Origin of the sequence: Hydrogenophaga sp. ANAO-22, assembly GCF_042466645.1 — a bacterium.
Lineage (GTDB): Bacteria > Pseudomonadota > Gammaproteobacteria > Burkholderiales > Burkholderiaceae_C > Hydrogenophaga.
The window spans coordinates 57,672-171,152 of the sequence record NZ_CP159956.1 but is presented as its reverse complement, the minus strand read 5'-3'; the positions used below and the strand labels follow the sequence as shown (position 1 = coordinate 171,152).

Sequence of the window (113,481 nt, the reverse complement as noted above, 5' to 3'; positions counted from 1 at the left end):
GTCCCAGCGCCTCTTCGAGCGGCGCACGATCGCCCACCAGCTGAGCGTGGACCGCCTGGTGCCGCGTGGCGCAATCCTCTTCTTCGGCGACAGCCACCTCCAGACCTTGCCCACGGGGGGCCTGGCGCAGGCCTACAACTTCGCCATCGGCGGTGAAACGGCCCAGCGGCTGAGCCAGCGCCTCGATCGCTACACTTCGCTGCCCCGGGCCCGCGCGGTGGTGCTCGGCGCGGGCACCAACGACCTGATCGAGGGCCGCACGCCCGAAGACGTGCGGCTGGCCTGGGGTGCGATCCTGGACCGCATGCCCGCGTCCGCCCAGGTGGTGTGTGTCGGCATTCCCGTGCCGCCCGGCAACCCGGCCGAGGCCATCAACGCGTCGGTGGCCGAGATGTGCCGACAGCGCGGCCATGCCATGGTCGACGCGGTGCCGGGGCAGGGCGCCCTGGCCCGCGCGTCCCTGGCGGCCGATGGCCTGCATCTCGATGCCACCGGTTCCCAGTTGTTGCTCCAGGCCATCGAGGCCGCCCTGACCAAGAAACCCGCATGATCGAATCGCCACCACCGCAGTCGCACCGCCAACCCGCACTGGACTGGCTCCGGGGTTTCGCCGCCCTGATCGTGGTCGGCTTCCACTACTTCCATGCGGGAGTTCGCGATGGCTCGATCCAGGGCCAGCAGAGCCCCATCCTGTACCACGTCTTTTCCTATGGCTACGTGGGGGTGCACCTGTTTTTCATGATCAGCGGCTACGTGATCATGATGACCGCCCAGAATTCGAGCGTGCGGCGTTTCATCGCCTCCCGCGTGTCCCGGCTGATGCCCGCCTTCTGGGTGTGCATGACCCTCACGGTGCTGATCGAGCTGGCCGCGCCGGCCGCGCCGTTCAAGCCCGAGTCCTGGGCCCAGTACGCGGCCAACCTGACCATGCTGCCCCGGGTGTTCGGCCAGAACCTTGTCGACGGCGCGTACTGGTCGCTGGCGGTGGAGATCAATTTCTACTTCTGGATCGGCGTGGCGATCGCCACCGGGCAGCTCAAGCGCATCGAGACGCTGCTGATCCTCTGGTTGGGCCTGTCGCTGGTCAATTTCATTCGCCCCATGTACACCGTGGAGATCGTCACCAGCGCCCAATGGGCGCCCCTGTTCGCCGCCGGCGCCTTCTTCTTCCTGGTGCGGCAGTCGGGCTGGACCACCCGTCGGCGCTTGGCGCTGCTGGGTTGCGCCGCGCTGGCCTGCATGTACCTGTGGCGTGAAAATGGCCAGGCAGACAGCCTGGAGCAGCTGCTGGCCCTGGACGACAGCCCCAACAACCTCGTGATCGAGGCCATCCTGCTGTCGTATTTCGCCTTCTTCTACTGGATGATTCGCCGCAAGGTACCCATTGAAACCTCGACATGGAGCGATTTGTCCGGCCGCCTGACCTACCCGCTGTACCTGATCCACCAGCACGCCGGCTATGCCCTGTTCAGCGTGGCGGTGGCGTCCGGCCTGGTCGCGTCCTGGGGCATGACGCTGGTGACCCTGGGCATGATCGCCCTGGCCCTGCTGGTGGCCTGGGCGGTCAATGTCGGGGTCGAGCAGAAGCTGGGGCCAGTGCTGCGCAAGTGGATCGCGCGCTGAAGGCATGGAGGAGAAGTGTGAAGAACTCCGCACCCGCCCACCTGCCGGCGCGGTATGCTGGGCCGTTCGCTGATCGCGCTGGCCCCAAGGGGAACGTACAACAATGCTCAACGCCACACGGCTTCCGGGAGGGGATTCGATGAGATTGCCGGGATTGGACCCGCAGCCCGTCGAACTGGGCCTTGCCGCGCCGGTGCTGCTGGTGGTCGTCGATACCGAAGAGGAGTTCAACTGGAACCAGCCCTTCAACCGGCAGGCGACCGCCACCCAGTCCATTTCCTCCCAGGACCGGGTGCACGCGCTCTACGACCGGTTCGGCGTCGTGCCGACTTACGTCATGGACTACCCGGTGGCCAGCTCGGTGGCCGCCACCCGCTACCTGCGCGGATTGGTGGACGCGGGCCGCGCGGAATTCGGCACCCACTGCCATCCCTGGGTCACGCCGCCGCACAGCGAAACGGTGTCGGTGTTCAACTCGTACCACGGTAACCTGCCCCTGGAGCTGGAGGAAGCCAAGATCCGCACCAGCACCGACGCGGTGGCCCAGGCCTTCGGCCGCGCGCCGCGGGTGTTCAAGGCCGGGCGCTACGGCGTGGGGCCGAACACCTTCGGCATCCTGCAGGAACTCGGCTACACCGTGGACTGCAGCGTGGTGCCCCACACCAACTTTTCCTTCGAAGGCGGGCCGAACTACCAGGGCATGTCCGACCGCCCCTTTTTCACCGACGCCTCGCACGCCTTGCTCGAAGTGCCCATGACCGTGGGTTACTCGGGCCGCCTGCGCCGCATGGGCCCCGCGAACCCCTGGCTCATCGGCAGCAACCTCTCGCAGCGGCTGCGCCTGCCCGGCGTCATGAGCCGCATGAAGTGGCTGGAGCGCGGCAGGCTGAGCCCGGAAGGCTTCGATGTGCAGTCGCAGGAGCGTCTGCTCACCACGCTGTTCCACGAAGGCGTTCGTGTGTTCACCTTGACCTACCACTCGCCGACCTTGCAGCCGGGCAACACCCCGTATGTCAAGACCGAGTCCGACCTGGTCGCCTTCCTGGCGAACATCGAGTCCGTGCTGAGCTTCTTCCAGAACCGCCTGGGCGGGACCTTCTCCACGCTGACCCGCATCGAGCAACTGGCGCGTTCGCGGACCGGGGCCGCACAGGCAGTCGCGGCCGTCGCGCACTGAGCGCCTCGCGCATCACCCGCCAAAAACAAACAACCCTCTGCGAAGAGAGGGTTGCTGAAGCTCAGAGCGGTCGAATCGGGATCAACGCGGAACGATGGCCCAGGTGGGGTCGTTCACGTAGCCGGCGTCCATCTTCGGGGTCATGGACTTCCACTTCGTGTAGGCGCCGCTGGCACCGGTGACACCGGCGCTGCTGGTGGCGGCCAGCATGGCGCGGGCGTAGGCGGCGTAGTCGTCCACGCGGTCCGGTGAACCTTCGGTGATCGCCATGCCGCTGCAGGAAGCGCCCTTCATGCCGGCGTAGTTGGTGTCGAACAGGGTCTTCCAGCTGCTGAAGAACTGGTTGCTCGCGTCGGTGACGTCCCACCAGTAGCCCGGGGCCTTGGCCATGCAGAAGCCATTGGCTTCGTTCAGGAAGCGGCCGACGGTGAAGCGGGTGATCCAGTTCAGCATGGCGCGGCCTTGCGGGTCACCGTCCTCGGCGATCTGCGTGAGCACCAGCGTCATGAAGTCGTTCTGCCAGGGGCCGGCCTTCTTGGTGTCCCACGGGCTCTTGATGGCACCGAAGGGCGAGCGGGCGGCGGCGTTGGCGTTCTGCGGGTAGTTCTGCACGTACCAGTTCAGGTTGTTGGCCAACCGGGTCTGGAAGTACGACTTCATGGGGTGGTTGTCGGGCACGATGCGCGAAGCCTCGTCGATGGAGCGCAGGGCCCAGGACTGGGCACGTTCCTCGTTGCCGTAGATCAGGCCCTTGGCGCCTTCGCGGTAGTAGGGGTCCACCGCCGCGATGTTCCAGCTGGCCCAGAACATGGCTTCGTCCAGGTAGAAGGCATCGCCCGTGATCAGGTAGGGCATGTAGCCGAACGAGGCCTGGTGCGCCGTGTCCGGCGTGTAGATGGTCGTGCCCGTCGGCGTGGGCAGCTTGGGCGTGGAGGAGCCAAAGCGCACGGCCACGTTGGGGTTGCGCTCCACATCCAGCGGCTGGCCGGAGCCTTCGTCGCGGTAGTGCACCGGCACGCTGGCGGCGGCGTCGGCGTTGGCCAGCATGCTGGCGCGGGCACGGTCGTCCTGGGTGATGAGGTACAGCGCGGTCCAGCGCGGCTGCGGGCCGATCTCCGAGCGACCACCGGTGGTGGGGAAGTACGGCACCAGCATGGCCGGGCCCATGGGCGCGGTGTTCGCGCTGGCGAGCACGCGGGCCTCGTCGGCCAGGACCGAGTCGGGAATGCGCAGGCTCAGGTCGTAGTTCCAGGTGGCCTTGCTGGCCAGGAAGTAGGGCATGTGGTGGCGCACGCGGTACTGCGGCAGCGTGTTGCCCGTCCAGAGCACCTTGTGCCAGCGCGCCTGGTAGTTGTGCGTGATGCGCGGCTGGGTGTGCACGACCTGGCCGTTGCGGCGCACGGTCAGCTCATAGGTGAGGTTGCCCGGGTTGGCCTTGAAGGTCCAGTTGTTCTCCAGGACCATGTCGGTGCGGATGCTGGCGCCGCCGTCGTACAGGCGGGTGTGCAGCCGGGCCGAGAGGTGGGGGTGCTCGGCGTTGGAGGCGCTGTCCTTGAAGGGCGCGACCACGGTGTACTCGGTGGCCACGCTGCCGTTGAGGCGGCGGCCCGAGCCCTGGGCGATCTGCTGCTTGAGCAGGTCCTGGGGCTTGGCCACCAGGGTGGAGACCAGGGTGCTGCCGTTGTAGACCTTGGCCTCGAGTTCGAGGTTCCAGTCGGGGCTGGCGGGGATGGTCTGGGTGGCCGAGGACTTGGCGCCGGCGAACAGGTTGATCAGCTTGGGCTGGTTGGCAGCGAGGTTGCTGACCTTGGCGCTGAGGACGGCAAAGCGCAGGGAGCCGTCGCGGTGGGAGGTCACCTCATCCATCTGCAGGGGCACGCTTGCGCCGCTGCTGTCGGTGGCGACCAGGCCCTGGTTGGCTTGCACGGCGCCGGCCTTGAAGGGCTGACCGAAGGTGATGGGCAGGGTGCTGGAGGCCGTGCCGGTGGAGACTTCCACGCAGGTGATGGCGTTGGCCGCGCAGGCCAGACCACCGGAGCCCACGGCCGGAGCAGGAGCAGGAGCAGGAGCAGGAGCAGGAGCAGGAGCAGGTGCAGGTGCAGGTGCAGGTGCAGGTGCAGGTGCGGGTGCGGGTGCGGGTGCGGGTGCGGGTGCGGGTGCGGGTGCGGGTGCGGGTGCGGGTGCGGGTGCGGGTGCGGGTGCGGGTGCGGGTGCCGGTGCCGGTGCCGGTGCCGGTGCCGGTGCAGGTGCCGGTGCAGGTGCCGGTGCCGGTGCAGGTGCAGGTGCAGGTGCAGGTGCAGGTGCAGGTGCCGGTGCCGGTGCCGGGGTGGCGGCGGCCATCACCTGGCAAGTCTTGGCCGAGCCACGGGCCGGATCGGAGCCGAAATAGCCGGTCGAGCAGAGCCCAACCGTGCGCACGGACTTGTAGACCCAGCGGCTGCCGGTGCCATAGCGAACGTTCTTGGTGCCGGAAACGAGGAAGAGCTGGCCCTCCTTGGAGAGCTGGTTCCAGTTGGCGCTGGTGGTTGCGGTGGTGGTGGTGCTTTGGGCCTGCGCCGACGCGGCCACCATCGAAAACATCACCGCGCAGGCGGCCAAGACCCTGGCATGCGATGCCGGGCGGGAATGGGAGGGGTATGAGGACATGGAAGGACGCACCTGAAAGTCAAAAGGGGAAAAAAACCGCTTGCACACGGCTGATCGAAGCATTGGCCTGCTGGGTCAACAGATCTTGGAATTCAATGTAATTCGATTGCCGCCATTTTCGGAATGCAAGCCGATGGGCAGGCGTCCGGAAACGATGCGCGGCATTCGTGATGCATGTCGCGAAACATGTTGAAATGATTGGGGTGTTTTATTAACTTCCCGTTGCCATTTCACGGCTGTGACTTCTTTTTTCGAGAAGCCAAGGTGGAATGGCCTGGCAGCGCGTGCCGGGCGATTTGCCTAGCGGGAAAGTTGGTTACCTCAATCGTGGTTTCCCCACGGGAGGCACTGCACTGAGCGTCGGGCGCATTGAGTGCGCCAATTCGGAAAATGCTGCAATTAAATTAAGGTTGACTTATCGGATCGAAATGATGAAACATTAGCCAAAACCGCCAGAAGGCGGTTTTTGCCCGTTGAAAGGATTGGGCCATCCTTTTCCGTTTTGGGAAAGGGGGCGAGTTGAAAGAATATGAAAGAAAGAATTCCGATGACGGCATTTCGAAGCCGCGTGTTAGCGGGCAATGCGCAAGGAATTCCCCGTCAACGAGCGGGCGTTGAGGGATGGGCGGCCAACGGCCGCATTCACAGGAAAATTCGCGCCGCGGTCCAGAGGCTGGGCGGCGCTGATGGGCAGGGCCCACCCGCTGGGGTGGACCGCCGCTGTCGCCCGCTCAGCGCGGAACGATGGCCCAGGTGGGGTCGCTGGCGAAGCCCGCGTCCATCCTCGGGGTCATGGACTTCCAGGTGGCGTAGGCGGTGCTGGCACCGGTGACACCGGCGCTGCTGGTGGCGGCCAGCATGGCGCGGGCGTAGGCGGCGTAGTCGTCCACGCGGTCCGGTGAGCCTTCGGTGATCGCCATGCCGGCGCACGGGGTGTTTTTGAGGCTGGCGTAGTTGGTATCGAACAAGGTTTTCCAGCTGCTGAAGAACTGGTTGCCCGAGTCGGTGACGTCCCACCAGTAACCCGGGGCCTTGGCCACGCAGAAGCCGTTGGCTTCGTTCAGGAAGCGGCCGACGGTGAAGCGGGTGATCCAGTTCAGCATGGCGCGGCCTTGCGGGTCACCGTCCTCGGCGATCTGTGCGAGCACCAGCGTCATGAAGTCGTTTTGCCAGGGGCCGGCCTTCTTGGTGTCCCACGGGCTCTTGATGGCGCCGAAGGGCGAGCGGGCGGCCGCGTTGGCGTTCTGCGGGTAGTTCTGCACGTACCAGTTCAGGTTGTTGGCCAACCGGGTCTGGAAATACGACTTCATGGGGTGGTTGTCGGGCACGATGCGCGAGGCCTCGTCGATGGAGCGCAGGGCCCAGGACTGGGCGCGTTCCTCGTTGCCGTAGATCAGGCCCTTGGTGCCTTCGCGGTAGAACGGGTCGACCCCGGCGATGTTCCAGCTGGCCCAGAACATGGCTTCGTCCAGGTAGAAGGCATCGCCCGTGATCAGGTAGGGGATGTAGGCGAACGAGGCCTGGTGGGCGGTGTCCGGCGTGTAGATCGTGGTGCCTGTCGGCGTGGGCAGTTTGGGCGAAGACTCACCGAAACGCACCGACACGTTGGGGTTGCGCTGCACATCCAGCGGCTGGCCGGAACCCTCGTCGCGGTAGTGCACGGGCACGCTGGCGGCGGCGTCGGCGTTGGCCAGCATGCTGGCGCGGGCGCGGTCGTCCTGGGTGATGAGGTACAGCGCGGTCCAGCGCGGCAGCGGGCCGATCTCCGAACGCCCACCGGTGGTGGGGAAGTACGGCACCAGCATGGCCGGGCCCATGGGCGCGGTGTTCGCGCTGGCGAGCACGCGGGCCTCGTCGGCCAGGACCGAGTCGGGAATGCGCAGGCTCAGGTCGTAGTTCCAGGTGGCCTTGCTGGCCAGGAAGTAGGGCATGTGGTGGCGCACGCGGTACTGCGGCAGCGTGTTGCCCGTCCAGAGCACCTTGTGCCAGCGCGCCTGGTAGTTGTGCGTGATGCGCGGCTGGGTGTGCACGACCTGGCCGTTGCGGCGCACGGTCAGCTCATAGGTGAGGTTGCCCGGGTTGGCCTTGAAGGTCCAGTTGTTCTCCAGGACCATGTCGGTGCGGATGCTGGCGCCGCCGTCGTACAGGCGGGTGTGCAGCCGGGCCGAGAGGTGGGGGTGCTCGGCGTTGGAGGCGCTGTCCTTGAAGGGCGCGACCACGGTGTACTCGGTGGCCACGCTGCCGTTGAGGCGGCGGCCCGAGCCCTGGGCGATCTGCTGCTTGAGCAGGTCCTGGGGCTTGGTCACCAGGGTGGAGACCAGGGTGCTGCCGTTGTAGACCTTGGCCTCGAGTTCGAGGTTCCAGTCGGGGCTGGCGGGGATGGTCTGGGTGGCCGAGGACTTGGCGCCGGCGAACAGGTTGATCAGCTTGGGCTGGTTGGCAGCGAGGTTGCTGACCTTGGCGCTGAGGACGGCAAAGCGCAGGGAGCCGTCGCGGTGGGAGGTCACCTCATCCATCTGCAGGGGCACGCTTGCGCCGCTGCTGTCGGTGGCGACCAGGCCCTGGTTGGCTTGCACGGCGCCGGCCTTGAAGGGCTGACCGAAGGTGATGGGCAGGGTGCTGGAGGCCGTGCCGGTGGAGACTTCCACGCAGGTGATGGCGTTGGCCGCGCAGGCCAGACCACCGACGCCAGCGGCGGGGGCTGGTGCTGGAGCAGGTGCGGGCGCAGGCGCGGGAGCCGGGGAGGGGGCTGGTGCAGGGGCGGGTGCCGGAGGACGCGGGAAGATCGAGGGCGCCGGTGCCGGCGCGGGCGTCGAGGTCACGGTCTCGCCGGGGGTTTGCGCCGACGCGGTACCACCACCGCCACCGCCGCCACAACCCGAGATGGCCGCCATCATGAACAGCACGGAGAGCCACTTGGCGTCGCGGATGGCGGGGGTCTTGGAAGGGTTCATGGCGATGCCGGTGAGAGGTGTGCTGGCGGGAACGAACGGTCGAAAATGTCGGCGGCTTGTGACCGCGTTCACGAAAAAAGCGCGTCGGTTGACTTTACGGGCGGCATTTCAGCGGTTGGAGCGTTGACCGACAGGCACGCCGTCCAGAACGACATGCGGGAGCATGGACCCACCTCGTGAAATGCCGATGGCACAAAAAACCCGACCTGACCGAGCGCCCAAGCGCTTTGGAGTCGTGGCCGGGAAACCAGGGAATGGCTGGCACGCCAAATGCCCCGCAGCCCTTATTGTCGTAGGACTCGCCCTACAGCCCTGTTGCCACGTGTTACGAGTTGCACTTCTTGCCGTCAGAGTGACCGCTCGGGCGGCATGGCGTCAATTCGCGGAGACCGATGCGGGTTTCCCAGGGAAATCCTGCTCCAGCGCGCCCGGCAGCGTGGCGTCCCGCCGCGCGAGACCCCGGAAATCATTGGTTACAAAGGTCCGCGAAGGTATTGTTTCCGGCGGCTCGAACCATTGGAGAAGTAAGGCATCCGGGTTCACGAAAACCTGCGCCATCGGCGCTTGGGCGTTCCATTCGAGGCCCAAAGCCGCGCCATCCCGCTCCGAAATGTTTCCTTCGAACAGGTTGCTGAGCAGGCGGGCCTGTGTCGGGGCCCGCCGGGCGGAGACGCCCGCCGTGTTGATCAGGGTGTTGTGGGCCAGCACGATGTCGCTGGCGCGGTTGATGTCGAGCCCGGCATCGTTGCAGTGCGCCACGATGTTGTTGGCGGCCAGCCCGTGGCGGTGCTCGAAGGCCGCGCAGCCGTCCGAGCGGCACACCGCCGCCGGTTGGGTGCCACCCCCGCCGAACGAGATGCCCACCCGCTCGCCCGGGCGCGACACGTCCGTGGGCGAGCAGATCACGAGGTTGCGTTCGATGCGCCCACCTTCGCTGGCGCCCTTCATGAACAGCCCATACGCGACCCGGTTGCCCTGGCCTTTGGCGAAGTTCGTGACCAGGTTGTCCTGCACTTTCCAATGGCTGGCGCCGACGAGGTCGAGCATCACGACCGGCCTGTCGGTTTGCCGGGTGGCGCGGTTGGTCAGGGTGTTGAAGGCCACCAGGCCGTGGTCGGGCCACTCGCCGTCCAGGCCGTTGACCTTGATGTGCGCATTGAAGTCCTGCACGTGGTTGTTGCGCAGCGTGGCGAAGGCACCGCGACCCACCACGTGGAAGGCGTGCTCGCAGTCGTGTTCGCGCGCGCAGGCGCCGCGGATGTTGAGGTTTTCGAAGGCCCAGTAGGGCCGGTCGATCTGGATGCCTGCCTCCTGGGTGAAGTCCAGCTGGACGCTGCCAGGCACCAGGGCGCTCACCAGGATGGGGGCCTGTGCGCGGCCGTCCTGCCCGAGCCGCAGGGTCTTGTTGACGCTGTATCGGCCAGGGGCGATGACGATGTGGGTGCCGGGGCCGGCCTCCCGGAGAGCCTGTGCCAGGCCGGTTGCCGTGTCCACGCGGATCACCGTGCCGGCTCCGGGCACCGCGGGCGCCATGGAGACCATCTGCTGGCCTTTGCCGAGCGTGGGCAAAGGTCCCGGTGGCGGTGTCCTTTCCCAGCGGCGCTGCAGGGCATGCAGTCCTGGAAGCAGCAAGCCCTCCAGGACGCGGTGGCCTTCCAGCCGGTGCTGTGCGTGGCGGATCAGCTCCTGCGGACTCCGGGAACTGGCCTCGGCATACAGGCGCTGCCCCCGGTCGCTCACCAGAAAGGCTGTGGCGGCCATGAGGAAAACCAGCAGGCCTGACGCAGCGAACCACAACCATCTGCGCCTCGGTTTCAATGGAGTTCCCCGTTTCTGTGTCCGGGTCATGATAGCCGCGAGCGTGTCGAATGCAACGTTATGACTGCATTTCGATGCTGAAAACGACTTGTTCGGTCGCTATGATGAGCGCTTTGTGAATCTATCGGCCTGAGAAAAATCATCATGAAAATCACTGTGGTAGGGACGGGTTATGTGGGTCTGGTCAGCGGGGCCTGCCTGGCGGAGGTGGGCAACGATGTGCTTTGTCTGGATCTGAATCCCGACAAGATCCGCATCCTCGAGGAGGGCGGCATTCCCATCTACGAGCCCGGGCTGCAGGAGATGGTCAAACGCAACGTGGCGGCGGGGCGGCTGCACTTCACCACCGACGTCGACCGCGCCGTGCACCACGGCACCATCCAGTTCATCGCGGTGGGCACGCCACCCGATGAGGACGGTTCGGCCGACATGCGCTATGTGCTGGCCGCGGCGCGCAGCATCGGCCAGCGCATGACCGACTACAAGGTGGTGGTGGACAAGAGCACGGTGCCCGTGGGCACGGCCGACCGCGTGAAGGAAGCGATTGCCGAGGAGCTGCAGAAGCGCGGCGTCGACACGCCTTACGCCGTGGTGTCCAACCCCGAGTTCCTCAAGGAAGGCGCGGCGGTCGAGGACTTCATGCGGCCCGACCGCATCATCGTGGGCGCCGACGACGAGCAGGCGGTGCACCTCATGCGCGCGCTGTACGCGCCGTTCCAGCGCAACCGCGAGCGCCTGATCGTCACCGACGTGCGCAGCGCCGAACTCACCAAGTACGCGGCCAACGCCATGCTGGCCACGCGCATCAGTTTCATGAACGAGCTGGCCAACCTGGCGGAGAAGCTGGGCGCCGACATCGAGAGCGTTCGCCAGGGCATCGGCTCCGATCCGCGCATCGGCTACCACTTCCTGTACCCGGGCGCTGGTTACGGCGGTTCCTGCTTCCCGAAAGACGTCAAGGCCCTGATCAAGACGGCGGCGGACGAAGGCGGCCTGGACCTGAAGGTGCTGACCGCGGTGGAGGCGGCCAACGATGCGCAGAAGCACGTGCTGGGTGACAAGATCAAGCGCAAGCTGGGCGCGGACCTGAAGGGTCGCCACTTCGCCGTGTGGGGCCTGGCCTTCAAGCCCAATACCGACGACATGCGCGAAGCGCCGAGCCTGGAGCTGCTGGCCGATCTGCTGGCTGCCGGCGCCACCGCCACGGCCTACGACCCGGTTGCGATGCACGAAGCCCAGCGCGTGCTGGGCGACGAATCCCGCGTGCGCTACGCCCAGAACCCCAACGAGGCCCTGGAAGGGGCGGACGCGCTGATCATCGTGACCGAGTGGAAGGAGTTCCGCAGTCCCGATTTCGACCTGATCAAGGCCAAGCTCAAACAGCCCCTGATCGTGGACGGGCGCAACCTGTACGACCCGGCCTGGGTGCGCAGCCAGGGCTTCGACTACCTACCCATCGGGCGCTGAGCCATGGCGCGCCCGCGATCAGGCGCGCTGATCCTGGGCGCCCTCGCGGCACTGACCTGCCTGGGTCTGGCCGTTCAACATCCCCTGGCCCCCGCGCTCCTGGTGGGCGCCTTGTGCCTGTGCATGGGTGCCGCCGCCTGGCGGCCCTGGACCGTCGGGGGACTGCTGGCCATGCTCCTGCCCGTGGCCAGCCTGGCGCCCTCCACGGGCTGGTGGCTGATCGACGAATTCGACCTGCTGGTGCTCGCGGTGCTGGCCGGCGCGCATGCGCGGTCCGGGTTCGAGGCCTTCTCTGGCCGTGCGGCATCCTCTTCATCCAGCGAGACCCAGGTCCAGGCCGACCGGGTGTGGGTCGGGCTGCTCGTCGCGCTGGGTGCCTCCGCGCTGTTGAGCCTGTTCATCGGGCTGCGGGACGCCGGTGTCAGCGCGCGGGCGGTGGCGGCCGGCTGGGCCTCGGGCGACGGCTGGTTGCGGGCGCTGCACGCGGACTACGCCAGCGCCTTCAACCCGCTGCGCGTGTCCAAAAGCCTGCTCTGGGCGCTGCTGCTGTATCCCGTGCTGCGGCGGGTGCCGGTCGAGCGGCAGCGGGAGATGGCGCGCTTCACCCTCGCGGGCCTGCTCTGCGGGCTGGCCTGGGTCTGCGTGCTCGTGCTGTGGGAGCGCGGGCGGTACGTCGGTGTGCTGAATTTCTCCGACTCCTACCGCACGGTGGCGAACTTCTGGGAAATGCACGTGGGCGGCGGCGCCATCGACGCCCACCTGGCGATGGCCGTGCCCCTGGCGTTCTGGGCGGTCTGGCTGGCGCCGGGCGGCTGGCGCTGGGCCTGCGCGGCGGTCCTGGCCGTCCTGGGCACCTACGCGGTGCTGACCACGTATTCCCGAGGGCTGTACCTCGCGGTCACCGTCTCGCTGATGGTGATGGCCATCGTGGCCAGGCGCTGCCAGATCCAGCCGGCGTCCGGTGGGCGGCGGCGCGGCTGGGCGCTGCGGGTGTTGGTGTTCGCGCTGCTGGCGGAGGCGGTGTGGGTGCTCGGTGGGCACTCGTTCATGACAGGCCGGCTTGCGCAGTCGGAAACCGATCTGGTGGACCGCGTGGCGCACTGGCAGAGCGGGCTGGGCCTGCTGCGCACGCCCGCCGACTGGGTGCTGGGCCTGGGCGCGGGGCGCCTGCCCGCGCACTACAGCGCGCGCGTGCCGGATGGCGAGTTTCCCGGGCAGGCGCGATGGCGGCGCGACGCGGCAGGCGCCGGGCAGGTGGTGCTCTCGGGGCCGCCGACGCGCCAGGAGGCCGCCTACGACTTCGGTCTCACCCAGCGCATCCCGCTGGCCCCACAAGGGCACTACCGCGTGCGGGTCCGCTACGAGACCGACGCCCCGGTGGTGGTGCTGTTCAGCGTGTGCGAACGGCACCTGCTGTACGACTTCCGATGCCAGTGGAAGCACGTGAGGCCCGAGGCCGCCGTCACGGATGCGACCCAGTGGCACGACATCCCGCTGTCTGGCCAGGTCTTTTCGGACGCGAGCCGTGCCGTATCCTGGCGCGACGGCATGTTCGCGCTGACGGTGCTGAGCACCGGGCACGCGGCCCGCATTCACGCGGTGGAGTTGCTGGACCCGCAAGGCGTGCAGATCCTGAAAAACACGGACTTCTCGGCCGGGTTGCGCTACTGGTTTCCCGCCGCGCAGAGCAGCTTCAAGCCCTGGCACATGGACAACCTGTACCTGGAAATCCTCATCGAGCGCGGCCTGCTGGGCTGGCTGGTGCTGGGCCTGCTCGCCGCGTGGGCGTGGCGCTGCGTGGCTCAAGGCCTCAAGGCGGGGGATCCGCTGGCCCTGGCGCTGGCCGGCTCGCTCTCGGCCATGGGCGTGCTCGGCCTGGTCATCAGCGTCACCGAATTGCCGCGCATCGCTTTTATGCTGCTGCTGATCCTGTTGACAACATCACACTTCCGCCGAATTCCGCAATATTCACGTTATGTAACAGAACGTCAGAAGGGGGTGTCGGCGGTATTCTCGGACGGGCGCCCGAGCCGTGCACAGCCCCCGGGGCCATTACAGGAAAAAGAAGTTTGATCAAGCTATTCAACCACTACTTCGATCGCCGCACGCTGCTGCAGATGTTCATGGACCTGCTCCTGATCAGCGCGGCGTTCATGGCGACCCTGGTGTTTCTTTCCGACGCGGAAGACCTGACCGCCGTGCAGATTGGACAAGGCCTGTTCCGTGCGTTGCTCATGAGCATGGGTTTCCTGGCGGTCAACTCGGCCCTGGGCCTGTACGAACGGGGCAGCGTGTTCAACAACACGCAGTTGCGCGCCCGCGTGCTGGTCTCGTTCATGATGATGGGCCTGATCGTGGTGGGCGTGCTGCTGCTGCTGCCCATGAAGGCGTTCTACGGGCACACCTGGGCCGTGGTGATCGTGATGATGGCCACCGGCCTGCTGCTGGTCATCCAGGTGCTTACCGGCGAGTTCCTGCCCAAGTCGCTCACGCGCCGCAAGGTGCTGGTGTACGGCACCGGCGCGAAAGCGCAGGCGGTCGGGCAGAGCCTGCTCAAGGCCTCATCGAGCGCCGAACTCTGCGGCTATTTCGCCAGCCCCAACGAGCGCGAGCACCTCGTGACGAACTGGGGCACGCTGCAGCCGGGCCAGTCGCTCACCGAAGTGGTGGCCGAGAAGGGCGTCCACGAGATCGTGATCGCGCTCTCCGAACGCCGCGGCGGCAGCATGCCCATGCGCGAGCTGCTCGATTGCAAGCTCGCGGGCGTGCGCGTGACCGACATCGCCACCTATTTCGAGCAGAACCTCGGCCAGATCCGCCTCGATGCGGTGTCGGCCGGCTGGCTCATCTTCGGCGAAGGCTTCGATCAGGGTTTCCTGCGCACCACCATCAAGCGCCTGTTCGACATCGCGGGCGCGGTCGTGCTGATCCTGCTCGCCCTGCCCATCATGCTGGTGGCGGCGCTCGTCATCAAGCTGGAGAGCTCCGGCCCCATCCTGTACAAGCAGGAGCGCGTGGGCCTGAACAACAAGCCCTTCAACGTCGTGAAGTTCCGCAGCATGCGCACCGACGCGGAGAAGGACGGCATTCCCCGCTGGGCGACGGCGGGCGACAGCCGCGTCACGCGCGTGGGCAAGGTGATCCGCAAGCTGCGCATCGACGAACTGCCGCAACTCTTCAGCGTGCTCAACGGCGACATGAGCCTGGTCGGCCCGCGCCCCGAGCGCGCCTTCTTCGTCGAGAAGCTCACGCAGGAGATTCCGTTCTACGCGGTGCGCCACAGCGTCAAGCCCGGCGTGACCGGCTGGGCGCAAGTGCGTTACCAGTACGGCTCCACCGTGGAAGACACGGCGGAGAAGCTGCAGTACGACCTCTACTACGTGAAGAACCACTCGCTGTTTCTCGACCTCGTGGTCATCTTCGAAACCGTCGGCGTGGTGCTGACGGGCAAAGGCGCGCAGTAAGCGCCTGGGCGTTCCGCTCGCTGGCCGGGGTCAGGCCAGCGTGTGCAGCGGAATGTCCTTCTCCACCGCCAGCCGGTCCAGCTGCTTTCGCGTGCGGCCCTGAAGGAAGGCCGCGATCGCGGCGTGCGTCTCCGGCTTGAACAGCGAGCGCAGGTCCGACGCCGGCAGACCCGCCGCGGCGCACAGCGCGGCAGCGAAATGAGGCTCCAGGGCCGCCACGGCCACGCGGCCGTCCTTGCAGGGGTAGACGCGGTAGCCCGCATGGGCGCCGCCCACCGCGCCGGCGGGCTGGGTGAGGCCCCAGGTGCGGGGCAGGGCGAGCCACTCGGCCGCGTCCGACAGCGCGACCTCCTGGAAGCTGGATTTGCCCTGGGTCTTCTGCACCAGCGCGGCCTTGAGCACGGCTTCGCTGGCCATGAGCGCGCCCCCCATGTCGGCGAACAGGGTGGCCGGCAGGTCCAGGCCGGTGACGAGGCCCGCGTCCGCGAGGTAGGTGAGGTCATGGCCGGGCTCTTCCGCCCGGGCACCGGGCGCGCCCACGATCGCCACCACCGAGAGCCCGGGGTGGCGCTTGTGCAGGCCCTTCCAGCCGAGTTGCAGCTTCTCCAGCGCCGAAGGGCGGAAGGAGGTGAGCAGCACGTCGGTGCGCGCCAGTTCCTTGTGCAGCGCCGCCTGGCCCTTCTCGGACTTCAGGTCGATCGAGATCACGCGGATGCCATCGTGCAGGGTCGCGTAGGCCCGGGCGTTGTACTGCCCCATGGGGTCGCCCGAGGTACCCGCAGGAGTCCCCTTGGGCGCCGGGGGTTCGGCCTTGACGCAGCGCGCGCCCATGGCCTTGAGGCGCATGAAGGCGGCCGGGCCGGGCAGGTTCAGCGCGAGGCTGAGCACACGAACGCCGCGCAGCGGCTGGAGGGCGGGGGCAGGGCGGGGGGATGAACTCATGGCGGCGGGTCTGTGGAAAGGGTGTCGCCGCAATGTACCCGCAAGTCCGGCCGCAGAAGCGCCAACGGGCGACACCGTCGCCCGTCGTCCTGGGGTGCGCTGATTCAGCGTTCGCCGAAGTTCAGCGGCAGGCCCACGTAGTTCTCGGCCAGCGAGCGCGACATCGAGACCGAGTTCACGACGTAGTCGAGCTCGGCCTCCTGGATCTTCTGGCCGAAGCCCGCGGTGTCGGGGAAGCGGTGCATCAGCGAGGTCAGCCACCACGAGAAACGTTCGGCCTTCCAGACGCGGCGCAGGCAGCGCTCGGAGTAGGTGTCGATGCCGGCGGAGGTCTTGTCCTTGTAGTACTCGATGAACGCGCCCGAGAGGTACTTGACGTCGCTGGCCGCCAGGTTCAGGCCCTTGGCGCCGGTGGGCGGCACGATGTGCGCCGCGTCGCCCGCGAGGAACATGCGGCCGAAGCGCATCGGCTCGGCGACGAAACTGCGCAGCGGCGCGATGCTCTTCTCGATGGTGGGGCCGGTGATCACGCGCGACGCCATCTCGGGGTCGAGCCGCAGGCGCAGCTCGTCCCAGAAGCGCTGGTCGCTCCAGTCCTCGACCTTGTCGTCCAGCGGGCATTGCACGTAGTAGCGGCTGCGCGTGAGGCTGCGCATGGAACACAGGGCGAAGCCGCGTTCGCTGTTGGCGTAGACGATGGCGTGGGGCGAGACCGGTGGCACATCGGCCAGCACGCCGAGCCAGCCGAAAGGGTAGACCTTCTCGAACTCGGTGATGGCGCCCTTGGGCACGCTGGCGCGGCACACGCCGTGGAAGCCATCGCAGCCGGCGATGAAGTCGCACTCGATCTCGTGCGTCTGGCCATCCTTCTGGTAGCGCACCTTGGGGTGGTCGCTGTCGTAGTCCAGCACCTCCACGTTCGCGGCTTCGTACACGGTGGGCAGCGCGGCGGCGCTGCGCGCCTCCATGAGATCGCGCGTGAGTTCGGTCTGGCCGTAGGCGGTCACGACCTTGCCGTCGGTCAGGCCGTGCACGTCGATGGCATGGCGGGTGCCGGCAAACACCAGTTCGATGCTGTGGTGCACCGTGCCTTCGGCGTCCAGGCGCTCGCCCACGCCCACTTCGCGCAGCAGGTCGGTGGTGATCTGCTCGAGGATGCCGGCGCGGATGCGGCCGAGCACGTATTCACCGCTCTGGCGTTCGACGATGATGTTGTCGATGCCGGCCTTGTGCAGCAGCTGTCCGAGCAGCAGGCCGGAGGGGCCGGCGCCGATGATGGCGACCTGGGTTCGCATGGGGTGTCTCCTGGAATGGCGTGAAGTGCAACGAACGCAGCTTAAAAACGGGGCCCCGCCAGCGCAACGGTGCGCAGACGCCTTTGCGCGATGATCGAAAGTCTTGCGCGATCACCGCGCAAATTCGGATGCCCCTGGGCATAATCGACCCATGAGCACAGCCCCCCCTCCCATGGCGAAAGCCGATTTCATCGAAGGCATGGCCAAGGGCATGGCGGTGCTGGAGAGCTTCGACACCGAGCGCCAGCGCCTCAACGCCACCCAGGCCGCCGAGCGCGCGGGTCTCACGCGCGCCGCGGCGCGCCGGCACCTGCTGACCCTGGCGCACCTCGGTTACCTGGAGTCCGACGGCAGCCACTACTGGCTCTCGCCCAAGGTGCTGCGCTTCTCGGGCAGCTACCTGGCTTCGGCGCGCCTGCCGCGCCTGCTGCAGCCCACCTTGAACCGGCTCGCGGCGCAGACGCGCGAGTCCTACTCGGCCGCCGTGCTCGACGGCGACCAGGTCGTGATCGTGGCGCGCAATGTTTCGCTGGGTGGCCAGCGGCTCATGGCCTACGGCTTGCACCTCGGTGCGCGCCTGCCCGCGCACGCCACCTCCACCGGCCGCGTGCTGCTCGCGGGCCTGCCGCGCGCCGAGTTCGCCACCTGGCTCAAGGGCCGCGAGTTGCCCCGGCTGACGCCGCACACCACCGTGGAACACAAGGCCTTTCGCGCCGTGATCGCCCAGGTGCGCAGCGATGACATGGCCATTGCGCGAGAGGAGCACGAGCTGGGTGTGTTCGCGCTGGCCGTGCCGCTGCGCAACATGCAGGGCCGCACGGTCGCGGCGCTCAACGTGGTGGCCGCGCCCGACCGGTTCGAGGGACCGGTTTTCCAGAAGGACTTGCTGCCGCTGCTGCTGGACGCGGCGCGCGAGCTGCGGCCCTTGCTCTGAGCGCGCCCCCCATGCCCCTGTCCGGGTGGGACTTCACGCGCGGCTCGAGCCGCTGAGGTCCAGGTCCCACAGCATGTCCTCGCCCAGCGGCAGGGTGCGCGTGGGCGGGCGGGGGCAGTCGGCCATCACGTCGTGCGCGGGCGCGCGCAGGCCGCGCCGGCCCTGGCCGATCAGCACGGGCGCGATGATGAGGTGCAGGCGGCTGAGCACACCGGCGGTGAAGAAGCGCGACACCGTCATGCCGCCGCCTTCGACGAACAGCACGCGCTGGCCGCGCGCGGCCAGCGCGTGCGCGACGAGCGCGGGCCGGTAGCCCTCACCGCTGTCGTCGAGCAGGCCGTCCACCGCCAGCACCTCGGCGGGGGCGCTGCCCAGGCGCTCGCGGGCCAGCGCGGCGTGCCGCGCGTCGCAGACCCAGAGGGACGGGGCCTGCCCATCGCGGAACACGCGCGACTGGCCGTCCAGCCGCACGGCCGGGTCCACCACCACCCGCACCGGCTGCGGGCCGGGCACGCGGCGCGTGGTGAGCTGCGGGTTGTCGATGGCGACCGTGCCGGCACCGACCAGCACCGCGTCGCACAGCGCGCGCAGGCGGTGCAGGTGCAGCAGGCAGTGCGGGCCGTTCACGTAGTAGGAGTCGCCGGTGACGGTGGCCACGAAACCGTCCAGGCTCTGGCCGAGCTGGGCCACGGCCCAGGGCGCGCCGCCCCCGGCCTGGCGCGCATCGAGCAAGGGCTTGTAGAGCGTGAACAGCTCGGCGCTGCGCGCGTCGCCCTCGGGCGCCAGTTGCCAGCCTTGCTGCGCGCACCAGCGCAGCGGCGGCGCGGCCTGGCCCGTGGTGCGGGCCTGCAGCATCTGTTGCCAGAGCGCGGGCCAGTCGGCGGGGATGTCCTGGGCGGTCGTGGCGTCCGTGGGTGATGGCATGGCGGCCATCATCGCATTGAGCGCGGGGTCCCGGGGCGTGGGGTCATTTCCACTGCGGGGTGTAGTAGAGGTCGTCGGTGGCGGTGTCGGCGGTCCCGGCGTTCCACGGCGCCATGGGCAGGGCGGCCGCGATCCACAGCGCGGCCAGCAACTGGGGCAGCAGGGCGGCCGGTGCCATCCACAGCCCGGACGAGGGCCGCCACCACGACCACAGGCCCGGCACGGCGGTGGCCACCGCCACCATCAGCGCCAGCTGGGCCAGCAGCAGCGAACCCCCGAGCCCCGCCGCCGCGGCCAGCCCCAGGCAGGCCACGGTGAGCACGGCGGCCAGGGCGATGCCGCGCCACCAGGGGCGCGGGGTGGGCAGACCCCGGGCCGCTCGCCACAGGAGCAGCGACGCGATCACCGTGCCCGCGAGCGCGACCCAGGGCAGCTTCTGCGCGCGCGCGGTGGCCGGCCAGTCGAAACCGGGAAACCAGGCCAGCGCCACCAGCAGGCCCAGGGCGGCGCCGAGCGCGGCCCGGTTGGGGCCGGTGGTGCGCAGCAGGGCCGCCACGCCGCCGATGCACAGCAGCAGGGGCAGCACAAGACTTTGAAAGGCGGGGTGGTTCAGGAGGTCCATGGCGGTATGGCAGTGGTCAGGGCTGCCCCAGGTAGAAGTAGGCCGCGTGGCGGCGGTGGTCGCCGCGCCCCAGGGCCAGGTAAACCGGGCCCAGGGGCGTGTCCATGGCGAGGTAGACGGCGAAGCCGTAGCGGCTCTTCTCGCGTTGCGAGCCGAAGGCCGTGTCGCCGATGCGCGCGGCTTCCAGCGAGACGCCGGCATAGGCGCCTTCCAGGAAGCCCACGTTGGTGAGCCGGTGGCTGTAGTTCACGCGGCCGAGCACGAATTCGTTGCCGAAGACCTCGTTGGTCTTGTAGCCCGAGAGGCGCTGGAAGCCGCCCAGGAAGGAGGTCTCGTAGGCGGGCAGGGTGCCGCCGCTGGCTTTCACGCCTTGCGCGGAGAACTCCAGCGCGTGCCGGCCGAAGCCCACCGCCGTGCGGAACGCGGCGGAGAGCTTGCGGTAGTCGTCGCTCGCGCCCCAGCGCGGTTGCGACTGGTGCAGCTTCACGTCCAGCGCGTAGCCCGCGCGCGGAAAGCGCACGTTGTCCAGCGTGTCCAGTTGCAGGCGCAGCACCAGGGCGGCGGTGTCGGCGTCGGCCTCGAACAGGCCGGGCGGCAGCAGGCTGGTGTCGTTCTGCAGGCGCACGCGGCCACGCTGCACACCGAGGCGCAGTTGCCCCTGCGTGCCGAGCTGCAGGCCCAGGTCGGCGCCGTAGCCGTAGTGCTCCAGCCGGAAGCGCGCCACGCGCACGCCCTCGTCGCTGAACAGCTCGAAGGGGCTGCGCTCGCCGCCCAGGTGGGCCGCCGCGAAAAATCGTTGCGTGGGATGCAGGGGTTGGAACCACTCGGTGCGCAGGCGGTCGGTCTGGCCGATCTGGATGTCGTTGCGCCATTCGGCGCCCAGGCGGTTGAGCCAGGTGGCGCGGTGGGTGGCCAGCAGGTTGAAGAAGGAGCCGCCGGCGAAGTCGGACGACAGGCCCAGGCCGAAGCGCAGGTAGTGCGGGCCCCAGGATTTTTCGGTGACGCGGGCGGTGAGCACGCGGCCCTGGCCGGGTTCTTCGCTGAAGGTGTAGCTCACCGCCTCGAAGTCGCCCCAGCCGTACAGGCGTTGCAGGTCCTGGTCCACGCGGTTCGCGTCGAACGGCTGGCCGGCCTGGGTCTGCATGCCGTCGAGCACGGCCTGCGGGTTCACGCGCTGCGTGCCGCTGACCTTGATGGCGTCGATGCGCTGCCCGCCGGGGTCCTGCGCCGCCTCGCGCGCCGCCAGCAGCGCGGTGAATTCGGCTGGGCTCAGGCCGTGGACGGCGAGGGCATTGCGGGCCGCTCGCGCGGCGGCCTCGCCGGCCCGGGCGGCGTCGGCCAGGTGGTCGAAGTCGCTGCTGCTCACGCGGCTGAGGTCGGGCGTGATGAGCACGTCGCGCGGGCCGAGCTCCTTGAGCGACTGCGCGACGTTGGTCGTGGTGAGGATGCGCAGCATCTGCTCGGAGGCCGAGAGCAGGGAGGTGATGTCTTCCCGGCGCAGCAGCGGCGTGCCGATGTTGACCGCGATCACGATGTCCGCGCCCATGCGGCGCGCCACGTCCACCGGCAGGTTGCGTGTGACGCCACCGTCGACCAGCAGGCGGCCGTCGAGCTCCACCGGGCTGATGACGGCCGGGATGGCCATGCTCGCGCGCACGGCCTGGGTGAGGCTGCCGTGGTCGAGCTCCACCATCTCGGAGGTGGCGAGGTCGGTGGCGATGGCCCGGAAGGGCACCGGGAAGTGGTTGAAGTTCACGCTGCGCTGGCGCGCGGTGAGGCGGCGCAGCACGGCCTCCAGCGCCACGCCGGCCACCGCGCCCTTGGGCAGCGAGAGGCCATGCGGGCCCAGGCCCATCTCGGGGCCGACGTAGTTGGCCGCGTCGTCGGCCTTGCGCCGCATCGGCAGGTTGTCGCGCACCACGTCGTGGAACAGCGTGGCCGTGCTCAGGCCCTTCATTTCTTCTTCGATGGTGGCCAGCGGCAGCCCGGTGGCGTAGGCCGCGCCCACGATGGCGCCGGCGCTGGTGCCCACGACCATGTCGACCGGCACCCGCAGTTCTTCCAGCACCTTGAGCACTCCGATGTGCGCGCCGCCCCGGGCGCCGCCGCCCGAGAGCACCAGGGCGATGCGGGGGCGCTGCGCGGCCGGGCCGCTGCCCGGGGCCACAGGGCCGCCGGTCTGGGCCGTGGCGTTCAGACAGGCGAGGGAGCACACCAGTGCGAAGGCGATGCGCAGGGTCATGCGCGGATGATAGGAGCGAGCGTGGCGAAAGCGAACCGGCGTTACAGTGATCTGTTCCCACAAGAGGCCGCCCCATGTACCTGCCCCCACAGTTCGTTGCCAAGGACCCCGCCATCGCCCTGGAGCTGATGCGCGCGCACCCGTTCGCCAGCCTGATCTCCACCGACGACGAGGGCCTGCCCTTCGTCACCCACCTGCCGCTGCACCTGCTGGAGGAAGGCGGTGGCCTCACGCTGCTGGGCCACTGCGCCAAGCCCAACCCGCACGGGCGCTACCTGGCGGCGCGCCCGCAGGCGGTGGTGACTTTTCTCGGGCCGCATGCCTACATGACGCCGCGCGTCTACCCCGATCTGGCCCGCGTGCCGACCTGGAACTACCTGGCGGTGCACGCCACGGTGCAGGCGCGCGTGCTGGACGGCTTCGACCACAAGGACCGCCTGCTCAAGCACCTGATCCACGACCACGACCCGGCCTACGCGGACCAGTGGCGCGGGCTGGAAGAGGACTTCCAGCACAAGCTGATGCAGGGCATCACCGCTTTCGAACTGCGGGTGACGAAGCTTCAGTGCAAGGTCAAGCTCAACCAGCACCGGCCCGAGTCGCACGCCGCCATGCTGGCGGCCTACCAGGCCGGCAACGCCGACGAGCAGGCGCTGGCCGGCTGGATGCGCCGGCTGGGCATGGCGGCCTGAGCCGTCAGCGCCGCGCGGCGGTCTGGCGCAGCGCGGTGCTGGCCGCCGCGAACTGCTGGGTCGCCTGGCGCAGCAGCGACTGGTCGGACGAGACCACGAAGCAGTCGATGCCGCGCCCGCGGAAGGCGAGGGCCTCGGCCTCGTTGGGCACGAACATGGCCGCGCTCACACCGGCCGCCTTCGCCGCCCCGATGATGCGATCGCAGGCCTCGGACACGGCCGGCGCGCGGTTGTCGTCCAGGCCCATCGACAGCGCGAGGTCGGCACGGCCGATGAAGAGGCCGTCCACGCCCGGGGTGGAGGCGATGTCGAAGGCCTCGGTGACGCCGTCGGGGCTTTCGATCTGGCACAGGATCAGCGTCTGGTCGCCCGCGTCCAGCGCATCGGCCATGCGCATCGTGCCGTAGCCGGCGCAGCGCGGCGAGATGGAAAAGCCCCGGCTGCCCTGGCGGTAGCGGGCGCGCGAGACCACTTCGCGGGCCTGCGCCGCGCTGTCCACGCGCGGCACCAGCAGGCCGGCGGCGCCCAGGTCGAGCACGGACTGGATGGTGGCGGGCGCGGTGTCGGGGATGCGCACCAGCACCGGGATGCCGCTGGCGCGCCCGGCCATCATGTGGCGGTCCAGCGCGAGGCGGTCGAAGGGCGCGTGCTCGGCGTCCACCACGACGAAGTCGAGGTCGGTGGTGCCCAGGATCTCGGTGATCTGGGGGGAGTCGGTTTTCACGAACGTGCCCAGTGTGAGTTCGCGCTGGCGGATGTGGCCCCGTGTTTTCATCGAGCGGTGTTTCCTGTGGATGGCGGGCGTTGTTGCCCAAGCCGCCATGGTCATGGTGCCGGTCCGGCGCGGCAAGCGCCGCGGCGCGACTTTCCGCAGGTCAGAAAGGCACGCCGGTGTCCGGGCTGGGCGGCAGCCGCGTGGCGTAGGCCTCGCTCACGGCGGCGGCCGCCGCCTGCAGTTGCGGCGCGCACTGCGTCACCGTGGCCGGTGTCATGAGGTTGCCGAAGGTGGTCATGCCCATGAGACCCACGACTTCGGTGCGGTGCATCACCGGCGTGGCCAGGGTGGCGGTGCGCCGCTGCGGATTGGGCTGGCGCACGGCGTAGCCCTGTTGCCGGATGGCCGCGAGTTCCTGCAGCAGCAGTTCCTCGTGGCCGAGCTGGCTGCCGCCGGGCGCGGCGCGCAGCATGTCGAACAGGATCTCGCGCTCCACTTCCGGGCAGAACGCCAGGTAGGCGCGGCCCATGGCGGTGTCGGCCAGGCCCAGGCGCCGGCCGATGGTGGTGGAGTGCGCGGCGATCGGGCTGTAGGGCATGCCGCTGTAGCGCACCACGATGGCGTCGCCGTCGAGCACGCCCAGCGCCACCGGCCACTTGATGGCCTTGGTCAGGCGCAGCGCCAGCGGCGAGCCGACCTCGACCAGCAGCGACTTCTCGGTGAAGCCGCCGCTCATTTCCAGGATCTTCTCGGTGAGCCGGTAGACGCCCACGCCGCCCTCCAGCCGCACATAGCCTTCGTGCTGCAGCGTGTGCAGGATGCGGAAGATGGTGGACTTGGGCAGCGCGGTCTGCAGGTGCAGGCTGTGCAGGCTCCAGGTCGGCTGCGTGTTCATGATCCGCAGGATCTGCAGCGCGCGCGAGATGGCCCGGATCGATCCGCTGGGGTGGTCGTCGGAGGCGTCGGGGTCGTCGGCCATGGGCATCGTCGTCGGTCCGTTCCCGCAGGGGCGGGAGGGGGAGCGGATCATACCCTTGAGCTCCATGGCGCGGCCCCGGCTCAGTACCACAGCGCCTTGTCGACGCGGTTGACGAGCGCCTGCCCGGCGAGGAAGCGTTCGCAGTTGTCGCGCAGGATCTCGTAGCGGCGCTCGTTGTAATAGGGCCCCCACATGGCCACGTGCGGCGTGATGAACACGCCGGGCTGCGTCCACAGCGGGTGGCCGGCGGGCAGGGGTTCCTGCTCGAACACGTCCAGCCCGGCGCCGCCCACCTCGCCGGCCTGCAGCGCGGCGAGCAGGTCGTCCAGCCGCGTGGTCATGCCGCGCCCGATGTTGATGAAGAAGGCGCCGCGCTTCATGCGCTGCAAGCGCGCGCGGTCGAACAGGCCTTCGGTCTCGGGCGTGTGCGGCACGGTGACGATGACGAAATCGGCGCGCGGCAGCAGGGCGTCCAGCGCCTGCGCCGGGTGCAGCTCGGCCATGCCCTCGGGCGGCGCGGTGCGCTGCGCGTCGGTGCCGATCACGCGCACACCGAAGGCGGCGAGCAGGCGCGCGGTTTCCGCGCCGATGCCGCCCACGCCCACGATCAGCGCGGTGGCTTCGGGCAGGTAGACCGTGCCCTCGTAACGCGGCGGCTGCAGCCACTCGCCGCGCTGCTGCTGCGGAATGAAGCGGTGCAGCGCGCGCGAGAAAGCCAGCACGAAGGACAGGATGTGCGCGCTGATGTGGTCGTTGAAGATGCCGCGCACGTTGGTCACGGTCAGGCTGTGGCTGACCAGCTCGGGGAAGAAGTAGCCGGTGGGCGGCGCGGCCAGCGGCGAGTGCAGCCAGCGCAGGCGCGGTGCCGCGGCCAGCAGCGCGGGCGTGAGCGTGCCCACGGCCGCGTCGGCCTGGGGGATGGCGGCCAGGGCCTCGTCGTCGGTTTCGGCGACGATGATCTTCAGCTCGGGCAAGGCCGCGCCCAGCCGCTGCGCCCAGTCACGGGTGGCGGGGATCTGCGGCGGGAGCATCAACAGGGTGGTCGGCATGTCGGCTTACTCCAGCTTGATGCCGGCCTGCTTGATCACCTTGCCCCACTTGTCGTTCTCCTGGCGCAGGAAGGCGGCGTAGCCGTCGGGCGTGCCGCCCACGGGCGAGACGCCGCTGGCGGCCATGCGATCCAGCAGTTCCTTGCTCTTGAGCGCGGTGTTCATCGCGGCGTTGAGCTTGTCGATGCGCGCCTGGGGCGTGCCCTTGGCGACGTGCAGGCCGACCTGCGTGGTGGCTTCGTAGCCCGGGTAGCCGGATTCGGCGATGGTAGGCACGTCGGGGTAGGCGGAGACGCGCTTGGGGCCGGTGAGCGCGAGGATGCGCAGCTTGCCCGACTTGACCTGCGGGTCGGCGAAGGAGACCGAGGCCACCATGAAGTCGATCTGGCCGGTGAGCAGGTCCAGCACGGCGGCGGACTCGCCTTTGTAGTGAACCGTGCCAATGTCCAGGCCGGCGGCGATCTTGAACAGCTCCCCGGCCAGGTGGTTGGAGGTGCCGTTGCCCGGTGTGCCGTAGAACATGCCGCCCGGCTTGGCCTTGGCCTTGCTGATCAGTGCGGCCAGGTTGGGCGCGCCTTTCTCGGCGTTGACGAGGATGGTTTGCTCGATGCGCAGCACATGGCCCACGGGCGGCAGGTCGGTCGCGACCTTGTAGGGCAGCTTGGCGTCCATCAGCGGCAGGATCACGGTGCTGCCGGTGGCGCAGAAGCAGATCGAATAACCGTCGGGCGCGGAGCGCGCCACGTTGCCGGTGGCGATGGAGCCGCCGGCGCCGGGCATGTTTTCCACCACCACCGTCTGGCCCAGGGCCTTGGCCATTTCACCGCCCACGAGGCGGCCGAACAGGTCCATGGTGCCGCCCGCGGCGAAGGGCACCACGAGGCGCACGGGCTTGTTGGGGAAGTCGTCCGCCTGGGCGTGCGCGGTGGCGGTGCCCAGCGCGAGGGCGGCGCCGGCCAGCGCGCCGAGCAGGGAACGTTGAACTGATGTCATGAATGTCTCCGGGTCTCGATGGAAGAAAGGGGAATGGATCGATGATTCCCGAGTGGCTCCAGGGGTGTCAACGAAACTCGGCCCGCTTTCCGGCAGGCAGAAAACGGCCGCGTTCGCATTGCCTCGCGGGTGCGGACCGGGTGATGATCACCGCATTCCCGATCCATTCCACGCACCCTTCATGCCATCCACGCCCGCTCCTTCGTCCCCCGGTGTCCGTCCGCGCAGCTTCGCGGCCTTTCTCGACCATCCCGCGCTCACGGTCGCGGGCAACCGCCATCGGCGCATGCGCGCGCAGAACCTCATCGTGGAGTGGATCGAGGCGGGTACCGAGCCCTTCGACGTCGAGAGCACGGCCGAGATGCTGCTGGTCTTTCCCGATGCGGGCGCGGTCATCTCGCCAGCCGGGCAGGGGCCCAGCGTGGTGGTGCCCAACGCGGGCAGCGTGTGCGTGCTGGCCGCCGGCCGCTCCAGCGTGCGGCTCGCCGCGCCCGGCACCTGCGCGGTGATCGCTTCGAACCGTCCCGACATCGAGCCCGCCACGGTGCTCAACGAGGCTGCGTATGCCGAGCCGGACGCGCGCATCAAGCCCACCGGCCGCCCCTTCCGCCGCAAGCCCGGCGCGCCGCTGGTGCAGGTGTTCGACATGGCCCAGGTGCCGGCACCGGCCGACAACCCGCGCCTGAAGATGCTGCAGACCGACACGCTGAGCATCAACTGGGTGTCGTACCACGGCGTGCGCGACCGCAAGGCCTTGAGCCCGCACAGCCACGGCGACCTGGAGCAAGGCTCGCTCGCGCTGGCGGGGAATTTCGTCCACCACCTGCGGGTGAACTGGGGCAAGGACGCCAACCTCTGGCGCGACGACGAGCACCTGGCTGCGCCATCGCCCTCGCTGGTGGTGGTCCCGGTGGACCTGGTGCACACCACCGAGGGCGTGGGCGACGGCCACCACCTGCTGCTCGACCTGTTCAGCCCGCCGCGCGAGGACTTCATCGCGCGCGGCTGGGTGCACAACGCCGGCGACTACAGCGCCAGCGCGGCGTCCGCGTGAACGCGCACCACGGTTGGCGGCGCGACACGCGCGAGCCGGCGGTGGCGCTGCCGCCGCTGTCGTGCGACTGCGCGGTCCACGTCTTCGACCCCGCGCGCGTGGACCTGCTGCTGCCCGGCCGCCGCTACGAGCCACCGGTGGCCTGGCTCGACGAGCTGCGCACACTGCACGAGCGGCTGGGCGTGCAGCGCGCGGTGCTGGTGCAGCCTTCGGTGTACGGCAACGACCACGCGGTGCTGCTCACCGCCTTGCGCGCGGACCCGGCGCGCTACCGGGGCGTGGCCCTGCTCGACGACAGCGTGTCCGACGCGGCCTGCGAAGAGCTGCATGCGGCGGGTGTGCGCAGCGCGCGCTTCAACATCCTCTCGCGCTTCGGCGCGGCCTTCGACACCACGGCCTTCCGCCGCCAGGTGCGCCGGGCCGAGGCCCTGGGCTGGAGCATCTCGCTGCACGCCACCGCCGACGAACTCGCGGCGCACGCGCGCCTGCTGCTGGACATCCGCGCCGAGGTGGTGGTGGACCACCTGGCCTACCTGAACCCGGGCGACCTCGACGGCGAGGGCTTCCGCTTCCTGCGCGAGGCCGTCACGCGCGGCCACTGGTGGGTGAAGGTTTCGCGCGTGGACCACCGCTTCGCACCGCCTTACGACGACGCGGTCGAGTTGATCCGCCGGGTGGTTGCCCTCAACCCCTGGCGCATGCTGTGGGCCACCGACTGGCCGCACCCGCTGTACGACGTGGCCACGACCACCATGCCCAACGACGCCGACCTGGTCGAGCTGCTCGCGCGCGCCGTGCCCGACGCGGCCCTGCGCGAGCAGATCCTGGTCCACAACCCCGCCCGCGTGTTCGGTTTCCCCGACGCCTGATCCCCATTCCCGAGAAGATGCTTCCGATGACCGCCCAAAGAAACGAACCCGTCCTGATCTGGGAACGCGTGATGCCCGACGACCCCAGCATTCCCTGGCTGCGCGAACAGGGCTTCGACGTGCGCCTGGGCAAGCCCAACCGCGACCCCGACTACCGCCGCCACCTGGAGGCCGACTTCATCGCCGATGCCCAAGGCTGCCAGGGCGTGCTGATTTCCGGCGGCATCCGCGTCACGCGCGAGGTGATGGCCGCCTTGCCCGGCCTGCAGGTGATCAGCAAGATCGGCGTCGGTGTGGACACGGTGGACGTGGCGGCCGCGAGCGACCTGGGCATTGCCGTCTGCAACACGCCCGGCGGCAACGACTCCGTGGCGGTGGCCGAGCACGCCATGACCCTGCTGCTGGCGCTGCGCAAGCAGCTGCATGTGTGGACCCGCGGCTACCTGCAGGGCGGCGGCTGGCGCAGCCCCCAGGTGTTCGCCGGTGGGCTGGACGGCAGCACGCTGGGCATCGTGGGCTTCGGCCGCATCGGCCGCGCGCTGGCGCAGCGCGTGGCGGGCTGGAACGTGCGCGTGCTGGTGCACGACCCGCTGGCCCGCGACCTGCCCGAGGGCGTGCGCGCGGTGGACATGGCCGAACTGCTGGCGCAGAGCGACGCGGTGTCGCTGCATTGCCCGGCCTTGCCCGGCGACCGCCCGCTGCTCGATGCGGCGGCGCTGGCGCGCCTGAAGTCCGGCGCCGTGCTGATCAACACGGCGCGCGCCACGTTGGTGGATGCGCCCGCGCTGATCGCCGCGCTGGATGCCGGCGGCCTGGCCGGCGCGGCCTTCGACGTGTTCGACCCCGAACCCCCGGCGCGCGACGACCCCTTGCTCGCCCACCCGCGCGTGCTGAGCACGCCGCACGTGGCCTCGTGGACCTGGGAGGGCTTCTTCGGCCGCCGCCAGCAGGCCGCCGACAACCTCGCGAAGGTGGTGCGCGGTGAAGCGGGCGCCGCCATCGTCAACGCCACGCCCTGACTCTTTTCCCGGAATTCTTCTGACATGTACATCGACCTCGACACCGCGACCGACTTCAAGCGCTCCCTCTTCAACGCCATCGTCGCGCCCAGGCCCATCGGCTGGATCAGCACCGTGAGCGCGGACGGCCGCGTCAACCTCGCGCCGTTCTCGCACTTCAACCTGGTGTCCACCGCGCCACCGGTGGTCATGTTCTCGTGCAACGCGCCCGACGACCGCGAGGTGAAGGACACCATCGCCAACGTGCGCGCCACGGGCGAGTTCGTCACCAACCTCGTGACCTGGGATCTGCGCGAGCAGATGAACCTGTCCTCGTTCAACGCGCCCCACGGCACCGACGAGTTCGAGATCGCCGGCCTCGAGAAGGCCGCCAGCCACAAGGTGCGGCCACCGCGCGTGGCCGCCTCGCCCGCCTGCATGGAATGCCAGCTGCTGCAGATCGTGAACATCGAGCCCGTCGGCCCCGGCGACACCTTCAGCAACGTGGTGTTCGGCCGCGTGGTGGCGCTGCACCTCGACGACCAGTTCATCGAGCCCAGCGGGCGCTTCGACGTGGTGCGCACGCGCCCGCTCACGCGCCTGGGCGGCAACCAGTACGCCTCCACCGGGCCCATCGTCGAGCTGGGCCGGCCCAACCCGCCCCGGGCCTGAGGCCTCAGCGCACCGCCACGCGGTGCACCGCGACGCGGGTGGCCGGCAGGGGCCGCGTGGGCACGATGTCGGCCAGCGTGACGCCATCGAGCCGCGCCAGGAAATCCTGCAGGGCGCTGTGCAACACGCCGGTCAGGGCGCAGTCGCCCGTGCGCACGCAGGTATTGCCGGTGGAGAAACACTCGACGAGGTGGAAGTCGGGCTCCATGTCGCGCACCACCTCGCCCAGGCCGATCTCGTGGGGCGCGCGCGCCAGCCGCATGCCGCCGCCCTTGCCGCGCACGGTCTCGATCCAGCCCAGCAGACCGAGGTGGTGCGTGACCTTCATGAGGTGGGCTTCGGAGATGCCGTGGGCCTGCGCGGCCTCGGCGATGGTGCACAGCCGATCCGGCTGCTGCGCGAGGTACATCAGCAGGCGCAGGGCGTAGTCGGTCATGGTGGTCAGGCGCACGGCGGGCCTCCGTCGAGCACCAGGTCGGCGGGCATCTCGTCCGGGCTGTTGCTCAGCTGGTAGCCGTACCAGAGGCTTTGCGCGATGCGCTGCGCCATGGCGAAGGCCTGCTCACCCATGGCGCGGTTGGGCAGGGCACCGGTGGTCTCGCGAAAGAGGGCCAGCCAACGCTGGAACAGGGCCGGGGTGAGACCGGGCAGGGCCGCGTGGCGTGGCATGGGCATGCCGGTGAAACGGCCGGTGCGGCGCAGGATGGAAGACCAGAAGTCCACCAGCTGCGCCAGGTGGTTGTCCCAGTCGTGGATGTGGGCGTTGAAGATGGGGCCGAGCACCTCGTCGCGCCGCACCCGCGCGTAGAACGCATGGACCATGCTCGAAACCTCTTCCTCGGTGCAGACCGCCATGACGCTCATGATGCTTCCTGTGCGCGGACCCCGCGCCCTCGGCGCGCAAAAAGATCCATCTAGAATCAATCTTATGGGAGATCGGGCACCCCCGTGTGCGCCAGGGCCGCCAAAGCGGCGCTTCCTTGATCCATCTCAAGACTTCCGGAGACCCGATTGAACCCCGATGGCCAGCCTCCCGTCGCGCGCTTCGAAGGCGCCACCCGTTTCCTCGCGGCGTTCTGGCCGGCACCGGTGCGCGTCGATGCCCATGAGCGCTGGCGCAGCGTGGCCGGCGCGGGCCTGGGCATCCTCTTCACGGCCCTGGTGAGCCGATGGTGGGCGGGGGCGAATGCCATGGGGCCCTGGCTGGTGGCACCGCTGGGCGCCAGTGCGGTGCTGGTGTTCGCGCTGCCCGCGAGCCCGATGGCGCAGCCCTGGTCGGTGGTGGGCGGCAACACGCTCTCGGCGCTGGTGGGCGCGGCCTGCGCCATGCTGGTGCCCGACCCGGCCTGGGCGGCGGCGCTGGCCGTGGCGGCCGCGATCGCGCTCATGTTCGCGCTGCGCTGCCTGCACCCGCCGGGCGGCGCGACCGCGCTGCTGACCTCCTTGGGCGCGGTGGGTTTCCATTTCGCGGCTTTCCCGATGTTCGTGAACTCGCTGCTGCTGGTGGTGGCGGGCGTGGTCTACAACAGCCTGAGCGGGCGGCGCTACCCGCACGCCCAGGTGCGGGCCCCGCACGAGCCGACCGCCGCGCCGGCCCGCTTCAGCGCGGTCGACCTGGACGCGGCCCTGGCGCACTACAACCAGGTGCTGGACGTGAGCCGCGACGACCTGGAGGAGCTGCTGCACCACGCGGAGTCGGCGGCCTACCAGCGCAACTTCGGCAGCCTGCGCTGCGGCGACATCATGACGCCCGAGCCGATCGCGGTGTCCTTCGGCACCCCGTTGCGCGAGGCCTGGGGCCTGATGCGCCAGCACCGCATCAAGGCGCTGCCGGTGGTGGATCGGGCGCGGCGCATCGTGGGCATCGTGACGGTGTCGGACTTCATGCGGCACGCCGAGCTGGACCGGCACGAGGGCATCGGCGACCGCTTCCGCGCGCTGATGCGGCGCAGCGGCGCGGTGCATTCGGACAAACCGGAGGTGGTGGGCCAGCTGATGACGCGCGAGGTGCGCGTGGCCAGCATCAACCGGCACGTGAGCGAGCTGGTGCCGCTGTTCTCGGAAGGCGGGCACCACCACATTCCCATCATCGACACCGAGCGCCGGCTGGCCGGCATCATCACCGAGTCGGACCTGGTCAGGGCGCTGCACCGGGTGGCGCGGCCGGCGGACTGAGCACCAGCGCGGCGGCGTGCCGCGCGGCGATCCATTCCTCGTTGGTCGGCTCGACGGCCACCGCGACCGCGCTGCCGGGCGCGGAGATGAGCGCCGCGTTGGTTTCGTTGGCCGCCTCGTCCAGGGCCAGACCCAGGAAGCCCAGGTCGCGGCAGATGCGGCGGCGCATCTCGGCGCTGTGCTCGCCCACGCCGGCCGTGAACACCAGCAGATCCAGGCCGCCGAGCACGGCCACCAGCGCGCCGATCTCGCGCACGATGCGCCGCACGTAGAGCGCCAGCGCGGCGCGCACGCGTTCGCCGGTGAGGTCGTCGCGGTCCTCCTCGGCGAACAGCCGGCGCGGTTCGGACGACACGCCCGACACACCCAGCAGGCCAGACTCGTGGTACAGCACGCGACCCACCTCGGCCAGGCTGAGCTTCTCGATCTCCATCAGGTAGATCACCGCGCCGGGATCGAGCGAGCCGGTGCGCGTGCCCATCATCAGGCCGTCCAGCGCCGAGAAGCCCATGGTGGTGGCCAGGCTGCGCAGGCCCTGCAGCCCGCACAGGCTGGCGCCGCTGCCCAGGTGCGCGGCGATCACCCGGCCCTTCGCCAGCTCGCCATGCCGCTCGGGCAGCGCCACCGAGAGGTATTCGTAGGACAGGCCGTGAAAGCCGTAGCGCCGCAGACCCCGTTCCCAGGCCGCGTAGGGCAGGGGCAGCATCTGCTCGACCTGGGGCAGGGTGTGGTGGAAGGCGGTGTCGAAGCAGGCCACCTGCGGGAGTTGAGGGTCGCTGGCCAGCAGCACCTGGATCGCGTCGAGCGCGAAGGGCTGGTGCAGCGGCGCCAGCGGGATGTAGCGCTGCAGATCGGCCAGCACGGCCGCGTCCACCCTCACCGGGTCGAAGTACTGGCGGCCGCCGTGCACCACGCGGTGCGCCACCGCGCGCAGTGGCGTGGCACCCAGGTGGGCGCGCACGCGGCGCAGGATGTGGGCCAGCGCCTCGTGGTAGGGCTGCGCGGGGTCCAGTGCCAGCGCGGTCTCGGGGGTGTCGGTGTCGGCGGTGGTGGGCTGCGGCCCGCCGATGCCGCGCACCTGGCCTTTCCAGGCCGGCTCGCGCGGCACGGTGGGGCCGCTGGCGTCGAAGAGGGCGAATTTGATGCTGGACGAACCCGCGTTGAGCACGAGCACCATGCCGCTCATGGTCGGCTGACCCGGTAGCGGTGCGCCAGCAGCACGGCGATGGCGCACGAGGCCAGGCGCGTGGCGCGCGAATCCGCGCGGCTGGTGAGCACGATGGGCACGCGCGCGCCGATGGCGATGCCGGCGCTGGCCGCATGGCCCATGAACTCGAGCTGCTTGGCGAGCATGTTGCCGCTTTCCAGGTCCGGCACGACCAGCACGTCGGCACGGCCGGCCACGGGCGAATCGATGCCTTTGACGCGCGCGGCCTCGGGCGAGATGGCGTTGTCGAAGGCCAGCGGGCCGTCGAGCAGGGCGCCGGTGATCTGGCGGCGGTCGGCCATCTTGCACAGGGCGGCGGCGTCCAGCGTGGCGGGCATGCGCGGGTTGATGGTCTCCACCGCGGCGAGGATGGCCACGCGCGGCAGGTCGATGCCGATGGTGTGGGCGAGCTCGATCGCGTTGCGCACGATGTCGGCCTTTTCCTCCAGGGTGGGCGCGATGTGGATGGCCGCGTCGGTGATGATGAAGGGCCGGGGGTAGGCGGGCGTCTGCATCAGGTAGCAGTGGCTCAGGCGGCGCTTGGTGCGCAGGCCGGCCGACGCGCTCAGCACGGCGCCGAGCAGTTCGTCGGTGTGCAGGCTGCCCTTCATGAGCGCCTCGACCTCGCCGCGCCCGGCCAGTTCGGCGGCGCGCGCGGCCGCCGCGTGACTGTGCGGCACGTCCTCGATGCCCAGGCCCGAGAGGTCCAGGCCGGCTTGCGCGGCCAGCTCTTCCAGCCGCGCTCGCGGCGCGACCAGCACCGGCTCGATCAGGCCGGCGTCTCGCGCATCGAGCGCGCCTCGCAGGCTGAGTTCGTCGCAGGGGTGCACCACCGCGACGCGGATGGCACCGAGCGCGCCGGCCTGTGCCAGCAGGCGGGGCAGGCCTTCGGGGGTGAGTTGCACGCCGTGGGCTGGCGGAGGGTCGGGGAGCTTCATGTCGGGCGGGTCCTGGTGCGGGAAGGCGGGGCCATGGCGATGATGGCATGTGCTTCCGCCATGGAGGCACCTCCCTAATGCCACCCGAGGGCATCGAGGCCGCCAGCGGGGTGGCTGTGGTATGTTCGTTTCGCCGCCTGGGTGGGGTGTTCTCGCAGGGGAACAACGGGCGGCACCGGTACTTTCTACAGCCAGTCCAACATGCCTTCATCGCTGCGAAATGTCCCGATGACCAAGCCTTTTTCACGCCACTGGCGAAGCCTTGTTTCCGTGGCCGCTCTGCTCGCGCTGAGCGCACCGGCCTTGGCGCAGGGGCTGGACTATGCGCAGGCCCTGCAACAGGCGCAGGAGGCGTCCGGCCAGGTGCGCAACGCGCGCATGGACGCGCAGGCCAAAGACCTCAAGGCCGAGGCCCTGGCCCACCTGGGGGGCCCGGCCCTGTCGCTCTCGGGCTTTTCGGGCCGGGTCGCCACCACCTTCAACCTCGACACCTCGCCGCTGGCCAATGCCGCGGGCTCGCTGGGGTCGGTCGTGCCCGGCGGCCTGTCCATTCCGCCCATTCCCAACGCGGTGTCGGTGAACCGCACCTTCAACCTGCATTCCCTGGGCCTGAGCGCCAACTGGCCGATCTACACCGGCGGCCGGCTCGAAGCCATCCATGGGCTGGAAGCGGGCAAGGCCGACGAGGCCCGGGCCGAGGCCCGGGACGTCGAAGACAAGATGTCGACCACCGTCGCCCAGCGGTATTTCTCGCTGCAGCTCGCCACGCACGCGGTGCAGTTGCGCAGCGCGGCGGCCAAGGGCATCGCCGACCACCAGCGCGCCGCGCAGCGCCTGGAGGCGACCGGCCTGATCGCGACCGCCGAGCGGCTCAAGGCCGACGTGGCGCTCGACGGCGCGCGGCGCGACCTGGCCAGGTCGCAGAGCGACCTCGAGATCGCGCAGGTGGCGTTGACGCGCCTGCTGGGCGCGGCCTCGCCCGCGCCACTGACCACGCCGCTGTTCGTCAACTCGGCATCGGTGGGCACGCTGCAGTCCTTCATCGACGCGGGGCTCGCCCACAACCCCGCCTGGGACAAGATCGCGAGCAAGCGAACCCAGGCCGACCAGGCCCTGAAGCTGCAGACCGGCGGCCAGCTGCCGACGGTGCTGGCGATCGGCAACTACAACTTCAACCGCAGCAGCGACAAGCTGGTGCAGCCCAACTGGGCGGTGGGCATCCTGGTGTCGGTGCCACTGATCGACCGCATCGACCGGGGCAAGATGAAGGAGGCCGCCATCCTTGATCAACAGCGCGTGAGCGCCCTGGAGGAGCAGGCGCAGCGCGACGTGCCGACCCTGATCGAGAGCCAGTGGCGGGCCTTGCAGAACGCCCGCGCGCAGTTCCTGTCGATGGATTCGACCATCCGCCTGGCCCGCGAGAACCTGCGCCTGCAGACCGTGTCGTTCCAGCAGAGCCAGAGCACCTCGCTGGACCTGACCGATGCGCGCCTGAACCTGCTCAAGGTGGACACCGAGCGCGTGCAGGCCGCCTACGACTACGTCATGGCCCTGGCCCGCCTGCTGGAGGCCAGCGGCCAACCCCAGCGCCTGGCCGAGTTCGCGCAGAACGCCGACATCAAGATCGCTCCCCCAGCCGAGTAAGCCCATGCCCATGCCCTCCCAAGTCCAGCGCGTCCTTCTCGCCATCCTCGGTGTGGCCGTCGTCGCCTTCCTCGCGTGGGGGCTGTGGAAGGCCTTCACGCCGCAGCCGCTGCCGCTGCAGGGCCAGATCGAGGCGCAGGAGATCAATGTGTCGTCCAAGGTGCCTGGCCGCGTCGGCACGGTGCATGTGCACCTGGGGCAGACCGTGAAAGCCGGCGATCTGCTGTTCGAACTCGACAGCCCGGAAGTGGCCGCCAAGATCGCCCAGGCGCGCGCCGCCGAGGCGGCGGCCTCGGCCGTGGCCGCCAAGGCCAATGCCGGTGCGCGGCCGGAGGAGGTCGAGGCCGCGCGCCTGAACTGGGAGCGCGCCAAGACCGGCGCGCAACTGGCCAAGACCACCCACGACCGGGTGCAGACCATGTTCGCCGAGGGCATCCTGTCCGGGCAGAAGCGCGACGAAGCCCTGGCCCAGTGGCGGGCGGCCCAGCAGCAGGCCGATGCGGCGCGGGCGCAGTACGAGATGGCGCGCAAGGGCGCGCGCCCGGAAGACAAGGCGGCCGCCCAGTACCAGGCCCAGCAGGTCGGCGGCGTGCTGTCGGAAGCGGAGGTGGCGCTGGCCGAGACGCGCATCACGGCGCCCGCCGCCGGTGACGTGAGCAAGATCCAGATCCAGCCCGGCGAGATCGCACCGCAGGGCTTCCCGGTGATCACCCTGGTCAACCTGCAGGACGTGTGGGCGGTGCTGCAGGTGCGCGAGGACGCGATGGCGGACTATGCGGTGGGCAGCCGGCACACCGCCGAGGTGCCGGCGCTGCGGCGCAGCATCGAACTGGTGGTGTCGTCGGTCGGCGTGCTGCCCGACTTCGCCACCTGGCGCGCCGCGCGACCGGGGGGGACCGACCTGCGCACCTTCGAGATCCGGCTGCGCCCAGCCAGTCCGGTGGCGCAACTGCGACCGGGCATGAGCGTGGTCTTCCCCGCACCCTGAGCCCGCCCGTGGAGACCACCGCCAACGCGACCGGCTTCGGCCCCGTGGTCCGGCGCGAGTGGCAACGCTTGCGGCGCGATGCCTGGGACCTGGGCATGCTCACCTGGATACCGCTGGGCGTGTGCCTGCTCCTCTGGTGGATGTTCGCCGCCGGCATCGCGCGCGACCTGCCGATCGTCGTGATCGACCGGGACCAGTCGAGCCTGTCGCGCTCGCTGCTGCGCCTGGTGGACGGGTCGCCGGGGGTGCGTGTGGCGGCGGCGGTCGGGAGCGAAGCCGAGGCCACGGCCTGGCTGCGCGAGCGCCGCGCCTATGGGCTGCTGGTCGTGCCGGCCTCGTTCCAGCACGACATCGGGGCCGGGCGCTCGGCCACCGTGTCCTGGTTCTACAACGGGCAGTTCTCGGTGCACGCGGGCGGCCTGACCCGCGACGTGCGCACCGCCGTTTCCACGCTGAGCGCGGGCATCGAGATCACGGCGCGCGGCAAGCGCGGCGCCTCGGCGGCGCAGGCCGCGGAGCAGTTCGAGCCGATCCGCCTGCGGCTGGGCACGCTGTACAACGAGAACGCGAACTACGAGTCCTTCCTGGTGCTCGCGCTGATCCCGTCCATGTTGCAGATCTTCGTGGCGCTCGCGGCCATCACCGCGGTCGGCCGCGAGCTGCGCGCGGGCAGCGTGCCGCAGTGGCTGGAGAGCGCGGGAGGCCGCTGGGGCACGGCGGTGGCCGGCAAGCTGGTGATCCCCGCGCTGGCTTTTGCCGTGCAGGCGGTGTTGTTCGTGGTGTTCTTCGGCTTCGTGCGCGGGTGGGCGATCGAAGGCAGCGGCGCGATGATCGTCGTCGGGCTGTGGCTGCTGATCGCCGCCTACCTCGGTCTGGGCCTGCTCATGATCGCGGTCACCCTCACGCTGCGCAACGCCTTGTCGGCGGCGGCCTTCGTCACCGCGCCGGCCTTTGCCTTCTCGGGCCAGGGCTATCCCCTGAGCGCCATGCCGCCGCTGGCGCGCGCCTGGGCCGAAGCGCTGCCCTTGACCCACTACCTGCAGCTGCAGGGCAAACACTGGCTGGCCGGCGCGCCCTGGACCTATGGCGTGGGCGATGCCCTGGTCCTGCTCGGCTTTGCGGTGGTGGCCGGCGGCGCCGGGCTGCTGATCCTGAAACAGCGGGCGGGCCAGCCCTCGGCCTGGGGGCGCACATGAGCGGCCGTCCATCGCCGGCGCCCGCCAGCCTGATCGGCAGTTTCGTGGCGACCTGGCGCGCCATGCTCGGCGATGTCGGCGCCATCATGCTGCTGTTCGTGGGCGGCATCGTCTACTCGTTTTTCTATCCGCTGCCTTATTCGCGCGAGAGCGTGCAGCAGGTGCCGGTCGCGGTGGTCGATCAGGACCTCAGCGCGATCTCCCGCCAGATCACCCGTTACGTCGCGGCGCACCCCGCCGTGGACATTCGACGGGTCACGCCCGACCTTCGCGAGGCGCAGGACCTGCTCTGGAAGAACGAGATCGCCGGTGTGCTGATGATCCCGCCCGGGCTGGAGAGCAAGGTCCTGAGCGGTCGCCGGGCGGAGGTCGACATCAGCGGCAACGGCGTGTACATGATGATGAACAAGGTGGCGCTCAACGGCCTGGCCGAGGCCGTGGGCACGGTCTCGGCCGGCATCGAACTCAAGCGGCTGGCGGCCAGCACGCCCTCGGCCGCCCAGGCCATGGCCCAGCGGCAACCGGTCAACGTCAATGCGGTGGCTCTTTTCAACGTGCGCGAAGGCTATGGCGCCTACATCGTGCCGGGCGTGGCGGTGCTGATCATCCAGCAGACGCTGCTGCTGGCGATCACGCTGCTGTTCGGCACCTGGCGCGAGCGCGGCGCCTTCCCGGTCCGGCGCAGCAGCGCCGCCTACTTCGGCATGCTGCTGGCCTTCGCCACCGTGGCCTTTGCCAACAGCCTGTACTTTTTCGGCTTCGTGCTGTGGTGGCAGGACTACCCCCGGGCGGGCAATTTCGGCGGCCTGCTGCTGTTCGCGGCCCTGTTCGCGCTCTGTGTCGCGGCGCTGGGCATGTTGCTGGGCAGCCTCTTTCGCACGCGCGAGCGCAGCGTGCAACTGCTGCTGTGCACGGCCTTGCCGTTCATGTTCCTCACCGGCCTGTCGTGGCCGGTGGAAGCCCTGCCACCGGCGTTGCAGGCCTTGCGCTGGCTCGTGCCCTCGACTGCCGGCGTGCAGGGCTTCATCGCGCTGAACCAGCTGGGCGCGGGCCTGGCCCAGGTGGCGACGGAGGCCGCCGCGCTGGCCGCCGTGTGCCTGGTGTCGACGGCGGCGGGCCTGTGGCGCTGGCGCGCCGAGGACCGTTTGGTATCTTCCAAGGTCTGAACCCGACGGCCCGCTCCGCGTGCCGGTCACCTTGAAAGGAGCTTTCGCGTGAGCACACCCGCCACCCCGCGCCACATCCTGCTGGCCACCGACCTGAGCAGCCGCAGCGACCGCGCCCTGGACCGCGCCGTGCGCCTCGCGCGCGAGTGGGACGCGCGCCTGGTCGCGCTGACGGTGGTCGAACCCGAGCCGGCCGAGGCACCCACCTCGGTGCTGTCGCGCGCATCGGGCCTGAGCGGCGGCACCGCGCGCCGGGCGATGGTGGAGCAGCGGCTGCGCGCCGACCTCGCGGGCGAGGACGGTGACCTGCCGCTGGTGCCCCGGGTCGAGCAGGGCGCCGTGACCGACACCGTGCTCACCGTGGCGACGGCCGAGGGCAGCGGCCTGATCGTGACCGGTGTGGCGCGCAACGAGGCGCTCAGCCGCGTGGTGCTGGGCTCGACGGTCGATGCCCTGGCGCGCCGCTCGCCCGTGCCTTTGCTCGTGGTGCGCAACCGGCCGCGCGCGACCTACAGCCACGTGATCGTGGCCAGCGATTTTTCGCCCGCGTCGCGCCACACCCTGCGCACCGCCGCCGCGCTCTTTCCCCAGGCGGAGCTCACGCTGTTCCACGCCTTCGACAACCCGTACCCCGCGATCGGCGGCGTGGACACCACCAAGGTGCGCGCCGACGGCCTGGCCCAGGCCGAACGCGAGGCCGAGGCCTTCATCCAGTCGTGCGAACTGCCCGGCGATGTGGGCCTGCGCCTGCGCACCTGGCTGGAGCATGGCGACACGGGCCTGCTGCTGCACGCCCATGGGCAGGCGCACCCGGCGGACCTGGTGGTGCTGGGCACGCAGCAGCGCCGTGGCGTGCTCGGCCTGCTGCTGGGCAGCGTGGCGCAGCGCGTGCTGGAAATGGCCGAAAACGACGTGCTGGTGGTGCCACCAGAGGCCGCCTGAGTCCAGCGGCTCCGACGAACGGGCCCGTCTGGGGCGTCAGGACAACAGTTCGGGGCGTCCGGGTGGACCGGCCCGATACCGATATTTACACTGGTGGTGTCTGAACTTTCCGCGAGCGGTGCTGTCCATTCTGCGCCCCCACCACTCCCTGACCGCCTTGCACCCATTGCCCCACCGTTCATTGCGCTTCTCGCTGCCGCTGCAACTGGCCCTGGCCGGTGCGCTGGGCATCGGCTCCCTGGCCATCGCGCAGGCCGAAACACCCCCGTCTTCTCTGGCCCCGGCGACCCAGCAGCTGGCGGTGGCCGCGCCCGCGAGCCCGACCGTGGTGGTTCCCCCGGTCGCCCAGCAGTTGGCGGCGATCGACCCGCGCTGGAGTTCGAGTTTCGAGGCCTTCGCCGCCGCCGACCTGAAGCAGGCGCCGCAACCGGGCGGCGTGGTCTTCGTGGGCAGTTCGTCGATCCGCCTTTGGAACGACCTGGAGACCAGCTTTGCCGACCAGCCCGTGGTCATCAAGCGCGGTTTCGGTGGCTCGCAGCTGCTCGACTGTGTGAAGCTGGTGAACCGGCTGGTGCTGCCCTACAAGCCCCGCATGGTGGTGGTGTACGCGGGCGAGAACGACCTGTCCGAAGGCGCCACGCCGCGCGACGTGCTGGAGCGTTTCACGGCCTTCGTGCGCGCGGTCAAGGCCGAGCTGCCCGAGAGCCGCATCGCCTTCGTCTCCATCAAGCCCAGCCCGTCGCGCGCGGGCCTGATGGCGTCGGTGCGCGAGACCAACGAGCTCATCAAGGCCTACAGCGTGACCGAGCCGCAGCTGGACTTCATCGACGTGTTCTCTTCCATGCTCGGCGCCGACGGCCAGCCCCGCCCGGAGCTGTTCCTGGGCGACCGCCTGCACCTCAACGCCGAAGGTTATGCGCTGTGGCAGCGCATCATCGCCCTGCACCTGAAGGGCTGACGAGGCGGGCCGCGTTTTTCGCGGCGCGGCGATCCCGGCCGAGCGACACGCGGGCCACCACCCACAGGGCGTAGAAGCCCACGAACAGGATCAGCAGGTCCACCGACCAGGGTCTGGCGGGGTTCGTGGCGCCGAACACGGCCAGCGCCAGCAGGGCCACCACCAGGTGGGCGCAGAACACCGGCAAGGCCGCCTTGCCCAGGGTTTCCAGGGGCCGCCAGCGCGGCAGGTGCCGCTTGAGCCAGGGGCCGAAATGCATCACCAGCACCAGCAGGGCCAGCAGGTTGATCAGGCGCAATGGGCCGAGATGCCATTTGTCGAACATCAGGTTGACCACCGAGCCATCGGGCATCGGCGCCTGTCCCACGGCGTGGCGCCAGAGGAAGGCGCAGGCCGCCAGGGCCAGGGCGGTGCGCACCATCCAGCGCGGAAAGCGCGTGGGGGTGTGGTCCGGGCGGCTGTGCTCGGTGCCCATCCACAGGCCCATGGTCCACAGGAACTGCCAGGCGAAGATTTCGAAGGCACCCATGTCGCGGTAGCGCACCGGCATGTCGAACCAGCCGAAGGCCATTTGGTAGAGCGCCGGGCCCAGGCCGAACTGGGCGCCGAACCACAGCGCGAGGCTCAGCGCCATCACCGCGCGCCAGCCGTGCTCCCGCCCGTGCAGCAGCACCAGCGGGCTGAGCAGCATGAAGACGATGTAGATCGGCAGGATGTCCAGCAGCGCCGGGCTGTACAGCAGCAGGCCGGCGCTCAGGGTGGCGACCACCGGCCGTTCGAGGAAGAAGGCGAGCAGGTCGGTCACGGCGCCTTCGCGCAGCGCCAGGCCCAGGCCGGCGATGGCGGTGAAGGCGAACAGCACCAGGGCCAGCTGGCAGGCGTAGAGCTTGAGCGCGCGGTTGAAGAAGGCGTTTTTCATCGCCTGCGCGCCCTGCGTGTCGGCCTTGGTGGAATACACACGGCCGGCCATGTAGGCCGACAGCAGCACGAAGCCTTCGGCGGCCGACACATAGCCCAGCGGCTGACCCAACGGGTCCGCGAGCTTCGTGGGCAGGTGGGTGAGGGTCATCAGCACGAGCATCAAGCCGCGCATGGCGTCCAGTTCCCACTGGCGATCGTCCTGGCTCATGGCGGTGGTGCGGGGGGCAGGTGGCGTGCCTGCCAGGTGACTCGATCCCTGATCGGGGCCGCAAAGCCTCGCAAAGTTCCCCGGGATAGGGAGGCGCGTCACTGCGCCTGGGAACGTGCGCGCCAGGAGACGCCGGGGCGCCGGCCGGCGCGCTCGCGCGCCTCCACCAGCATGGCCACCGCGAACAGGCCGGCGAACGCGGCCAGCAGCAGCGCGACGTCCGTGGTCCAGGGGCGCACCACCTGGGTCGAACCGAAGAAGGCAAGGGTGAACAGCGCGATCACGATGTGGGCGCAGAAGACCGACAGGGAGTGCCGCCCCAGCAGCTCCAGCGCGTGCGGGCGCGGCAGCACGCGCACCAGCCAGGGGCCGGCGGCCATGAGCAGCACGAAGACGCTGGCGAAGTTCAGCACGCGCATGGGCCCGAGCGACCATTTGTCGAGCAGCAGGCCCACGGCGGGCAGCCAGGGCAGCGGGTCCTGGCCCGCGATGTGGCGCCACACCAGCATGGCCCCGGCGTACACGGCCGCCGGCGCCAGCACCCAGCCCGGCAGGCGCGGCCAGGGCTGTTCGCGCGCGCCCAGCCACAGGCCCGCGACCCACAGGGCCTGCCAGGCCAGCCAGTGGAAGGCGCCCATGTCCTTGTACGGGATGGGCAGGCCGGTCAGCGCCACGACCAGGTCGTACACGCCCCGGCCCAAGCCCCACTGTTCGCCCAGCCAGAGCAGGCCGCTGACGGCCAGCACGCCGAGCCAGCCGTGCCGCAGGCCGCGGCGCAGCAGCCAGGGACTGGCCAGCATCATGAAGATGTAGAGCGGCAGGATGTCCAGCAGCGGCGGGTTGTGCAACAGCAAGGCGGCGCCCACCACGGCGGCCTGCGGGTCGATGAAGAAGAATTCGAGCAGGCCGGTGACGCCGCCCTGCCGGTTGAACACCCCGAGCCAGGCGATGACGGTGAAGGCCAGCAGCAGCAGGCCCAGCTGGCAGAGGTAGAGCTTGAGCGCCCGCTCATGGAAGGCGGCCTGCATGGCGGGCAGGCCATCGCGCCGGGCGCGGCGGCCGTAGACGCGGCCGGCCATGAAGGCCGAGAGGAACACGAAGCCCTCGGCCGCCGAGACAAAGCCCAACGGCTGGCCCGATGGCAACGAGTACATCGTCGGCATGTGGGTCAGCGTCATCAGGACGAGCATCAGGCCCCGCAGGGCGTCGAGCTCCCAGCGGCGTTGCGGGGCGTGTGGCATCAGGGAAAACCAGTAGAACCCGCGATCATGCCAGAGGGGCGCTGCGGCGGGCCCGCCAGGCCTGCAGAAAACCCCAGGACAGGCCGAGCACGGCCGCCAGCAGCGAGGCCAGCAGCACGCCCAGCTTGGCGGCGCCAAGCAACTGGGCATCGTCGAAGGCCAGCGTGGCGATGAAGATGGACATGGTGAAGCCGATGCCCGCCAGCAGGCCGACCAGGCCAACGCCGGACCAGGTCACGCCGTCGGGCAGGCGGCACAGGCCCAGGCGCACGGCCAGCCAGCTGGCGCCGAGCACGCCGAGCGGCTTGCCCAGCACCAGGGCCAGCACCACGCCCAGGGTGACGGCTTGCGCGCTGCCGGAGGCGAGGTCCACGCCGTCGAGCGTCACGCCCGCGTTGGCCAGGGCGAACAGAGGCATCACAGCGTAGGCCACCCAAGGGTGCAGCGCCCTTTGCACGCGGGTCACCGGGGCCTCGCCGCGCAGGCGCACCGGCAGCACGGGTGTCATGAGGCCCAGCACCACGCCCGCCAGCGTGGGGTGCGCGCCGGTCTGCAGCAGGCCCAGCCAGAGCACGGCGCCGGGCACGACGTAGGCCCAGGCCGAGCCGGTGCCGATGCGCTGCAGGCCCAGCACCATGAAGATGCCCAGGCCGGCCACCAGCAGGCCGCTGAAGTCCAGCCCGCCCGAATAGAAGACCGCGATGATGAGCACCGCCACGATGTCGTCGATGATGGCCAGGGCCAGCAGCAGCACGCGCACGTTGCCTGGAATGGAGCGACCCAGCAGGGCCAGCACGCCGACGGCGAACGCGATGTCGGTGGCGGTGGGCACGGCCCAGCCGCGCAGCGTGGTGGGGTCGGTGTTCAACGCGACATAGATCAGCGCTGGCACCAGCACCCCGCCCAGCGCGGCGGCCAGGGGCAGGGCGGCGAGCGGGAGGCTGGCGAGCGCGCCTTCGTGGATCTCGCGCCGGATCTCCATGCCCACGACCAGGAAGAACACCGCCATCAGGGCATCGTTGATCCAGAAGTGCAGCGATTGCGCCGACACGTAGGGGCCGATGCCGAGGGTCAGGGGCGCATGCCAGAGCGCGTGGTAGCTGGCGGCGGCGGGCGAGTTGGCCCAGATCAGGGCGATGGCCGCCGCGAACAGCAGCACCACGCCGCTGACGGCTTCAATGTGGAGGAAACGGGAGAGGGCGGCGAATGCGCGGTCGGCGACAAGCTGGGCGCGCGGCAGGGTCTGCCGGGAAGGGGCTCGATTCATGGACGTATCAACTCCGCGCGGCGGCCCGACCAGCGCTTGAACCTGTTTCGCTGCGACAGGCAGCGCGAACACCCAGTCCTGTATTTTACCCGATGGGGTATGGGCCCTGGCCTACACTCGCCGCATGCCCGACACGCCCGTTTCCGACGACGCCCGCTTCATGCGCCTGGCGCTGGCCGAAGCCCAGGCCGCGGCCCAGGCCGGTGAGGTGCCGGTGGGGGCGGTGGTGGTGAAGGACGGCCGCGTGATCGCCACCGGCCGCAACGCCCCCATCGACGGCCACGACCCGACCGCGCATGCCGAAATCGTCGCCTTGCGCGCCGCCGCGCAGGCGCTGGGCAACTACCGGCTCGATGGCTGTTCGCTCTACGTGACGCTGGAGCCTTGCGCCATGTGCAGCGGGGCCATGCTGCATGCGCGCCTGGCCCGCGTGGTGTTCGGCGCGGCCGACCCCAAGACCGGCGCGGCGGGCTCGGTGCTCAACCTGTTCGGGCATGCCCGGATCAACCACCAGACCACCGTGCAAGGCGGTGTGCTGGCCGAGGAGGGGGCGCAACTGCTGCGCGGTTTTTTCAAGGAGCGCCGAGTGAACCTGCATCCCTTGCGCGACGATGCCCTGCGCACGCCCGACGAGCGTTTCCAGAACCTGCCCGGCTACCCCTGGGCGCCGCGGTATGTGAGCGATCTGCCCGCGCTCGGCGGCCTGCGCCTGCACTACCTCGACGAAGGGCCGAAGGACGCGCCTACAACCTGGCTCTGCCTGCACGGCAACCCGGCCTGGAGCTACCTCTACCGCCACATGATCCCGGTGTTCCTGGCCAGCGGGGCGCGCGTGGTCGCGCCCGACCTGATCGGCTTCGGCCGCAGCGACAAGCCCAAGAAGGACGGCGCGCACTCGTTCACCTGGCACCGCCAGGTGCTGCTGGAATTCGTCGAGCGCCTCGACTTGCACAACGTGGTGCTGGTGGTGCAGGACTGGGGCGGGCTGCTGGGCCTGACCCTGCCCATGGCCGCGCCGCAGCGCTACCGGGGGGTGCTGGTGATGAACACCACGCTGGCCACCGGCGAGGCCCCGCTGTCGCCCGGCTTCGTGGCCTGGCGCAACATGTGCGCGCAGAACCCCGAGTTCGACGTGGCGCGCCTGTTCGCGCGCGGCAACCCGCAGATGAGCGCGGAAGAGTGCGCGGCCTACAACGCGCCGTTCCCCGACCGGGGCCACCGCGCCGCGCTGCGCGCCTTTCCCCCCATGGTGCCCGAGCACGCCGACGACGAGGGCGCGGCCCTCAGCCGGCAGGCGCGGGACTTCTGGTCCACCGAATGGCGGGGGCAGAGCCTGATGGCCATCGGCCTTCAGGACCCTGTGCTGGGCGAGCCCGTCATGCAGGCCCTGCACGCGCAGATCCGCCATTGCCCCGAGCCTCTTCGACTGCCGCAAGCCGGCCACTTCGTGCAGGAGCATGGCCAGTCCATCGCCGAAGCCGCCGTGCGCCATTTCGCGGCGCCCGCACCCGGATAATCGAGCCCTTTTTCGCCCAACACCATGAGCCACGGTCACACGCACACGCCCGCCTGCAGCCCCGATTGCAACCACAGCCACCACCACGGCACCAAGCACATCTACATTTACTCGCCCTCCAGCGCGGTGCGCGACAAGGCCGCGTTCCGCCGCGGCGTGGCGCGGCTCAAGGCGCTGGGCCACGAGGTCGAGATCGACGAGGCGGCGCTGAGCAGCCACATGCGCTTCGCGGGCGACGACGCCACGCGCCTGGCCGCCATCGAGCGCGCCACCGCCAGCGGCGCGAACGTGGCGCTGATTTCGCGCGGGGGTTATGGGCTCACGCGCATCGTGGGCGACCTGCCTTTCAAGAAGATCGCCAAGGCGATCGAGCGCGGCACCCAGTTCGTGGGCCTGAGCGACTTCACGGCGCTGCAGATGGCGGTGCTGGCCAAGACCGGTGCCGTCACCTGGGGCGGCCCGGCACTGGGCGAGGACTTCGGCGCCGAAGTGCCGGACGACATCATGGAAGCCTGCTTCGACGACCTGCTCGTGGGCCACGGAGAAGGCTCGGGCTGGCGGCTGCCGGTGTCGGACGCGAAGGCGACCCCGCGCAAGGACGGCGAGGCAGCGCCGGTGTTCCGGCTTCGCGGCGCCACGCTGTGGGGCGGCAACCTCAACGTGATCTGCGCGCTCGTGGGCACGCCTTACCTGCCTCAGGTCAAAGGCGGCATCCTGTTCCTGGAGGACGCGAACGAACACCCGTACCGCATCGAGCGCCAACTCACGCAGTTGCTCAACGCGGGCATCATCGGCCAGCAGAAGGCGGTGCTGATGGGCTCGTTCAACCGCTTCAAGCTGGTGCCGGGTTACGACCGGGGCTTCAAGCTGCAGACGGTGATCGACTGGATGCGCACGCGCACGAAGACGCCGGTGTTCACGGGCCTGCCCTTCGGGCACGTGCCGACCAAGGTGTTGCTGCCCGTGGGGCGCAAGGTGGATCTGATGGTGGAAGGGCGCGATGCCCTGATTTATTGGGGCTGAAGGCCTTGCGGGGAGATCAGGACCTGCGCGAGCGGCCAGCGTCGATCAGGCTCTTGGGCACCAGGCCCTGGAACACCGGCGAGAGGCTTTGCACGCGGTGCACCGCGAGCGCCTCGCCGTGCAACTGGCTCAGCACGGCCACCATCTCGGCGCGTGCGAACCACAGGGCGTGCGCATCGTGCAGGTACTTCAGCTTGCGCGTGAGCTGCGGGTTGGCCTTGGCGCCTTCTTCGCCTAGCACCGCGAGCATGGCTTCGCGCACCGGCTCCAGGGACTCGGGCGAGTCCTTGCGCGTCTCGGGGCTGAGAAGGGCGGAAATGCTGTTGCGGATACCGGGTTTGAACCAGCGCATGGAAGTGGCCTCAACGACTTTGTACTAATTGGATACAGGATACGTCGCGACACCACGGATGTGCAATCGGGAATGTTTGACAACACTCAAAAAACAACAAATAAATCATATGTTTATCGTCGGTTTTTGATTGACTTCATGAGGTGTGTAATACCTTCTTACGCATTCGTTAACAATTTGCATCGACGTGGCGCCATCGAGGAGGCCGGATCGGGTGCACTTTTTTTCAACCGCCAGGGCCCGCTTTCGAGGGCCCGAAACGGCGGTTTTCCGACACGCCTTCATACATTGGGTGGTGTGTTGTAATCCAGCCGATATGTCTTCTCTCCTATGGCCGAACTGACAATTGCTTTCGTGGATCTGACGGGTAGCGTCTCGGTGTTTGAAACACTGGGCAACGACCGCGCCACCAAGGCCGTCACCAAGCTGACCCAGTGGATTGGCTCCATGGGCGTGGAGAACGGGGGCACGGTGGTCAAGATGCTGGGCGACGGCGTGCTGATGTCGTTCGCCAACAACCGCAACGCGGTCGATGCGATGGTGCTGATCCAGCAGGAGCACGCCAAGCGCGTCATGCAGTGGCCCGACCGCCTCAAGCTCATGATGCAGATCGGCATGGCGCGCGGCCAGGTCGTGGTGGTCGATGGCGATTGTTTCGGCGACGCGGTCAATGTGGCCTCGCGCCTGAGCGACCTGGCCGGCCCCGAACAGATCATGGCCACCGACACCGTGATCCGCAAACTCGGCCCCCGCCATGGCGTGCGCAGCCGCAGCCTGGGGCCGATGCGCATCAAGGGCCGGGTGGAGCCCTGCGAGGTGTTCCGCGTCGAGTGGCAGCCCGAGATGCTGTCCGAGTTCCTCACGCTGCCGGCCGACCTGCACGCCCTGAGTCCGATGAAGGAGTCCGTGTTCGGAGGTTTCGAGCTGGCCTGGCTCGACACCACGCAGGCCTTCAGCCTGACCGACCTGCCGATGAAGATCGGCCGCGTGCCGGAGGCCGATTTCGTGGTGAGCGACCCGCGCGTCTCGCGCATGCACGCCAGCATCGACATCCGCTCGGGCAACTACGTGCTCGAAGACATCAGCAGCTACGGCACCTGGGTGCGTTTCGGCGCGGGCGACAACGTGATCGCCCTGCGGCGCCAGGAGTGCCTGCTGCACAGCGACGGCGAGATCGCCATGGGCGCGCCCTTCAGCGATTTCAGCGCGCCCACGGTGCGCTTCCGGCTGGTCGACGGCCAGATGTCGATCGGGCCGATCGGCATCGAGAAATAAGCAGGCGCGGCAGGGAAGGCCGCAAGGCGGCGCACGGGAAAACCGCGTGCCGTCGGGATCACAACAATGAGTGGGGACATTTCGTGCGCTGGATCAAACGACTCTTTGCCTTGCTGTCGCTGCTGGTGGTGCTCGCCGCCGCGCTGGCCGCCTTCTATGCCTGGCGCAGCCTGCCGAAAACCGAGGGCAGCCTCAACCTGGGTGGGCTGTCCGCGCCGGTGAAGGTGCACCGCGACGCGAGCGACGTCACGCACATCCTGGCCGGCAAGCCGCGCGACGCCTGGATGGCCATGGGCTACGTGCACGCGCAGGAGCGCGGCTGGCAACTGGAATTCAACCGCCGCATCATGCGCGGCACCTTGTCCGAGGTGCTGGGCCCGACCACGCTGGAGACCGACAAGCTCATGCGCACGCTGGGCATCCGGCAGGCCGCGCGCCAGCAGCTGGAAACCCTGCCAGCCGAGGCCCGCGAAGCCCTGCAGGCCTACAGCGACGGCGTGAACGCCTTCTTCGCCCACAGCGAACAACTGCCTTCGCCCGAGTTCCTGCTGCTGGGCATCAGCCCGCGCGAAGAGGCGGCCGCGGGGCGCTACTGGGACCCGGTCGACTGCGTGGCCTGGTCGCTCATGATGGCGCTGGACCTGGGCGGCAACTGGGGCAACGAGTTCGCCCGGTTCACCGCGCTGGAGGCGATCGACACCCAGGCCCTGTGGGAGCTGTTCCCGCCGTACCCGGGGGAGCAGCCCGCGGCCACGGCCGACCTCGCCAAGCTCTACCGCGAACTGGGCGTCTACCGGGGCAAGCCGGTCACGACCTCGAAGGCCGAGGTGCCGGCCGCGCCCGGCATCGTCGCCTCGGCGCGCGGGCAGATCGGCGCGGACCTGCAGCGCTGGGCCGACGAGCTGGGCAACATCGAGGGCAAGGGCTCGAACAACTGGGTGGTCAACGGCTCGCGCACCGCCTCGGGCATGCCCTTGCTGGCCAACGACCCGCACCTGGGCCTGAGCGCGCCGGCCATCTGGTACTTCGCGCGGCTGCAGGCGCCCGATGCCGACGGCATCAAGGGCATGGACGTGATGGGCGCCACACTGCCCGGCACGCCCTTCGTGGTGCTCGGCCGCACGCAGCAGGTGGCCTGGGGCTTCACCAACACCGGCCCGGATGTGCAGGACCTCTACCTCGAGCAGATCAACCCCGCCAACCCCGCGCAGTACCGCGTGCCGTCCCCCTCCGGTGAACCGGCCTGGGCCAACTTCGGCCTGCGCATGGAGACCATCCGGGTCAAGGGACAGCCCGACGTGAGCCACATGGTGCGCAGCACCCGCCACGGCCCGGTGCTGAGCGATGCGCAGGCGCGCCATGGCGAGGTGATGGACACCAGCCGCTTCGTGCTCGCGCTGCGCTGGACCGCGCTGGACGCCGACAACCGCAACGTGGTCGCCACCCTGGAATCGAACCGCGCGCAATCGGTCGACGAACTCCAGAAGGCGTTCCGCGATTTCCATTCACCGATGCAGAGCGTGGTGATGGCCGACCGCACGGGGCGCATCGCCTACAAGGCCGCGGGCCGCGTGCCCTTGCGCGTGCCGGAGAACGACATCCGCGGCGTCGCACCGGCGCCGGGCTGGGACTTGCGCTACGACTGGGCCGGCTGGCTGCCCTATGAAGAGACGCCGCAGGACGACGGCGCGCGCGGCTGGATCGCCACCGCCAACCAGCGCATCCACGCCGCGGACTACCCGCATTTCCTGACCCAGGACTGGGCCGCGCCCTACCGCCAGGAGCGCATCGAAGCGATGCTGGCGCAGACCCCGAAGCACACGCTGGACTCGTTCCGCGCCATGCACGCCGACCAGCAATCGGCCGCCACGGTGCGCCTGCTGCCGTTCCTGCAGAAAGCCGTGTCGGACCACCCGTTGGCGGCCGCCGCGCAGGCCGCGCTGCGCGATTTCAAGGGCGAGATGCGCGCCGATGCCGCCGCGCCGCTGATCTACAGCGCCTGGGTTGATGCCTTCACGCGCCGCGTGGTGGGCGAGCGCGTGGGCCAGGCGCGCTTCGAAGGCATGTACGGCAAGCGCCTGTTCCGCAACGCGGTGGAAGGCATTCTGGAGCGCGACGACGCGAACTGGTGCGGCACCGCGGGTTGCGCGGCGGCCAGCGGCCTGGCCCTGACGGACGCCTTGAACAAGCTGCAGGCCGTGCACGGCAGCGACGTGGCCGCCTGGCGCTGGGGCGATGCCCACCCGGCGATCTCGGCCCACCGCCCGTTCGGCAACGTGAAGCCGCTGGCGGCGCTCTTCGACGTGCGCACGCCCACGGGGGCGATCCTTTCACCGTCAACGTGGGGCAGTACCACCTGGACAAGGCCGATGCACCGTATGCCAACCGCCATGCGGCCAGCCTGCGCGCGGTCTACGACCTCGCGGACCTGGACAACTCGCGCTTCATCTACCAGACCGGGCAGAGCGGCAACGTGTTCTCGGGCCGCTACCGCGACATGAGCGACACCTGGGTGGCGGTGCAGTACCGCGTGCTGACGATGAAGCCGGCGCAGTGGCGCAGCACGCTGGAACTGCGGCCGCCGGCCGCGCCCTGAGCCTCTTACTTCAGGTTGCCCGAGAGGAACTGCGCGAGCCGTTCGCTCTTGGGCCGGGCCAGCACCTCCTTGGGCACGCCCTGTTCCTCGATGCAGCCCTTGTGCAGAAAGATGAGGTGCGAGGACACCTCGCGCGCGAAGCCCATTTCGTGCGTCACCACCACCATGGTGCGGCCTTCCTCGGCCAGCAGCTTCATCACGCGCAGCACCTCGCCCACGAGTTCGGGGTCGAGCGCGCTGGTGGGTTCGTCGAACAGCATCACGTCCGGCTCCACCGCCAGCGCGCGGGCGATCGCCACGCGCTGCTGCTGGCCACCGCTCATGTGCGAGGGATAGCGGTCTTCCACGCCTTTGAGGCCCACGCGCTCCAGGTAGCGGCGCGCGGTCTCCACCGCTTTTTCTTTCGGGATGCCCAGCACGTTGATCGGCGCCTCGATGATGTTCTGCAACACCGTCATGTGGGCCCAGAGGTTGAAGTGCTGGAACACCATGGCCAGCTTGGTGCGCAGGCGCTGCAGCTGCGCGGCGTTGACCGCGCGCAGTTCGCCGTGGCGGTCGGCCTTGAGCTGCAGCTCTTCACCACCGAGCACGATGCGCCCGCTGTTGGGGTGCTCCAGCAGGTTGATGCAGCGCAGCAGCGTGCTCTTGCCCGAGCCCGAGCTGCCGATCAGGCTGATCACGTCGCCCGCATTGGCTTGCAGGGAGACGCCCTTGAGCACTTCGTTGGCGCCGAAGCGCTTGTGGATGTCCTGCACCTCCAGAAGAGGGCGGCCGGGCGTTCGGTTGGCGGTGGGTTCTGCAGTCATGTTCGATGCCCGATGAAAAGAAAAGCTCAGGCGCCCAGCAGGTCGCCCGAGCGGAACGGCGTCTCGCCAGCGATCTTGCCGACCTCGCCGCCCGAAACCACATAACGTTCGCGCACGGCGGCGTACAGCACACCGGCCACCTCGGCGCGCACTTCGTGCACGCGCGCGGCCGCCGGGGCGGTGGGATCGATGACCTCGGCCACCACATCGCCCACCGCCAGGGTGGCGCCGGGCTGCACGAGAAAGACCAGCACACCGGGCACGGGCGAGCGCAGCGTCTGCGAACCCGCCAGCGGCGTGGGCTGGCAGGCCAGGGGCGGCAGCGTCGCCGGCGCACCGGCATGCAGGACACCGGCGTGCGCCAGGAAGGCGAGGATGGCTTGCGCATCCTGGCGCGCGTGGTCGTGCGAGACATCGGCTTCGCCGCGCAGCTCCACCGTCGTGCTCGCGCAGGCCTGCGGCAGGGGGGCCTTGACGCCCGCGGCTTGCAAGGCGGCGGCCAGTTGCCACCAGAGACCGGAGAGGCGTTCGTCGAACGGCCCGCCACCCGATTCTTTCGCCAGCAGCACGGCCTGGCAGCCCAGCAGGCGCGCCAGCGGTTCGAAGGGCGGCCAGCAGGCCTCTTCGCTGTACAGGTGCATGACGGCTTCGGTGTCGCAATGCAGGTCCAGCACCAGGTCGGCGTCGTGCGAGAGCAGCAGCAGCTGCCGGCGCTGGCTGTCGAGTTCGCTGGTCGCTTGCCACTGGTTCAGCCACTGGCCGACCAGCTGGCGCACGGTGGCCACATTGGCCTTCGCGTCCGCGCCCATGCGGGGAATGGCGTCGGTCAGCACGGCGGCGGCCATGTCGGGGTAGTGCCGGTTGAAGTTCTGCGCGGTGTCGAACTCGAAGCGGCCCAGGGGCCGATGGTTCAGCCGCTGGCTCAGGCCGATCGGGTTGGCCGCCGGCACCAGAATGACCTCGCCCCGCAGCGGCCCGGCCTTCTCGGCGGCTTCCAGCTGCTGGCGCAGGTGGTGGGCGACCAGCATGCCGGGCAGTTCCTCGGCGTGCAGGCTGGCCTGGATGTAGACCTTGGGCCGGGCACCGGGCGTGCCGAAGTGGAACCCCACAAGGGTCTTCTGGCTGCCCAGGCTGGGGCTCAGCAGGGGGTACTCGATGCGTTGCATGGGGCGGCCTGGTTCTCGGCGCTCAATGCCCGCGCGGGGCCAGATGGGCCAGGAAACGCCTTTCGGCCAGCTTGAACATGCCCACCAGGCTGAACGTGATGGTGAGGTAGATCGCGGCCGCGAAGATGTAGGCCTCGAACGGCAGGTAGTAGTCGGAATAGATGCGGCTGGCGGCGGCGGTCACGTCCAGCATGGCGGGCACCGTGCTGGCCAGGCTGGTGGCGTGCAGCATCATCACCACCTCGTTGCTGTAGGCCGGCAGCGTGCGGCGCATGGCGCTGGGCAGGACGATGCGGCGCATGGCCATGGCCGGGCTCATGCCCATGGCCTGGGCGGCCTCGATCTCGCCCGCGGCGGTTTCGCGGATGGCGCCCGCCAGCATCTCGGCGGTGTAGCCCGCCGTGTTCAGGCTGAAGGCCAGCAGGGCGCAGAAGAACGGCTCCTTGAAATGCGTCCAGGGCCAGACGTCGTTCCAGCGCGCCTGGATCCAGTCCAGCTGGGCCAGGCCGTAGTAGATGAGGTAGAGCTGGATCAGCAGCGGCGTGCCGCGGATCACATAGGTGTAGGCGCCGACGACCCAGCGCAGCGGCGCGATGGAACTGGTGAGAGCCAGCGCGAACAGCAGCGCCAGCACCGCGCCCACGCCCAGCGAGGACAGCAGCAGCCACAGGGTGGTGATCAGGCCCTCGCCGTACATGGCGAGGTTGGCGGGCTGGAAGATGACTTCCCACTTCATGTGCGGGTGTCCATCACGTGTGGGCGCGTTTCACGCCGAGGCTGAAGCGCCGTTCCAGCCGGCGCAGCGCCCAGAGCGACACCGAGGTGTAGATCAGGAACAGCGCGGCGGCGAACAGGAAGAAGGTGAAGGGCTCGCGGGTGGCCGCGCTGGCCTGCTTGGCCAGGTAGGTCATTTCCTTCAGGCCGATCAGGCTGATCAGCGCGGTGGCCTTGATCAGCACCAGCCAATTGTTGGTGAAGCCGGGCAGGGCGTAGCGCACCATCTGAGGCGCGGTGATGCGCAGGAAGGTGCGCACCGGCCCCATGCCGAAGGCCCAGGCGGCTTCCATCTGGCCCTTCGGAATCGAAAGGATGGCGCCCCGGAAGGTCTCGGTCATGTAGGCGCCGTAGATGAACCCGATGGTGAGCACACCGGCGAGGAAGGGATTGATGTCCACCGACCCCTTGCTGCCCGACGCAGCCAGCAGGTGGTTCAGACCGATGGTGCCGCCGTAGAAGATCAGCAGCATCAGCACCAGCTCGGGAATGCCCCGAACCAGCGTGGTGTAGACGGTGGCCAGCCCCACCAGGAGGGGCGGCCGGAGAGCTTGGCCACCGCGCCCAGCAGGCCCAGCAGGATGGCCACCAGCAAGGCGGCCAGGGAAACGCCCACCGTGAGGAGGGCGCCCTGCAGGATCGAGGCGAAGTAGCCGGACAAAACGGGGACGGCTTAGTTGCCGTACACGTCGAAGTCGAAGTACTTCTTGGCGACCGTGTCGTAGACGCCGTTGGAGCGGATGGCCTTGATGGCCGCGTTGAGTTCGTCCTTGAGCGCGGTCTCGCCCTTGCGCAGCGCCACGCCCACGCCGGTGCCGTAGTACTTGGCTTCGTTCAGCACGGGGCCGACGAAGCCGTAACCCGCGCCTTCGGGCTTGCGCAGGAAACCGCCGTTGACTTCCACCTGGTCGGCCACGGTGCCATCCAGACGGCCGGACTTGATGTCGAGGTAGACCTGGTCCTGGGCTTCGTAGGGAACGATGCTCACGCCTGCGGGCTTGAGTTCACCCATGGCGTACTTCTCTTGCGTGCTGCCCTTGAGCACGCCGATCTTCTTGCCCTTGAGCGACGCGGGGTCGGTGTAGGCTGTGCCGGTCTTGACCACGATGCGGCTGGGGGTGAAGTAGTACTTGTCCGTGAAGTCCACGACCTGCAGGCGCTCTTCGGTGATGGACATGGAGCTGATGATCGCGTCGTACTTCTTGGCTTGCAGGCCGGGGATCATGCTGTCCCACACCTGTTCGACGTACACGCACTTGCGCTTGATCTGGTTGCACAGCGCTTCGGCGATGTCGACGTCGAAGCCCGTGGGCTTGCCGTCGGCGGTCTTGAAGGTGAAGGGTTCGTAGGTCGGGTCGATCGCCACCTTGAGTTCCGGCATCTCGGCCGGGGCGGGAGCGGCGGCGGGTGCCGCAGCGGGGGCGGCCGGGGCGGCTTCGGGCGCCGGGGTTTCGGATTTTCCGCAACCAACCAGGGCGGCGGCGCCAATCAGGCTCAGGGAAAGGAAGAGGTTCTTCATGAAATGTCTTTCGTTTGAACGCCGCTGAATGCGGCAGTGACGGGCTTTCACATTGTAAATCTGGGCCCATCGGCAGACGGACGGGCGATCCCGGTGTTTCCCCGTATAGCCATAGCAACAACCGAGCCGGCCCATGTTGGTGCGTTCGGGTCCAGCATCAGCGCGCAGTTTATTTTTCATAAATGAGAATCAGTCGCATTTATGCGGTACACTGCATGCACTGACCACCCAGGAGCCGATGCCATGCAGACCTTGTCGATCACCCGTCCGCTGTTGCGCGTGCCGCGACGTGTTGCCGCCGTGTCCGCTGTCGATGCGGACGAGGCGCAGACCCAGGCCGCGCCGAGCGTGCTCGATGGGCTCTCGAGCATCGACAGCCTGTCGCTGCTGCAGGGTGGCAAGTGCGTGCAGATCGCGCACAACGGATCGATGTACAAGCTGCAATCCACCAAGCTGGGCAAGCTGATCCTGACCAAATAGTTTTTTTCGTGGGGCGACCCTGGGGCTTGGTTCTCAGGTGTCGTTTTTGCTAGCCATCGGTGATGCCGGCCAGCCATGCATTTTTTCCCCCGCTGAGTTCAAGCAGAATCCGGATGTCCCGCCCCAAGACATCCGAGGAACCATGACAGATTCCACTGCTTCCTTTCTGGCCGCTCGCGATTTCCTGCTCACCCACCGACTGGACTACGAGCGCGCCTACCGCGATTTCCAGTGGCCCGTGCTGGGCGAGTTCAACTGGGCGCTGGACCACTTCGACGCGATGGCGCGCGGCAACGGCGCCACGGCCCTGCACATCGTGGGCGACGACGGCAGCGAGGTGAAACGATCCTTCTCTCAGATGGCCGAGCGCTCCTCGCAGGTGGCCAACCACCTGCGCGCCATCGGCGTGCAGCGGGGCGACCGCATCCTGCTCATGCTTGGCAACGAGCTGGCGCTGTGGGAGGTGATGCTCGCGGCGATGAAACTGGGCGCCGTGTTGATCCCGGCCACCGCCTTGCTGACCGCCGACGACCTGCGCGACCGGCTGGAGCGCGGCCAGGTGCGGCACGTGGTCGCGGCCAGCGCGCAGACGGGCAAGTTCGACGGCCTCGCGGGCGACTACACGCGCATCAGCGTGGGCGAGGGCGTGGCGGGCTGGCTGCGCTTCGAGGACGCGGCGCAGGCCGACCTTGGATTCACGCCCGATGGCCCCACGCGCGCCACCGACCCGCTGCTGCTGTACTTCACCTCGGGCACCACGTCCAAGCCCAAGCTGGTGCTGCACACGCACCAGAGTTACCCCGTCGGGCACCTGGCCACCATGTACTGGATCGGCCTGCTGCCGGGTGACGTGCACCTGAACATCTCGTCGCCGGGCTGGGCCAAGCACGCCTGGAGCTGCTTCTTCGCGCCCTGGAACGCCGGGGCCTGCATCTTCATCTTCAACTACGCACGCTTCGACGCACCCGGCCTGCTGTCGGTGCTGGAACGCCACCGCGTGACCAGCCTGTGCGCGCCGCCCACGGTGTGGCGCATGCTGATCCAGGAAGACCTGGCGGCGCGGCGCGAGCGCCTGAGCCTGCGCGAACTCATTGGCGCCGGCGAGCCGCTCAACCCCGAGATCATCGAACAGGTGCGCGCCGCGTGGGGCCTTGACCTGCGCGACGGCTACGGCCAGACCGAAACCACGGCGCAGGTGGGCAACCCGCCGGGCCAGTTGCTCAAGCCGGGCTCCATGGGGCGGCCTCTGCCTGGTTACCGCATCGAGCTGCTCGACGTGGACGGACAGGCCGCGAGCGAAGGCGAGGTGTCGCTGCCGCTGGCGCAGCGACCGCTGGGCCTGATGGCGGGTTACCAGGGCAGCGAGTCGCAGAACAGCAGCGCGATGCGCGACGGCCACTACCACACCGGCGACATCGCCCAGCGCGATGCCGACGGCTACATCACCTTCGTGGGCCGCGCTGACGACGTGTTCAAGGCCTCGGACTACCGCATCAGCCCCTTCGAGCTGGAAAGCGCCTTGATGGAGCACGAGGCGGTGATGGAGGTGGCCGTGGTGCCCAGCCCCGATCCGGTGCGCCTCGCGGTGCCCAAGGCCTACCTGATCCTGCGGCCCGGGGTGGTGGCCAGCCCGGAACTGGCGCAGGCCCTCTTTGCGTTCTCGCGCGAGCACCTCGCGCCGTACAAGCGCATCCGGCGGCTGGAGTTCGTGCAGGAACTGCCCAAGACCGTGTCGGGCAAGATCCGGCGCGTGCAGTTGCGCACCGAAGAGGCCCAGCGGGTGGCCGCGGGCTCGCGCGGCGGGCAGGCCTTTCACGAAGACGATTTCCCGGAGCGCGCGCAGCGCTGACGCTCAATGCCGGCGCGAATGGGCCGGCAGCAGGTGGAGTTCGGTCGTGGCGTCCTGCGCCAGCACCACCGTGTAGCTGCGGCGGTTTTCGCCGGTCAGCGCGGTGACGTGGTAGGTGCCCGTCGGCAGCACCATGTCGATCAGAGGGGCGCCCGCGTTGGTGAGGGTGAGCAGACGGCGCCCCGGCAGATCGTGGATTTCCAGCGTGGGCGGGGCCCGGTCAGCGGGCGGCGCGCCGCGCACCCGCGCCAGCATGCGCCGCCACAGGACGGGCACGGACCAGCGGGTCTCGTCGGCACAGGCGTGGATCAGCAGCCGCGATCGGGTGTCCTGGCCTTCTGCAAGGGTGTCGGCATCCATCATGGGCGCATCTTGGTCTTTGGGCTGCCGTGCCATGTGTCGCGGTCCGGGTGCTTGTGTGCCATCTGACACAAAGGACAAAGGCGGACAGACCCGCCCGTCAGGGGACCAGCTCGGCGAGGGTGCGAGCGAGTTCGTCGCGCCGCAGGGGTTTCATCAGAACGCGGGTCACGCCCGAGTCGCTGGCGCGGCGGGCCAGCAGCGCCCCGCCGTAGCCACTGACCAGCACCACCGGCAGTTGCAGCGAGCGCGCCCGCAAGGTGCTGGCGAACTGTGTGCCGCTCAGGCCGGGCATGCGTTCATCGGTGATCACGGCGGCATACCGCTGCGGCGCCTCGGTCACCGCCTGCAGCGCGTCGCCGGCATCGTCAAAGCACACGGGCTCGTAACCCAGGCCCGTCAGCATCTCCTGGGCCAGCGCCAGCAGCCCCGGCTCGTCGTCCACCACCAGCAGGCGTTGGCCGGCGCCAGCGGGCACGGGCGTGGAAGCCGCGGTCGATTCGGGAACGGCGTCGGTGCATTCGGGCAGGTAGAGCGTGAAGCGCGCACCCTGGCCCGGCAGGCTGTCGACGTCGATCCCGCCGCCGAACTCCGCCACCACGCCAAAGACCACCGCCAGGCCCAGCCCCGTGCCGCCCTGGGTGCCGCGCGCGGAGAAGAACGGCTCGAACAGGTGCTCCATGACCTCGGGCGTGATGCCCACGCCCTGGTCGGTCACGCCCAGCGCCAGGTAGTCGCCAGCGGGCAGCGGCGAGTGGGACAGCACCTGGGGCGTGGTGACCTGCCGGCGCTCGAGCTGGACGCTGAGCATGCCGCCATCGGGCATGGCCTGCATGGCGTTGGTGCACAGGTTCATGACCGCCTCGAAGACCTGTGTCGCGTCGCCGCGCAGCCGCGCGCCGGGCGCGGCGAGCATCCGTTCCAGCACCACCCCCGGGCGCAGCGAGGCGGTCAGCAGCGTCAGCACCTCCTCGACCACCGGCTCCAGCTCGAAGACGGCCGAGGTGCGTGCGCCGCCCCGGCTGAACGAGAGGATGCGTTCGATCAGCAACTGGCCGCGCTGGGCGGCCTGCAACACCTTGCCCAGGTGCCGGGCCTGGGCGCTGCCGGGCGCGGCGGCGTCCTGCGCCATTTCCCCGTACCCGACGATGCCGGCCAGCACGTTGTTGAAGTCGTGCGAGACGCCGCCGGCCAGGGCGCCCAGGGCCTCGAGCCGGCTGGTGCGGGCCAGTTGCACCTGAAGGGCTTGCTGCGCCGCCAGCCGCTGCCGTTCGGACCGCGTCACGAAGTGCACCGCCGCCGCCATGGTGACCAGCAGGAAGGCCAGCGCGGCGATGGCCAGCTGCAGCGCGCCACGCCAGCCCTGCAGCACGGCGGCGAGTTCCCGGGACACCACGACATCCAGGCCGTAGCGCGGCACCCGGTGCGAGCCGACGAGGTGCTCGCTGCCATCGCTGAAGCGCTGCCTGGCCAGGCGAGGGCGCTGCGCCAGTCCGGCCTCACCGGCTCGCAGCAGCCCGACGTTGACCCCCGCGAGCAGCGCGCCATCGCGGCGGAAGATGGCCATGCGCGCGTCGGCCGCGGGCAGGGCCACGCCAAAGGCGCCCAGCAACTGGTTGGCTGGCATGGCGGCGACGATCCAGCCGCCCGGGTGGCCGTGCACGGCGCCCACGCGAAACGCCAGCGCGACCTGCGCCTGCGAACCCCCGGCCGGCACGAAGGGCTGGCTCAGGGCGGTGGCCCCTTCGGCGAGCGAGTCCAGCCGGGGCAGGAAGGTCTGCAGGTCCGGCGGGGCCGTGGCCTCGGACGAGGCGATCGGCGCCTGGTCCTTGTCCAGCAGCCAGAGCGTGGTCACCAGCGGCATCAGGGCGGCGCGCGTCTGCAGCGCCTGGACCGTCTGGCTGTCCACCGTGGGCAGTCGGCGCCGGCCGAGTTCCAGGGCCAATGCCTGCAAACCCTCTTCGGCGCCCTGCAAGCCGCGATCGAGTTCGTCGGTCAGCGCCAGGGAGAGCAGGGCCATTTCCCGTCCCTGGCTCTCCAGTGCGCTGCGGTGCAACTGCCAGAGCGCCAGCGAGGTGACCGCCACCAGCAGCAACCACAGCGCCAGTGCGAACAGCCACGGAAGGCCCGAGGCTCGCGGTGGGAAGATGGTGTCAGGGGTCGATCGGTTCAACGAGGCACCTGTGCGCATGGGTGTCCAGTATGCGCCGCCGCGTGTCCCGAGCGGTGGCTTGCGCTACATTGGGCGCCACACGATGAGCACCACCACCGTTCCCCACATTCTCGTGATCGACGACGACGCGGACGTGCGCGACCTGGTGGTCGAGTACCTCGGCAAGAACGACATGCGCGTGAGCGCCGGGTGCTCGGGCGCGGAGATGTTCGCGCTGTTCGACCGCGAGGCCATCGACCTCGTGCTGCTGGACCTCAGGTTGCCCGGCGAGGACGGCATGCTGCTGGCCCGCGCCTTGCGCGAACGGGCCACCGTGCCCATCGTGCTGTTGACCGGGCGCAGCGAGGAGGCCGATCGCGTCATGGGCCTGGAGCTGGGCGCGGACGACTACGTCACCAAACCGTTCAGCCCCCGCGAGCTGCTCGCCCGCGTGCGCGCGGTGCTGCGCCGCTACCAGGTGCAGGCCACGCTGCCCGAGCGCGACAACACGCGGCGCGCCTACCGGTTTTCGGGTTGGGAGCTGAACCTGCGCACCCGCCGCCTGGTGTCGCCGGCGGGCCAGTCGGTGGAGCTGTCCAACGGCGAATTCAGCCTGCTCAACGCGCTGTGCCGGGCGCCGCGGCGCGTGCTGAGCCGCGATCAGTTGTTGTCGATGTCGCGCCTGCATGAAGCCGAGGTCTACGACCGCACGATCGACGTGCAGATCCGCCGCCTGCGCCTCAAGATCGAAGCCGACGCCACCAACCCCACGCTGATCCTCACCGAGCGCGGCGCGGGCTACCTGCTGGCCAGCGAGGTCGAAACGCTGTTCTGATTCACGCGCGTGCGTCGTCGTCGCCGATCACGAGTTGCGTGGCGCTCGCGTAGCGGTGCGGCGGCACCTCGAGGTTGCTCGGTGCCGGCTTGTTCTTGAACACCCGTCCCGCGCCATCGAAGGTCGAGCCGTGGCAGGGGCAGAAGAAACCACCGGGCCAGTCGGCGGGCAGGCCGGGATTGCCGGTGCCCGCGGGCACCGAGGTGGGCGAGCAGCCCAGGTGGGTGCAGATGCCCACGGCGACGAAGAACTCGGGCTTGATCGAACGGGCCGGATTCCGGGCATAGGCGGGCTGCTGGTTGCGGCTCGATCGCGGGTCGGCCAGCTCGGCGTCGTGGCCCTGCAGCGCCGCCACCATCTCGGGCGTGCGGTGCACGACCCACACCGGTTTGCCCCGCCACTCCACGATGGTGGTGGCCCCGGGAGCCAGGGTCGAGACATCGACCTCCACCGGCCCGCCGGCCGCCTTGGCCCGCTCGCTCGGGGCGAACGACGCGGCGAAGGGATAGGCCGCGACCACCGCCGCCGCGCCACCCAGGCTGGCGGTGGTCACCATCCAGATGCGCCGTTGGGGGTCGGTGGGCATGGTGGGGTTCCTTGGGGTTCCAGGAGGGAGCCTGGACAGGAGGGGATACTGCACTTGCCCGGCCTGGGCGGTATTGCATGGAGCGCAAAGGCAGATGACAAGTGACATGTTGCCCAGCCATTGGCTGACACTGCACGGCCTCGCCGTCTCGCTGGCGGTCCTGGTCTACGTCTTCAGCTCGCACGCGATGCGCCAGCGCAGGCCGCCCGCGTCGGCGATCGCCTGGGTGTTGTTCATCGTGCTGCTGCCCTATGTGGCCCTGCCGGCGTTCCTGCTGCTCGGCTCGCGCAAGCTCGCCCGACCGGCCTCCCTCGCGGCCACCGCGCCGCGCCCGCTGGCCTCGGGCGGTGGCTGGGCGGCAGGCACCATCGTCTCGCTCGGGCAGCCCGCATCCGCCGCCTACCGCGACCTGCGGCTGCACAGCGATGGCCGCCAGGCCCAGGAGGCCTTGATGCGCACGATCGACGGCGCGCAGGCCACCCTCGATGTGTGCACCTTCATCCTGGGGCGCGAGGGGCCGGGGCAGGCGGTGGTCGACCGCTTGACGGCCAAGGCCGGGCAGGGCGTTCGCGTGCGCCTGCTGCTCGACGGCATGGGCAGCCTGATGCAGCGCCCCCCGAGCCTCGACCGCCTGACCCGAGCGGGGGCCGAGTTCGTGCGCTTCGTGCCGCCGCTGCGCTCGCCGATCCGGGGGCGCACCAACCTGCGCGACCACCGCAAGATGCTGGTCGCCGACGCGGGCCTGCCCTCGGCCCGCCTGTGGTGCGGTGGCCGCAACCTGGCCGCCGAGTACTTCATGGGTTTGCCCGGGCAGCCGCCCTGGCGCGATCTGAGCTTCGACCTGGGCGGTGCGCTGGTGCAGCAGGCGAGCGAGCTGTTCGAACACGACTGGCGCTTCGCCCGGGGCCTGCCGGCCCTTCCGCGCGAAGTCCTCCAGGGCAGCGCGCAGGCCGGGGATGGCGCCCAGCTCGTCGCCTCGGGGCCGGACCAGGCGGACGACACCGTGCTGGCGCTGCTGCTCACGGCGGCCTACCGGGCGAAGGCCCGCATCGCCCTGGCCACGCCGTACTTCGTGCCCGACGCGGCGCTGCTGATGGCGCTGTGCCTGGCCGCGCGGCGCGGTGTGGTGGTCGACCTGCTGGTGCCCGCCCGCTCCAACCACCGGCTCTCGGACATGGCGCGGGGCCGGGCCTTGCGCTCGCTGGCCCAGGCCGGCGGCCGGATCTGGCTCGCGCCCGGGATGATGCACGCCAAGCTCGCGGTGTTCGATCAGACGCTGGCCCTGTGCGGCTCGGCCAATCTGGACAGCCGCAGCCTGTTGCTGAACTACGAGCTGATGTGCGCCTTCCACCCACCGGCCGACGTGCAGCGGTTCGCCGACTGGTTCGACCAGGAGCGCGGCACGGCACAGCCCTACGTGGCCACCGCACCCGGGCTCGCGCGCGACATCGCCGAAGGCATGCTGCTGTGGCTGGGGTTCCAGCTCTGATCCCCGCGATTGCAAGTGAAATGTGCCAACGGGTGGATTGACACCGGCGAAGCACACCGGGCCACCAGCATCGCAGCCGTGGTTGACGAAACGCAGCATCGACCGCAATCCAAGACCGCTGCGAACCTGGAGCTTCGAATGAAATTACGTACCGTCCTCATCACCGCCGCGATTGCCGCCATGGGGGCCAGCGCTTTTGCGCAAAGCACCATGGACAGTTCGCCCAAACCCGCGGCACCCGCCGCCATGCCAAGCCCGGCGGCCGCCCCCGCGACCACCGCGATGCCCAAGACCATGCCGGCCGAAAAGCACAAGGCCGCCAAGGCCCCGCACAAGAAGCACGTGGCCAAGAAGGCGACACACAAGCAGAAGGCCATGCCGACCGAGCAGAAAGCCGCGGGCTGACGCACGCAACGGGGTGGGGCGCCGGCAGCGCCCCGCCGCGCCCCACCATGCCACGGCGCCGCAAATGACATTTGTCATCTGCGGCGTTGTCGTTTGCAACCTCCCGTTCCCACGCCCGCCGCAGAGTGAACCTCATCCCAACCACCGACCAGAAAGGCCGAACATGTCCAACAACCTCCCCGCGCTCCTGCTCGTTGATGCGATGGTCGGCGCCACGGCCTACACCCCCCCGCTGCACGAGTCGGGTGCTGTGCCGCTGTCGATGCAAGCCATGGACCATGTCCGGCGGGCGCAGGTCGACGTCTATTGCAGCCACGACAGCCTGGCCATCTCGGCCATCCGCGAGGCCCGCCGCGCGCTGCATGCCACGTCCGCCGTGGGTGTGGCCGATGCCCTGGTCGCGCTGGACGAGGCGTCCTGGTTCATCCGCCACCACGAGTTCCTGCGCGCGGAGGAGGCCCTGGAAACGGCGCTGGACCTCATGCGAGCCCTGTCAGGCCGGGTTTCATGAACCCGACGACCGAGCCGTCCGAGGGCGGCGGCGATCCACCCCCTGCCCGCAATGGCATGGCCATCCCGGAGCTGGTCGCCGAGGTGTACGAGACCGCGCTGCCGACCGACCGTGGCCACATGCTGGAACAGTTGCTGCGCCCTCTGGGCGTGCTGTCGCTGGTGGCGATCGCCGACGGCGTCTTCGCGAAGATCCGTTTTCGCGGTGGTTGGCAGGAGTTCCACGTGCGGCTGGAGGACATCCCCAACGTGCAATCCGCCGACATCGTGGCGCTGGTCGATCACGCACAGCAGGTCAGCGTCGAAGCGGTCGATGGCCTGGCGCGGCTGGTGCTCATGTCTCCCGGCCTTTCGGGTTCGGCCGCGGCCATGGTGCTCGTGGGCCTGCTGCTGCAGCGCTCGCGCCAACGCCGCGTGGAAGGTGCCCGCGACCAAGCCGGGCCAGAACGAGATGCCTAGGGCCTCGCCTGTTCTATAAATAATCAGACGCGGCGGTTTATTATTGGGATTCGACCCCAATGAAAGACCGCCATGAATGTGCTGATCGTCTATGCCCACCCGGAACCCCGGTCCTTCGGAAAGGCGCTGCTCGACCGCTCCGTCCAGACCTTGCAGGCCTGCGGGCACCAGGTCGTCGTGTCCGACCTGTACGCGATGGGTTTCAACCCCGTGGCGACGGGCGATGACTTCACCGAGCGGCGCTTCCCCGATGCCTTGCAGTACGACCGCGAGCAGAAGCAGTCCTCGCAGCGCCAGACCTTCACGCCCGACATCCAGGCCGAGCTCGACAAGCTGCTGGCCTGCGACCTGTTGATCCTGCAGTTCCCGCTGTGGTGGTTCTCGGTGCCCGCGATCCTCAAGGGCTGGATCGACCGCGTGTTCGTCAACGGCACCGTGTACGGCGCGGGCGGCAAACGCTTCGACAACGGCGGGCTCAAGGGGCGCAAGGCCATGCTGGCCTTCACCACCGGCTGCTTCCCCGACATGATGGAGGCCGACGGCCTGCTGGGGCAGCGCGACGTGATCCTGTGGCACCTGCAGCACGGCACCTTCGGCTACGGCGGCCTGCAGGTGCTGGCGCCCTTCGTGGGCTTCTCCATCCAGTACACCGACGAGGCCCAGCGGCACGCCTACCTCGATGCCTACGAGGCACGGCTGCGCGGCATCGAGCATGAAGAGGTGATGCCCTCGCACCCCCTGGCCGACTTCGGCCCCGACTGGCGGCTCAAACCCGGGATCGCTCCGCGCACGGCCGGGCACCGCCGACTGTCCACGGAGGCCTGACCCATGCCACAGGCCACCTGGAGCGATCTCGACATCGAAGCCTTGCTGACGCTGGACCGTCTGGGCGAAGGGCGCTGGCGCAGCCGCCACGGCGACGCCAACCTCAACGGCCGTTCGTACGGCGGCCAGCTGCTCGGGCAGGCCATGATGGCCGCGCTGATGGACGTGCCCGCCGGCCGCGAGGCGACCATGATGCAGTTCCTCTTCCTGCAAGGCGCGATGCCCGATGAGCCGGTGGACTTCGGCGTGACCGTGTTGCAGGAAGGCAAGCGCTTCAGCTCGCGCCACGTGCGCGCCGCGCAGGGCAATGGCCGCACGGTGCTGGACGCGCAGGTCACCTGCGCGCTGCCGCTGGACGCGCCGACCCACGCCAGCCCGAGCACCGCGCCCCTGGGCGAGCGGCCGGAGGATCTGCCCCGGTTCGACGAGGTGGACCGCGCGCTGATCGGCGACCTGACGCGGCTCGGCGGCTACTCGCAGGACCGCAAGCCCAGCATCGACTTCCGCGTGCCCGACCCCACGCGCCAGCTCGCCGAGACCCACATGAACGGGCGCTTCCGCTTCTGGATGCGCGCGATCCGGCCGCTGCCCGACGATGCGCGCTTCCAGGCCGCCGCCTTCGCCTACCTCTCCGACTGGTGGCTCAACTTCGCCGCGCTGGGCCTGCACCTGCGCGACCTCCACGGCCGGCCGCTCTACATCTCCAGCCTGAACCACGCGCTGTGGCTGCACCGCCCGGTGCGCGCCGACCAGTGGCTGCACGTGGACTGCACCAGCCCGTGCGCGCAGGCCGGGCGCGGCCTGTCCATCGGCGCGGTGCACGACCAGCAGGGCCGCCAGCTGGCGTCGATGACGCAGGAATGCCTGATGGCTTACGCCTAGGGCGGGGTCAGACCTGCTCGGCCGGCAGGTGCACCACGATGCCGTCGAGCGCCGGGCTCATGCGCAGCTGGCAGCACAGCCGGCTGGTCTCGCGTGGCTCGGGCACGCCTTCGAGCATGAAGGCCTCGGTCTCGGAAATGGGCGGCAGTTGCGGCGCCCATTCGCTGCCGATGTAGCCGTGGCAGGTGGCGCAGCTGCAGGAGCCACCGCAATCGCCCAGGATGCCGGGCACGCCGTTGTCCACCGCGATCTGCATCAGGCTGCGCTGGTTGGGGGCGTCGATGCGGCGGGCGGTGCCGTCGTGTTCGATGAAAGTGACGATGGGCATGGGAGCGAATTCCTTTTCGGTGGGCCGGTGGACGATGGCTTGACATAGTCCGTCTCGTCGGACTATTATTGCACCATCGGAAACGGACAACAAGCCCGATCCGCCCCCGACACCACGGAGATGACACCTTGAGCAACTGCGCCCATGTGATTCCCATTGCGCCCGCTGCCGCGACCGGCCCGGCCGTTCGCTGGGACGACCTCGTCCGCGACGACCACGTGCACGGCTCCCTCTACACCGACCCCGCGATCTACCAGGCCGAGCTGCAGAAGATCTGGTACCGCACCTGGGTCTATGTGGGCCACGAGAGCGAGGTGCCCAACGCCAACGACTACGTGATGAAGTCGATCGGCCCCGAGCCCATCCTGATGACGCGCGACAAGTCCGGCCAGATCCATCTGCTGCACAACCGCTGCCCGCACCGCGGCAACCGGGTCTGCATGACGGAGAAGGGCAACGCGCGCTCCTTCACCTGCCCGTACCACGGCTGGACCTTCGCCAACGACGGCGCGCTGCGCGGCTACCCGTTTCCCTCGGGCTACGAGGGCGCCGACCGCTCCCAGCTCGGCCTGGGCAAGGTGGCGCGCGTGGCCTCGCACCGGGGTTTCGTGTTCGGCTCGTTCGCGCAGGAGGGCGAGTCGCTGCTGGAGCACCTGGGCGCGGCCGCCGGCGCGATCGACGCGCTGTGCATGAACTCGCCCGAGGGCGAGGTCGAGGTCACGGCGGGTTACCTCAAGCACAAGGTCAAGGCCAACTGGAAGTTCCTGGTCGAGAACGAGACCGACGGTTACCACCCCTCGTTCGTGCACGCCTCCATCTTCGAGGTGGCGCAGAGCGGCATCGGCACGCTGTACGACAGCGACTCCACCGCCGTTTCGCGCGACTTCGGCAAGGGCCACACCGAAAACGACCTGCGGCCCGAGTTCCGCAAGCGCGATGTGCCCATGGGCTGGTTCGGCACCACGGCCGACCGGCTGCCGGCCTACGTCGCGCAGATGGAAGCGGCCTACGGCAAGGACAAGGCGCGCGAAATCATGATCGACGGCACGCCGCACATCATGATCTTCCCCAACCTGTTCATCGCGGAGATCCAGCTGTTCGTGCTGCAGCCGCTGTCGGTGGACCACACGGTGCAGCACGTCACCGCCATCCAGTTCAAGGGCGCGCCCGACATCAACCGCCGCCTGCGCCAGCAGACCATGGGCTCGGTGGGCCCGGCCGGTTTCCTGCTGGCCGACGACGCCGCCATGTACGAGCGCACGCAGCTCGGTGTGCAGTCCAGCAACCCCGAGTGGCTCTACCTGGGCCGGGGCCGCCACCGCGAGCGCCTGGACGAAAACGGCTACCGCATCAGCGACAACACCGACGAAACCCCTTCGCGCGGCATCTGGCGCCACTACAAATCCATGATGGAGGCTGCATGAGTTCAGTGCTCGATGCGCGTTCCCTGCTCGACGAGGTCACGCAGTTCATCTACCGCGAAGCGCGCTACCAGGACGACCACGCCTACGACGACTGGGAAGCCCTGTGGACCGACGACGGCGTCTACTGGATCCCGGCCAACGGCGAGGGCGGCGACCCGGAAAAGGAAATGTCCATCATTTACGACAACCGCTCGCGCATCGCCTTGCGCATCCGCCAGTTCCACACCGGCAAGCGCTACAGCCAGACGCCGCAGTCGCGCCTGCGCCGCGTGGTCTCGAACGTGGAGATCCTGAAACAGGAGGGCGAGGAACTGCTGGTCACCTCCAACGCCATGGTGTTCGAGTCGTCCCCGGCGCGGGGCGACACCCTCTGGGCCTCGCGCAACGAATACACCCTGCGCCGCGAGGGTGATGCCCTGCGCATGGCGCGCAAGAAAGTCGTGCTGGTCAACAACGAGACCGCGCTGTACTCGATGGCCTTCCTCATCTAGGCCCCACCAGGAGACCACCGCATGGCACAAGAAGACAAGAAAACGCCAACCCCCGAAGTGCTGATCGGCGAAGGCCCGGCGCTGCTGGCGCTGCACGCCGACGGCGTGGCCCACATCCGCCTGAACCGGCCCGAGGCCGCCAACGGCCTGGACATGGCCATGCTCAAGGGCCTGCACGAGGTGATGACGGCGGTGCACGGCGACGGCCGCGTGCGCGCCGTGCTGATCACCGGCGAGGGCAGGAACTTCTGCGCCGGTGGCGACGTGCACACCTTCCTCTCCAAAGGCGAGGCGCTGCCGGACTACATCCGCATGGCCACGTCCTACCTGCAGATCGTGGCCTCCATGATGATGCGGCTCAACGCGCCGGTGGTCAGCGCCGTGCACGGCTTCGCGGCCGGCGGCGGCGGCATGGGCCTGGTGTGCTCGTCCGACTTCGTGGTCGCCGGCGCCTCGGCGAAATTCCTGGCCGGCGCCACGCGCGTGGCCATGGTGCCCGACGCGGGTGTCTCCGTCACGCTCACCCAGCTCGTGGGCCTGCGCAAGGCGATGGAGATCCTGATGCTCAACCCGGTGATCACCGCGCCGCAGGCCCTGGCCATGGGCCTGATCACCCGCGTGGTGGACGACGAACAACTGCAGAGCGAAGCCTTCGCGCTGGCGCGCCAGCTCGCCGCCGGCGCGCCGGCCGCGCTCGCGGGCACCAAGCGCCTGCTGTGGAACGGCCTGGGCTCCGGCGTGGACGCCTGCATGCCCGAAGAGAACCGCATGCAGGCTTACCTCTCGGGCATGGCCGATGCGCGCGAGGGCCTGGCCGCCGTGATCGAGAAACGCGCGCCCACCTTCACGGGCCGCTGAACATGGCCGCCCCCAACCCCCTCGCGGGCCGCAAGGCCTTCGTCACCGGTGGCGCCAAGGGCATCGGCGCGGCCATCGCGCGCCGCCTCGCGGCCGACGGCGCGCTCGTGACCATCGCCGACCTGGACATGGAGGCCGCGCAGGCCTTGGCCAACGGCATCTGGGCGCGCGCCGTGCGGCTCGACGTGGCCGACCTCGCGCAGGTCGCCGAGGTGATGGCCGAACACGGCCCGGTGGACATCCTGGTGAACAACGCCGGCGTGGACCAGCACGCCTTCTTCACCCGCACCACGCCGGAAGACTGGCGCCGCCTGATCGCGATCAACCTCGAATCGGTGTTCGCCACCACGCACGCCGCCTTGCCGGCCATGCGGGCCGCGGGCCACGGGCGCATCATCAACATCGCCTCCGAAGCCGGCCGCCTGGGCTCGCGCGGCGGCGCGGTGTACGCCGCCGCCAAGGGCGGCGTGATCGCCTTCACGCGCTCCATCGCGCGCGAGAACGGCGACAAGGGCATCACCGCGAACGTGATCGCGCCCGGCCCCATCGACACGCCGCTGCTGCGCCAGGCGGTGGCGCAGGGCGGCGACAAGCTGCTGGAGGCCATGACTGGCGCCACGCTGGCCGGCCGCCTGGGCACGCCCGACGAGGTGGCCGCCGCCGTGGCCTTCCTGGCCTCGGCGGACGCGGGCTTCATCACCGGCGAGGTGCTGGGCGTTTCCGGCGGCATGGGGTGCGGCGCATGAGCACCGCTGTGGAGCAAGTGATCGAGCGCGTGCGCCAGGTCTATGGCCGCTGGACGCGCGACACCACGGTGGCGCAGATGCGCCAGGACTGGGACACGCTGTTTGGCGGCGTGCCCGTGGACGCCAGCATCGAAGACGTGAACGCCGGCGGCGTGAAGGCCCAGTGGGTCGGCGCACCGGGGGCGGACGCGCAGCGCGTGCTGCTGTACTTCCATGGCGGCGGTTTCCAGGTCGGCTCGCTGGTCTCGCACCGCGAGCTGATGGCCCAGCTCTCCGCCGCCGCGCGTTGCCGCGTGCTGGGCGTGGACTACCGCCTCGCCCCCGAACACCGTTACCCCGCCGCGCTCGACGACGCGTCGGCCGCCTGGCAGTGGTTGATCGGCCAGGGCTTCGAGCCCAGGCACATCGCCCTCGCGGGCGACTCCGCCGGGGGTGGCCTGGCGCTGAGCCTGCTGCTGCGCCTGCGCGACGCGGGCCGGCCGCTGCCGGCCGCCGCCGTGCTCATGTCCGCGTGGACCGACCTCACCGCCTCGGGCGCGAGCTACGGCGCGCGCGCCGACAGCGACCCCATCCACCAGCGGCCCATGATCGTGGCCATGGCCCGCAACTACCTCGGCAAGGAAGGCAACCCCGCCGACCCGCTGGTCTCGCCCCTGTTCGCCGACCTCAAGGGCCTGCCGCCGCTGCTGGCCCAGGTGGGCGACCGCGAGACCGTGCTCGACGACTCGCGCGACTTCGTGGCGCGCGCCAAAGAGGCCGGTGTGGACGCCACCCTGCAGGTGTGGGACCACATGATCCACGTGTTCCAGCAATTCCCCGCGCAGCTGCCCGAAGCGCGCGCGGCCATCGACGACATGGGCCGCTTTCTGCGGGGGCATTGGGCTCACCCCCGCGCCGCTTCGCGTCACCCCCTCAAGGGGGCGATACCAGCCGACCGGCAGAGCCGGATCGGCGGTACCTCTGGTTCGATACCGATCACCCCCACTCACGGAGACCGACACACATGACCGCAGGCATCACCGGATATGGCAGCTACATCCCCCGGCTGCGCCTGAGCCGCCAGGCCGTGGCCCAGGCCAACGCCTGGTACGCGCCGCAGTTCGCGGGCCGCAAGGGCACGCGCTCCATGGCGAACTGGGACGAAGACAGCCTCACCATGGCCGTGGCCGCCGCGCGCGACTGCCTGGGCGCGGACGACGAGCGCGGCCACATCGGCAGCGTGCAGCTGGTCTCCAGCACGCTGCCGTTCGCCGAGCGGCTCAACGCCGGCGTGGTCTGCGAGGCGCTCACGCTGGACGAAGGCGTGGAAGCCCTGGACATGGGCGGCTCGCCCAGCGCCGCGCTCAGCGCCGTGCTCGGCGCGCTGGACCGCGTGAACGCGCGCGGCGGGAACGCCCTGGTGATCGCCACCGACCACCGCAAGACCCGCGCGGCCAGCTCGCAGGAGCTCGACTATGGCGACGGCGCGGCCGCGCTCACCCTCGGCCGCGAGAACGTGATCGCCGAGGTGCTGGGCAGCGCCACGCTCACGGTCGACTTCGTGGACCACTTCCGCAGGGCCGGCGAAGACATCGACTACCACTGGGAAGAACGCTGGGTGCGCGACGAAGGCATCGGCAAGCTCGGGCCGCGCGCCATCGCCAGCGCCCTGCAGAAGGCCGGCGTGGAAGCGAGCGCGGTGGACCACTTCATCTTCCCCACCACCTTCGCCAAGATGGACGTGCAACTCGCCAAGGCCTGCGGCATCCGCGCCGAGGCGGTGGCCGACTCGCTGGCCGCCACCGTGGGCGAGACCGGCACGCCGCACGCGCTGCTCATGCTCGCGGCCGTGCTGGAGCGCGCGCAGCCGGGCCAGCACATCCTGCTGGCGCAGTTCGGCGGCGGCGCGCAGGCCGTGGTGCTGCGCGTGACGCCGGCCATCGCCGCCTTCCGCCCGGCGCGCGGCGTCTCGGGCTGGCTCGCGCGCGGCGTGGAAGAGAAGAACTACACCAAGTTCCTCTCGTTCCGCGAACAGCTGCGCCTGGAGCGCGGCATGCGCGGCGAGCAGGACCGCAAGACCGCGCTGAGCACCGCCTACCGCCACCGCGCCGCCATCCTGGGCCTGGTGGCCGGGCGCTGCGAGGTCACGGGCCAGGTGCACTTCCCGCCCTCGCGCATTTCCTACGACCAGGGCAAGCCGCTGCAGGACACGCAGAAACCCCACAAGCTCGCCGAGCGGCGCGGCCAGGTGCTGAGCTGGTCGGCCGAGTCGCTCTCGTTCCACCGGGCGCCGCCACACCAGTACGGCCAGGTCGATTTCGAGGGCGGCGGCCGCATCCTCATGGAGTTCACCGACGTGGCCAAGGGCGACGTCGCTTCGGGCACCGAGGTCGAGATGAGCTTCCGCATCAAGGACATCGACGAGCTGCGCGGCTTCACGCGCTATTTCTGGAAGGCCACGCCCGTGGCCTCCGGCGTCGACACCACCGCAGCATCCAAGGAGTAAGCCATGCCCATCGGCATCAAGGACAAAGTCGCCATTCTGGGCATGGGTTGCAGCAAGTTCGGCGAGCGCTGGGACGCCAGCCCCGAAGACCTCATGGTCGAGGCCTACAACGAAGCCATGGCCGACGCCGGCATCGCGCCCGAGCAGCTCGACGCGGCCTGGTTCTCCACCCACATGGACGACGTGGGCACCGGCCGGGGCGGCACGCCCATGGGCATCGCGCTGCGCCTGCCCAACATCGGCGTGACGCGCGTCGAGAACTTCTGCGCCGGTGGCTCCGAAGCCATCCGCGCGGCGGTGTACGCCGTGGCCGCGGGCGCCTGCGACATCGCCATCGCGCTCGGCGTGGAGAAGCTGAAAGACACTGGCTACGGCGGCCTGCCGGTTTCGGCCGTCGGCACCTACATCCCGCAGTGGTACCCCAACGCCGTGGCCCCGGCCAACTTCGCGCAGCTGGCCTCGGCCTACCAGCGCAAGCACAACGTGGACCCGGCGCTGCTCAAGCGCGCCATCGCGCGCGTGTCGATCAAGAGCCACGCCAACGGCGCGAAGAACCCCAAGGCGCACTTCCGCCAGGCCGTGACCGAAGAGCAGGTGCTCAAGGCGCCCATCATCGCGGAGCCGCTGGGCCTGTACGACTGCGCGGGCGTGTCCGACGGCGCGGCGGCGGTCATCGTCACCACGCCCGAGATCGCGCGCTCGTTGGGCAAGCGCGACCTCGTCACCTTCAAGGCGCTGCAGGTCGCGGTGTCCAACGGCTGGGAGATGCACTCCAATCAGTGGGACGGCAGCTACGTGCACACCGCGCGCATCGCCGCGCGCAAGGCCTACGCCGAAGCCGGCATCGCGAACCCCGGGAAGGAAGTGAGCATGACCGAGGTGCACGACTGCTTCTCCATCACCGAACTCGTGACCATGGAAGACCTGGGCCTGTCGGGCGAGGGCGAGGCGGTGCGCGATGTGCTGGACGGCAAGTTCGACGCCGAAGGCGCGATCCCCTGCCAGATCGACGGCGGCCTCAAGTGCTTCGGCCATCCCATCGGGGCCAGCGGCATCCGCATGCTCTACGAGATGTACCTGCAGCTGCAGGGCCGCGCCGGCCCGCGCCAGCTGAAGGATCCGAAGATCGGCCTCACCCACAACCTGGGCGGCCAGCCCTCGCAGAACGTGTGCTCGGTCTCCATCGTCGGCCGCGAGGGCGTGTGATGAGCGCCACCCCCGTGGTTCTGGTGGACCGCCCCGCGCCGCACGTGGCGCGGCTGCTGATCAACCGCCCTGACAAGCGCAACGCCATCGACTTCGATGTGCGCCAGCAGCTCACCGAGGCGCTGGCCGTGCTGCTGGGCGATGACACCGTGCGCGCCATCGTGTTCGGCGGCGCGCAGGGCGTGTTTTCCGCCGGGGGCGACGTGCCCAGCATGGTGGGCCTCACCGAAGCGCAGGCGCGCGAGCGCATGCGGCACATCCACCGCCTGTGCCAGCTCATCGCCGAGGCCGGCGTGCCGGTGGTCAGCGCCATCGAAGGCATCGGCGCGGGCGCGGCCGTGGGCCTGGCCCTGATGGGCGACCGCATCGTGGTGGGCGAGGGCACGAAGATCCTGTTCCCCTTCCTCAAGCTCGGCCTGGTGCCCGACTGGGGCCAGCTGCTCACGCTGCCCCGGCGCGTGGGCCTGCCGGTGGCGCGGCGCATCCTGACCGAGGGCGTGCCGGTGAGCGGCACCGAGGCGCACCGCATCGGCCTGGCCGACACGCTGGTGGCCGATGCGCAGGTGATGGCCACCGCCGTGGCCCAGGCCGCCGAGCTGGCGCTGCTGCCGAGCGAGGCCTTCGCGCGCATGAAGGCGCGGCTGAACCACCCTTCGGCCACGCTGGCCGAGGAACTGTCGCGCGAGGAAAACGACCAGGCCGTCTGCCTGCTCGGCGAGGATTTCGTCGAAGGGCACGACGCCTATGTGAACAAGCGCGCCGCCGATTTCGTGGCGCGTCCAGGAGTGAAACGATGAGCCAGGAAGAAGCCGTGCTGGTGCGCCGCGAAGGCGCCGTGGGCACCGTGGTGCTCAACCGGCCGGAGAAGCGCAACGCGCTCGACCTGACGATGCGCGCCGCGATCGCGCAGGCGGTGCGCACGCTCGACGCCGACGACAGCGTGCGCGCGATCGTGATCACCGGCGGCGAGGGCGTGTTCGCCGCCGGCGCCGACCTGAACCTGCTGGTGGACAAGGGCGCGCAGGACGTGGCGGAGATCGACCTCGGCCAGTACTGGGCCCCTGTGGCCGGCTGCGGCAAGCCCACCATCGCGGCGGTGAGCGGTTTCGCGCTGGGCGCGGGCTGCGAGCTGGCCATGATGTGCGATTTCATCGTGGCCGACGCCAGCGCGCGCTTCGGCCAGCCCGAGCTGGCCGTGGGCATCATGCCCGGCGCGGGCGGCACGCAGCGCCTGGTGCGCACGCTGGGCAAGCAGGTGGCCTCGCTCATGCTGCTGACCGGCGAGATGATCACCGGCGAACGCGCCTTCGCGCTGGGCCTGGTGGCCGACCTGGCCGCCGACGGCAAAGCGCTGGAACGCGCCGCCGAGCTGGCGCGCAAGGCCGCGCGCATGCCGCCCAAGGCCGTGAAAGCCACGCGCCAGGTGCTTCGCCAGGGCGCCGACCTGCCGCTGGACGCCGCGCTCTCGCTGGAGAACCGCGAGTTCCTGCTGCTGTTCGACACCGCCGACAAGACCGAAGGCATGCGCGCCTTCCTCGACAAACGCAAACCCGAATTCAAGGGTCGATGACCACATGACTTCCAACAACGTGAAACCGCTCACCCTGGGCGTGGTGGGTGCCGGCGCCATGGGGCGCGGCATCGTCCAGCTGTTCGCGCAGGCGGGCCACCGCGTGCGCTGTTTCGACGCGGCCCCCGGTGCCGCTGCCAAGGCCGTCGAGTTCGCGCTCGGCATGATCGGGCGCGGCGTGGACAAGGGCCGGCTCGGCGCCGAGGCCTTCGAGGCGATCCGCGCGAGCGTCTCGCCCTGCGACGGCATGGCCGGGCTCGCCGGCTGCGACGTGGTGATCGAAGCCATCGTGGAAGACCTGGCCGTCAAGCGCCAGCTGTTCGGTGCGCTGGAGGCCGTGGTCGCCGAGACCACGGTGCTCGCGAGCAACACGTCTTCGCTCACCGTGGCCGACATCGCCGCCGCCTGCCGCCACCCGGCGCGCGTGGCCGGCCTGCATTTCTTCAACCCGGTGCCGCTGATGAAGGTGGCGGAGGTGATCGCCGCGCTGCGCACCTCGCCGCAGACGGTGCAGACCCTGAGCGAGCTGGTGAGCGGCGCCGGCCACCGCGCGGTGGTCACGGCCGACCAGCCCGGCTTTCTCGTGAACCACGCGGGGCGCGGCCTCTACACCGAAGGCCTGCGTGTGCTGGAAGAGCAGGCCGCAACGCCTGCCGACGTGGACGACGTGCTGCGCGAGGGCGTGGGTTTTCGCATGGGTCCGTTCGAGCTGCTGGACCTTACCGGCCTGGATGTGTCGAGCAAGGTCATGGCCTCGATCTACGAGCAGTTCCAGCACGAGCCGCGCTTCCGGCCCTCGTCGCTGGTGGCGCCGCGCGTGGCCGCCGGCCTGTTCGGCCGCAAGACCGGGGAGGGCTGGTACGTCTACGACGGCGACACCCGCCGCGCCGCGCCCGCGCGCCCCGTGCCGCCGCCACGCGCCGGGGTGGCGGTGTGGATCGACCCGCAGGCCAGCGGCCGTGCCGAACTGATTGCCCTGCTGAGCGGCGCGGGCGCGCGGCTCACCGACGGCGCGGCGCAGGCCGAGGTCTGCATCGTGCAGCCCTGGGGCGGCGACGCCAGCCACGCGGCCGCCGCGCTCGGCCTGGACGCCGCGCGCACCGTCGCCGTCGACCCCATGGTGCCGCTGGCCCTGCGCCGCACGCTCATGCTCACCGCGCTCACCTCGGCCGCCGCGCGCGACGCCGCCTGGGGCCTGCTGGCGGCCGACGGCGTGCCGGTCACCGTCATCAACGACAGCCCAGGCTTCATCGCCCAGCGCGTGCTCGCCACCATCGTCAACATCGCGGCGCAGATCGCGCAGCGCGGCATCGCCAGCGTGGCCGACATCGAGGACGCGGTGAAACTCGGTCTGGGTTACCCGCACGGCCCGCTGGCCTGGGGCGACCGCATCGGCGGCGCGCGCATCCTGGAGATTCTGCGCACCATGCAAGCCGAGACCGGTGACCCGCGCTACCGGCCCAGCCCCTGGCTGGTGCGGCGCGTGGCGCTGGGCGTGTCCCTGCTCACGCCGGAGGCATCTCGCTCATGAGCATCGACATTCACCACCTGCGCGAATGGGTGGGCCGCGAGCAAGTGGCCGAGCAGACACTGGAGCCCTTTCCCGCCGCCGCCCTGAGCGGCCTGCTGGACCGCGCCGCGCCACCGGCGGTGGGCGAGGCGCTGCCGCTGCCCTGGCACTGGCTGTACTTCCTGGATACGCCCGCGCGCGCCGCCACCGGCGTCGACGGGCATCCGCAGCGCGGCGGTTTCCTGCCGCCGGTGCCGCTGCCGCGCCGCATGTGGGCCGCGGGCTCACTGCAGTGCGAGACCCCGCTGCGCCTGGGCGCAGCCGCGCGCAAGACCTCCACCGTGCGCAGCGTGGACCTGAAGGAAGGCCGCAGCGGCCCGCTGGTCTTCGTGACCGTGGACCACGTGCTGGAGCAGGGCGGCCAGGTCTGCATCCGTGAAGAGCAGAACATCGTCTACCGCGAAGCGCCCACCGGCCCCGCGCCCCTGCCAGCGGGCGAGCAGGCCGCGAAAGCCGCGCAATGGTCGGCCGTGCTGCAGCCCGACCCGGCGCTGCTGTTCCGTTTCTCCGCGCTCACCTACAACGGCCACCGCATCCACTACGACCGCGACTACGCGGTGCGCGAGGAGTTCTACCCCGCGCTGGTGGTGCACGGCCCGCTGCTGGCCACCGCGCTGCTGGACCTGCTGGCGCGCGGCCGGCCCGGCGTGCCGGTGCGGTCCTTTTCGTTCCGCGCGCTGCGCCCCGCCTTCGACACCGACACGCTGCAACTCTGCGCCGCCGCCGAGGGCGACACGGTCGAGCTCTGGACGCAGGACGCGCACGGCCAGGTGGGCATGACGGCCCGCGCCACGCTGGGTTGAACGCCGCCATGCGCCATCACCCGATCTGGCGATCCATGCTGTTCGTGCCGGCGCACGTGCCGCGCTTCGTCGAGCGCGCCCACGCGCGCGGCGCCGACGCCTGCGTGCTCGACCTCGAAGACAGCGTGCCGCTGGCGCAGAAGGCGCAGGCGCGCGCCGCCGTGCCGCAGGCCGCCGCCGCCATCGCGGCCCACGGCACGCCCGTTCTGGTGCGCGTGAACCAGCCCTGGGAACTCGCCGCGCCCGACATCGACGCCGCCGTCGGCCCCGCCGTGAGCGCGCTGGTGCTGCCCAAGGTGAACGACGACGCCACCGTGCGCGAAGTGGCGCGGCGCATCGACCGCGCGGAGGCGTTGCGCGGCCTGCCCGCCGGCCACACGCGGCTGATCGCGCTGATCGAGGACGTGCAGGCCCTGTCCGAGCTCGACGCCATCGCGCGTTGCACGCCGCGCATGCTGGGCATGATGCTCGGCCCCGAGGATTTTTCCGCCTCCGCCGGCATGGCACCGGTGCGCGAGGCGCTGCTGCTGCCCAACCAGCTGGTGCTGTTCGCCTGCCGGCGCGCCGGCATCCTGCCGTTCGGCTTTCCCGGCTCCATCGCCGACTACGGCAACGCCGAAGCCTTCGCGCAGACCATCGGCCTGGCGCGCCAGCTCGGCTTCGTCGGCGGCCTGTGCATCCACCCCACGCAGGTGGCGGTGATGAACGCCGGTTTCTCGCCTTCGACGGAAGACATCGAACACGCGCGCGGCGCCATCGAAGCCTTCGAGGCCGCCGCGCGCGAAGGCCGCGGCGCGGCCGAGTACCGCTCGAAGATGGTCGATCTGCCCGTGGTGGCGCGCGCGCGGGAAATCCTGCGCCGCGCCGCCGCACCGGCCCCCCTTTCCACCCAACAGGAGACACACCCATGAACACCCACCCCACCGTGTATGACGCGGTCGTGATCGGCGCCGGCGCCGGCGGACTCAGCGCGGCGGCGCGCCTCGTGGCCGCCGGCCGCAAGGTGCTGGTCGTCGAGAGCCTGGGCCGCGTCGGCGGCCGCGCCTCGAGCGAACAGATCGACGGTTTCACCGTCAACATCGGCGCCATCGCCATCGAGCGCGGCGGCGTCTTCGAGGAAACCTTCGGCCTGCTCAACGTGCCGCTGGACATCCGCGAGCCCAGCCCGGCCACCGTGTTCCTGATCGACGGCAAGGTCATCAACGTCGCCAAGGGCGGCTGGGGCATGCTGCTGGGCACCTTCACCAAGCAGGCCGCCAAGATCGGCACCAAGTTCGCCGACGCGCGCGCGGGCGACCTGCCCGAGGCCAAGATGAGCACCAAGGAGTGGCTCAGCCAATACACGAAGAACGAGACCGTGCATGCGATCTTCCGCAACCTGTGCGCCGCCATCTTCGCCGCCAACGACGACGAGGTGCCCGCGCGCGCCTTCCTGACCTACTTCGCGGTCAAGGGCGCGTTCAAGCGCTTCGGCTTCTGCCCGCGTGGCACCGTGGGCCTGTGGAACGACCTGGCCGACGGCATCCGCCAAGCCGGCGGCGAGATCTGGCTCGACGCGCCGGTGACCCAGCTGCACACGCAGGACGGCCTGGCCAGCGGTGTGACCGTGATGAAGGACGGCGTGGCCACGCGCATCCAGGCCCGCACCGTGATCAGCAACATCGGCCCGCGCGCCACGGTGGACCTGCCCGGCGGCGAGGCCTTCGGCGGCGACTACATCCGGCTCGCGCACACCGCGCCCAAGCCCTCGGCCAACATCGTCATCAACTTCGCCACGCAGCAGCGCCTGGTGGACGTGCCCGGCCTGGTCACCTTCGGCAAGACGCGCCGCCTGTGCAACATGGGCGAGCTCACCGCCACCTGCCCCGAGCTCGCGCCGGCCGGCTGGCACCAGTACGTGGCCTATGCCGTGCCGCGCCCGGCCATCGGCGACTTCGACGAGAAGACCGAGATCGAGGCCTCGCTGCAGGACCTGCGCGACGAGTTCCCCGGCTTCGCGCAGGCCAAGATGCTCTCGGTGCGCGTGATGCGCGACGGCTGGCCGGCCCAGCGCTCCTGCGCCGGCTTCGATATGCCGCAGACCACGCCGCTGGCCAACCTCTGGCACGTGGGCGACGCGGTGAAGGACTATGGCGACGGTGGCACCCAGGCCTGCGCCTACACCGGCCGCGAGGCCGCGCGCCAGGCCGAAGCCCACCTGGACGGCGCCCGCGTGGCGGCGGCGGCGTGATGGCCATCGCCGAGCTTCAAGCGCAGGTGGACCAGGCGCGCGCGCTGCTGGCGCGGTTGCGCCCGCTGTTCGAGCACGGCGTGGCCGCGCTCGCCAGGGCCTGCGCGCCAGGCTGCCAGCTCGACGGGGCGAAGCTGGACGAGCAACAGGTCGCGACCTTCGAGATCGCCTGGGCCAGCGCCGACCTGCTGGCCGCCGAGACCACGCTGGCGCGGCTCGACGGCGATCCGCTGCAGTCGCAACTGGCCCTGATCTTCGCGGTGGACGCCATCGCCGCGCTGCTGCCGCGCCTGGAGGCGCTCTGCATCGAGCTGGGCCTGCCGCTCGCGCCCCTGCAGCAACTGGGCGCCGACGCCGACTGGGCCGCGCTGCGCGGCGCGGCGGGCGGCGCGCAGGCGCTCACGGCCGCCGGCCGTGCCCTGGTGGCCGCCGGCGACGCGGTGGAGCTGGGCAGCGTGGCATTGGAAGACCCGGTGGTGATGGCGCAGGACGCGTTCCGCCGCTTCGCCGCCGATGTGGTGGCGCCCCAGGCCGAGCACATCCACCGGCACGACGCGACCGTGCCCGAATCGCTGCTGCAGCCCATGCGCGACATGGGCGTGTTCGGCCTGTCCATCCCCGAGTCGCACGGCGGCACCGGGCCCGACGAGGGCGAGGACGCGACCATGATGGTGGTCGTCACCGAGGCCTTGTCCGAAGCCTCGCTGGCGGCAGCTGGCAGCCTGATCACGCGGCCCGAGATCCTGAGCCGCGCGCTCATCAGCGGCGGCACCGAAGAACAGAAAGCCACCTGGCTGCCGCGCATCGCGGCGGGTGACCCGCTGTGCGCCATCGCCATCACCGAGCCCGACTACGGCTCGGACGTGGCGAGCCTGGCTCTGAAAGGCACGCGCACCGAGGGCGGCTGGCTGCTCAACGGCGCCAAGACCTGGTGCACCTTCGCCGGCAAGGCCGGCCTGCTGATGGTGGTCACGCGCACCGACCCCGACCGCTCCGCCGGCTACCGGGGCCTGAGCGTGCTGCTGGTGGAAAAACCGTCCTACGACGGCCACGCCTTCGACTTCCAGCAGCCCGGCGGCGGGCGCCTGAGCGGCAAGGCGATTCCCACCATCGGCTACCGGGGCATGCACTCGTTCGACCTCGCCTTCGACCAGTTCTTCGTGCCCGACGCCAACGTGATCGGCGGCGCGGGCGGCCTGGGCAAGGGCTTCTACTTCACCATGGCCGGCATGGTGGGCGGGCGCATGCAGACCTCGGCCCGCGCCTGCGGCGTGATGCGCGCGGCGCTGCGCGCCTCGATGCGCTACACGGCCGACCGCAAGGTGTTCGGCGCGCCGCTGCAGGCCTACGCGCTCACCCTGGCCAAGCTCGCGCGCATGGCCGCGCGCCTGGCGGCCTGCCGCACGCTGGCCTACGCCATCGCCGAGCAGCTCAATGCCGGCGGTGGCCGCATGGAGGCCAGCCTGGTCAAGCTGCTGGCCTGCCGCTCGGCCGAGATGGTCACGCGCGAAGCGCTGCAGCTGCATGGCGGCATGGGTTACGCTGAGGAAAGCGCCGTGAGCCGCTACTTCGTGGACGCGCGCGTGCTCTCGATCTTCGAGGGCGCGGAGGAAACGCTGGCGCTCAAAGTCATCGGTCGCAGCCTGTTGGAAGACGCACTCAAACCATGAAACCCATCCTCTGCGGCATGCGGGTGGTCGAAGCCGCCGCCTTCGTCGCCGCGCCCCTGGGCGGCATGACGCTGGCGCAGATGGGCGCCGACGTGATTCGCATCGACACCCTGGGCGGCGGGCTGGATTACAAGCGCTGGCCCGTGACCCGGGACGACGTGAGCCTGTTCTGGTGCGGCCTCAACAAGTCCAAGCGCTCGGTCGCGCTGGACCTGAGCAAGCCCGAAGCCCGCGAGATCGCCATGGCGCTGATCACCGCGCCGGGCGAGGACGCGGGCATCCTGCTCACCAACTTTCCACCGCGCGGCTGGCTGGACCACGACAAGCTGAAAGAGAGGCGCGCCGACCTGATCCAGCTCACCGTGCAGGGCGACCGGCACGGCGGTTCGGCGGTGGACTACACCATCAACTCGCGCGTCGGCATCCCCTACATCACCGGCGACGAGCGCGGCGCGGCCACGAACGAGGCCGTCAACCACGTGCTGCCGGCCTGGGACCTCGTCACCGGCCAGATGGCGGCCGTGGGCCTGCTGGCCGCCGAACGCCACCGCCTCAAGACCGGCCAGGGCCAGCACGTGAAGCTGCCGCTGGAAGACGTGGCCCTCGCGGCCGTGAGTCACCTCGGCCTGATCGCCGAAGCGCAACTCGGCCAGCAACGCGAGCGCCACGGCAACGAGTTGTTCGGCGCCTTCGGCCGCGACTTCAAGACGGCGGACGGCGAGCGCGTGATCGTCGTCGGCCTGACCTTGAAACAATGGCAGGCGATCTCCGAGGCCATGGGCCTGAATGAGGCCGTGAAGGCGCTGGGCGACCGCCTGGGCCTGGACCTGGACCTGGAAGGCCACCGCTTCCAGGCGCGCAAGGAACTCGGTGCACTGGTGGAGGCCTGGATGTCGCGCCACAGCTTCGCGCAGGCCGCTGAGGCGCTGACGAAGCAGGGCGCCTGCTGGGGCAAGTACCAGACACTCACGCAACTGGTGACGCAGGACGAGGCCTGCTCGCCGGCCAACCCGATGTTCCGCACCATCGACCAGCCTGGCGTGGGGCCGCACCTGGCGGCCGGGCTGCCGCTGAACTTCTCGGGCATGGATCGCATCCCTGCGGGAACCGCGCCCACGCTGGGCCAGCACACGGGCGAGGTGCTGTTTGAACTCCTGGGGGTATCCCAGGCGCAATTCGGGGATCTTCGCGACAGGGGCGTGGTCTAGTTGGGTCAGAATAGCCGCCTCAAAACTTGAGCGGAACACGATGACCCGATCGCTTGCAAGGAACCACGACGACAAACGCCAGAGGATCCTCGACGTCGCAGCCGCGCTCTTCGCGAGCACGAGCTACGAGAGTGCCCGGCTGCAGGACATCGCGGCGGCGTGCAGCATGTCGAAGTCCGCGCTGTACCACTACTTCCCTGGCAAGGAAGTGCTGCTGCTCGAGATCATCACCGAGCACATCATGAGCTCGGTGGCCGAGCTCGAGGCCATCGCGCAGGGCCCGGGCACGAGCCGGGAACGGCTGACGAACCTGGTGCGGGCCATGGTGACGCGGGCCGCGGAAAAGCGCCACGAGCACACGGTGCTGACCAACGACCTCAAGTTCCTGCCGACGCTGCAGCAGCAGGGGATCAAGCTGGCGCAGGCCAAGGCGCTGGACTTCGTGATCGATCTGCTCACCGACATCAACCCGCACCTCATGCGGCGGCGGCGCGAGAGCGCGTCCTACGCGCTGTTCCTCTACGGCTCGATGATCTCGACCGCGACCTGGTACCGCCGGGGCGGCGGCATGACGCCGCACGAGCTGGCCGACCGCCTGACCGAGGTCTACCTCAAGGGCTTCGACGGCGGGGACCATCCGCCGGGCTACAGCTGAACTGCGTGGCCGCCACGCCCACGCCGGCCATCACGGCACCGGCGATCTTCAGGGCGCTGAAGGTCTCGCCCAGCGCCAGCCACGAGATCAGCCCCGCCACCGGCGGCAGCAGGTAGAGCAGGGGCGCCGTGCGCGCCACGCCCAGGTGGTCGTTGAGCCAGCCCCAGGCCAGCCAGCCCGCGAACGACGCCACCGCCAGCGACCACAGCAGGGCGCCCCAGACGGCCGCGCCCAGGCTGGCCCACGGCACTTGCAAGGCCTGCGGCGCGTTGATGAGCAGCATGGGCACCATCGCCAGCAGCGTGGTGTAGGCCATCACCAGGGTGACGCCATGGCGGGCGAACAGCCGGCTGGCGGCCACCGTGTGGGCCGAGAAGAGCAGGGCGGCGAGCAGCAACAGCAGGTCGCCCAGGCCTTGCGTTCTCATGAGCGCGACCTTGTCCGACAGGAACACCAGCACGCCCGCCATGGCCAGCGCCACACCGCCCACCTGCAGGCGCGTGAAGCGCTGGCTGTGCAGCACGCGCACCAGCAGCAGCGTGAACATGGGGCCGAGCGCGGAGATGAGCGCGCTGGAGAATGCGGTGGACAGGTGCATGGCCTGCGTCATCACGTTGACGTGAGCGATGTGGCCAAGCAGGGCCAGGCCCGCCAGGCCCAGCCAGTCGCGCCGTTCCAGCCGCGGCCAGCGCCACCCGTGGCGCCACAGCAGCAGGGCGATGGCGCAGGCCGGCGTGACGAGGTAGCGCGCGAAGACCAGGGCCCCCGGCCCGATCTGCGCCATCACCGCCTTCTGCACGCTGTAGTTGCTGCCCCACAGCAGCATCAGGGCCAGCGCCACCACCAGCGCCCACCGGCGGCGGACCGTGCCGGAAACCGGCGGATGGTTGGGGTTGATGCCCATTAAAACCGTCCCATGAGTCATATTTGTAATCGATCCAGAGGCAGAAGATTCATCTGAACCGGCCTTTGATACGGGAAATCCCTAGGGATTTTTTCGATCAATTGTTTTGTTAAACCGTCCCGTCGGTCTATTATACGGGCTGCCAGCGTTTGGTCGTTCTCACGTCAATCCACCCAGGAGACAAGCATGCGTTTTTCCCTTCCCAGGCTCACCGCAGCCCTCGCTTTGGCCAGTGCCTTCGCCGCCAGCGCGCCCGCCATGGCGCAGACCACCGTCATCAAGTACTCCAACTGGCTGCCGCCGGGGCAGGCCATGCGCGTGGAGGTGGTGGAGCCCTGGATCGCCGAGGTCGAGAAGGCCACGCAGGGCCGTGTGAAGATCGACACCGCACCCAAGGTGGTGGGCACGCTGCCGGCGCAGTTCGACGTGGCGCGCGACGGCCAGGCCGATCTGGTGATCTTCATTCCGGGCTACACGCCCAACCGCTTCGACCTGCTCGAGGTGCTGCAACTGCCGTTCGTGAGCGACAACCCCGAGGTGTACGCGCCGCTGGCCGACCGCTTCTACCGCAAGCACCTGGCCTCGTACAACGAGTTCAAGGGCGTGCACCCGCTGTCGGTCTACGTGGTCTCGCCCGGCCAGATCTTCAACGCCAAGCGCCCGCTGCGCAGCGTGGCCGACTTCAAGGGCTTGAAGATGCGCAGCCCGCAGACCAGCGCCACGCAGGCGCTCACGCTGCTGGGCGCGGTGCCGATCTCCAAGCCGGTGAGCGAAACCTATGAGCTGCTGTCCTCCGGCGTGATCGACGGCACCTTCATGCCGCCCGAGTCGATCCCCGCCTTCAAGCTGACCGAGCTCGTGCCCTACGCCACCATCGTGCCCGGCGCGGTCTACAACACCGTGCTGGTGCTGGGCATCAACGAGGATAAGTGGAAGTCGCTGCGCGCCGAAGACCGCGAGGCGATCACCCGGATTTCGGGCGACGTGTTCGCGCGCAACATCGGCCGCGCCTACGCCAACGGCGACAAGGCCGCTTTCGAAACCATGCGCAAGGCCGGCAAGCCGGCCGAGGTGTTCCCGGCGGCCGCGCTGGGCGAACTCAAGCAGGTGCTGTTGCCCATCGAGCGCGACTGGATCGAGAAGGCAAAGAAGAAGGGCATGGCCGATCCGCAGAAGGTGCTGGATCAGCTGCGCGCCGACATTGCCGCCGCCAAGTAAGCCGCCATGACCGCAAAAGCCCCCGACGGACGCATCACCCGTGTCCTGGAAGCGATCGGCGCGGTTGCCCTGCTGATCCTGATGGTCACCGTCTTCATCGACGTGCTGGGCCGCAACCTGTTCAACACGCCACTGCCCTGGGGCACGGAGCTGCTGGAAATGGTGCTGGCGCTGATGATCTTCGCCATCTATCCCTTGCTGGCGCTGGGCTTCGGCCACATCACCGTCGACCTGATCCAGCTGCCCGCGCGGCTGCACACGGTGCAGCGCGTGCTGGGCAGTCTGATCGGGGCCGTCGTGTTCGCGCTGATCGCCTGGTGCATGGTGCGCCAGGCACTGCGCGCGGCCAGCTACGGCGAAGCCACGCCGCTGCTGGGCGTGCCGCTGTCCGGGGTGCTGGGTGCCATCGGTGTCATGGCCGCGGTCAGCACCCTCGCGTTCCTGCTGGCCGCCGCGCGGACCCTTCGCCATCCTGGCGCGCCCGCCGCGCCGCACGCCACCGAGGTGATCTGATGCTCGCTGCCTGTCTGGGTTTTCTCGTGGCGTTCGCGTTCATCCTGTTCCAGGTGCCGATCGCCACCGCGCTGGCGCTCGCCGGCTTCGGCGGCTATGTGATCCTCAACGGCCTCACGCCCGCGCTGAGCATGGTGGCCACCGTCACCAAGGACAGCACGCTGGTCTATTCGCTGATCGTGCTGCCGCTGTTCGTGCTGATGGGCAACCTCGTGGCCGGTGCCGGCATCTCGGGCGATCTGTTCCGCGCGGCGCAGGCCTTCATCGGCCGGCGCCGGGGCGGCCTGGCCATGGCCACCGTGGTGGCCTGCGGCGGTTTCGGCGCCATCTGCGGCTCCAGCGTGGCCACGGCGGCCACCATGGGCAAGGTGGCCATCCCCTCCATGCGCAAGCTCGGCTATGGCGACTCGCTCTCGTCGGCCGCGGTCGCCGCGGGCGGCACGCTGGGCATCCTGATCCCGCCCAGCGTGATCATGGTGGTGTACGGCGTGGCCACACAGACGCACATCGGCATGCTGTTCGCCGCCGGCATCGTGCCCGGCCTGATCGCCATCGGCGGCTACATGGCGGCGGTGAAGTGGTCGGTCTGGCGCCAGCCGGAACTCGCGCCGCTGGCCGAAGACAAGGAGCCGGTCAACAAGCTGGCGCTGCTGCGCGCGCTGTGGCCGGTGGCGCTGATCTTCGGCGTGGTCATGGGTGGCATCTACGGCGGCTTCTTCACCTCGGTCGAAGCCTCGGGCATCGGCGCGGCGGCGGCCCTGGTGTTCGCGCTGACGCACCATTCGCTCAGGCTCAAGGACATCTACGCCATCCTGGTCGACACCGCGCGCACCTCGGCCATGATGTTCGCCATCATCCTGGGCGCCGCGCTGTTCGGCGAGTTCGTGAACCTCACCGGCGTGCACGAAGGCCTGCTGCAGGTGGTGCGGGAGAGCGGCCTGCCCCCGTTCGGGATCATCCTGCTGATGATCGTGCTGTACATCCTGCTCGGCACGGTGCTGGAAAGCCTGTCGATGATCCTGCTGACCGTGCCGATCTTCTTCCCGATCATCCTGGCCCTGGGCTACGACCCGGTGTGGTTCGGCATCCTGGTCGTGATGGTGGTGGAGATCGGCCTGATCACGCCCCCCATCGGCGTGAACCTGTTCGTGATCCGCTCGGTCATGCCCGACATCCCCATGATGACCGTGGTGCGTGGCGTGATTCCGTTCATCGTGGCCGACGTGCTGCGCATCCTGCTCATCGCCGCCGTGCCGGCCCTGACCCTCTGGTTGCCCAACCTGCTGTTCAAGGCAGCTGCCTGACACCGTGAACCCTGTCTTCGACCCCGCGGCGCCCGAACTGCCGGCGCGCCTTCAATCGTGGCTGTCCCAACGCTGGCGCAAGCCGGTCCAGGTGAGCGGGCTGAGCCGCTTTCCGGCCGGCATGTCCTGGGTGACCCTGGGCTTCACCGCCGAGTCACCGGGCGAGGCGCCGCTGGACCTGATCCTGCGCGTGGGCGACCCGGGCGGCCTGTTCTCGCCCTACAGCTCGCGGCCCGAGTACGAGGCGCTGGCCGCGCTGGCCAGCGTGCCCGGCCTGCCCATCCCCCAGGCCTATGAGCACAGCGACGACCCGGCCATCCTCGGCGCGCCCTTCGTGATCACGCAGCGCGTGGCCGGCGACACGCCCACGCCCTGGCGCGGCGCGGACGAACGCGGCGAAGCGGCCAACCAGTCGCTCGGCCAGGACTTCGCCGATGCGCTCGGCGCCATCCACGCCTTCGACTGGACCACCACCCCGCTGGCCGCCTGGGCGCAAGAGGGCCCCATCACGCCGCGGACCACCGCGCTGCACGAGACGCGCTACTGGACGCGGCATGCCCAGCTGGGAACCGGTCCCACGCCGCCGCAGATGCACTACGCCATGCGCTGGCTGGAAGCGCACGCGCCCGAGGCCGAGCGCATCACCATCGTGCACGGCGACTACCGGGTGGGCAACTTCCTGCAGCAGGACGGCCGCATCACCGCCATCCTCGACTGGGAACTGGTGCACCTGGGCGACCCGCACGCCGACCTGGCCTGGGCCGGGCTGCGCACCTTCGCCGCCGGCACCTCGCGCATCGGCGGGCTGATCGAGCGCGAGGTCTTCTACCAGCGCTGGCAGGCGAAGACCGGCCTGCGCGTGCGGCCCGAGGTGGTGCGCTACTACGAGGTGATGGTGCAGTTCAAGATGGCCGCGATGCTGATGGGCGCCATGATCCGCGTGCAGACCGGCCGCTCGCGCGACGTGCGCATGGCCGCGATGGGCTTCCAGCTCACCTCCACGCTGATGGAACTCAACAAGCTGATCGCGGAGGCCGCATGAACCAGTCGCTCGACGCCCTGATGGGCAGCATCTGCCGCGCGCTGCGCGACGAGATCGCGCCGGAACTGCAGAGCGACCACGCGCGCTCGCAGCTGGCCGGCGTGCTGGACGTGCTGGGCAAGGTGGAGCGCATGGTGGTCTGGTCGCCGGACGTGACGCGCGAACAGCTCGAACTGCTCGACGCCTGCCTGGCGCGGGTGGCGGCCCGCCTGGCCGCGGCGGGGCAGACCGCGCCGAGCGGCCTGGCGCCCGCGTCCACCGCCCGGCCCGAGACCCAGGCCGCGCTGCAGGCCGCCTTGGCGGACGCCGAGCGGCGCTTCGCCCGCTTCACCGACTGGCTGTTCTCACCGCCGGACGGGCTGCCCGCGCCCCTGGCGGGTGAACTGCACGACCAGCTTCGCACGGCGCTTCGCCTCACGCTCAAGGCCCAGCGCCGCCTGGTGCCGAGCGCCGACTTTTCATCGATGACCGCGCCGAGCCCAGCGGCCGACGCCCAAGGAGTTTTCAAATGATGTCTGCCCAGGACGACCTGATCGGCCACCAGGCCCCCGCGCCCTTCGCGCAGCGCGCCGGCCAAGGCGACCCCCGCTTCACCGAGCGCTACTGGTACACGCTGCACCCGATCACCGGCACGGTGGACGGCGTGCCCATGATCCTCGACATCGGCATGGGCTACTACCCCAACAAGGGCGTGATGGACGTGTTCGCCGGCATCACCGTGGGCCGGCGGCAGCACAACTTCCGCGCCTCGCGCGCGCTGGGCGCCACGCCGCTGGAAGCCGGCGCGGGGCCGCTGCGTTTCGAGGTGGTGGAGGGCATGAAGCGGCACCGCCTCACGCTCACCGACAACGCCTCGGGCTTGAGCTTCGCGCTGGACTTCGAGGCCAGCTTTCCCGCCGCGCAGGAGAAACAGAACTTCCGCGAGCGCAAGGGCGTGGTGGAAGAGGACATGGTGCGCATCTCGCAGTTCGGCCGCTGGCGCGGCTGGTTCGCTTTGCACGGCGCGCGCCACGAAGTGACGCCGCAGACCTGGTGGGGCCAGCGCGACCATTCCTGGGGCATCCGCTCCGAGATGCGCACCGACGAGGCCGCGCCCCCGGTGCAGCAGCACAGCGGCTTCTTCTGGACCTGGTCGATGTTCCAGTTCGAGGACCTGGGTTTTTCCATCTTCCTGAAGGAGCGCGAGCCCGGCAAGCCGCACTACCTCTCGGCCACCGAATTCGTGCGCGGGGCCGACGGCCGCATGGCGCACCGCGAGGCCACCGCCGTCGCGCACGACCTGACGTGGGCCGACGACCCGCTGGGACAGACCATCTCAGCCGGCACCTTCACCTTGCAGTTCGCCGAAGGCCCGCCGCGCACCGTGCGCATGGAAGGGCTGGAAGCCCGCTTCTACCTGAAGGGCGGCCTGTACGGCGGCTTCCAGGGCTGGAACCACGGCGACCCCAAGGGCGACTACCACGCCGAGCACGACGTGTGGGACCTCGACGACCCGGCCACGCGCGCGGCCGCCCGCACCCTGGGCGACCACGTGGTGCGCGCCACCTGCGAGGGCCGCACCGGCATCGGCATCAGCGAATACGGCGTGGCGCAAGGCTATGCTCGCTACCCCGGGCCGCAGCAGCACCCCGCGCTCTGAAGCCGCTCAAGAACACGCAGGAGACCGATCCACCATGCAGATGACCCAGGCCCTGGCACGCGCCGTGCAGACCCGGCGCCACCACACCGCCACGATTTTCGCGGGCCGACAACGCAGCTGGGCCGAGGTGGGCGAGCGCGTGCCGCGCGCCGCCGCCGCCTTGCGCGCCCTGGGCCTGCGGCCCGGCGACCGGCTCGGCATCCTCGCGCTCAACAGCGACAACTACATCGAGATCTTCTTCGCCGCCGCCTGGGCCAACGTGGTGCTGGTGCCGCTGAACACGCGCTGGGCCGTGCCCGAGAACATCTACACCCTGGGCGACGCGCAGTGCCAGGCCTTGATCGTGGACGACGCCTTCGTGGCCCAGGTGCCGCAGCTGCTCGCGGGCCACGCGATGGCGCACGTGATCCACGCCGGGGAGGGCGCCACGCCCGAGGGCATGCAGGGCTATGAAGCCCTGATCGCCGCCACGCCGCCCATGACCGACGAATGCGGCAAGGACGACGAGCTCTGCGGCATCTACTACACCGGCGGCACCACCGGTCACCCCAAGGGCGTGATGCTCTCGCACAAGAACTTCATCTCGGCCTCGGTGAACTGGATCGCCACGCTGCACTTCAGCGAAGACACCGTCTACATGCACTCGGCCGGCCTGTTCCACCTGGCCGGCTGCTCGCCGGCCATCGCGCTCACGCTGGCCGGCGGCACCCACGTGTGCCTGCCCAAGTTCGACGCCGTGCTGGCCTTCGAGGCCATCCAGACGCACCGGGTGAACTACTGCCTGTTCGTGCCGACCATGGTGAACATGATGATCAACCACCCGGACTTCGCCCGCTACGACCTCACCAGCGTGCGCTACTGCGAGTACGGCGCCTCGCCCATGCCGGTGCCGGTGCTGGCCGCCGCCATGGAGAAGCTGCCCACGTGGGAGTTCATCCAGGGCTATGGCATGACCGAGTCGGCCGCGCTCACCGTGAGCCTGCCCTGGCGCTACCACTTCGACCAGCCCGGCATGCCCAGCAAGCGCCTGGCCGCGGGCCGCGCCGCCTATGGCGTGGACGTGCGCATCGTGGACGAGGCGGGCAACGAGGTGCCGCGCGGCACGCACGGCGAGATCGCGGTGCGCGGCGCGCAGGTCATGATCGGCTACTGGCGCAAGCCCGAGGCCACCGCCGCCGCGCTGCGCAACGGCTGGCTGCACACGGGTGACGCGGCCTACATGGACGAGGACGGTTTCGTCTACATCGTCGACCGCGTGAAGGACATGATCATCAGCGGCGGCGAGAACATCTACTCGCGCGAGGTCGAGAACGCGGTGCACGCGCACCCGGCGGTGCGCGACTGCGCCGTGATCGGCATCCCCAACGCGGAGTGGGGCGAGTCGGTGCACGCGGTGGTGGTGCTGAAAGACGGGCAGAGCGCCAGCGCGAAGGAGATCATCGACCACTGCCGCACGCTGATCGCGGGCTACAAGGTGCCGCGCTCGGTGGACTTCAGCGACGCGCTGCCGCTCTCGGGCGCGGGCAAGATCATGAAGAACGTGCTGCGCGAGCCGTTCTGGCGCGGCAAGAGCAAGTCGGTGAACTGAGTGAGCGGGCGGCCTCAGCCGCCGCCGCCGCGAAAGCCGTCGAGGAACAGGGCCGAGATGCGCTCGGCCAGCTCGGCGGGCGTGATCGGGCCGTCGCGCTCGTACCAGGTGAAGGTCCAGATCACCATGCCGAACAGCAGCAGGGCGTAGGGCGAGTTCACCTCGGCGCGCGCCATGCGAGCGGGGTTGATCTCGCGCAGCAGGCCCACCATCAGCTGCATCAGTTCCTGCTCCAGCTGGCGCACGTCCTCGCGCTGCACCGGCGGCAGGAACTTGATGTCGTTCATCAGCACCAGGTGGTGGTGGCGCGACTTCGCTCCTTCCTGCACGAACGAGGCCACGAAGCGCTGGAAGCGTTCCGCCGCCGGGCGCGGCTCGCGCGCGATGGCCGAGAGCTCGGCCACCTGCCCGGTGATGTGCTCCTTCACGATCGCGTAGAGCAGGTCTTCCTTGCTCGCGAAATAGTGGTACAGGTGCGATTTCGAGGCGCCGCACGCGGCGGCCACATCGCTCATGGTCGCGTGGTCGAAGCCTTTCTGCGCGATCAGCGCGACCGCGCTGTCGAGGATGACCTGCTTTTTCAGCTCGTAGTCGTTGGCCCGCGCGCGCGTCATCTGGAATGCCCCCCGGGCCGGGTGGTGACCTGTTGCATGTTCCTCTGTTCCCTTTTATATTTAGACCGACGAGACGGACTATAAGCCCAATGCCCCAGGCACACCATAGGGAAAGCATGGATCACACAGAAGAGACATTGATCGTCATCGGCGCGGGCCACGCCGGTGTGGAACTGGCCTTCGCCGCGCGCCAGCAGGGCTGGGCCGGCCCCATCGTGCTGCTGGGCGAAGAGCCGCACCTGCCGTACCACCGGCCGCCGCTCTCCAAGGCCTTTCTCTGCGGCACGGCCGACGCGGCCTCGCTCGCGCTGCGCCAGGCCACGGCGTTCGACACCGCGGCCATCACGCTGCGGCTGGGCACGAAGGTGCGCGCCATCGACCGCGCCGCGCACGAGGTGCTGCTGGCCGACGGCAGCGCGCTGGCCTACACCAGGCTCGCGCTGTGCACCGGCGGCCGGGCGCGCGCGCTCGACGTGCCGGGCCTGGAAGGCGCGCCGCCGCCCAACCTGTTCAGCCTGCGCACACAGGCCGACGCGCTGGCGATCGCCGGGGCGGTGCGCGAAGGCGCGCGCGTGGTCATCATCGGCGCGGGCTATGTGGGCCTGGAGGTCGCGGCCTCGGCGCGCAAGCTCGGCGCGGGCGTGACGGTGCTCGAATCGCAACCGCGCGTGCTCGCGCGGGTGACCGGCGCCACGCTCTCCAGCTTCTACGAATCGGTGCACCGCGAGGCCGGCGTGGACCTGCGCACCAATGCCTCGGTGCGCGCGATCGAGCGCGATGCCACCGGCGCGGTGAGCGCCGTGCTCTGCGGCGACGGCGAACGCCTGCCGGCCGACGTGGTCATCGTGGGCATCGGCATGTTGGCCGACACGGCATTGGCCGAAGCGGCGGGCCTGCGCGTGGAGGGCGGCATCGTGGTGGACGCGCACTCGCTCACCTCCGATCCTCACATCGTCGCCGCTGGCGACTGCACGGTGCACGACAGCGCGCTGTACGGCCGGCGCGTGCGCCTGGAGTCGGTGCCCAACGCGCTGGAGCAGGCGCGCTCGGCCGCCGGCTGGCTGTGCGGCAAGCCCCGGCCCAACCACGCGGTGCCGTGGTTCTGGTCCGACCAGTACGACCTGAAGCTGCAGATGACCGGCCTGGCCGACGGGCACGACCAGTGCGTGGTGCGCGGCTCCTTCGTGGACCACAGCTTCTGTGCCTTCTACCTGCGCGAGGGCCGCCTGATCGCGGTCGACGCCGTCAACCGGCCGGCCGATTTCATGCTCGCCAAGAAGGCCGTGGCGGCCGGCGTGCAGGCCGATCCCCGGGCCCTGGCCGACACCGGCATCCCCCTGAAAGAGCTGCTGGCGACCGCCGCGCCGGCCTAGGGTTTGTCCTAGGGCGCGCGACAGGGCGCCACCCCATAATCGCCCCAATCAAAGACCGACGCGACGGACTAATTATCAAATCCCGACCGCCTTCGCCGATACCGCAACGACCTCGAGACACACACAGCCCCATGTCGCTTCCATCCACCGCCGCCGCCCCGCCCCCGGGGACGGCGCCCGCCCAGGCCTCCGTGCTGGCGGTTCACAACATCCAGATCGTCTATGGCGGCGCCATCGAGGCGGTGCGCGACGTCTCGCTGGAAGTGCAGGCCGGCCAGATCGTGGCGCTGCTCGGTTCCAACGGCGCGGGCAAGTCGACCGTGCTCAAGGCCATCTCGGCCGTGCTCGATGCCGAGGACGGCGAGATCGAGAAGGGCTCGATCCAGCTCTTCGGCCAGCACATCGAAAAAGCCGCCGCGCCCGAGATCGTGCGCCGGGGCCTGGTGCAGGTGCCCGAAGGCCGGCGCCTGTTCGCCACGCTCACGGTGGAAGAAAACCTGCTGGTCGGCGCGCACCTGCAGAGCCGCCAGGTGCTGGACGAGGAGCGCGAGAACGTGTTCCGACTGTTCCCGCGCCTGCTGGAAAAACGCAGTGTGATCGCGGGCTACCTCTCGGGTGGCGAGCAGCAGATGGTGGCCATCGGGCGCGCGCTCATGAGCCGGCCCAAGGTGCTCGCGCTCGACGAACCCTCGCTGGGCCTGGCGCCGCTGATCGTCTCCGAGATCTTCTCGGCCATCGAAACCCTGCGCGACAGGAACGGCCTGACCATCCTGCTGGTGGAGCAGAACGCCACCCGCGCGCTGGCGATCGCCGACTACGCCTACATCATGGAAAACGGCCGCGTGGTGCTCGACGGCACCAGCGAGGCCCTGCGCCGCAACGCCGACGTGCGCGAGTTCTACCTCGGCCTGAGCGCGGCCCAGGGCCGCACCAGCATGCGCGATGTCAAACACTACAAGCGCCGCAAGAGGTGGCTGTCATGAGCGCAGCGCAGGGCCGCTCCCAAGCCAGCTCGCACCGCAGCCCGCAGGGCGGAGGTATTTCAATGCTCAACCCCATTCTCGACGTGCGCGGCGCGACGAAAAAATTCGGCGGCGTCACCGCGGTCAACAACGTGAGCCTGCGCGTGATGCCGGGCGAGATCGTCAGCCTGATCGGCCCCAACGGCGCGGGCAAGACCACCACCTTCAACCTGATCAGCGGCGTGCTCGACCTCAGCGCCGGCCAGGTGTTCTTCCAGGGCCAGGACACGGCGCGCCTGCGCTCGTCCGACTACGCGCGCGCCGGCATCGGCCGCACCTTCCAGAACCTGGCGCTGTTCAAGCACGGCACGGTGGTGGAGAACCTGCTCACCGGCCGCCACGTGCACTTCAACTACACGGTGCTGGAGTCGCTGATGTTCTGGGGCCGGCCCCGCCGCGAGGAAATCGCGGCGCGGCGCAAGGTCGAGGAAATCATCGAGTTCCTGGAGATCGAGGAACTGCGCGACAAGCCGGTCTCGCAACTGGCCTACGGCCAGCAGAAGCGCGTGGAGCTCGGGCGGGCGCTGGCCTGCGAGCCCAGCCTGCTGCTGCTCGACGAGATCGTCGCGGGCATGAACCGCGAGGAGAAAGAGGACATCGCGCGTTTCACGCTCGACATCCGGGACGAATTCGGGGTGGCGGTGCTGATGATCGAACACGACATGCAGGTGGTGATGGACCTGTCGGACCGCGTCTACGTGCTGGACTTCGGCATGCTGATCGCCGAAGGCACACCGGCCGAAGTGGCTGCGAACCCGGCGGTGCTGCAGGCCTACCTGGGCGGGGAGGCGGCACATGCTTGACCACAACCAGCTCATTCGCGGCGAGACCACGCTGCCCGGCCTGCTGCGCCAGCGCGCGCAGGAGCGCGGCGCCCAGGTGGCGCTGCGCGAGAAGATCCATGGCATCTGGCAGGGCCGCACCTGGCTCGAGTACTACCAGGCCGCGCGCCGCGTCGCGCACGGCCTCACCAAGCTCGGCCTGCAGCGTGGCGACCGCATCATCGTCGCGGCCGAGGACGTGCCCGAGTGGTTCTACGCCGACCTGGGCGCGCAGATGATCGGCGTGCAGGTGGTCGGCATCTACCCCACCAACCCCTGGGCCGAGGTGCAGTACATCGCCGGCCACTGCCAGGCCAAACTGGCCGTGACGGGCGACCAGGAGCAGACCGACAAGGTGCTTGACGCCTTGCGCGAAGGCCCCGGCCTGCCGCACCTGGAGCACATCTTCTGCGTGGACATGAAGGGCCTGCGCCGCTACGAGGCCGGCCGCCCGCACGCATTCACGCACCTGCTCGAACTCGGCGACCAGCTGGTGGCCGAAGACCCGCTGGCCGAGCAGCGGCTGGACGGGCAGATCGACGCCCTGGTGCCCGACGACGTCAACATCCTGGTCTACACGTCCGGCACCACCGGCCCGCCCAAGGGCGCGATGCTCACGCACCGCAACTTCGTCTACGGCGCCTACGCCTACATGGTGGCGCGCCAGATGGCGGACAAGCCCTTCGAGTCGGTCTGCTACCTGCCGCTGTGCCACGTCGCCGAGCGCACCTACTCCACGGTGCAGCACCTGATCTCGGGCGGCTGCATCAACTTCGCGGAGTCGGTCGACACCGTGGCCACCAACATCCGCGAGATCGGCCCGACCTTCTTCCTGGGCGTGCCGCGCATCTGGGAAAAGCTGCAGCAGGGCTTCGAATTCCGCATGAAGGACAGCGGGCGCGCGCAGCGCTGGCTCTACCGCGTGGGCATGAAGCGCGGGCGCGCGCTGTCGGACCGGCGCGCCGAACACGGCCACCTCCAGGGCCCCGCCGACCGGCTCGAGTTCGGCTTCTGGTACCTGCTGCTGTTCCGCAACATGCAGCGCCACATGGGCCTGAACCGCACGCACACCCGCATGTGCGGCGGCGCCTCGGTCTCGCCCGAGACGCTGAAGTTCTTCGACATCATCGGCCTGCCGGTGGGGCAGGGCTACGGCCTCACCGAGGCCGGCGGCCTGGCCTTCGTGCAGGTGCCGGGGCGGCCCTTCATCCGCGGCAGCTGCGGCCCCGCCATGGAAGGCGTGGAGTGGCGGCTGGGTGACGACAAGGAAGTCTTCGTGCGCTCGCCCGGCGTGTTCAAGGGCTACCTGTTCGACGACAAGGGCACGGCCGACATCCTCTCGCCCGACGGCTGGATCGCCACCGGCGACATCGTGGAGCAACACGGCGACGGCGAGATCGCGGTGGTGGACCGCAAGAAGGCCATCATCATCACCAGCGGCGGCAAGAACATCGCGCCCTCGGAGATCGAGAACGCGATCAAGGACAGCCCCTTCGTGCGCGAAGCCATCGTGGTGGGCGAGGGCAAGAAGTTCCTCGGCGGCCTGCTGCAGATCGACTTCGACACCGTGGGCCGCTGGGCCGCCGAGCGCGACCTGCAGTACACGACCTACAAGTCGCTCACCCTGCTGCCCGAGGTCATCGAGCTGGTGCAGGGCGTGATCGACGAGGTCAACTCGCGCTTCGCCCGCGTGGAGAACGTGCGCAAGTTCGTGCTGCTCGAAAAGGAGCTGGACCACGACGACGGCGAACTCACCGCGACGCAGAAGGTGCGCCGGGGCCTCATCAACAAGAAGTTCGCTCGCGAGCTCGAGATCATCTATGGGAGCGCGCCATGAACTACTTCATTGAACTGCTGGTCTCCGGCCTCGCGGTCGGCGCGATCTACGGCCTGGTGGCCATGGGCTTCGCCGTGATCTACAAGGCCACCGGCATCGTCAACTTCGCCCAGGGCGAGATGGGCATGCTCAGCGCCTACACCACCTGGTCGCTCGCGACCATGCTGGGCACCGGCAGCCTGGCCACGGTGGCGCTGGCCATCGTGGTCGGCGCGGTGCTGGGCCTGCTGTGCGAGCGCCTGATCATGCGGCCCATGCTGGGCGAGCCGGTGCTCTCGGTGGTGTTGGTCACGGTCGGTCTGGCGGTGGTGCTGCGCTCCATCGTCACCATCGTCTGGGGCGCCTCGCCGCACAAGTTCGAGGTGGCGGGCGCGGACGACCTCGTGAGCCTGGGCGGCATCGGCCTGCGCGTGAGCCAGCTCGGCGTGCTCGGGGCGCTGCTGCTGGCGGTGGCGGGCTTCTGGTACTTCCTGGGCCACAGCCGCTTCGGCGTGGCGATGCGCGCCGTGGCCGCCGACGAGAAGACGGCGCGCCTCATGGGCGTGTCCACCGCGCGCGTGCAGGCCGTGGCCTGGGCTTCGGCATCGGCGCTGGCGGGCCTGGCCGGCGCGCTGTTCGCGGTGATCTACGGCCTCACGCCCACGATCTACGAACTCGGCCTCAAGGCCTTCCCGGCCACGGTGCTGGGCGGCTTCGACTCGGTGCTGGGCTCGGGCGTGAGCGGTCTGATCATCGGCGTGCTCGAGAACATGACGGGTGGCTACCTGTCGAGTTCCCTCAAGGAAATCGCGGGCTTCATGCTGATCCTCGTGGTGCTCATGGTGCGGCCCTTCGGGCTGTTTGGCGAAAAACGAATCGAGAGAGTCTGATGCGCAGCGGATATTTCAAGGAGCACTACAGCGGGCTGGTCGTCCTCACGGACTCGCCCGCGGTGAAGGCCTGGGTCGCGGTCCTGATGGTGACGCTGATCGCGGCGCCCTTCCTGCTGGGCAACTTCGCGCTCTCGCACGTGACCATCATCCTGTTCACCCTCATCGGGGTGCTGGGCCTGACGGTGCTCACCGGGTTCGCGGGCCTGATCTCGCTGGGCCACGTGGGCTTTCTGATGCTGGGGGCGTACTCGTACGCCATCGGCGTCACGCGCCTGGGCCTGCCGCCCGAGCTGGCGCTGCTGGCGGCGGCCGTGGTGCCGGCCTTCTTCGGCCTGCTGGTGGGCCTGCCTTCGCTGCGCCTGCACGGCCTGTACCTGGCGATCACCACGCTGGCCTTCAGCCACATCGTGGCCACCGCCATCCTGGCCGGCGGCAAGTTCACCGGGGCAGGGCGGGGCATCATGGTGATGCGGCCGACGATGTTCGGCTTCGACCTCTCCAGCGACCGCGCCTTCTACTGGTTCTGCCTCTTCATGTGCACGCTGGCCGTGCTGGTCACGCTCAACCTGCGCCGCTCGGTGCTGGGCCGGGCCCTGGTGGCGCTGCGCGACAACGACATCGCCGCGCGCACCATGGGCGTCAACCTGGTGCGCTACAAGCTGCTGGCCTTCCTGATCAGTGCCGCGCTCACCGGCGTGGCCGGCGCGATCATGGGCATGTACCTGAGCATCGTCAGCGTCGAAGCGTTTCCCTTCCTGCTCTCCATCGAGGCGCTGGCCATCATCATCGTCGGCGGCCTGGGCTCGGTGCTTGGCGCGGTGCTGGGCACGGTCTTCATCGTGACGCTGCCCGAGGTGTTCAGCTCGCTGGTGCAGCTGCTCGGCGGGCGCCTGCAGGACGTGATGACCACCAGCGCGCACGAGGTCAAGAGCGTGCTCTACGGCCTGGCCATCATCGGTTTTCTGCGCTTCGACCCACGCGGCCTGCGCGGCATCTGGCACGACATCCGCCACACCTGGGTGTTCTGGCCCTTGCGTTACTGACCTGACCCTCTCACCCCAACCACCGGAGACAACACCATGATGAAAAAGCACAGCCTCACCCAACTCGCGGCGCTCGCGCTGCTCACCGCTGGCGCCTGCGCCACCGCCCAGGCCCAGCAGCAGGGCGTGACCGACACCGAGATCGTGCTCGGCGACATCCTGCCCCTGACCGGCCCGCCCGCGCTGCTGGGTGTGGCCCACAACCTGGGCGTGAAGGCGGCCATCGCCGAAGCCAACGCCGCCGGCGGCATCCACGGCCGCAAGCTGCGCCTGATCTCCGAAGACGACGGTTACGTGCCCTCGCGCACCATCCAGGGTGTGCGCAAGCTGATCAACAGCGACAAGGTGTTCGCGCTGACCTCGGTCTCCGGCACGGCCCAGGCCCAGGCCGCGATGCCGCTGATCCAGCAGGCCGGCCTGCCGGCGATGGCGCCCATCACCACCTACGAAGGCCTGTACAAGCCGACCATCAAGAACGTGTTCGCGGTGGGTTACGACATGTCCAACGCGGTGGAAGAGCTGGCCGCCCGGATGGCCGAGCGTTACCCCGGCAAGAAGTGGGCCCTGATCTCGCAGGACGACGACTACGGCGAGAACGTGCGCGACGGTTTCGAGCGCGCGACCAAGGCGAAGAAGCTGCAGGTGGTGTCGACCCAGATCTACAAGAAGGGCCAGACCGATTTTTCGTCGGAGATCCTGAAGGTCAAGCAGTCCGGTGCCGAGATCCTGCTGGCCGGTGGTGTGCTGGGCGAGAACGTGACGATGGTGAAGGAGCTGGAGCGCATCAACCACAAGATTCCGGTGGGGGTGACGTATGTGTCGCGTGTGCCGGCGAGTGCGAAGTTGATGGGTGCCGCGGCGGAAAATGTGTACACGGTGGACTATGTGTACCTGGAGAGCTCGCCGCAGGGCAAGGCCTTCACCGACAAGATCAGCAAGCACCTGAGCCCGGAGGAAATGGGCCGCGTGAATCGCTACACCTACACCGGTTATTCGGCCACGCGGGCTTTGTTCGACGCCATGGGGCGTTGTGGCAAGGCGCTGACCTGGGATTGCACGAACGCCGAGTTGGCCAAGGTGAACAACCTGGATACCGGGGCGATGACGCCCATCGGGTTTACTGCGACCAACCACCTGGCGGCGCCCAAGCTCTTTCTGCTGAAGGCTGATCCGGCGGCTTCTACCTACAAGGCTGTCGAGTAATTTTTCTCGCCTGGGTTTGCTCGGGGCCGCTGGTGCGGGTGACCGTTCTCCGGCGCTGCTCGCGGGCGGCTGCCCGGGCGCGCTCATACCCCCGCGTCAAGACGGGGCGCGCGCGCCCACTCTGTGGCAACCGCGAATGGACGCCTGCGCCCGGCCACCCGCACCATCGACCCAGTGGCATGGTGGTGGCGCAGGGCAATTCAAGTGGTTGAATTCAAGTTTCGCTTGAATTCCATTCCCTCCCTCTCGACGGATGGTGGGGTTCGCGGGCGCAGGCGCCCATTCGCGGTTGCCACGGAGGGTGAGTGAAGGGGTGGTGTTGACGAAGAGGTGAAGGCGGACCCGTGCAGACGCCCGCGAGCAGCGCCGGAGAACGCGGACCACGCCAGCCGTCAGCGCGAGGTCCAGGCAAGCCACCACCGAGCACCAAAAAACGGATTCGTCGGATAGGACGATATTCCGAAGCCCTGCGTTTCCTACGATCCCTGCAACTCCCGCACAGCACAAGAGCGGGCCCACAACGATGCCCGCGTGCAAAGACAAAAAAGCACCGCAGGGCCGCCGACGGAGACCCAGTTGCTCATCCTTCAAATCCTTGTCGCAGGCATCGCGCTAGGCTGCGTCTACGGCCTCATCGCCCTCGGCTTCGTCCTCATCTACAAAGCCACCGAAACCGTCAACTTCGCCCAGGGCGAACTCATGATGCTCGGCGCCTTCATCTGCCTTGCGTGCATGGGCCCCCTCGGCATGCCCTTCTGGCTCGCCGCCATAACAGCAGTGAGCGCGATGGCCCTCGTCGGCCTAGGCCTCGAACGCGCCGTCATCCGCCCCGTGCTCGGCCAACCCGCCTTCTCCATCGTCATGCTCACCATCGGCGTCGGCTACGTCGCCCGTGGCGGCGTCACCATGATCCCCGGCATCGGCACCGACACCCACACCCTCGACGCCCCCTACAAAGGCGAAGCCCTCGAACTCGGCGGCCTCGTGCTCGCCGGCGAACAAGTCCTCATCATCGCCGCCACCGCCGCCCTCTGCGCCGGCCTCTGGCTGCTGTTCCGCTTCACCCGCGTCGGCATCGCCATGCAGGCCTCCTCGCAGAACCAGCTCGCCGCCTACTACATGGGCATCCCGGTGCAGAAACTCAACGGCCTCGTCTGGGCCCTCGCCGCCGCCGTCGCCACCGTCGCCGGCATCCTGCTCGCGCCCATCACCTTCGTGCACGTCAACATGGGCTTCATCGGCCTCAAAGCCTTTCCCGCCGCCATCATCGGCGGCTTCAGCAGCCTGCCCGGCGCCATCGTCGGCGGCCTCGTCATCGGCGTGGTGGAAGCGCTCTCGGGCTTCTTCCTGCCCGAAGGCTTCAAGGACGTGATGCCCTACGTCGTCGTGCTGATCATGCTCGCCGTGCGCCCCACCGGCCTGTTCGGCGAACGCGCCAGAAAAAAAGTCTGAGGCCGGCCCCATGCGTTTCATCTTCAAGACCTCCTACGACCAGGACATCCACCTGGTTCGCCACGAAGGCCAGCGCTTCTGGTACGGCCTGCTGCTCGTGGCCCTGCTGGCCGCGCCCTGGCTGCTGCCCGACTACTGGCTCGCGCAGCTCACCTTCGTCTTCATCTACGCCATCGTCGCCGTCGGCCTCATGCTGCTGGCCGGCTTCACCGGGCAGTTCTCCATCGGCCACGCCGCCTTCATGGGCGTGGGGGCCTACACCGAAGCCTGGCTGGCCGCGCGCGGCTGGCCCTTCCCGGTCTCGCTGGCCTGCGCCATGGGCCTGTCGGCGGCGGTGGGCGTGGTCGTCGGCCTGCCGGCGCTGCGCGTCAAAGGCATGTACCTCGGCATCGCCACGCTGTCCTTCGGCTTCATCGTCGAAGAGGTGCTGGCGCGCTGGGAGTCGGTCACCGGCGGCAGCGCGGGCCAGAGCGTCAAGCCCATGGCCTTGTTCGGCTGGGCCTTCGACTCGGACCGCGCCTTCTACTTCGTCTGCCTGGTCTGCATGGTGCTCAGCACGCTGGCCGTGCTCAACCTGCTGCGCGCGCCCACCGGCCGCGCTTTCGTGGCCATCCGCGATTCCGAGGTCTCGGCGCAGAGCATGGGCATCCACCTGGCGCGCTACAAGTCGCTCTCCTTCGCCATCTCGGCCGCGCTCGCCGGCCTGGGCGGCGCGCTGTACGCGCACAAGATGACCTTCATCTCGCCCGACCAGTTCAACCTCGTGCAGTCCATCGACCTGCTGCTCATGGTGGTCATCGGCGGCCTGGGCTCGATGCACGGGGCCTTCTTCGGCGCCATCTTCCTGATCGGCGCGCCGCAGGTGATCGCGCTGTTCAAGGACCTGCTGCCGCCCGCCATCGGCCAGGCCACCGGCCTGCAGGCCGTGGTCTACGGCCTGGTGCTGATCGCCTTCGTGATGTTCGAGCCCATGGGCATCCACGGCCGCTGGCTGAAGATCCGCACCTGGCTGGAGCTGTACCCGTTCTACCGGCGCGGCATGTTCAAGCGCCAGAAGAGCTTCCAGAAATCGGAGCGGCTGAAATGAGCGACAACGAGTTCCTGCTGTCGGCCCGCAATCTGAGCGTGCGCTTCGGCGGCGTGCTGGCGGTGAACAACGTGAGCTTCGATGTGAAGCGCGGCGAGGTCTTCACGCTGATCGGCCCCAACGGTGCCGGCAAGACCACGGTGTTCAACCTGATCAGCCGCATCTACACCCCCACCACGGGCACGCTGGCTTTCGACGGCCAGGCGCTGAATGCGGTGCCGCCGCACGAGGTGGCCTTGCTGGGCATCGCGCGCACCTTCCAGAACATCGAGCTGTTCGAGCACGCCACGGTCCTGCAGAACCTGCTGATCGGCCGCCACATCCGGCGCCGCACCTCGGTCTGGCGCGAGGCGCTGTTCGGCCCCGGCGTGCGCGCGGCCGAGCGCGAGACCCGGGCCAAGGTGGAAGAAGTGATCGAGATGCTCGACCTGCAGCACCACCGGGACTCGCTGGTGGCGGGCCTGCCGTACGGCGTGCGCAAGGTGGTCGAGCTGGCGCGCGCGCTGTGCATGTCGCCGAAGCTGCTGCTGCTCGACGAACCCTCGTCCGGCCTGAACAGCGAGGAGACCGGCGACATGGCTTTCTGGATCCAGGACATCGTGCGCGACCTGGGCATCACGGTGCTGATGGTCGAGCACGACATGGGCCTGGTCTCGCGCGTGTCCGACCGGGTGCTCGCGATGAACCAGGGCGAGGTGATCGCGGTGGGCGCGCCAGCCGAGGTGCAGTCGCACCCGGCGGTGGTGGAGGCCTACCTGGGCAGCGTGGACGATGTGGCCTCGCTGCGCCGGCCGGTGGAGGTTTCAGCATGAGCGAGCCCGTTCTCACCCTGAACAACGTGGAAAGCGCCTACGGCCCGGTGAAGGCGGTGCGCGGCGTGAGCCTGAGCGTGCACGCGGGGCGCATCGTCACCGTGCTGGGCTCCAACGGCGCGGGCAAGACCACCATCCTCAAGACCATCAGCGGCATCCTCGATCCGCGCAAGGGCAGCATCCGCTTCGAGGGCGAGGACATCACCGCCGCCGATCCCACGCACGTGGTGCGCAAGGGGCTGGTGCACGTGCCCGAGGGGCGCGAGGTGTTTCCGCTGCTCTCGGTGCGCGACAACCTGCTGATGGGCGCCTACACCCGCAGCGACCGCGACGGCATCGCGCGCGACATGGAGACCGTGTTCGGCTACTTCCCGATCCTGAAAGACCGCGCCGCGCAGGACGCCGGCCTGCTCTCGGGCGGCCAGCAGCAGATGCTGGCGATCGCGCGCGCCATCCTCGCCGGCCCCAAGCTCATCCTGCTCGACGAACCCAGCCTGGGCCTGAGCCCGAAGCTGACCAAGGACATCTTCGAGATCGTGGTGCGCATCAACCGCGAGCGCGGCACCACCATCCTGCTGGTGGAGCAGAACGCCAACATGGCCCTCAACGTGGCCGACCACGGCTTCGTGCTGGAGAACGGCCGCATCGTGATGGACGACAGCTGCGAGAACCTGCGCGAGAAGGACGACATCAAGGAGTTCTACCTCGGCATGAAGGAAACCGGTGCGCGCGGCGAGCGGCGCTGGAAGAAAAAGAAGAACTGGCGGTAACCCCCATGGCCCAACTCTGGAACCTCGAATCCCTGCGGCCGCGCCAGCGCGAGCCACTGCCCGGCGACACCATTCCCGCCATGTTCTGGGCCGGCGTGGCGCGCCGCGCCGATCGCGTGCTCATGCGGCAGAAGACGCTGGGCATCTGGCGCGAATGGACCTGGCGCGAGGTGGGCGATACCGTGCGCGAGATCGCCCTGGGCCTGGTGGACCTGGGCCTGCGCCCGGGCGACACCGCGTCCATCCTCTCCAACACGCGGGTGGAATGGGTCTGGTGCGACCTCGCCGTGCTCAGCGCGGGCGGCGTGTCCAACGGCATCTACCCGACCGATGCGGCCGGCCAGGTGCAGTACCTGTGCGAAGACTCGTCCACCAGCGTGCTGTTCGTCGAGGACGAAGAACAGCTGGACAAGGCGCTGGAGGCGCGCGCCCACCTGCCGCGCCTGCGCTGCATCGTGGTCATCGACCCCAAGGGCCTGGAGCATTTCAGCGACCCGGGCGTGATCACGCTGGACGAGCTGCGCCGACGCGGCGCGGCCCAGCCCGACACCCTGGCGCAGCGGGCCGGCGCGCGCCAGGCCGGCGACCTCGCGATCCTGATCTACACCTCCGGCACCACCGGCCGGCCCAAGGGCGCCATGCATTCGCACGCCAGCCTGCTGGCCACGGTGCGCGGGCTGGACGGCATCCAGCCGCAGGATGAGAACGACGAGCGCATGTGCTTCCTGCCGCTGTGCCACGTGGCCGAGCGCGTGATCGGGCTGTATGCCTCGTTCTACAGCGGCACGCGCATGAACTTCGTGGAGAACCCCGACACCGTGCCCGAGAACGTGCGCGAGATCGCGCCCACCGTGTTCGGCGGCGTGCCCCGGCTGTGGGAGAAGTTCTATTCGGCCGTGACCATCTCGGTGCAGGAGGCCGGCCGGGTGCAGCAGGCCCTGTACGCCTGGGGCATCGGCGTCGGCCACGAGGTGTCTGCCGCCGTGCTGGCGGGCCGGCCCGTGGGGCCCTGGCTGCGGCTGAAGTACCGGCTCGCGGGCCTGGCCTCGCTGGACCACGTGCGGCGCTTCATCGGCATTCACCGTTGCCGCTTCCTCATCACCGGTGCGGCGCCGATCTCGCCCGACCTGATCCGCTGGTACCTCGCGCTGGGCGTGCCCATGCTCGAAGCCTGGGGCCAGACCGAGTCGGGCGGCATCTCCACCATCATGCCGGCGCGGGCCATGCGCCCGGGCAGCATCGGCCGCGCCGCGCCCTGCAACGAGGTGCGCGTGGACCCGCAGACCGGCGAGCTGCTGGTGCGCGGGGCCAACGTGTTCATGGGCTACCTGAACCAGCCCGAGAAGACCGCCGAGGCGATCGATGCGGACGGCTGGCTGCGCACCGGCGACGTGGGCGTGGCCGACGAGGGCGGCTACTTCCGCATCACCGACCGCATGAAGGACATCATCATCACCGCCGGCGGCAAGAACATCACGCCCAGCGAGTGGGAGAACGAGCTCAAGTTCTCGCCCTACGTGACCGACGCCGTCGTCATCGGCGACCGGCGCGCCTACCTCACGGCCATCGTGATGATCGAACAGGAGAACGTCGAGAAGTTCGCGCAGGACCACGACGTGCCCTTCAGCAACTACGCCAGCCTGGCGCGCTCGCCCGAGGTGCAGGCGCTGATCCGCGGCGAGATCGACAAGGTGAATGCCAAGTTCGCCCGCGTCGAACAGATCAAGAAGTTCTTCCTGCTCGAAACCCGCCTGGGCGCGGAGGACGAGGAGCTCACCCCCACGATGAAGCTCAAGCGCAAGCTGGTGCAGACCAAGTACGCCGAGCAGATCGAGGCCATGTACCGCTGACCCCACTCCACTTGAAAGGACCGCTTCATGAAGACGTTTTCCCTCCTGGCCGCCGCGCTGCTGGTGCTCTGCGGCACGGCCTCGGCCCAGTCGCTGGGCGTGAGCAAGGACGAGATCCGCATCGCCACCATTCCCGATCTCTCGGGGCCGCTCGCCGGCTACGGCAAGGACATCCGCAACGGCATGCAGCTGCGCGTGGCCGAGATCAACGAGCAGGGCGGGGTGCATGGCCGCAAGATCACGCTGCTGGTGGAAGACGCCGGCTACGACCCCAAGCGCACCGTGCTGGCCGCGCAGAAGCTGGTCAACCAGGACAAGGTGTTCGCGATCGTGAGCACCTTCGGCACCGCGCACGCCAACGCGGCCATGCCCATCATGTTCTCCAAGCACGTGCTCAGCCTGTTTCCGCTCTCGCTCTCGCGCGACATGTACGAGCCGATCCACAAGTACAAGTACGCGCTGATTGCTTCCTACTTCGACCAGATGGCCGTCGTGGTGCCCAAGCTGTACCGGGAGAAGGGGGCGAAGAAGGCTTGCGCCATCTACCAGGACGACGACTTCGGCGCCGAGGTGCTCAAAGGGGCCGAGGCCGGGCTGGAAAAGGTCAACGCCAGGCTGGAGGAAAAAGCCAGCTTCAAGCGCGGCGCGACCGACTTTTCCTCGCAGGTGGCGCGGCTCAAGGCCGCGGGTTGTGACTTCATCGTCATGGGCACGCTGATCCGCGAGTCGGTGGGCACCATCGCCGAGGCCCGCAAGCTGCAGTTCAACCCGGTGTTCGTTGCCACGTCTTCGGCCTACACCGACCTGATCCCGCGCCTGGGCGGCAAGGGCATGGACGGCTTCTACGCCGCCACCACCGCGCAGCACCCCTACCTGGACGACGCCTCGCAGCCGCTGCGCTTCTGGGCCAACAAGTACCAGACGCGTTTCAACGAAGCGCCGACCACCTTCTCGACCTATGGCTACACCATGATCGACCTGTTCGCCCGTGCGGCCCAGAAGGCCGGCCCGGCACTCACGACCGAATCCTTCGTCAAGGCGATGGAAGGCATGGGCAACATCCCGGGCGACCTGTTCGGCAACCCGCCGATGTCGTTCTCGCCCACCAGGCACCTGGCGTCGGACGCCTCGCGCCTCTCGCAGATCCAGGACGGGCGCTGGAAGGTGGTGTACGACTACGCGCAGATGAAGTGAGCCCCATGAGCCGCAACGTGTTTGTGACGGGCGTGGGCATGGTGCCCTTCACCAAGCCCGGCGCCGGCGACCCCTACCCCTTGCTGGGCGCGGCGGCCATCAAGGCCGCGCTGGCCGACGCGGGGGTGGACTACCAGTCGGTCGACCAGCTCTGCGCCGGCTTCGTCTACGGCGACTCCTGCTGCGGCCAGGCGGCGGCCTACCACGTGGGCCTGACCGGCATCCCCGTCGTCAACGTCAACAACAACTGCGCCACCGGCTCCACCGCGCTCTGGCTGGGCCGCCAGGCCATCGCCAGCGGCGAGGCCGAGTGCGTGCTGGTGGTGGGCTTCGAGCAGATGCAGCGCGGCGCGCTGGCGGCGCACTTCACCGACCGGCCCGACCCCTCGCAGCGCCTGCTCGACGTGATGGCCGACACCCAGGGCCGCGACGAGGCCGCGCCGATCGCCGCGCAGCTCTTCGGCGGCGCGGGCCGCATGCACATGCAGCTCTACGGCACGCGGGCCGACACCTTCGCGCGCATCGCGGTGAAGGCGCGCCGGCACGCGGCGAACAACCCCAACGCCATCTTCCGCGACCCGCTCACGCTGGACCAGGTGCTGGCCTCGCCCTCGGTGTTCGACCCTTTGACGCGGCTGCAATGTTGCCCGCCGAGCTGCGGCGGCGCGGCGGCGGTGCTGTGCTCCGAGGCCTTCGCGAAAAAGCACGGGCTCAGTCGCCAGGTGCGCATCGCGGGGCAGGCGCTGGTGACCGACGGCAACAGCAGCTTCGACGAGAACGACATGCGCAAGCTGGTCGGCTTCGACATGACGCGCCGCGCGGCCCAGCGCGTGTACGAACAATCCGGCATCGGCCCGGGCGACGTGCCGGTGGTCGAGCTGCACGACTGCTTCACCAGCAACGAGCTCATCACCTACGAGGCCCTGGGCCTGGTGGAAGAGGGCGGGGCCGAGCGCTTCATCCTGGACGGCGACAACACCTACGGTGGCCGTGTGGTCACCAACCCCTCGGGCGGCCTGCTGTCCAAGGGGCATCCGCTGGGCGCGACCGGGCTGGCGCAGTGCGCCGAGCTGGTGTGGCAGCTGCGTGGGCAGGCCGGTGCGCGCCAGGTGGATGGCGCGAAAGTGGCCTTGCAACACAACCTGGGCCTCGGCGGCGCCTGCGTCGTTACCATGTATTCAAGGACGGGTTGACATGGCCACCGAAGGCGCGCGACTGAGACTGGTGAGCACGGCGACCGAGGCCGTGGACGAGGCCGCGCGCGGCTCGCCGCTGGCGGCCAAGCTCAACCCGCCGCTGCCCACGGCTTTCGAGATCGTGCGCGCCGAGGTCGGCGAGAAGATCTTCAGCGCCGGCTCGGCGCGGCTGGTGCTGCTGCGCGCGCCGGCGGGTTTCGGCAAGACCACGGTGATGCTGCAGGTGCGCCACCGCTTCGAAGAGGCCGGTCTGCCCACCGCCTGGCTCACGCTGGACCGGGCGGACAACGACGTGGGCCGCTTCCTCACCGTGCTGGCCGCCGCGCTCGAACCGCTGGTGCCCGGCCTGGCGCGCGCGCGCGGCGCGCCCGTGGGCAACCTGGAGGAGCTGGCCTTCTCGGTGATCGACCACGTGGCGGCGCACCCCGCGCCGTTCGCGCTCTTCCTCGACGACTTCGAGGCCTTGCAGAACCCGGTGGCGCTGGGCCTGGTGAACGAACTCATCGACCAGCTGCCGCGCGGCGCCCAGCTCATCGTGGGTTCGCGCGGCGCGCCCGAGCTGAGCCTGGGCCGGCTGCGCGCGCGCGGCCGCCTGCTGGAGATCGACCCGGCGCAGCTGCGCTTCTCGGTCAGCGAGACCGAGGGTTTTCTGCGCGAGCGGCGCGGCCTGGTGCTGGAGAGCGAAGACATCGTGCGCCTGCACCGCAGCACCGAGGGCTGGGCGGCGGCGCTGTGGCTGGCCTCGGTGTCGCTCGAGCACCGCGACCACCCGGGCCAATTCATCGCCGGCTTCACCGGCTCCAACGCCGCCGTGGTGGACTACCTGGTGGAAGACGTGCTGGCGCGCCAGACCGAGGACGTGCGCGGTTTCCTGCTGCGCTCCAGCGTGCTCGCCGTGCTCAACGCCTCGCTGTGCAACCTGATCTGCGGGCGCGAGGACAGCGCCGCCATGCTGCGCTCGCTGGAGCAGGCGCACCTGTTCCTGATCCCGCTGCAGCCCGAGGGCAGCGGCTACCGCTACCACGGCATGTTCGCCGAGTTCCTGCGCGCGCAGCTGCTGCGCCAGTACCCGGACGAGGTGCCCGGCCTGCACCGCGCCGCGGCGCGCTGGTTCCTCGGCCAGGGCCGGCCGGTGCCCGCCATCGAACACGCGCTGGCCGCCGGCGACGTGCGCACCGCGCTGCCGCTGCTGAACCAGCACGCGCAGGCCCTGCTGGACCAGGGCCGCATGCGCCTGCTTTCGCGCTGGCTGGACCCGCTGCTGGAGCGCGGCCTGCTCGACGAACACCCCATGCTGCAGGTGGTGCACGCCTGGGCCGTGTGCTTCGCGCGCGGCCCGCTGGCGGCCGCGCCCCTGCTGGAACGGCTGGAGCGCCGCGCCGACCCGGACGAGGAGGTGAGGGCGCACCGCCTCGCGATGAAGCCGCTCTTCATGGTGCTGACCGACCGCACCGACGAGGCGACCGAACTGGCCTCGGCCCTGCTGGGCGCGCTGCCCAGCCACGTGAGCTTCGTGCGCGGTTTCCTGGAGATCATCCTGGCCAACCTGGCGATGATCGCGGGTCGCTACCACGAGGCGCTGCGCTACGCCGACGCCGCGCGCAGCCGCCAGCCCGAGCACCGCAGCAGCTTCAACTTCACGCTTTCCGAAGCCGCCGAGGCGGCGGTGGACCTCACGCAGGGCCGGCTGCGCAAGGCGCTCGCGCGCCTGCGGCTGGCGGTCAACGCCGGCACGCACGACGCCGGGCGAACCACCAACGGCAACGCCATGGCCGGCGTGCTGCTGGCCGAGGCCCTGTTCGAGGCCGACCAGCTCGACCAGGCCGAGCGCCTGCTGGCGGTCTACATCCCGCTGATCCGCCATGTGGGCATTCCGGACCAGCTGATCCTGGCCCACGTGGTGATGGCGCGCATCGCGCAGGACCAGGGCGACAGCGACCACGCGCTGCAACTGCTGGCCGAGCTGGAGCACCTGGGCCACCGCGACGGCCTGCCGCGCGTGGTGGCCGGCGCGCGGCTGGAGCGCGTGCGCATGCTGGTGACCGAAGGCCGGCTGGGCCGCGCGCGCGCCGAGATCGACCACTGCGGCGACAAGGCGCTGTGGGCGCGCGTGAGCCGCTCATCGCTGCGCGCCAACGAGGTGGAGACGCTGGCGCTGGCGCACGCGCGCTGGGCCGTGCAGGCCGGGCACGCGGCCGAGGTGGTGGCCGAACTGCGCGCCGAGGTGGACGCGGCCGAACGCGCCCAGCGCGAGCGCCGCGCCATGACGCTGCGCCTGGTGCTGGCGCAGGCCCAGTACAAGCTGGGCGAGCGCAACCGCGCCATGCGCGTGCTGGCCAAGGCCGTGTGCTTCGGCGCCGCCGAAGGTTATGTGCGCGCCTTCCTGGTGGAGGGGCCGCTGCTGCTGCTGATGCTGCAGGAGCTGCGCAGCGGGCCGACCGACCTGCTCGACGCGGACGGCGGCGCGCCGATCGCCTTCCTGGACCGCCTGCTGCGCGCGCCCGTGGTGCCGCTGCCGCCGCCCGCCGTGGCCGGCGCGGCGACGCCCTCGGCCAGCGCCATCGACGCGCTGACCAAAAAGGAACTGCAGGTGCTGCGCCTGGTGGCCGAAGGCCTGTCCAACGACCAGATCGGCGAGCGCATGTTCGTGGCCGAAACCACCATCCGCACCCACCTGCGCAACATCAACGTGAAACTCGACACCCGCAACCGCATGGAGGCCGTGCAGGTCGCCCGGCGCGCGGGCTGGCTGGCCTGAGAAAGCTCCTCCCCATGATGCAACGCGAGATCTTCCAACCCGAACACGAACTCTTCCGCGAGACGGTGCGCCGCTTCCTGCAGGCCGAGGTGGCGCCGCAGATCGAACACTGGGAGGCGCGCGGCGGCTTCGAGCACGGCTTCTTCGAGGCGGCCGGCGCGGCCGGCCTGCTGTGCCCCACCGTGCCCGAGGCCCTGGGCGGGCCGGGCGCCGACCTGCTGTACTCCGCCGTGCTGCTGGAAGAGGCGGCGCCGTACAGCAACTTCGGCCTCTCGCTCACCATGCACTCGGAGATCGTCACCAACTACCTGCTGCACTTCGCGGGCGAACACCTGCAGAAGCGCTGGCTGCCGCGCATGGTCACGGGCGAGGTGATCGGCGCGCTGGCCATGACCGAACCCGGCGCGGGCTCGGACGTGAAGGCCGTGCGCACGGCGGCGGTGCGCGAGGGCGATGGGTTCGTGCTCAACGGCTCCAAGACCTTCATCTCCAACGCCACCGTGTGCGACCTGGTGATCGTGGTCGCCAAGACCGACCCGGCCGCCGGCGCCAAGGGTGTGAGCCTGCTGGCGGTGGACACCCGCTTGCCCGGCGTGCGCAAGGGCCAGCCGCTCAAGAAGATGGGCCTGAAGTCGCAGGACACGGGCGAGCTGTTCTTCGAGAACGTGCGCGTGCCGGCCGACGCCCTGCTGGGCGAGGAGAACCAGGGCTTCGCCTACCTCATGCGCGAGCTGCCCTGGGAGCGGCTGCAGATCGCCATCTCGGCGATTGCCGCCGCCGAAGCGGCCTACCGCTGGACGCTGGACTACGTGCGCGAGCGCAAGGCCTTCGGGCAGGCGGTGGCCGATTTCCAGCACACGCGCTTCGTGCTGGCCGAGCTCAAGACCGAGATCCAGATCGGCCGAACCTTCGTCGACCACTGCCTGGCGCTGCTGCTGCGCGGCACGCTGGACGCGCAGGCCGCCTCCATGGCCAAGTACTGGACGACCGATCTGCAGGGCAAGGTGGTGGACGCCTGCGTGCAGCTGCACGGCGGCTACGGCTTCATGGCCGAGTACCCGATCGCGCGCGCCTATGTGGACGCGCGGGCGCAGCGCATCTACGGCGGCACCAACGAGATCATGAAAGAGCTGATCGCCCGCGACCTGTAAGGCCCTCGAAGGCGGGTTTTCCGGGCTTGCCTGCCGGGGCGCGGGCGTGCCATGCTTGGCGCCATGAACACCCCGCTGCGCCGCTGGAGCACCGAGGCCGCTTCCCACGGGCGGTCCCTGGACTACTGGGTGGAC

The 113,481-nt window shown here is 69.6% G+C and carries 100 protein-coding genes and 4 pseudogenes (2 of these 104 running past the window's edge); 73 read left to right on the top strand and 31 right to left on the bottom strand.

Annotated features, from left to right (window positions below):
- The 3 genes from ABSY19_RS00795 to ABSY19_RS00785 form a co-directional block, all read left to right on the top strand.
- Positions 1-550 carry the 3' portion of an SGNH/GDSL hydrolase family protein gene (locus ABSY19_RS00795; protein ID WP_382158199.1) on the top strand. The gene continues 146 nt to the left of window position 1, outside the view, so only the last 550 of its 696 coding nucleotides appear in the window; its start codon lies beyond the left edge, outside the window; its stop codon occupies positions 548-550.
- On the top strand, positions 547-1,623 hold the full coding sequence (locus ABSY19_RS00790; protein ID WP_382158197.1) for an acyltransferase family protein: 1,077 nt from the start codon (positions 547-549) through the stop codon (positions 1,621-1,623). The genes ABSY19_RS00795 and ABSY19_RS00790 overlap by 4 nt, the downstream gene beginning before the upstream one ends.
- Positions 1,624-1,777: 154 nt before the next feature.
- Positions 1,778-2,800 (top strand): polysaccharide deacetylase family protein, encoded by a 1,023-nt coding sequence (locus tag ABSY19_RS00785; protein ID WP_382158195.1) that lies wholly within the window; start codon positions 1,778-1,780, stop codon positions 2,798-2,800.
- Between the two features lie 81 nt (positions 2,801-2,881).
- On the opposite strand, the gene ABSY19_RS00780 is transcribed toward ABSY19_RS00785, so the two are convergent.
- From ABSY19_RS00780 to ABSY19_RS00770, 3 genes are all read right to left on the bottom strand, one after another.
- Positions 2,882-5,446: a hypothetical protein gene (locus ABSY19_RS00780; RefSeq protein WP_382158193.1), complete on the bottom strand. Its 2,565-nt coding sequence runs from the start codon at positions 5,444-5,446 to the stop codon at positions 2,882-2,884.
- Between the two features lie 731 nt (positions 5,447-6,177).
- Entirely contained in the window at positions 6,178-8,400 is a 2,223-nt protein-coding gene (locus ABSY19_RS00775) for a hypothetical protein (RefSeq protein WP_382158191.1), read from the bottom strand.
- 375 nt (positions 8,401-8,775) lie between these two features.
- Positions 8,776-10,161 (bottom strand): chondroitinase-B domain-containing protein, encoded by a 1,386-nt coding sequence (locus ABSY19_RS00770; RefSeq protein ID WP_382158189.1) that lies wholly within the window; start codon positions 10,159-10,161, stop codon positions 8,776-8,778.
- Positions 10,162-10,362: 201 nt separating this feature from the next.
- Between ABSY19_RS00770 and ABSY19_RS00765 the strand changes: the two genes are divergently transcribed.
- From ABSY19_RS00765 to ABSY19_RS00755, 3 genes are read left to right on the top strand one after another with little or no spacing between them, the layout of a single operon-like run.
- Positions 10,363-11,685: a UDP-glucose/GDP-mannose dehydrogenase family protein gene (locus tag ABSY19_RS00765; protein WP_291118608.1), complete on the top strand. Its 1,323-nt coding sequence runs from the start codon at positions 10,363-10,365 to the stop codon at positions 11,683-11,685.
- Positions 11,686-11,688: 3 nt separating this feature from the next.
- Positions 11,689-13,758, top strand: coding sequence for an O-antigen ligase family protein (locus tag ABSY19_RS00760; RefSeq protein ID WP_382158187.1), 2,070 nt, complete (start codon positions 11,689-11,691; stop codon positions 13,756-13,758).
- Positions 13,755-15,149, top strand: coding sequence for a TIGR03013 family XrtA/PEP-CTERM system glycosyltransferase (locus ABSY19_RS00755; RefSeq protein WP_382158185.1), 1,395 nt, complete (start codon positions 13,755-13,757; stop codon positions 15,147-15,149). The genes ABSY19_RS00760 and ABSY19_RS00755 overlap by 4 nt, the downstream gene beginning before the upstream one ends.
- Positions 15,150-15,179: 30 nt before the next feature.
- On the opposite strand, the gene ABSY19_RS00750 is transcribed toward ABSY19_RS00755, so the two are convergent.
- Both ABSY19_RS00750 and pobA read right to left on the bottom strand, forming a co-directional pair.
- The gene (locus tag ABSY19_RS00750; protein WP_382158183.1) at positions 15,180-16,091 is read right to left on the bottom strand and encodes a CoA transferase; all 912 of its coding nucleotides are present in this window, start codon (positions 16,089-16,091) and stop codon (positions 15,180-15,182) included.
- A gap of 104 nt (positions 16,092-16,195) precedes the next feature.
- Positions 16,196-17,386 carry a 4-hydroxybenzoate 3-monooxygenase gene (gene pobA / locus ABSY19_RS00745; RefSeq protein ID WP_382158181.1) on the bottom strand — a complete coding sequence of 397 codons (1,191 nt, stop codon included), beginning with the start codon at positions 17,384-17,386 and terminating at the stop codon, positions 16,196-16,198.
- 151 nt (positions 17,387-17,537) lie between these two features.
- On the opposite strand from pobA, the gene ABSY19_RS00740 reads away from it, so the two are divergent.
- Positions 17,538-18,320, top strand: a complete 783-nt coding sequence (locus ABSY19_RS00740; protein WP_382158179.1) for an IclR family transcriptional regulator C-terminal domain-containing protein — start codon at positions 17,538-17,540, stop codon at positions 18,318-18,320.
- 33 nt (positions 18,321-18,353) lie between these two features.
- On the opposite strand, the gene ABSY19_RS00735 is transcribed toward ABSY19_RS00740, so the two are convergent.
- From ABSY19_RS00735 to ABSY19_RS00725, 3 genes are read right to left on the bottom strand one after another with little or no spacing between them, the layout of a single operon-like run.
- The gene (locus ABSY19_RS00735) at positions 18,354-19,244 is read right to left on the bottom strand and encodes a RibD family protein (protein ID WP_382158177.1); all 891 of its coding nucleotides are present in this window, start codon (positions 19,242-19,244) and stop codon (positions 18,354-18,356) included.
- A 43-nt stretch (positions 19,245-19,287) separates the two neighbouring features.
- Positions 19,288-19,866, bottom strand: coding sequence for a hypothetical protein (locus ABSY19_RS00730; protein WP_382158175.1), 579 nt, complete (start codon positions 19,864-19,866; stop codon positions 19,288-19,290).
- A 16-nt stretch (positions 19,867-19,882) separates the two neighbouring features.
- A complete protein-coding gene (locus tag ABSY19_RS00725; protein ID WP_382158173.1) occupies positions 19,883-22,108 on the bottom strand; it encodes a patatin-like phospholipase family protein in 2,226 nt (741 codons plus the stop codon).
- Positions 22,109-22,182: 74 nt separating this feature from the next.
- Here ABSY19_RS00725 and ABSY19_RS00720 point away from each other — a divergent pair, with 74 nt between their 5' ends.
- Positions 22,183-22,800 (top strand): FMN-binding negative transcriptional regulator, encoded by a 618-nt coding sequence (locus tag ABSY19_RS00720; RefSeq protein ID WP_382158171.1) that lies wholly within the window; start codon positions 22,183-22,185, stop codon positions 22,798-22,800.
- 4 nt (positions 22,801-22,804) lie between these two features.
- Here ABSY19_RS00720 and ABSY19_RS00715 read toward each other — a convergent pair whose 3' ends face one another.
- From ABSY19_RS00715 to ABSY19_RS00700, 4 genes are all read right to left on the bottom strand, one after another.
- Complete coding sequence (locus ABSY19_RS00715) at positions 22,805-23,575, bottom strand: HpcH/HpaI aldolase/citrate lyase family protein (protein ID WP_382158169.1); 771 nt, start codon at positions 23,573-23,575, stop codon at positions 22,805-22,807.
- A gap of 100 nt (positions 23,576-23,675) precedes the next feature.
- Positions 23,676-24,494 carry a helix-turn-helix domain-containing protein gene (locus ABSY19_RS00710; protein ID WP_382158167.1) on the bottom strand — a complete coding sequence of 273 codons (819 nt, stop codon included), beginning with the start codon at positions 24,492-24,494 and terminating at the stop codon, positions 23,676-23,678.
- Positions 24,495-24,574: 80 nt separating this feature from the next.
- A complete protein-coding gene (locus ABSY19_RS00705; RefSeq protein ID WP_382158165.1) occupies positions 24,575-25,543 on the bottom strand; it encodes a D-2-hydroxyacid dehydrogenase in 969 nt (322 codons plus the stop codon).
- 6 nt (positions 25,544-25,549) lie between these two features.
- A complete protein-coding gene (locus ABSY19_RS00700) occupies positions 25,550-26,536 on the bottom strand; it encodes a Bug family tripartite tricarboxylate transporter substrate binding protein (RefSeq protein ID WP_382158163.1) in 987 nt (328 codons plus the stop codon).
- 181 nt (positions 26,537-26,717) lie between these two features.
- Between ABSY19_RS00700 and ABSY19_RS00695 the strand changes: the two genes are divergently transcribed.
- Genes ABSY19_RS00695 through ABSY19_RS00680 form a run of 4 tightly spaced genes read left to right on the top strand, consistent with a single transcriptional unit; the run spans position 26,718 to position 30,129 of the window.
- A complete protein-coding gene (locus ABSY19_RS00695; protein WP_382158161.1) occupies positions 26,718-27,590 on the top strand; it encodes a hypothetical protein in 873 nt (290 codons plus the stop codon).
- Complete coding sequence (locus tag ABSY19_RS00690) at positions 27,587-28,459, top strand: amidohydrolase family protein (protein WP_382158159.1); 873 nt, start codon at positions 27,587-27,589, stop codon at positions 28,457-28,459. The genes ABSY19_RS00695 and ABSY19_RS00690 overlap by 4 nt, the downstream gene beginning before the upstream one ends.
- Before the next feature lie 26 nt (positions 28,460-28,485).
- The gene (locus ABSY19_RS00685) at positions 28,486-29,478 is read left to right on the top strand and encodes an NAD(P)-dependent oxidoreductase (RefSeq protein ID WP_382158157.1); all 993 of its coding nucleotides are present in this window, start codon (positions 28,486-28,488) and stop codon (positions 29,476-29,478) included.
- Positions 29,479-29,502: 24 nt separating this feature from the next.
- Positions 29,503-30,129, top strand: coding sequence for a flavin reductase family protein (locus ABSY19_RS00680; protein WP_382158155.1), 627 nt, complete (start codon positions 29,503-29,505; stop codon positions 30,127-30,129).
- Between the two features lie 4 nt (positions 30,130-30,133).
- Here the strand turns inward: ABSY19_RS00680 and ABSY19_RS00675 are convergent, their stop codons facing one another.
- Together ABSY19_RS00675 and ABSY19_RS00670 are read right to left on the bottom strand one after the other, a co-directional pair.
- Positions 30,134-30,580: an RrF2 family transcriptional regulator gene (locus ABSY19_RS00675; RefSeq protein WP_382158153.1), complete on the bottom strand. Its 447-nt coding sequence runs from the start codon at positions 30,578-30,580 to the stop codon at positions 30,134-30,136.
- Positions 30,571-30,993 (bottom strand): group III truncated hemoglobin, encoded by a 423-nt coding sequence (locus ABSY19_RS00670; protein WP_382158151.1) that lies wholly within the window; start codon positions 30,991-30,993, stop codon positions 30,571-30,573. The genes ABSY19_RS00675 and ABSY19_RS00670 overlap by 10 nt, the downstream gene beginning before the upstream one ends.
- A gap of 147 nt (positions 30,994-31,140) precedes the next feature.
- On the opposite strand from ABSY19_RS00670, the gene ABSY19_RS00665 reads away from it, so the two are divergent.
- Complete coding sequence (locus ABSY19_RS00665) at positions 31,141-32,304, top strand: HPP family protein (protein ID WP_382158150.1); 1,164 nt, start codon at positions 31,141-31,143, stop codon at positions 32,302-32,304.
- Here ABSY19_RS00665 and ABSY19_RS00660 read toward each other — a convergent pair.
- Together ABSY19_RS00660 and ABSY19_RS00655 are read right to left on the bottom strand one after the other, a co-directional pair.
- A complete protein-coding gene (locus ABSY19_RS00660) occupies positions 32,267-33,490 on the bottom strand; it encodes an acetate/propionate family kinase (protein WP_382158148.1) in 1,224 nt (407 codons plus the stop codon). The genes ABSY19_RS00665 and ABSY19_RS00660 overlap by 38 nt on opposite strands.
- Positions 33,487-34,401, bottom strand: a pseudogene (locus tag ABSY19_RS00655) (bifunctional enoyl-CoA hydratase/phosphate acetyltransferase); the annotation flags it as partial. The pseudogene ABSY19_RS00655 and the gene ABSY19_RS00660, both read right to left, overlap by 4 nt.
- Before the next feature lie 318 nt (positions 34,402-34,719).
- On the opposite strand from ABSY19_RS00655, the gene ABSY19_RS00650 reads away from it, so the two are divergent.
- The 6 genes from ABSY19_RS00650 to ABSY19_RS00625 all read left to right on the top strand — a co-directional run bounded on the left by ABSY19_RS00650 (position 34,720) and on the right by ABSY19_RS00625 (position 41,343).
- Entirely contained in the window at positions 34,720-36,093 is a 1,374-nt protein-coding gene (locus ABSY19_RS00650; RefSeq protein ID WP_382158146.1) for a TolC family protein, read from the top strand.
- A 4-nt stretch (positions 36,094-36,097) separates the two neighbouring features.
- Complete coding sequence (locus ABSY19_RS00645; protein ID WP_382158144.1) at positions 36,098-37,081, top strand: HlyD family secretion protein; 984 nt, start codon at positions 36,098-36,100, stop codon at positions 37,079-37,081.
- An 8-nt stretch (positions 37,082-37,089) separates the two neighbouring features.
- A complete protein-coding gene (locus ABSY19_RS00640; RefSeq protein ID WP_382158142.1) occupies positions 37,090-38,277 on the top strand; it encodes an ABC transporter permease in 1,188 nt (395 codons plus the stop codon).
- Positions 38,274-39,443 (top strand): ABC transporter permease, encoded by a 1,170-nt coding sequence (locus ABSY19_RS00635; RefSeq protein ID WP_382158140.1) that lies wholly within the window; start codon positions 38,274-38,276, stop codon positions 39,441-39,443. The genes ABSY19_RS00640 and ABSY19_RS00635 overlap by 4 nt, the downstream gene beginning before the upstream one ends.
- A 48-nt stretch (positions 39,444-39,491) precedes the next feature.
- Complete coding sequence (locus ABSY19_RS00630) at positions 39,492-40,385, top strand: universal stress protein (RefSeq protein WP_382158138.1); 894 nt, start codon at positions 39,492-39,494, stop codon at positions 40,383-40,385.
- Positions 40,386-40,542: 157 nt separating this feature from the next.
- The gene (locus ABSY19_RS00625; protein ID WP_382158136.1) at positions 40,543-41,343 is read left to right on the top strand and encodes an SGNH/GDSL hydrolase family protein; all 801 of its coding nucleotides are present in this window, start codon (positions 40,543-40,545) and stop codon (positions 41,341-41,343) included.
- On the opposite strand, the gene opgC (ABSY19_RS00620) is transcribed toward ABSY19_RS00625, so the two are convergent.
- The 3 genes from opgC (ABSY19_RS00620) to nhaA all read right to left on the bottom strand — a co-directional run bounded on the left by opgC (ABSY19_RS00620) (position 41,318) and on the right by nhaA (position 44,980).
- Complete coding sequence (gene opgC, locus ABSY19_RS00620; protein ID WP_382158134.1) at positions 41,318-42,472, bottom strand: OpgC domain-containing protein; 1,155 nt, start codon at positions 42,470-42,472, stop codon at positions 41,318-41,320. The genes ABSY19_RS00625 and opgC (ABSY19_RS00620) overlap by 26 nt on opposite strands.
- 98 nt (positions 42,473-42,570) lie before the next feature.
- Positions 42,571-43,713, bottom strand: a complete 1,143-nt coding sequence (gene opgC, locus ABSY19_RS00615; RefSeq protein ID WP_382158131.1) for an OpgC domain-containing protein — start codon at positions 43,711-43,713, stop codon at positions 42,571-42,573.
- Between the two features lie 25 nt (positions 43,714-43,738).
- Positions 43,739-44,980, bottom strand: a complete 1,242-nt coding sequence (gene nhaA, locus ABSY19_RS00610) for a Na+/H+ antiporter NhaA (RefSeq protein WP_382158129.1) — start codon at positions 44,978-44,980, stop codon at positions 43,739-43,741.
- A 124-nt stretch (positions 44,981-45,104) separates the two neighbouring features.
- Here nhaA and tadA point away from each other — a divergent pair, with 124 nt between their 5' ends.
- The gene (gene tadA / locus ABSY19_RS00605; RefSeq protein WP_382158127.1) at positions 45,105-46,496 is read left to right on the top strand and encodes a tRNA adenosine(34) deaminase TadA; all 1,392 of its coding nucleotides are present in this window, start codon (positions 45,105-45,107) and stop codon (positions 46,494-46,496) included.
- A 24-nt stretch (positions 46,497-46,520) separates the two neighbouring features.
- The gene (locus tag ABSY19_RS00600; RefSeq protein WP_382158125.1) at positions 46,521-47,519 is read left to right on the top strand and encodes an LD-carboxypeptidase; all 999 of its coding nucleotides are present in this window, start codon (positions 46,521-46,523) and stop codon (positions 47,517-47,519) included.
- Between the two features lie 16 nt (positions 47,520-47,535).
- Here the strand turns inward: ABSY19_RS00600 and ABSY19_RS00595 are convergent, their stop codons facing one another.
- Positions 47,536-47,871 (bottom strand): hypothetical protein, encoded by a 336-nt coding sequence (locus ABSY19_RS00595; RefSeq protein WP_382158123.1) that lies wholly within the window; start codon positions 47,869-47,871, stop codon positions 47,536-47,538.
- A gap of 354 nt (positions 47,872-48,225) precedes the next feature.
- Between ABSY19_RS00595 and ABSY19_RS00590 the strand changes: the two genes are divergently transcribed.
- The 3 genes and pseudogenes from ABSY19_RS00590 to ABSY19_RS00580 all read left to right on the top strand — a co-directional run.
- Complete coding sequence (locus ABSY19_RS00590; RefSeq protein WP_382158121.1) at positions 48,226-49,146, top strand: FHA domain-containing protein; 921 nt, start codon at positions 48,226-48,228, stop codon at positions 49,144-49,146.
- 83 nt (positions 49,147-49,229) lie between these two features.
- Positions 49,230-51,383: pseudogene (locus ABSY19_RS00585) on the top strand (penicillin acylase family protein); the annotation flags it as partial.
- Positions 51,275-51,643: pseudogene (locus ABSY19_RS00580) on the top strand (penicillin acylase family protein); the annotation flags it as partial. The pseudogenes ABSY19_RS00585 and ABSY19_RS00580, both read left to right, overlap by 109 nt.
- Positions 51,644-51,747: 104 nt before the next feature.
- On the opposite strand, the gene ABSY19_RS00575 reads toward ABSY19_RS00580, so the two are convergent.
- The 5 genes and pseudogenes from ABSY19_RS00575 to ABSY19_RS00555 all read right to left on the bottom strand — a co-directional run bounded on the left by ABSY19_RS00575 (position 51,748) and on the right by ABSY19_RS00555 (position 55,869).
- On the bottom strand, positions 51,748-52,548 hold the full coding sequence (locus tag ABSY19_RS00575; RefSeq protein ID WP_382158119.1) for an ABC transporter ATP-binding protein: 801 nt from the start codon (positions 52,546-52,548) through the stop codon (positions 51,748-51,750).
- Between the two features lie 26 nt (positions 52,549-52,574).
- On the bottom strand, positions 52,575-53,714 hold the full coding sequence (locus tag ABSY19_RS00570; RefSeq protein ID WP_382158117.1) for a succinylglutamate desuccinylase/aspartoacylase family protein: 1,140 nt from the start codon (positions 53,712-53,714) through the stop codon (positions 52,575-52,577).
- A gap of 22 nt (positions 53,715-53,736) precedes the next feature.
- Positions 53,737-54,450: an ABC transporter permease gene (locus ABSY19_RS00565; RefSeq protein WP_291118681.1), complete on the bottom strand. Its 714-nt coding sequence runs from the start codon at positions 54,448-54,450 to the stop codon at positions 53,737-53,739.
- Between the two features lie 13 nt (positions 54,451-54,463).
- Positions 54,464-55,149, bottom strand: a pseudogene (locus ABSY19_RS00560) (ABC transporter permease).
- Between the two features lie 12 nt (positions 55,150-55,161).
- Positions 55,162-55,869, bottom strand: coding sequence for an ABC transporter substrate-binding protein (locus tag ABSY19_RS00555; protein WP_382163982.1), 708 nt, complete (start codon positions 55,867-55,869; stop codon positions 55,162-55,164).
- Between the two features lie 381 nt (positions 55,870-56,250).
- Between ABSY19_RS00555 and hemP the strand changes: the two genes are divergently transcribed.
- Both hemP and ABSY19_RS00545 read left to right on the top strand, forming a co-directional pair.
- Positions 56,251-56,487, top strand: a complete 237-nt coding sequence (hemP, locus tag ABSY19_RS00550) for a hemin uptake protein HemP (protein ID WP_382158115.1) — start codon at positions 56,251-56,253, stop codon at positions 56,485-56,487.
- 142 nt (positions 56,488-56,629) lie between these two features.
- Positions 56,630-58,336, top strand: a complete 1,707-nt coding sequence (locus ABSY19_RS00545) for an AMP-binding protein (protein WP_382158114.1) — start codon at positions 56,630-56,632, stop codon at positions 58,334-58,336.
- A gap of 3 nt (positions 58,337-58,339) precedes the next feature.
- Here the strand turns inward: ABSY19_RS00545 and ABSY19_RS00540 are convergent, their stop codons facing one another.
- Positions 58,340-58,699 carry a hypothetical protein gene (locus ABSY19_RS00540; protein WP_382158112.1) on the bottom strand — a complete coding sequence of 120 codons (360 nt, stop codon included), beginning with the start codon at positions 58,697-58,699 and terminating at the stop codon, positions 58,340-58,342.
- 97 nt (positions 58,700-58,796) lie between these two features.
- The gene (locus ABSY19_RS00535; protein WP_382158110.1) at positions 58,797-60,869 is read right to left on the bottom strand and encodes an ATP-binding protein; all 2,073 of its coding nucleotides are present in this window, start codon (positions 60,867-60,869) and stop codon (positions 58,797-58,799) included.
- Positions 60,870-60,951: 82 nt separating this feature from the next.
- Between ABSY19_RS00535 and ABSY19_RS00530 the strand changes: the two genes are divergently transcribed.
- Complete coding sequence (locus ABSY19_RS00530; protein ID WP_382158108.1) at positions 60,952-61,683, top strand: response regulator; 732 nt, start codon at positions 60,952-60,954, stop codon at positions 61,681-61,683.
- 1 nt (position 61,684) lies between these two features.
- Here ABSY19_RS00530 and petA read toward each other — a convergent pair whose 3' ends face one another.
- Positions 61,685-62,269, bottom strand: coding sequence for a ubiquinol-cytochrome c reductase iron-sulfur subunit (petA, locus tag ABSY19_RS00525; RefSeq protein ID WP_382158106.1), 585 nt, complete (start codon positions 62,267-62,269; stop codon positions 61,685-61,687).
- A 106-nt stretch (positions 62,270-62,375) separates the two neighbouring features.
- On the opposite strand from petA, the gene ABSY19_RS00520 reads away from it, so the two are divergent.
- From ABSY19_RS00520 to ABSY19_RS00495, 6 genes are all read left to right on the top strand, one after another.
- Positions 62,376-63,758 (top strand): phospholipase D-like domain-containing protein, encoded by a 1,383-nt coding sequence (locus ABSY19_RS00520; protein WP_382158104.1) that lies wholly within the window; start codon positions 62,376-62,378, stop codon positions 63,756-63,758.
- 78 nt (positions 63,759-63,836) lie between these two features.
- On the top strand, positions 63,837-64,163 hold the full coding sequence (locus ABSY19_RS00515) for a hypothetical protein (RefSeq protein WP_382158102.1): 327 nt from the start codon (positions 63,837-63,839) through the stop codon (positions 64,161-64,163).
- 163 nt (positions 64,164-64,326) lie between these two features.
- Positions 64,327-64,674 (top strand): hypothetical protein, encoded by a 348-nt coding sequence (locus tag ABSY19_RS00510; RefSeq protein WP_382158100.1) that lies wholly within the window; start codon positions 64,327-64,329, stop codon positions 64,672-64,674.
- Complete coding sequence (locus tag ABSY19_RS00505) at positions 64,671-65,132, top strand: hypothetical protein (protein ID WP_382158098.1); 462 nt, start codon at positions 64,671-64,673, stop codon at positions 65,130-65,132. Before ABSY19_RS00510 ends, ABSY19_RS00505 begins: the two co-directional genes overlap by 4 nt.
- A 72-nt stretch (positions 65,133-65,204) precedes the next feature.
- Positions 65,205-65,957 (top strand): NAD(P)H-dependent oxidoreductase, encoded by a 753-nt coding sequence (locus tag ABSY19_RS00500; protein ID WP_382158096.1) that lies wholly within the window; start codon positions 65,205-65,207, stop codon positions 65,955-65,957.
- A gap of 3 nt (positions 65,958-65,960) precedes the next feature.
- Positions 65,961-66,839 carry an acyl-CoA thioesterase gene (locus ABSY19_RS00495; protein ID WP_382158094.1) on the top strand — a complete coding sequence of 293 codons (879 nt, stop codon included), beginning with the start codon at positions 65,961-65,963 and terminating at the stop codon, positions 66,837-66,839.
- Positions 66,840-66,846: 7 nt separating this feature from the next.
- On the opposite strand, the gene ABSY19_RS00490 is transcribed toward ABSY19_RS00495, so the two are convergent.
- On the bottom strand, positions 66,847-67,167 hold the full coding sequence (locus tag ABSY19_RS00490; protein WP_382158091.1) for a 2Fe-2S iron-sulfur cluster-binding protein: 321 nt from the start codon (positions 67,165-67,167) through the stop codon (positions 66,847-66,849).
- 128 nt (positions 67,168-67,295) lie between these two features.
- On the opposite strand from ABSY19_RS00490, the gene ABSY19_RS00485 reads away from it, so the two are divergent.
- The 16 genes from ABSY19_RS00485 to ABSY19_RS00410 are packed head-to-tail and all read left to right on the top strand — an operon-like array spanning position 67,296 to position 84,083.
- Positions 67,296-68,591 (top strand): aromatic ring-hydroxylating dioxygenase subunit alpha, encoded by a 1,296-nt coding sequence (locus ABSY19_RS00485; protein ID WP_382158089.1) that lies wholly within the window; start codon positions 67,296-67,298, stop codon positions 68,589-68,591.
- Positions 68,588-69,082 (top strand): aromatic-ring-hydroxylating dioxygenase subunit beta, encoded by a 495-nt coding sequence (locus tag ABSY19_RS00480; protein WP_382158087.1) that lies wholly within the window; start codon positions 68,588-68,590, stop codon positions 69,080-69,082. Before ABSY19_RS00485 ends, ABSY19_RS00480 begins: the two co-directional genes overlap by 4 nt.
- Before the next feature lie 21 nt (positions 69,083-69,103).
- The gene (locus ABSY19_RS00475) at positions 69,104-69,940 is read left to right on the top strand and encodes an enoyl-CoA hydratase/isomerase family protein (RefSeq protein WP_382158085.1); all 837 of its coding nucleotides are present in this window, start codon (positions 69,104-69,106) and stop codon (positions 69,938-69,940) included.
- Between the two features lie 2 nt (positions 69,941-69,942).
- The gene (locus ABSY19_RS00470) at positions 69,943-70,686 is read left to right on the top strand and encodes an SDR family NAD(P)-dependent oxidoreductase (RefSeq protein WP_382158083.1); all 744 of its coding nucleotides are present in this window, start codon (positions 69,943-69,945) and stop codon (positions 70,684-70,686) included.
- Entirely contained in the window at positions 70,683-71,693 is a 1,011-nt protein-coding gene (locus ABSY19_RS00465; RefSeq protein ID WP_382158081.1) for an alpha/beta hydrolase, read from the top strand. Before ABSY19_RS00470 ends, ABSY19_RS00465 begins: the two co-directional genes overlap by 4 nt.
- Positions 71,690-73,171, top strand: coding sequence for a hydroxymethylglutaryl-CoA synthase family protein (locus ABSY19_RS00460; protein ID WP_382158079.1), 1,482 nt, complete (start codon positions 71,690-71,692; stop codon positions 73,169-73,171). Before ABSY19_RS00465 ends, ABSY19_RS00460 begins: the two co-directional genes overlap by 4 nt.
- Positions 73,172-73,174: 3 nt before the next feature.
- Entirely contained in the window at positions 73,175-74,377 is a 1,203-nt protein-coding gene (locus ABSY19_RS00455) for an acetyl-CoA acetyltransferase (RefSeq protein WP_382158077.1), read from the top strand.
- Positions 74,377-75,174, top strand: a complete 798-nt coding sequence (locus ABSY19_RS00450; protein ID WP_382158075.1) for an enoyl-CoA hydratase/isomerase family protein — start codon at positions 74,377-74,379, stop codon at positions 75,172-75,174. The genes ABSY19_RS00455 and ABSY19_RS00450 overlap by 1 nt, the downstream gene beginning before the upstream one ends.
- A complete protein-coding gene (locus tag ABSY19_RS00445) occupies positions 75,171-75,947 on the top strand; it encodes an enoyl-CoA hydratase-related protein (RefSeq protein WP_382158073.1) in 777 nt (258 codons plus the stop codon). Before ABSY19_RS00450 ends, ABSY19_RS00445 begins: the two co-directional genes overlap by 4 nt.
- Positions 75,948-75,951: 4 nt before the next feature.
- A complete protein-coding gene (locus tag ABSY19_RS00440; RefSeq protein ID WP_382158071.1) occupies positions 75,952-77,478 on the top strand; it encodes a 3-hydroxyacyl-CoA dehydrogenase in 1,527 nt (508 codons plus the stop codon).
- A complete protein-coding gene (locus ABSY19_RS00435) occupies positions 77,475-78,320 on the top strand; it encodes an acyl-CoA dehydrogenase (RefSeq protein ID WP_382158069.1) in 846 nt (281 codons plus the stop codon). The genes ABSY19_RS00440 and ABSY19_RS00435 overlap by 4 nt, the downstream gene beginning before the upstream one ends.
- 8 nt (positions 78,321-78,328) lie before the next feature.
- A complete protein-coding gene (locus ABSY19_RS00430; RefSeq protein WP_382158067.1) occupies positions 78,329-79,231 on the top strand; it encodes an HpcH/HpaI aldolase/citrate lyase family protein in 903 nt (300 codons plus the stop codon).
- Positions 79,228-80,550, top strand: coding sequence for a phytoene desaturase family protein (locus tag ABSY19_RS00425; RefSeq protein WP_382158065.1), 1,323 nt, complete (start codon positions 79,228-79,230; stop codon positions 80,548-80,550). The genes ABSY19_RS00430 and ABSY19_RS00425 overlap by 4 nt, the downstream gene beginning before the upstream one ends.
- Complete coding sequence (locus ABSY19_RS00420) at positions 80,550-82,220, top strand: acyl-CoA dehydrogenase family protein (RefSeq protein WP_382158063.1); 1,671 nt, start codon at positions 80,550-80,552, stop codon at positions 82,218-82,220. Before ABSY19_RS00425 ends, ABSY19_RS00420 begins: the two co-directional genes overlap by 1 nt.
- Positions 82,217-83,428 (top strand): CoA transferase, encoded by a 1,212-nt coding sequence (locus ABSY19_RS00415; RefSeq protein WP_382158061.1) that lies wholly within the window; start codon positions 82,217-82,219, stop codon positions 83,426-83,428. Before ABSY19_RS00420 ends, ABSY19_RS00415 begins: the two co-directional genes overlap by 4 nt.
- A 40-nt stretch (positions 83,429-83,468) precedes the next feature.
- Positions 83,469-84,083, top strand: a complete 615-nt coding sequence (locus ABSY19_RS00410; protein ID WP_382158059.1) for a TetR/AcrR family transcriptional regulator — start codon at positions 83,469-83,471, stop codon at positions 84,081-84,083.
- On the opposite strand, the gene ABSY19_RS00405 is transcribed toward ABSY19_RS00410, so the two are convergent.
- Positions 84,040-84,987 carry a DMT family transporter gene (locus tag ABSY19_RS00405; protein WP_382158057.1) on the bottom strand — a complete coding sequence of 316 codons (948 nt, stop codon included), beginning with the start codon at positions 84,985-84,987 and terminating at the stop codon, positions 84,040-84,042. The genes ABSY19_RS00410 and ABSY19_RS00405 overlap by 44 nt on opposite strands.
- 186 nt (positions 84,988-85,173) lie before the next feature.
- Here ABSY19_RS00405 and ABSY19_RS00400 point away from each other — a divergent pair, with 186 nt between their 5' ends.
- The 7 genes from ABSY19_RS00400 to ABSY19_RS00370 are packed head-to-tail and all read left to right on the top strand — an operon-like array spanning position 85,174 to position 92,291.
- Positions 85,174-86,205, top strand: a complete 1,032-nt coding sequence (locus ABSY19_RS00400) for a TRAP transporter substrate-binding protein (RefSeq protein ID WP_382158056.1) — start codon at positions 85,174-85,176, stop codon at positions 86,203-86,205.
- Positions 86,206-86,211: 6 nt separating this feature from the next.
- Positions 86,212-86,718 (top strand): TRAP transporter small permease, encoded by a 507-nt coding sequence (locus ABSY19_RS00395; protein ID WP_382158054.1) that lies wholly within the window; start codon positions 86,212-86,214, stop codon positions 86,716-86,718.
- Positions 86,718-88,022: a TRAP transporter large permease gene (locus ABSY19_RS00390; RefSeq protein WP_382158052.1), complete on the top strand. Its 1,305-nt coding sequence runs from the start codon at positions 86,718-86,720 to the stop codon at positions 88,020-88,022. Before ABSY19_RS00395 ends, ABSY19_RS00390 begins: the two co-directional genes overlap by 1 nt.
- A 4-nt stretch (positions 88,023-88,026) precedes the next feature.
- Complete coding sequence (locus tag ABSY19_RS00385) at positions 88,027-89,064, top strand: phosphotransferase family protein (protein ID WP_382158050.1); 1,038 nt, start codon at positions 88,027-88,029, stop codon at positions 89,062-89,064.
- On the top strand, positions 89,061-89,576 hold the full coding sequence (locus tag ABSY19_RS00380; RefSeq protein ID WP_382158048.1) for a hypothetical protein: 516 nt from the start codon (positions 89,061-89,063) through the stop codon (positions 89,574-89,576). Before ABSY19_RS00385 ends, ABSY19_RS00380 begins: the two co-directional genes overlap by 4 nt.
- Complete coding sequence (locus ABSY19_RS00375) at positions 89,573-90,703, top strand: hypothetical protein (RefSeq protein ID WP_382158046.1); 1,131 nt, start codon at positions 89,573-89,575, stop codon at positions 90,701-90,703. Before ABSY19_RS00380 ends, ABSY19_RS00375 begins: the two co-directional genes overlap by 4 nt.
- A gap of 34 nt (positions 90,704-90,737) precedes the next feature.
- A complete protein-coding gene (locus ABSY19_RS00370; protein ID WP_382158044.1) occupies positions 90,738-92,291 on the top strand; it encodes a long-chain fatty acid--CoA ligase in 1,554 nt (517 codons plus the stop codon).
- A gap of 14 nt (positions 92,292-92,305) precedes the next feature.
- Here the strand turns inward: ABSY19_RS00370 and ABSY19_RS00365 are convergent, their stop codons facing one another.
- The gene (locus ABSY19_RS00365; RefSeq protein WP_382158042.1) at positions 92,306-92,905 is read right to left on the bottom strand and encodes a TetR/AcrR family transcriptional regulator; all 600 of its coding nucleotides are present in this window, start codon (positions 92,903-92,905) and stop codon (positions 92,306-92,308) included.
- A gap of 116 nt (positions 92,906-93,021) precedes the next feature.
- Between ABSY19_RS00365 and ABSY19_RS00360 the strand changes: the two genes are divergently transcribed.
- The 17 genes from ABSY19_RS00360 to ABSY19_RS00280 form a co-directional block, all read left to right on the top strand.
- Entirely contained in the window at positions 93,022-94,278 is a 1,257-nt protein-coding gene (locus ABSY19_RS00360) for an NAD(P)/FAD-dependent oxidoreductase (protein WP_382158040.1), read from the top strand.
- Positions 94,279-94,409: 131 nt separating this feature from the next.
- Positions 94,410-95,261 (top strand): ABC transporter ATP-binding protein, encoded by an 852-nt coding sequence (locus ABSY19_RS00355; protein WP_382158038.1) that lies wholly within the window; start codon positions 94,410-94,412, stop codon positions 95,259-95,261.
- A 62-nt stretch (positions 95,262-95,323) separates the two neighbouring features.
- Positions 95,324-96,103, top strand: a complete 780-nt coding sequence (locus tag ABSY19_RS00350; RefSeq protein ID WP_382158036.1) for an ABC transporter ATP-binding protein — start codon at positions 95,324-95,326, stop codon at positions 96,101-96,103.
- Positions 96,096-97,958: an AMP-dependent synthetase/ligase gene (locus tag ABSY19_RS00345; protein WP_382158034.1), complete on the top strand. Its 1,863-nt coding sequence runs from the start codon at positions 96,096-96,098 to the stop codon at positions 97,956-97,958. Before ABSY19_RS00350 ends, ABSY19_RS00345 begins: the two co-directional genes overlap by 8 nt.
- Entirely contained in the window at positions 97,955-98,827 is an 873-nt protein-coding gene (locus ABSY19_RS00340; RefSeq protein ID WP_382158032.1) for a branched-chain amino acid ABC transporter permease, read from the top strand. The genes ABSY19_RS00345 and ABSY19_RS00340 overlap by 4 nt, the downstream gene beginning before the upstream one ends.
- Positions 98,827-99,873, top strand: coding sequence for a branched-chain amino acid ABC transporter permease (locus tag ABSY19_RS00335; protein WP_382158030.1), 1,047 nt, complete (start codon positions 98,827-98,829; stop codon positions 99,871-99,873). The genes ABSY19_RS00340 and ABSY19_RS00335 overlap by 1 nt, the downstream gene beginning before the upstream one ends.
- Before the next feature lie 36 nt (positions 99,874-99,909).
- Entirely contained in the window at positions 99,910-101,076 is a 1,167-nt protein-coding gene (locus ABSY19_RS00330; RefSeq protein ID WP_382158028.1) for an ABC transporter substrate-binding protein, read from the top strand.
- Positions 101,077-101,652: 576 nt separating this feature from the next.
- Positions 101,653-102,528 carry a branched-chain amino acid ABC transporter permease gene (locus ABSY19_RS00325; RefSeq protein ID WP_382158026.1) on the top strand — a complete coding sequence of 292 codons (876 nt, stop codon included), beginning with the start codon at positions 101,653-101,655 and terminating at the stop codon, positions 102,526-102,528.
- Between the two features lie 10 nt (positions 102,529-102,538).
- Positions 102,539-103,615 carry a branched-chain amino acid ABC transporter permease gene (locus tag ABSY19_RS00320; protein ID WP_382158024.1) on the top strand — a complete coding sequence of 359 codons (1,077 nt, stop codon included), beginning with the start codon at positions 102,539-102,541 and terminating at the stop codon, positions 103,613-103,615.
- The gene (locus ABSY19_RS00315; protein WP_382158022.1) at positions 103,612-104,427 is read left to right on the top strand and encodes an ABC transporter ATP-binding protein; all 816 of its coding nucleotides are present in this window, start codon (positions 103,612-103,614) and stop codon (positions 104,425-104,427) included. Before ABSY19_RS00320 ends, ABSY19_RS00315 begins: the two co-directional genes overlap by 4 nt.
- The gene (locus ABSY19_RS00310) at positions 104,424-105,197 is read left to right on the top strand and encodes an ABC transporter ATP-binding protein (protein ID WP_382158020.1); all 774 of its coding nucleotides are present in this window, start codon (positions 104,424-104,426) and stop codon (positions 105,195-105,197) included. Before ABSY19_RS00315 ends, ABSY19_RS00310 begins: the two co-directional genes overlap by 4 nt.
- Before the next feature lie 5 nt (positions 105,198-105,202).
- Complete coding sequence (locus ABSY19_RS00305) at positions 105,203-107,047, top strand: AMP-dependent synthetase/ligase (RefSeq protein WP_382158018.1); 1,845 nt, start codon at positions 105,203-105,205, stop codon at positions 107,045-107,047.
- A gap of 27 nt (positions 107,048-107,074) precedes the next feature.
- Positions 107,075-108,241, top strand: coding sequence for an ABC transporter substrate-binding protein (locus tag ABSY19_RS00300; RefSeq protein ID WP_382158016.1), 1,167 nt, complete (start codon positions 107,075-107,077; stop codon positions 108,239-108,241).
- A gap of 5 nt (positions 108,242-108,246) precedes the next feature.
- Positions 108,247-109,434, top strand: a complete 1,188-nt coding sequence (locus ABSY19_RS00295) for a lipid-transfer protein (RefSeq protein ID WP_382158014.1) — start codon at positions 108,247-108,249, stop codon at positions 109,432-109,434.
- A 1-nt stretch (position 109,435) separates the two neighbouring features.
- Entirely contained in the window at positions 109,436-112,195 is a 2,760-nt protein-coding gene (locus ABSY19_RS00290) for a LuxR C-terminal-related transcriptional regulator (RefSeq protein WP_382158012.1), read from the top strand.
- 14 nt (positions 112,196-112,209) lie between these two features.
- Complete coding sequence (locus ABSY19_RS00285) at positions 112,210-113,346, top strand: acyl-CoA dehydrogenase family protein (RefSeq protein WP_382158010.1); 1,137 nt, start codon at positions 112,210-112,212, stop codon at positions 113,344-113,346.
- A gap of 63 nt (positions 113,347-113,409) precedes the next feature.
- Positions 113,410-113,481, top strand: partial view of a helix-turn-helix domain-containing protein gene (locus ABSY19_RS00280; protein WP_382158008.1) — the start only. 864 nt of this gene lie beyond the right edge of the window; only the first 72 of its 936 coding nucleotides appear in the window; it begins with the start codon at positions 113,410-113,412; the stop codon falls past the right edge of the window.

Bases quoted from the DNA above. Each gene is read 5' to 3' on its own strand.
- ABSY19_RS00790 (WP_382158197.1), top strand. From the start codon at position 547: ATGATCGAATCGCCACCACCGCAGTCGCACCGCCAACCCGCACTGGAC.
- ABSY19_RS00780 (WP_382158193.1), bottom strand. From the start codon at position 5,446: ATGTCCTCATACCCCTCCCATTCCCGCCCGGCATCGCATGCCAGGGTC.
- ABSY19_RS00775 (WP_382158191.1), bottom strand. From the start codon at position 8,400: ATGAACCCTTCCAAGACCCCCGCCATCCGCGACGCCAAGTGGCTCTCC.
- ABSY19_RS00770 (WP_382158189.1), bottom strand. From the start codon at position 10,161: ATGGCCGCCACAGCCTTTCTGGTGAGCGACCGGGGGCAGCGCCTGTAT.
- ABSY19_RS00765 (WP_291118608.1), top strand. From the start codon at position 10,363: ATGAAAATCACTGTGGTAGGGACGGGTTATGTGGGTCTGGTCAGCGGG.
- ABSY19_RS00760 (WP_382158187.1), top strand. From the start codon at position 11,689: ATGGCGCGCCCGCGATCAGGCGCGCTGATCCTGGGCGCCCTCGCGGCA.
- ABSY19_RS00750 (WP_382158183.1), bottom strand. From the start codon at position 16,091: ATGAGTTCATCCCCCCGCCCTGCCCCCGCCCTCCAGCCGCTGCGCGGC.
- pobA (WP_382158181.1), bottom strand. From the start codon at position 17,386: ATGCGAACCCAGGTCGCCATCATCGGCGCCGGCCCCTCCGGCCTGCTG.
- ABSY19_RS00740 (WP_382158179.1), top strand. From the start codon at position 17,538: ATGAGCACAGCCCCCCCTCCCATGGCGAAAGCCGATTTCATCGAAGGC.
- ABSY19_RS00735 (WP_382158177.1), bottom strand. From the start codon at position 19,244: ATGCCATCACCCACGGACGCCACGACCGCCCAGGACATCCCCGCCGAC.
- ABSY19_RS00730 (WP_382158175.1), bottom strand. From the start codon at position 19,866: ATGGACCTCCTGAACCACCCCGCCTTTCAAAGTCTTGTGCTGCCCCTG.
- ABSY19_RS00725 (WP_382158173.1), bottom strand. From the start codon at position 22,108: ATGACCCTGCGCATCGCCTTCGCACTGGTGTGCTCCCTCGCCTGTCTG.
- ABSY19_RS00720 (WP_382158171.1), top strand. From the start codon at position 22,183: ATGTACCTGCCCCCACAGTTCGTTGCCAAGGACCCCGCCATCGCCCTG.
- ABSY19_RS00715 (WP_382158169.1), bottom strand. From the start codon at position 23,575: ATGAAAACACGGGGCCACATCCGCCAGCGCGAACTCACACTGGGCACG.
- ABSY19_RS00710 (WP_382158167.1), bottom strand. From the start codon at position 24,494: ATGGCCGACGACCCCGACGCCTCCGACGACCACCCCAGCGGATCGATC.
- ABSY19_RS00705 (WP_382158165.1), bottom strand. From the start codon at position 25,543: ATGCCGACCACCCTGTTGATGCTCCCGCCGCAGATCCCCGCCACCCGT.
- ABSY19_RS00700 (WP_382158163.1), bottom strand. From the start codon at position 26,536: ATGACATCAGTTCAACGTTCCCTGCTCGGCGCGCTGGCCGGCGCCGCC.
- ABSY19_RS00695 (WP_382158161.1), top strand. From the start codon at position 26,718: ATGCCATCCACGCCCGCTCCTTCGTCCCCCGGTGTCCGTCCGCGCAGC.
- ABSY19_RS00685 (WP_382158157.1), top strand. From the start codon at position 28,486: ATGACCGCCCAAAGAAACGAACCCGTCCTGATCTGGGAACGCGTGATG.
- ABSY19_RS00680 (WP_382158155.1), top strand. From the start codon at position 29,503: ATGTACATCGACCTCGACACCGCGACCGACTTCAAGCGCTCCCTCTTC.
- ABSY19_RS00670 (WP_382158151.1), bottom strand. From the start codon at position 30,993: ATGAGCGTCATGGCGGTCTGCACCGAGGAAGAGGTTTCGAGCATGGTC.
- ABSY19_RS00660 (WP_382158148.1), bottom strand. From the start codon at position 33,490: ATGAGCGGCATGGTGCTCGTGCTCAACGCGGGTTCGTCCAGCATCAAA.
- ABSY19_RS00645 (WP_382158144.1), top strand. From the start codon at position 36,098: ATGCCCATGCCCTCCCAAGTCCAGCGCGTCCTTCTCGCCATCCTCGGT.
- ABSY19_RS00635 (WP_382158140.1), top strand. From the start codon at position 38,274: ATGAGCGGCCGTCCATCGCCGGCGCCCGCCAGCCTGATCGGCAGTTTC.
- opgC (WP_382158134.1), bottom strand. From the start codon at position 42,472: ATGAGCCAGGACGATCGCCAGTGGGAACTGGACGCCATGCGCGGCTTG.
- opgC (WP_382158131.1), bottom strand. From the start codon at position 43,713: ATGCCACACGCCCCGCAACGCCGCTGGGAGCTCGACGCCCTGCGGGGC.
- nhaA (WP_382158129.1), bottom strand. From the start codon at position 44,980: ATGAATCGAGCCCCTTCCCGGCAGACCCTGCCGCGCGCCCAGCTTGTC.
- tadA (WP_382158127.1), top strand. From the start codon at position 45,105: ATGCCCGACACGCCCGTTTCCGACGACGCCCGCTTCATGCGCCTGGCG.
- ABSY19_RS00600 (WP_382158125.1), top strand. From the start codon at position 46,521: ATGAGCCACGGTCACACGCACACGCCCGCCTGCAGCCCCGATTGCAAC.
- ABSY19_RS00595 (WP_382158123.1), bottom strand. From the start codon at position 47,871: ATGCGCTGGTTCAAACCCGGTATCCGCAACAGCATTTCCGCCCTTCTC.
- ABSY19_RS00575 (WP_382158119.1), bottom strand. From the start codon at position 52,548: ATGACTGCAGAACCCACCGCCAACCGAACGCCCGGCCGCCCTCTTCTG.
- ABSY19_RS00570 (WP_382158117.1), bottom strand. From the start codon at position 53,714: ATGCAACGCATCGAGTACCCCCTGCTGAGCCCCAGCCTGGGCAGCCAG.
- ABSY19_RS00565 (WP_291118681.1), bottom strand. From the start codon at position 54,450: ATGAAGTGGGAAGTCATCTTCCAGCCCGCCAACCTCGCCATGTACGGC.
- ABSY19_RS00555 (WP_382163982.1), bottom strand. From the start codon at position 55,869: ATGCCGGAACTCAAGGTGGCGATCGACCCGACCTACGAACCCTTCACC.
- hemP (WP_382158115.1), top strand. From the start codon at position 56,251: ATGCAGACCTTGTCGATCACCCGTCCGCTGTTGCGCGTGCCGCGACGT.
- ABSY19_RS00545 (WP_382158114.1), top strand. From the start codon at position 56,630: ATGACAGATTCCACTGCTTCCTTTCTGGCCGCTCGCGATTTCCTGCTC.
- ABSY19_RS00540 (WP_382158112.1), bottom strand. From the start codon at position 58,699: ATGATGGATGCCGACACCCTTGCAGAAGGCCAGGACACCCGATCGCGG.
- ABSY19_RS00530 (WP_382158108.1), top strand. From the start codon at position 60,952: ATGAGCACCACCACCGTTCCCCACATTCTCGTGATCGACGACGACGCG.
- petA (WP_382158106.1), bottom strand. From the start codon at position 62,269: ATGCCCACCGACCCCCAACGGCGCATCTGGATGGTGACCACCGCCAGC.
- ABSY19_RS00520 (WP_382158104.1), top strand. From the start codon at position 62,376: ATGTTGCCCAGCCATTGGCTGACACTGCACGGCCTCGCCGTCTCGCTG.
- ABSY19_RS00510 (WP_382158100.1), top strand. From the start codon at position 64,327: ATGTCCAACAACCTCCCCGCGCTCCTGCTCGTTGATGCGATGGTCGGC.
- ABSY19_RS00505 (WP_382158098.1), top strand. From the start codon at position 64,671: ATGAACCCGACGACCGAGCCGTCCGAGGGCGGCGGCGATCCACCCCCT.
- ABSY19_RS00500 (WP_382158096.1), top strand. From the start codon at position 65,205: ATGAATGTGCTGATCGTCTATGCCCACCCGGAACCCCGGTCCTTCGGA.
- ABSY19_RS00495 (WP_382158094.1), top strand. From the start codon at position 65,961: ATGCCACAGGCCACCTGGAGCGATCTCGACATCGAAGCCTTGCTGACG.
- ABSY19_RS00490 (WP_382158091.1), bottom strand. From the start codon at position 67,167: ATGCCCATCGTCACTTTCATCGAACACGACGGCACCGCCCGCCGCATC.
- ABSY19_RS00480 (WP_382158087.1), top strand. From the start codon at position 68,588: ATGAGTTCAGTGCTCGATGCGCGTTCCCTGCTCGACGAGGTCACGCAG.
- ABSY19_RS00475 (WP_382158085.1), top strand. From the start codon at position 69,104: ATGGCACAAGAAGACAAGAAAACGCCAACCCCCGAAGTGCTGATCGGC.
- ABSY19_RS00470 (WP_382158083.1), top strand. From the start codon at position 69,943: ATGGCCGCCCCCAACCCCCTCGCGGGCCGCAAGGCCTTCGTCACCGGT.
- ABSY19_RS00465 (WP_382158081.1), top strand. From the start codon at position 70,683: ATGAGCACCGCTGTGGAGCAAGTGATCGAGCGCGTGCGCCAGGTCTAT.
- ABSY19_RS00460 (WP_382158079.1), top strand. From the start codon at position 71,690: ATGACCGCAGGCATCACCGGATATGGCAGCTACATCCCCCGGCTGCGC.
- ABSY19_RS00455 (WP_382158077.1), top strand. From the start codon at position 73,175: ATGCCCATCGGCATCAAGGACAAAGTCGCCATTCTGGGCATGGGTTGC.
- ABSY19_RS00450 (WP_382158075.1), top strand. From the start codon at position 74,377: ATGAGCGCCACCCCCGTGGTTCTGGTGGACCGCCCCGCGCCGCACGTG.
- ABSY19_RS00445 (WP_382158073.1), top strand. From the start codon at position 75,171: ATGAGCCAGGAAGAAGCCGTGCTGGTGCGCCGCGAAGGCGCCGTGGGC.
- ABSY19_RS00440 (WP_382158071.1), top strand. From the start codon at position 75,952: ATGACTTCCAACAACGTGAAACCGCTCACCCTGGGCGTGGTGGGTGCC.
- ABSY19_RS00435 (WP_382158069.1), top strand. From the start codon at position 77,475: ATGAGCATCGACATTCACCACCTGCGCGAATGGGTGGGCCGCGAGCAA.
- ABSY19_RS00430 (WP_382158067.1), top strand. From the start codon at position 78,329: ATGCGCCATCACCCGATCTGGCGATCCATGCTGTTCGTGCCGGCGCAC.
- ABSY19_RS00425 (WP_382158065.1), top strand. From the start codon at position 79,228: ATGAACACCCACCCCACCGTGTATGACGCGGTCGTGATCGGCGCCGGC.
- ABSY19_RS00420 (WP_382158063.1), top strand. From the start codon at position 80,550: ATGGCCATCGCCGAGCTTCAAGCGCAGGTGGACCAGGCGCGCGCGCTG.
- ABSY19_RS00415 (WP_382158061.1), top strand. From the start codon at position 82,217: ATGAAACCCATCCTCTGCGGCATGCGGGTGGTCGAAGCCGCCGCCTTC.
- ABSY19_RS00410 (WP_382158059.1), top strand. From the start codon at position 83,469: ATGACCCGATCGCTTGCAAGGAACCACGACGACAAACGCCAGAGGATC.
- ABSY19_RS00405 (WP_382158057.1), bottom strand. From the start codon at position 84,987: ATGGGCATCAACCCCAACCATCCGCCGGTTTCCGGCACGGTCCGCCGC.
- ABSY19_RS00400 (WP_382158056.1), top strand. From the start codon at position 85,174: ATGCGTTTTTCCCTTCCCAGGCTCACCGCAGCCCTCGCTTTGGCCAGT.
- ABSY19_RS00395 (WP_382158054.1), top strand. From the start codon at position 86,212: ATGACCGCAAAAGCCCCCGACGGACGCATCACCCGTGTCCTGGAAGCG.
- ABSY19_RS00390 (WP_382158052.1), top strand. From the start codon at position 86,718: ATGCTCGCTGCCTGTCTGGGTTTTCTCGTGGCGTTCGCGTTCATCCTG.
- ABSY19_RS00380 (WP_382158048.1), top strand. From the start codon at position 89,061: ATGAACCAGTCGCTCGACGCCCTGATGGGCAGCATCTGCCGCGCGCTG.
- ABSY19_RS00375 (WP_382158046.1), top strand. From the start codon at position 89,573: ATGATGTCTGCCCAGGACGACCTGATCGGCCACCAGGCCCCCGCGCCC.
- ABSY19_RS00370 (WP_382158044.1), top strand. From the start codon at position 90,738: ATGCAGATGACCCAGGCCCTGGCACGCGCCGTGCAGACCCGGCGCCAC.
- ABSY19_RS00365 (WP_382158042.1), bottom strand. From the start codon at position 92,905: ATGACGCGCGCGCGGGCCAACGACTACGAGCTGAAAAAGCAGGTCATC.
- ABSY19_RS00360 (WP_382158040.1), top strand. From the start codon at position 93,022: ATGGATCACACAGAAGAGACATTGATCGTCATCGGCGCGGGCCACGCC.
- ABSY19_RS00355 (WP_382158038.1), top strand. From the start codon at position 94,410: ATGTCGCTTCCATCCACCGCCGCCGCCCCGCCCCCGGGGACGGCGCCC.
- ABSY19_RS00350 (WP_382158036.1), top strand. From the start codon at position 95,324: ATGCTCAACCCCATTCTCGACGTGCGCGGCGCGACGAAAAAATTCGGC.
- ABSY19_RS00345 (WP_382158034.1), top strand. From the start codon at position 96,096: ATGCTTGACCACAACCAGCTCATTCGCGGCGAGACCACGCTGCCCGGC.
- ABSY19_RS00340 (WP_382158032.1), top strand. From the start codon at position 97,955: ATGAACTACTTCATTGAACTGCTGGTCTCCGGCCTCGCGGTCGGCGCG.
- ABSY19_RS00335 (WP_382158030.1), top strand. From the start codon at position 98,827: ATGCGCAGCGGATATTTCAAGGAGCACTACAGCGGGCTGGTCGTCCTC.
- ABSY19_RS00330 (WP_382158028.1), top strand. From the start codon at position 99,910: ATGATGAAAAAGCACAGCCTCACCCAACTCGCGGCGCTCGCGCTGCTC.
- ABSY19_RS00320 (WP_382158024.1), top strand. From the start codon at position 102,539: ATGCGTTTCATCTTCAAGACCTCCTACGACCAGGACATCCACCTGGTT.
- ABSY19_RS00315 (WP_382158022.1), top strand. From the start codon at position 103,612: ATGAGCGACAACGAGTTCCTGCTGTCGGCCCGCAATCTGAGCGTGCGC.
- ABSY19_RS00310 (WP_382158020.1), top strand. From the start codon at position 104,424: ATGAGCGAGCCCGTTCTCACCCTGAACAACGTGGAAAGCGCCTACGGC.
- ABSY19_RS00305 (WP_382158018.1), top strand. From the start codon at position 105,203: ATGGCCCAACTCTGGAACCTCGAATCCCTGCGGCCGCGCCAGCGCGAG.
- ABSY19_RS00300 (WP_382158016.1), top strand. From the start codon at position 107,075: ATGAAGACGTTTTCCCTCCTGGCCGCCGCGCTGCTGGTGCTCTGCGGC.
- ABSY19_RS00295 (WP_382158014.1), top strand. From the start codon at position 108,247: ATGAGCCGCAACGTGTTTGTGACGGGCGTGGGCATGGTGCCCTTCACC.
- ABSY19_RS00290 (WP_382158012.1), top strand. From the start codon at position 109,436: ATGGCCACCGAAGGCGCGCGACTGAGACTGGTGAGCACGGCGACCGAG.
- ABSY19_RS00285 (WP_382158010.1), top strand. From the start codon at position 112,210: ATGATGCAACGCGAGATCTTCCAACCCGAACACGAACTCTTCCGCGAG.